Raw genomic sequence first — 115343 nt, forward strand, 5'->3', positions numbered from 1 at the left:
AGAATCAGTTGTTCCAATCGTTCCAATGGATTCTCTCGTATTCCAAAACTCCATCCCTTTTTTGGTCATTTCCATGATTTTTTTATTATCATTCCAAATTTGTAATGTACCTTTGACAATTTTTAGCACATCGCCCAGATCATTAATTGAACTTTCAAGAACTTCTGCATTAATAATCCCAACTTTAATGAAATCAGCTACGATTTCACCCTTCGACGTCATTGCGATACCAAATGGGCCATTTACTCCGTTGTCTGAATAACCTAAGCCATTTAAATTCCAACGCCACACACGTTTCGCATTCGCTACATTTGGAGTATCCATGATAAGAATCTCTGATGGAGCTTTTTCTGGACGAAAAACGACATGCCCACCAGAATTACCAGTGATCCATGCCGTCGCATTCAACACATTTTGAACTAACGTTTCTGTTCGATTGTCGATTTTCTTTTTCAATTCTTGTGCTTGAGTATTTACTGTCGAGGTATAAAGAGATAAGTCATTACCCAGAACAAAATCTTTGTATTTTCCGAGTGTTGGGAAATAAGTGTATTCGACCATGCGCTCTTTTATCTCGATGTCTAACTCTTTCGCCCTCACATGAGCGACATCACCAAAATGTAAAGATGCTAACTCTTGATACATTTCACCGTATTCAAGCGTATGCTCTAGCGCGACCATACTAACTGTGTGAGTTGCTTTTGGTTCGTGAATACGATCATTATCAAATAAGGTTTTACCCCATTTAATCAATTCATCAACTGTTTTACAGTCGCCATTTTCCCGTTTTCCAATGCGTCTGTTTTCGTTAGTCACACCATCAATTTCTAAATAACCATATTCGATAGGTTCTTTGTCTTCATCATAATCGTTATCAGGAACCCCGCCAACCAAATACAAACTATTGACAATTGATTCTTCATCAATTTCTTCTTCGATTGCTTCTAAATTGATGCCAAAATCGATCCGAAAACCATTATCTGATCCAATCTGTTTTACCAGTTTCAAATCATAGTTATCCATATCAAGTTCCGCGCTAGTCACGCCAGTCAAATTTTGATTACCATTGTTTGAACCAATGATTGCTTCAACTGGTGCGACTTGTCTTGCTGTAAATTGATGTGTTGTGCCTACATTCGACAGATAGTTGAATTTTTGATCAAATGCCAAACTGTTTTTAAGATTGGTCATGATCTGAGAACCGTTGCCGTTATCCGTGAATGACTTAACGATAAAGTTTTTATTGGCCATAAAACCAATATGTCTGGCTGTCACAGAAACGGAGGTCAAATTCTTTTTGATATTGTAAATTTCGAAGTATTGCCAGGAACCATCTGGTACCTTCGCTTTTATAAAATTTCCTTTTTTTAAATAAGAGCGATACTGTCCGCTTCTTGAATAGTTACCATAAAAACGATATTGGCCATTCAGCACACGATTGATTTCTGGCAAATCTTCCCAGCCAACTAACGACGCTCCGTTAACGCTCAAATCATCTGGCATTTTTTTGTAAGCATAAATAAATTCTTGCGTCACAGATACACACTCCTATTCCAAAACCGCACTTCTTTAAATTTTCCGGATATTTTTACCTGATTCCATTCAGGCTGCAAGACTGGCCAATCACCACGCGTAAATAAATTCAAACCTTCTTGTATTGCTTTCCCAAGCTGAGTATCAACCACGATTGTTGCAGCTAACGTATTAAGTATTGTTAGGCTTTTATCACCGACAGCGATCGTTATATCTCCTCCGTTCGATTCTATTTCCAGATAGGGATGTGCAATTTCGTCACCATGATCAAAAATATCCATAACACTAGAATGAAAAATTTTAGGCGCTTCGCCGATTTTTCTTTTGAGTGGCTGACAACGAAAAGTAACATCGAATGTATAAAAGAAGCCCCACTCGTTTTCGAAAGGGACTTCTTTATCCATGCTGCAGATAGCTTCTAGATACTTGTCTGGATCATTATGCGTGATTAATTGGCTTTTACCAGTGAGCCATCGTTTGACTTCTCTCAGTTTCGAATGTGGAATAGTGATCCCTTCTATTTCCAAATCAAAAGGTTCATAGTCATCAAACGTTTCTGTCAATTCTCCGCTTCGGCCCTGAATCGTGTACGTTTCGTATCGCTTGTTCGGCATAATATCTGGAAGCTCTCCCTCAATGATGCAATCCATATCAATTACTGCATTCCGATTTTTCCAAATAAAATTTGGTTCATCTGGTTTCATAAATTGTCGACTCAAATAGGAACACCTCCCAAATCATAAATAGCCTGTTGGTTTGCTTTAGCAAATTTACGATTCATACGATCTAACTCAGATGGATTGTTTGCATCGACTTTGCCAATGTGTATATGCTGTTCAATGCTACCTCCGGAAACTCTTCCGCTGATTCCTTTGCGTTTTTCTTCGTCTGATAATGGAGTAACTGTGGTTTTTCCATTCTTAGCAGTCAGTAACTCAGGTCCAGCTTCACCAACGATTGCTTGCCCATTGATCAGATGACCACCTTGTGCTAGATAAGGGATTTTTGATATAGAGAATGATTTCCCTCCGATACCAGGAACCCATTTTGGTATCTTGATATTATTCAATCCACCAATAAATCCATTAATCAATCCAATCATGGCATTAATAGGAGCTTTCCCCACAGCAACAATACCATCGAAAATACCTCCAAAAATATCAACTAACCCTTGCCAAGCTCTTGACCAGTCGCCTGTAAATACTCCGGTAATAAAATCTATGAATCCGTTGAATATTCGTTTTCCTGCATTATAAAAATTTTTGAAATTAGCTACGATTCCTCCAAAAACATTGCTAACAAAGCCAACTAAGAAATTGAATTGCTGAACCCATGAGTCCACCAACATTTTTATAAAAGTATTCACGCCATCGCGGAACCATTTGACATTGTTATACGCCCAAACTAATCCAGCTATCAATGCTCCAATTGCAACAATAGCAATAGTGAACCATCCTCCTGACATCCCAAACAGACCGGCGAGTCCTTTCCAAATTCCTATGAAACCTTTAACACCGCCAACTAAATTTTTCACCGACCCTGCTAATGTTCCTAATACCACAAGCGCAGGACCTACAGCAGCTGCTATAAGGCCGATTGCTACAATCCAGTTTTTAGTGTTTTGATCTAAACTTTGAAACCATTGAGCAAAAGATTTTACTGCATCAGCTGCCATTTGGATATATGGAGCAAATACTTCACCGATGTCTGCACCAGCAAGCATAAGTTCATTCATAGCACTTTGATAAGACACCGTTTCTTGCATTTGATCTGACAAATTTTTTCCTGCGCCTGTCACATCATCATATGTTCCTTTCACACCTTCTGTTTCTTTTGATAGACCAGCCATTGCTTCAATTACTTTAGCGGCATTGTCCTCACCTAAAGAACCAAAAATTGTAGAAACCAAAGTGGCTTTTTGTGTATCATCACCAACTTTAGAAATTTTTTCTGCTAAAGCACCAAATATTTCCTCGTTGCTAGACCCGCCATCTTTCATTTTGTTATAAAGCTCTTCCCATTCTCCGCCTAAATCTTGAACAGCAGATTGAATGGAGCCATCAGAAATCCGTATACCAAATTCTTTGGCTAAGTCGTTAACTTTATCAAGATTATATGCGCCACCTTCTAATCCAGATTGCAGCACTTCAAACATTTCTTCTGCTGAATAGCCATTTTGCTTGAATTGAATAGCATATTCAGCAAGATTGTCTCCTAGTTCGTGTGATTTATCTAAACCATTTTGGGTTGCTACTGTGATCATATCCATCGCTTCTTGACCAGACATTCCATAATTGGTCATTAAGGCATTGGCACCCTTTAAAGTTTCTTCTGTGTCGGAACCAAATGTTTCTTCTAAACTTTTAGCTTGTAAAATAATATCTTTAATAGATTCAGAGCTTTCATTTTTTAGTTTTGGCATCTGATTTATTAACTGAATAACAGCCTCTTTAGATTCATCAATGCTCTCGACCATCCCTGACGCGAAAACATCTTCTACAGCTTGGTTCAGATTTTTAGCTTCTGACTCTGTCATACCAAATGCCGCTTGAATTTGTGTCTGTGCCGTACTCAATTCATTTGCTGTTTTAGTACCTACGGCTGCAATTCCCACTAATGGAGTTGTTACACCAACTGACAGTTTTTTACCGACACCTTTGATTTTTTCGCCAGCTTCTTCTATTTTCTGAAGCTTTTTTGCGGTGTCAATTGATACATCACCTTGAGTTTTCAGCGCTTCATTGGTTGCTTCCAATGCATCTTTTAATTTATTTTCTCCAGTTTGTGATTCTAATAGACGTTTATAAAGCTTTTCAGATTCCGCCGAAAACCTTCCTGTTTCAGCCACTGATTGTTGATAAGACTCTCGTAACTGTTGGGTTCGTTGACTAGCAAGCTCGACTTGTTTTTCTAATTTCCGCTTAGCTGCTGTTAGCTTTTCTGTCTCCGTTGCATCCTTATCCATTGCCGATAATTGGTTTTTATACTCGGTAGCAGCTAAGTTCATTCCCTTGTTGATTTCTTTGATCGTTTTTGCATACTGAACTTCTCCACTTGTTTTAAAATTCAGTACTACATCAGATTCTTTACCGTTCATCTTAGCGCTCCTTTCTTACCAAAACGGACTTTCGTCTAGCCTGATTGTTTCTGGAACTTCAAAGTTCTCATTGTTGAATTCAAGCCATTGGATAAATGATTTAAGCCACAAGTTCGGAGAAGCCTTCAAAAAGAAATCTTCGCTCCAGCCCAGCAAGGTCAAAGCGACATAAATATAAAAAGCCCAAGGAGTTCCTATTTCCCCTTGCGCTTGTTTTGATTTTTTCTTTTTTGAGTTTGTTTTGAAGGCTTGAAGTCTTGTGGCTTCTTGGATTTTTTTATATCTTCCACCTGGAAAGTTTGATTAGTAAAGATTTCCGCACATACACCGTAAATTTCTAATAAATCCCGATTCATTCCTAAGAACAGGAAAATGTCTTCTGGAGTATCTTCTAATCCTCCAGTTTTAAGCATCGCGTAAATTAATGCACGCATGATTTTCAAATCACTTTTTGTTAGATTGGCGATTGAGATTGTGCCATTTTTCTTTGAAATCATTGCGTTCATATCTGCCTCAAATTTTGAATAATCTCCACCATAAATATCTGCAATGTATTCCATTGTTACCATAGTGAAGGCAATTGGAAATTCGTGTCCTTGAATAGAAACAACAGCCGTATTTTTTAATTCCTCAACATGAATACCATAATCGGCAAGACGAGCCATTATTCTTCACCTCCGCCAGTTCCAGGATCTGTCGCTCCTGCTAGTTCGTTCCATTGATCTTCACTGATAACGGGTTGTTGAATGAATTTATCTAACGTGATGCCAGTGGCTGAATCGCGTAATGAATTGAACGTTGCATACATGTTATTTGGCTCTGTGTTCAATCCGTAAGCGACTAAGTTTGCTGTTACGTCAGCGATATCGATTTCCGCTTCCGAAGTGTTGTATTCTTCATCAATAACATTAGACAGTTGAGCTTTGGGATACCAAACAGCCATCTGTGCGCCGCCTTCGATATTTCCGATAAAACCAAAAGCAAAGAATGGAAATTGCTTTGCTTTAGTATTGCTAAAAGTCACTCCCTTAACTGCAGTTAGCCCTTTTAGCTTATCCATCAATTCAATTGGAATACCAACATGATCAAGTCCTAACTCATGTTTTGTTTCTCGACCAATTGAACGGAACAATTTACTTGAAGCGTATTTTTCAAGAGTTGAACCATTCCCTTTGATTGCTAACTTTGTAGCAATTGGTAATCGTACGACTTCTTCATAAGTTGGTTCGGTTGTCGGTGTATCATCTGTTAGCATCGGAGCTATTAAAATGTCACTTAATCCTTCAAAAAATTTAATTTCTTGAGCATCCATTTTTTTGATCATCCTCTCCATAGACTAAGAATTTTTCTAGTCATAATTTCTTCAATTTTTTCTTTATTTTGTTCATACGTACCACTTGCAAAATGTTGGGCACGTTGCTTTGTTGTGCCATTTTCGGCAAAACGCCAGTAAAAGGCAGTCTCTTCAAATTGAACTTTCACTTGATCGTTTTCAACTACTACTTTTATTTGTTCGTTCATGTGTTTTTTCTTAAGCAGAGACTTAGGAATATTAGGAAGTAGCTGTTTAAGATAAAAATTTGCTGCATCTTCTAAAGATTCCAATGATATTTTTTTGGGATCCACTCGCGAAAGATTACCCAAATAATCCGATATTTCAGAAAAACCATTCCTATTACTTGGCATTTTCCACACACCTCACATATGTGTAATAGTTTGTCACGGTATCGTCATTCTCATCACCTTGTCTACCTGTGAAGTCTGAATATGGAATACCAGCATTTTCCAATGCTGTTTCTAATACCTTCAAGTCTTGCTCTGTTCCTGTTGTATATAGCGAAACTTGGTAATACGGCAATCGTCGATGAACTTTTGAAGATGCCATTTTTTTACTTTTGCTAACATTCGAATAAACAATATAAGGAAAATCAGTTCCTTTAGCTGCTTTATCTCTCGTTACTGGTAGTCCAGTGGATTTAAGTATTTCTTTGAGTTCTGAAAAGCTAATCGACATAAGCTAAACTCAACTCCATTTCTCTTGTATCGGGATTCGTATAAATGCGAGTAATGTTATACGTCACAGAATCAATTTTGAGCGCACTTAATTTCTCTGTGATGGATTTATCCCATCTGACTTTAATTCGTCTGACAACGTCTGTCTTAGCTTGCTGTGACAAATATTTTTCTTGAGAAGTCACACCAAGTTCTTCATAGAAAATTGGACGCTTAAATTCATAAACTGTAGTTGGACGATCGTTTTCGTCTGTTCCTGTTTTAATGTCTAGCAACTCAGCTTTCCACCTGAGATTATTCGTCTGTCTCTTCGGCATTTTGAATCGCTCCTTGCACAATAAATGGCGTCATAGCATCCATAGCTTTGTCGAGTTCATCTTCTGAAACTCGATATTCATAGGCAATGCCTGCAACCATCAAAATAAGATATTCTTGTTGGCCACCAGTTGCTGTTTTGACATAATCTTTTGCCATTTCCAAATAGAAAGAGAGCAAAGAATCATCCATGCCCTTTTCAAAATGAATATGTGATTTGAATTTTTCAATTAATTCCAAGTTGAACACCCGCTTTTATGTTGAAATTATCTCAACTATTTGTTTTTCAACTACAACAACATCTAAAGCGTTCAGACCTTCTAATTCAACTTTATCTGTCGCTTCAAATTTACCTTTCGCATAGAAAATAAATTTTCCATCAGAAAAAGTGCCACCGATAACGCCCGCATAAGCACCGTTTACATATAATTTTCCTCTTTCTACATCACCAGTATATGTTCCTGTAATGTTATCAGATCCAAATATATACGGATCGATGTGCATTGCGGGCTCATTAGGGAGTAGTTTTAGTCAAGATTACTGGTTTAGACCACTCCGACCCTGTAAATGGCCCATCATGTAAATAACGTGCTTTCTCGATATCGTTATCGCCTACACCGAGTTCGTTGTATGCTTGGACATAAATGTAAATCTTATCTCCGTCATTTAACGATGGAACATTTTCGGCTGCTAATGTCCAAGAAGACGTCTCGGTATATCCCATTTTAGTTGCTTTTTTCGGATCAGAAACGTTGGCGTCCCCATAATGAGTTAAATACGATTTTGCCCCTTCCACAGGATCAAAGGAGACGGCCAGTGAACCATCTCCATTAAATTTACCTGTTGGATTCAGGGGCGTTTTAGGGTGTAGTAGTCGTCACTTCATAACGGTATACTGCTGGTTCAAATGGAGAATAAATCAACTGGCCATCTAGCAAGTTGTAAATTTGGAATCCAATTTGATTTTTACCAGAGAATTTTTCAACCAATCGTTGGATTTCCAATGCGCCGATCACTTCTTGAATTTTGAATGCCGAGAAATCACCGAAGTAAATAATCGGTGTATCTGGTTCACCTTTCTTATCTGCCGCATCAGTCCAATCAACTGGATAACCGACTAATGTATGACCAATCCCACCTTCGGCTTGTGTGAATGGACGTAATAGAGGAAACCCATCAGCAGTTTTCATTTTTTCAACAGCAGTTAAAGCAGCACGATTGATAATGAAACGTCCTTTTTTCATAACTTCCGTAACTGGTGTATTTTTCATTTCGATTAAGGCATCGTACAATTTCTGGCCAGCGTCAGCTGCGGTTAAATCGACAGCTGTTGCTGGAGTAAATTTAACTGATTTTTTCGCTAACGCGCCAGGGTTTTCATTATCCGTGTCATCACCATTGAACATGTAATTGATTTCTTTACGGACATAAGCTTTTTTCAATTCTTCAACAACAATGTCTTCGACAGGAACACCAGACATTTTCAACAGCTTTTTAGTTACAGTAGCCAACGCATCGAATTCCGCTGGATCAAGAGTAATTTCATCAAATTCAATATCCGTTTCTGGAATATCGGTAGTTCGTTCTTTCTTATTGACGTTAGCTTCTGCCTTCTTAACTAAGAAAGGATATTTGACATCACCGGCTGTTCGTACCACTGTCCCATATTTTCGAAGTAAATTCTCTTCTTGTGCATACGTGATCACTTCTGATGCAATTACTTCTGGAACAGTTACTGAACCATTACCGGCATCAATTCCCAATGAGCGCGCTTCTGTTTCTGAAATTTTACCAATAACAAAATTGGCAAATGCTTTTCGGATTTGTTGTTCTTTTTGTTCTTTGGTCATTTTTGCACGTGCCTCCAATCCGTTTTTAATTGATCCAAGTAATCCATCTCGTTGTTGTTGGGTAATCATTCCAGAACGATTTTCTGAATTTCCCTCGTCATCTGAAATTTCATCTTTTCCATCTTCGTCTGAACGATTTTCATTCAAATCTGCCCCGTTTGCTTTTTCGTCTGTGTTATCACCGGCATCGCCGGTATCCTCGGTATTCGTGTCTGAAACCAGTTCTTCTTTGATTCCGTTCAACTCATCAACAACAGCATCAATTTCTTTTTTCACAGCTTCTAAATCAGCTTCGCGTAATTCTCCTGATTCAACTTTTTCACGTAATTCAGTCAATCGTTGCTCACGACGTGCCTTCATTTTTTTCAATAATTCTTTATCCATGTATTTTTCCTCCTACACTTCTAGCGCTTGATTAATTTTTTTGATTAATTTTTTTCTTTCTTCGACGTTTTTTTCTAATTCATCACGACTTCTTAATGCAGCTTCTGTATCTTCGTATGCTGGCAAAGGCACAATAGAAACCTCGTATAATTCCACTTCATGGATTGTTCGAAGCATTGGTTCAGAATTGTAGTCCCACGTTTCTTCTGTCGGCACAAAACCAAAGCTACATTGATTGATGTCTCCGCGTTCCATAGATTTAACTAAGTCCCTTGCTACCGTTGTGTCTGGTAAATCAACTTCGAATTTCAAACCACGTTCATCTTCTTCAAGGCGAAGGGTTCCGCTTTTAGTACGTCCTAGCACATTGGACCAATCGTGATTGAACAAACAACGAACATCTGAATTACTAATTGCCTTTGAGAATGCACCAGGAACAATCACTTCGCTTAAGTCATCCCATAAAAGTGTTGGACTGTTGAATACAGCAGCGTAGCCGCTAATGGTCCTCGTATGAGTTTCTTCATCGGAACGTGTTGAAAGATTGGTGATGTCAATCGTGCGAATTTCCTTCTTCTTCATTTCCATCACCCCCTTTCAAATTTTGATCATTCGCTGATAATGAATCATCGGTTGCATTCTTCTGTCCGATTCTCGTTAAATCATTTGATACATAGACTGATTGTGTTTCTGGTAAATTTTGTTTGGGGAATCCAAGCATTTCCGCAACATTATCAGGACAGGTAATCATCGTTCTAACAAGGTTGTAGCCGATACTTGTTTTTGTTGAGTAAGGAACAAAGTCCAAAATGTTGATTTTCCATTCCACTCGATAGCCAGAATTAGGCATAAAAAAAAGAGCGGTGTAATGTTCGCTCTTGTTCTTCAATATTGGTTTGATTGCTTTGTTGTGCAGATACATCATCGCTTTTTCGATGTCTGTTTTCATCAACGATTGATACGTATCAACATTGATTCCTAAAAATTTACCTAGATCTTTTTTATAGACACCTAAATAATTCAAAATAGCCGCATCATCAACAGGACTTTTTAATGTCTCGATGGAATATCCTTTTCCCAGAGGAATCATCTTAACAGAATGATCACTGTCATTTTGCGTTCCTTCCAGTTGATCCAATATAGCTTTGACAATTTTCGTTTGGGCGCTATTATTTGGATTGATGTGGGCGTCCAGTTTAAGCATGAACGCGAGTAAACCACCTTTAGTATACTTGTCCGTCAAAACTTTTTCAGCGCTCAGAACGCCTTCCAGAGTGTTTCTTGCAAGGTCAATTATTCCAGCACCTTTTAATGAATCAGTTCCGATGTTCTTAATGTGTCGAATCATTTGACCAGGTATTTTTTGTCCATTCATTTCAAATTCTTCTTGAAGTCGTTCATTGATTTTAGTGGTTACACCGTATGCCAAATGAAGCTGTTCCCGATCTGTTAATGGGAATGTCTCACCATTGATCAGTAGGGTATTTGTTTCCAATTTGGTAAATTCGAATCCGGTCAAATAATCATTGGGATTCTTCAAAATTTTTAGCAAGTGGTGGTCCTTCACTTCATTACCGTCTGGACCTATGACAACAGGTGAGGACAACGCTACCTGGTTTGAGATATCCTGGACCAATTCATAAACATCAGAAGATTCCATGATAGATGAATCCGTCACATATCTTTGACCATAACGTGTGTAGTGTCCAAAAATATCCTCGATATATCCACGTTTTTCCATAAAAGAATAGACTGCATTCGATAACCGATCACGTAATTTCAATATTTTTCACCGCCTTTCTATTTATTTCTTTTGATAACACCTTACGCCCATCAAAATTTCTAAAGAAATAACCTCTGCTTTTTAAACCTCTATAATAAATGTTCCTTCGACGGTTATCATCCCAACTAATATTGATAAATATTTTATTGTGACAATGTCCAAATTCTGAAACAATAAACTCTTCAAATTCAGCCAATGCTTCTTTTGCAAAAAGCAACGTCTTTAAACCATCTTTTCCCGTCTGTTTGAGAAATGAATTAGAAATATCTTTTCTCTTTTTGTAAACAATAAACCAGACTGTAAATTCAGCAGTTCTTTGATTATCCCAATGCTCACCATAAAAAGTCATTTGAGCAGTCATCCCACTTGGCATTATTCGTTTTGCAACAAACGTATACTCATCTTCTTTAGGTATTAAAAATTTCAAAGCAACCATCCCATCCTTACCTATAGATACTATCGAGATATTCATCTAATTCATCCGAATCAATATCTGTCATCTGATTCATCGTTTCCTTATGGCCACACAAAAACGCCACGAAACCATCAATCTTTTTCTTTGATTGACGTTTACTTGGCGCTTTTTGTCCGTTGATGTTAGTAATTGCTACAACGTTCAAAGTGCAATAAAGGAATAATGGATTATCAAATTGAATTCGTTTCTCATAAAACAACCGTTCGACATCGTCAAAAGGAGCATTCAACACTTTAGGATATTGGGGAACCTCAACGCATTCCAATCCTAAGTTCTCCAATTTCTCAACAAGTTTGTCGCTCATCGCTGGATCATAATTCACTTGCTGTATATCGTATAAATCCATGCAGTCTTCGATGTACTGTAATATTTGATCTTGATCAATCATTTTTCCATCGCAAAACTCAACAAAACCTTGTTCAGCTAAATCGCTGTAAGGCACGTTATCTTCTTTTTCTCGAAACTCTAAATCTTCATTTGGAATAAAATAAAGCTGCTTCACTTTAAGAACCGCTTTTCCATCTTCATCCCACGTTGGGAAGTTTAAAGACACACAGGTCAAATCTCGTGTGCGTGATAAATCCAAACCAATGTAGCAAGGTTCACCGCTTAAATTTCCAAGTTCTTGGGTAGTAACCAAACACGGCTCTACTTGATCCTGTTCAAAGAAATTATCCGCACCGTTTACAAATACATCTAAGTGCTTCGTTAGAAATTCGGCTTTTGAATGGGCTGAACGTTGTGCCGTTTTAAACGCTGACTCCAAGGCGGAAAGATCAACTGATATTCCCCAGTTAGGATTGCACATTTCCCAGACTTTTCTATCCGTCCAATCATAGTTTTTATTTGGCTCATAGATTAAAACAAAGTTCGAATCATTATCATCGCGTTTCAACACTTCTTTTGCTTCGCGATATACGCGCATCCCAACCGACGAGGAACCTTTCCCAGCAGTTGAAATGTTAAACATCAATGGTTGTGGTAAAGATATCTGAGCAGACTTAAAATTGTCATACTGTTCCATTTTCTCTTGCTTATGCAGCTCATCATTCAATACAAAATATGGATTAGAACCTTCAATGTTATCGATATTCTTCGTTTGAACAATAAATTTATTAGAATAAGCCATATCTTCATGAATATAATCATAAGTAATACTAGAAACAGTTCCCTTTGGTCCTTTAAATATTTTAGTTCCTTCAAGTAGAATTGGATTGTTTAATATTGTAGCTGCAAAAGGTTTGGCAGCATATTGCGCTTGAGCAAAGTCAGAAGCGCATGCATAACAATCGACTGACAAGGCACCTTCTCCATACATTGCATAGCCTAATGAACCGACAGCGATCAATGTTTTACCGTTCTTTTTAGGGATTTGGACATACGCTTCACGAGTAACACGGACAATTTGCCCTTTTTCATTTTCTTTAACCCATCCATACATCCACGAGTAAATAAATTTTTCCCAAGGTTCTAAAATGAATGGCTTTCCAACCATCTCACCTTTTGTGTGAACAATAAACGACTCAACCCAGTCCATCATTTCATTCGCACGATCTACATCAAACCAAATATCTTTACGTTTTTTCCACCGATACCAACGATCCACTGCCAAACGAACAGTTTTAGGATATTTCCCAGGTTTCTTTCTTACTTCTTTTGAAAATAAATCGGCATAATTTACACCAGGTTCGATCATTTTTCAGTACCTGCCTTCTTACGCCATTTGTTTCTGTGCGCTGCTAGTTCATCTACTGGCTTTTCTTCTGGACGTGTAATTTCTTCATCTTTTCTTGCAGTCGATCCGCCAGTTATTTGTCTACCAGTTTTAGCCTTATTCGTTAGCCCCAACAAATCTAGAGCTTTCATTTTTTTATCTGCCCAAGTTTCTACTTGCTGCGCCAATGGATGCTTCGATTGATTAGTGGCCCCTGATTTATTCGTGAATTTTTGCGTCTCCGGAAAGCCTTTTTCCTTCCACAAAAGATATTTGTGTTGGTAAATTTCAAAAATATCCAAATATGATTCGATTAATGGATCAAGAGTGATGGTGTACAAATCAGACAAATTCATTATTTTTAAAATACGAGCTTTTTCAGCACTTACTTTTTCATCAACAATCGCTTTACGTTGCACTTTAGTCGTCATATTTGTGTACACCCCCCTTTGTTTTTTGAAAAATTTGATCTAACGATGCGCGTGACTCCCCGCTACCCTATCTCCCCACGCGAAAAAATTTTGAAAATGGATAGGGGGGGTTAATTAAAATACGAAGGAAAAACTTTTTTGTCTTCTGTTTCGTTTTCAACAATTGGATGACATTTTGAACATAAAAGCATGAGATTGTTTGGATCAAGCTTAAGCAGTTCATTGTCTTTGATTGGTACAATGTGATGGACGTGTGCCCTCTTTCCAAAGATGAACTGACCACATCGCTGACAGTGGCCACCTTCTCTTTCGTAAATAAATTGGCGCATATCTTTCCATGCTTGCGTTCGATAGAATGGTTTGTTCTCATGATGATAAACAGACTTTGCTTGCTGCTTCTTCTTGCGTGATCTGCTTGATCTCTTGTGTTCAGTACAGTAGATACCCTTTGCTATCTTGTTCGTGCATCCGTCAAACTGACAGTACTTCATTCTGCTTCACGAATAAGATGGATGATGTCTCCTTTTGCACGGACAGCACCAGGAATATCAATGCCATGTTTCTTAGCATATGCACGTAATTCTTTTGCAGTCATATCTTCCAACTCATCTGTTGTTCCATCGAACTGATCATCGGTAACTTTTTCTCCATCAAAGTCAGCAGCGGTGTTTCCATCGCTATCTAATTCTTCTCCCGATAAATGAATTTCTTCACCACTCTTGAACAAGACACCATCACCAACGATTGCCTTGGCAACTACAGTCATATCAGTCTGTTCACTTGTATCAAATTTAGGTTCTTGACCTTTCGGAACTACAACAGTCTTTTTCTTTTCTGAATCCCAATACTCTGTTCCCGTGATGGATGTTCTAATTTTGATCATTGCCATTTTGATTCTCTCCTTTGTAATTTGTGCTAATTACTTTTGCACCCATTCGCTCATACCATTCAACCTGTTCTTTTAAGTTAGGTAAGGTCCTAGAGATCAATGCTATGGTCAGCTGAATTTTCCGTTCTGTTCGATCAACTATTGCTCCAGAATATTTTTCAATAGTCAGGCTATTATCAATACTGACACTACAGTGGTTGCCATTCCAGCTTGGCTTGATATCGCTAATCACAATATTTCCATCGGCATCTTTTATTTCATTTTTAATCCAATGCCTACTGTTGTCATCTTCAATCGCTTTTTTATATGCAGTGGCCAGACTTGGTTCTACCTCGATGCTAAGTACCGCTTCATGAAAATCATTCATAGATAAAACTCCTTTCAAAATAAAAAGACCACTCAGCGAGTGATTCTTTATGTACCAGACAGCAGCAGTTGAAAGACGACAAGAACGTGTTTATTTTTTTGTGCGCTGCTGCCTAATCAAAGGCAATAGAAAAGAGCCACAGATACCAATTAATAAAACGGTTGGGATATCTTGGCTCTTTCATATTTTTTTGACACTAATAGAATATCATGCTTAAAGCAATAGAAACATAGCGCAAATGAGTGAACATTTAGTGAACATTGGATTTTTCAAAAAAGTGATATTTGCTGTTCAGACTCTCTTTGTTTATCATAATAATCAATTTCATTTTTCTTCTTCTGCCTATCATAAAAACTAGCTTCGTATTCATCTAAAAAGTCTAGCTTTCCTCGAATTTCTGCATGTTTTTTTCTAATATAAGAAGCACTATATCGAGTTTTTTCAGCTACCTGTTCTAAGCTCAATCCTTCAATGTACTTCATTCGTATGATTTCATTTTCCAGACCTTTGAAGGTTTTGATCAGCCGAAGCATTTCATCTTTGTCCTGGTTCAATAGAACGAGTTCGTTTGATATTTTTTCAATCTTCTCTTCAAGTGATGAAGAACGAGATTTATTATTGAGACGAACATTTGATAAGTCACCGCTGATCCAACGAGCCAATTCAAGTTTGCTTTTATTTAGATTCCACTCATAGTACAAAATCTGTTCTTCCAGTTCTTGATAATCTTTCAACCATTGAAATCTCACAAATGCCATCTCCTTATGGTAAAATAGTTATGGGCAGCTATCTCATAAAGAGGTGGCTTTTTTTTATTTTTAACGTAAAAGTGTGGCATTGCCATACCTTTGCCACACCTAATTTTCAAAGTGTGGCACCTTGTATCCTTACTCTCCCAAAGGATACAAGTCATTTACCACCTTTGCCATACTTTTTGCCACCCTTATATATATATTATTAATATTATATATTCTTCTTTTTTCTTTAAGTAATAAAAAAAAGTATGGTAAGTATGGCAATAGGGTAAATAACCCTTTAATACCAACGGTTTGGAGGTGGCACACTTTCTTGAAAAAAGTATGGCAATAGTGTGGCAAATTCGAAAAAGTGTGGCAATTATTCTTCATTACCATCAACTTTTTTATAGTAAAAATATCTTTTTCCCATCATCATACGTCTTGCTTTTTCATAACCTAACGATTTTAATCGTTGTGTGAATTTTGGCTGCGAGTAAGGTTTAGAACCAGCTTCATCACAATACTGCAGATATTCTTCATATACACCTTTTGCGATCATATTCTCATCAATACCGATTTGATGAATGAATCCAAGGAGTGAGTCACTTTCCACAAAATACTCTTCTGTGACCTTCTCGACTGTTTCGGAAGCGGAAAGGCGGCCGCCGTTGTTATTGATCCGTTCCATCGCATGTAATGCAATATTTAAGAGATACGACTTTGCGTTATCTGTGGATAGCTTCTCGTCAATTTTAGGATCGGCTTTCTTTACTTTGTTCTCACAAGGGATGACGACAACACGACGTGCGATCCCTCCTGATTTATCTTTAAAAGTTGGCATTTCATTTGCTGTAAATATCAATGTAGCTTTATTTTTTAATTTGTATGGCTTGGAATAGATGGGACGGACCATGATGGTATTTCCAGAAGCCAAAGTTTTGAAGTTCATTGATTTTTCCATGTAGCCTGCATCAATGTCATCACCGACGTTGACCAATTTCCCCTCTAATTCCATCACAGAAGTTTGGTCGTTGAACTGTTCCAATGCTAAGTTTAACCCCAAATCACCAATGAAGGCATTGAGCATTTCTAAGAACGTCGATTTCCCATTGGCTCCACTAGATCCAACTAGGAAAAATACTTTGTGGGGAAAACCTGCAGTCATTAAAATGTGACCAAGCAGCTCTTCCACAATCAATCGTAAATCCTTTTTATCCGATACTAAGAAATTTAAAAAGTCATCGACTGTTTGATCATAAGCGTCTGGATCGTAGTCAACATCTAAAAAGTATGGTGTGAACTCTTTTGTGGCCATCGGAATAATTTCCCCGCCATCTAGCATAAAATTGTTCCGGAATTGGATTGGAAAATCGTAGGTCTCAATCAATTCACCTTTGACAGGAAATAAATCAACCAACTGTTTCCATTTAGCGGGTAGCAGTTTGATACGCTTATCAATCAAACGAAGCAATTTATTTCGATCATTGATCCAGTAATTTGACTCCTTATGAAAAACAGCGCCGTTGAAAAATTTAATTTCTAACTCTTTGGCCAATACTTCGCTTGTTACAATCATATCTTTTGGATCCAAATAAAGTTGTTCCCGAATTTCTTTCTCACTAACCGAATTGACCAATGAATGGATATCCGTTGCTGGTAGCGGCTCTTTATATACTTCACTATTGATGAATTCGGCGATTTTTGTCAATGTATCATAATCAATCTCGTACATCTCACGAACGGCCATCAAATGTGAGTAAAGCGAACTATTTCGAGAACCTTCTTTCATGCCAGCGAGGGCTGTTTTAAGTTTGAGTGGCAACAATTCAAGTGGCAGCGTTGGTAAATCATCGAACATTTCTAAACTACCGTGCATTTTTCTAAGTTTGCCGTTTTGCTTGATCGTGCTAGTCGACTTGTTTCCTGTTTTATAATCGACTTGTGCGCCAGAAACGGTTAGTTTTTTGGTCCAATTTCGCAAAAGGACTTTATGGCCATTAATTTGAACAGGTCTTTTATAGTACAGGTGAATACCTCGTTTAGTCTCAAAAGCCAGTGTTGGATACTTTTCTAATAACTTATGACCAATTTCCGGATATTCATCAAAGTCGACTACAACTGTTTCTTTATTTAAAAGAATAGCTGCATTATCCAGTTTGTCCAAGTTGGTATAAAAATCCTCTAGGCTTTTTTGATCAGGCACTTTTTCACCTGGCTTCAATTTGATAAAATTCAACACACTATTTTTTCACCTGCCCTTAAAAACAATTTTTTTCAATTTGTTCGATATACCATTTGGTGTCTATATCTTTTTTTGTCGCTTTTTCGTAAGTTAAAAAAGACGCTGGAGAATTTGGTAACCTAGAATGCAGATCATTTCTTACCTGGAACACACCGCCATATTTATTACTATTTGCGGCAATGCCACAGATTGTTTTATTCAATTTGATATATCCATTGATTGTTTGTTGTTCTATTCCTGTAAAATCTCCCTGGAGCTTCCCAATAAAGCAGAACTCTTCAAGAGATTCTTTTTTATATTGATCAATGATAAAATTTTGTGGTTTTATTCCATTTACTACTGCTTCAAAAATACCGTTATAAATTACTGGTGTACTGTTTGATAAATAGGTTGGCTTTGCGAAAATTCCTTTTCGAACCAATTGACCATCTTCTTTTTGTAGTACGTAGTTATTGACGTCTTTTTGCCATACCTTATTGACTTTCGTGATACTCACTTGTAAATGTAGTTGTCGACACCATAGTTCTAAAAGATCACGAATCGTATTTTCCATCACAGGATTAATCCGGATTACAATACCGTCAGTGTTTGTTTGGATCAACTCTTCAAAAAAACTTTCTAAAACTAGAATGAGGTGAGTAATAATCAACTGACCGTTTACCGTAACCGAATAGAATTTTTGTGGATCGTACAACGCTGAATATGGATTGTTCATGGAGCCATTGATGGCATTGATCAAAATTTTATAAGCTAGTTTCCCTGTTTGAACCTTCTTTTTGTAAAGTTCATCGAATATCTCTGGACATTTAATGCCAACACTCAATAATTTATTATTTTGAATAATCGATGGGAAAAACTGATTAACATCAATCAATAAAAAGCAGCCTTCCCCTCGATATTTTTCTTTTGCTGCATGAACACCACCGACGCCAAACGTATGTGTCAAGTTGGCCAATGTCATTTTAAATTTTTCCTGTTTCAATTTTTCTTCTAATGTATTTTTATATCGATCTTTTATAGATTGATAAAAATGAACTAGACGTTCTGGCAATTCATTAAAAGGAACATATTGATCAAATTTAAACAATAGTATGTTGGGACGTTTCGGCATTTTTTTAGCTTGAAGAATTTCAGCAGCTAAATTCGCCCTGGTTTTCATGATCGAACGTGGTTTTAGCTGAAACTCTTTGACAATTTCAAACTTTGTTTCCAAATATTCTTCACGTTCTGAAAAAATAGCTTCACAAATTGCAATACGCTGTAAACAAAATTCTTCTGGTGTTTTGGCTTTAATCTTCATTCGCAAATTAAAACCAATTTCTTCAATCGTACAGTTTCTGGCTTCTTGACTTAAATCAATGGACAAATATTTTTGAAGAAATGAACTTTTTCCATCAGATAAAATCTTTGCCAAAAATTTATCACTCGTTTGGTAATTGCCATAACTGACTAAATAATGAACAGATGAGAGAGCCTGTTCAAGACTCTCTTTATCTGTAGCAGTGGTTATTTTGTCATCTGTTTTAAATATGGCTAGCCAACTATCATTTTTTTGGAATAACCAGTAAAAGGTGAACATTGGCTATCACTCCTTTTTTAGTAGGGAAGTTCTTCATCAGAAATGTCAGAAACATCAACATTAGAAAACTCTGATTGATCATCATAAGGGATAAAATCATAATTTTTGTAAGGCTTTGATGGATCCTTCTTGTTTGGTGATGATGTGATTTTCAAAATAAATTGACTCCCTAAACCATCTTGGAAAGCTTGCGCTAGTGTTTCTTCATCTTCCCAATCATCATCGGACAATTGCAATCCGATCACACTAGCTAGTTTACCGACCAACTTGATATTTTTTTGTAAAACAAAATTTGGTACTGCAGATTCATCAAAACCTAGACTGACAAATTCTTTACGCCCTGCAGCTTCACCGACTGTTACTTCCATAGCGAAGGACAATGCTTCCCAACCGCTTTGAAATACTTTGTGTTCTGCTTTTTCTAGTTGTACATCGTATTCACCATCAGACAAGCTTTCAAATCCGCCTGCATTCGGATCATCTGTTTTTGGATCAAATCCTGCTAATACTTCGTTTGCTAAATCTTTTAAACCCATGTTAAATTCCTCTTTTCAATATATTTTTTTTATTAAATTTTTGGTTTGATTCGCTGTGCTTTTTGTGTAGTTGTGGCTGGTTGAGTCTTAGATGCCGTTTGATTAACCGGAGCTGTTTTTCTTGCTTCTGGTTTAGCTTTGGCAATTGGTTCAACTGGTTGAACAACCTCTTCACTGGGCTTTTCTTCTGCAGCTGTCAAAATATCTTCTTTTTTCTCAATTTCTTTGACGATCTCGTCTTGTTGTTTCTTGGTTGTCTTAGCTGATTTACCGAATACACCAGTGATTGAATCGAGAATTTTCAAAATTGCTTTATCATCGACTTGATCACGCATATAATCTTTACGGCGAGCTTTGGCCACACGAATGTAATTCTTCCCAACCTTTTTGCACTGGATAGATAAATCGCAGTTTCCGTTGACGATGTTTTGATGTTTTTCTTTTAGTGAAGGAATATCGATTTCTGTTTGACCTTCCATTTTGGTGGCATTTCGAGAAATGTAAATCACATTCATCGGCAAAGATTTTAATTCTATAACCAGTGATTGGAAAATATTGGTGAATGCTGCATAACCTTTTCCATACGGAATATCTCCCAATGTTTCAACGTTCTCACGGTCACAGATATATTGCTCGATCATGACGACAATATCATCGATAACATCCAGTACGACTGTCTCATAAGTGTGTTTTTCCGTTTGCAGCGCTGTAATCAATTTATCCAGCTGATCGATCACGGAACGTTTGATTTTACCGTTTGGATCCTTGATGTTTCGCAATTGAACAGATGGAACGGTATTCGCCTCTGCATTGCCGTCAGTATTAAAAACAATAGGATTTGGGAACTGCGAAGCCAGAAACGACTTGCCGCCCATCGTTGGCCCCCAGATAAAGAAATTTCGTGGTGTGTCTTTTGGTGTTTGTGGTTTGTTTGGTGGTAGTACGCTCATTTTTGATTTTCCTCCTCTACAATAATAATTTCGCTAGGATGCACTGCTTCCTCATCTTTATCTTTAAACCAGAACACACCAATTGGATACTCTGGATCATCATCCATCGCTTCAATTCTGCCAGTGTCTCCAATTTCAGCAGACAGACCCTCATCGAGTTTTTTTATCAGTTTTACGGTTTGACCTACTTTGAATTGATTCATGCTAGAAATCCTCCTTCTACGATTTCTTTACTACGAGCAAACTCTTCCGTTACCTGGGCTTCGTAATAGTCGCCAAAATCTTTATGGTGTTTGGCTACAATATTTTGTTTCAAAATAGAGCCCTTTGTTTCATCAAGCATTTTGGTGATCTCTTCTTCCGCTTCTTTACGAGTAGTTGCGTAGAATTTAGTTGTCTTTTGTAATTGTCGAATCATTTGTTTTCCCCCTTGAATAAAATTACGAGTATAAAAATAGTTATCACAACAAAGATGTATAGAAAAATCATGTAGATTCCTCCTCGAATTCCAATGGATGTCTTTTATTAGCTTCAATTAATATCCTGGTATATTCTTCTTGTGGAATTCCTTCTTCATGAGCAAACTGTTCAATCAGCATAGAAATAAATGTATGCTTGGTGATTCTGTCTAAACTTGATGACATTTCTTTTCTGTAACCGTACCCTTGCTCTTTGATCAGTCTGAAACTACCTACCACTTTTTTATTCATCTGCTGTCCTCCTTATAAACTCTCTTACTCCGTCTCAATATCCCCGGCAATTTAACGCTCATGAAATTTCCTACTTGCCATTTGCATCCGTACAGAAGGCAGCACACTAACCAAAACACAAAATACACATCAATAATTAGGTTAAGTACTTTCCAAACAATCTCTAAGATTCGCATTTGCTGTCCTCCAGTTTTTTTATTCCTCCAAATACTTGAATTGTCTGCCTTTTGAATCTATATATTGCATACGAGCCCGCTTATGAAGAGCTTGTCTGCTTATCCCAAAGCTCTGACACAACGTTTTTGCATAGCCATCTGTTAAAAGTTTGCCCTCGTGGTAAACGCAGATAACTCGTTTGCGATTCTTTTTTTGTCGTACTTTTGTTTCACCGTTAGCAATTCTAGCTAAAGCTTGGACTGTATCCACTTTTACCGGATCAAACATCCATGCTGTAGTCGAAGTTAGTCTAAGAAGTTCTTTCCAAGCTTCTTTTTTGTCCACTATCATCACACCCTTTTGATTCGAATAGAACCTTTGATTTGTGATTCTTTTAGATATTGATCATAGATGTCTGGTTTTTCTTTTTTTAGCTTCGTACCGTCTATTGATTGGCGAGTAGTAGGTAAGACTCTGGTAATAACTAAATCGCCAGTATCAATTTTTTTAATGTCGTTTTCTTCCATTTTCTGATAGAGCTGCTCACGAAAGTCTTTCTGCTGTGCTTTGATTAACTTTGCCTTTTCTTCAAATTCAAGCATTTGAAGTTCGAAGCGCTCGACACGAGCAACTAATTTATCAATATCGTTTCCAATGGAATAGTATTCTTGTTCCGTCATATCGGGTTTCTCTTTCAAATACTCTACTCTGATCCAGAAAGTCTCGATTGAATCTAGAATTTTTTCAATATAACCTTGATCACGTTCAATTTCTTTGATAACCAAGTTTTTTCGATCAAACTCCAAATCAAAATCTTTTGGACGGTGATACATGGCCAACCATCCGTAATCGCAATCGGTTTGATGGAAATACAATTGCATTTGAGCCTCGTATACTTTTTCAGTTGGATTGGCTCCGTGTGTTTTAATTTCTAGTAACATTTTGTTTTCTAAATCAATACCGTCGACATTCGATCGAATCATGTCATCTTTATTAATAAAAGTATCCGGATGAAAATTTAAGCTGTTCATTGTGTTGATGTAATCACGTATAAGTGGTTCCATCTTGTTACCGAATTGGATATAAGGATTGCTGCTTTTATCAGGTTGAACGATTCCAGCTTTTTCTTTGGCCAGCTCAAATTGTGTTTTGTATTTCGATAGACCTAAGATCACCGGGACATCTGATCCGCCAACATACTGCGTACGTTTCTCTGTAACATTTTTATCTACTTTTTCGATTCCGAACATTGTTTTCCTCACCTTCTAATTCTTTTTCGATAGCGGCTGTTACTGTAATAAAATGAATCAATATTTTATTTTTTCTTGACCTGAATCGATTGATATCTTTTCTGGTAAAAGCATCTTCACTAAGTGAATTCATTTCAAAGCCAAGATCTTCCAACCAATGGGCCAAACTGTTTTTGTCCACTTAGTTCATTCCCCCATTCTTGTACTCATATAAAGCTCTTCTGAAAAATCTTGCTTGTTCTCTAACGCCTCGTAAACAGCTTGCTCGATCGTTCGTTGTGTGATGAAACGATAGACTGTTACTTTCTTCGTTTGACCATTTCGATAAGCTCGTCCTAACGCTTGACTGTAATCTTGATAAGAATAGGTGGGCGTATAGAAAATGACTGTATTTGCGTACTGTAGCTCAATTCCTGCACTACCAGCCATGTATTGGACAAAGGTGACACTATTCTTCAACTCGCTCCAAGAACTCTTAGACGGCAAATGAGAGTCCTTTCCGCTCACTTCAAAGAATTGTTTATTTTTGATTTTTTTCTTTAGAGCATCAATTTCTTTTTGATAGTAGTAAAAAATGACGATATTATTCTCGGTCCCTTCACAGAGCATTTCGGCGTAGTCTAACTTATCTTTTTGATTCGCATAGTACCGCAAGCCGTATGCCAGTTTTGAAGGTGTGTCAAACTCTTCGGCACCCAACACTCGTTGCTTGGCCACTTTGTCATAATCAGATGACCGCATAAAATTCACGTCTTCAAAAATCAACGGTGGCAAGTCCAGAGCTTCATCTTTTGAAATAGACACAGTGAACGAATGATATTTATCATGTAACTGATCCTCGTTGATCCATCCTTCAATTTTTGGAATTCGCCGATTTCCTAGATACATCGTGCCCCATTTTGCATAGCGATCATTCATTTCTTTTTTTGATTTGAAATAGCCAAACATAATGAAATAGTTGTACGTGTCTTCCCAACCATTACTTGCCGGCGTGGCCGTCAACAATACAAAATGACTTGATTGTTTGGCCAACTTTGCTGCGGCTTTTCCACGTTGAGACGTTGGATTTTTGATGTAGTGAGCTTCATCAAATATTACAAACCAACCTTTATACATCTTGTATAAATCAGCTAATTTTCCATAACTCATTTCAGAAAATTGAATCTCGATTTTATAGAAGTCACAGACGGCTTGAATGTCTCTCCGCCATCCACCTTCTTTTAATTTTTGTGGTGGAGCTATTAATAAAATCGGCTCACCGTTGCTGTGTTTCAAATAATGATGAATAGCCATGATTGTTTTTCCTGTTCCTGTATCTGCTGCGTATAGGAAATTAGGATCAGCGCTATCGACTAACTGCTTTTGAAACTTATATAACATTTCTGCGTTTGAGCACTGTGGATACATCTTCCACGCTTCTTGCGACAATTGCCACACCTCCTGCATTTTCTATTTTGTTTAGTTTGCTTTTTTGAAGGGCACTAACCGTTCCACCACCTGGGCGCTTCACTTCGATACCGACGAATCGTCCATTGACACAAGCTAATATGTCGGGTGTGCCAGCTGGTTGATACATGGATCCGTGAACTTTCAAATAGTAGGCCCCTAGTTTATCTAGATATTTCTTGATGCTGTTCTCAGCTTTCTTTTCTGGCCCAGACATGCTAAACTCTCCTTGTAATTAGTATTTTTCAGGACACGATTTTGCTTGCCGGCGTTCGTGTCTTTTTTTCATTTCGGTAAATTCTTTATTCCCAAGAGCAGTTCGTCTTTTTGGTTGACTTGCTTCGTTTGACTTAGGATCGTCAAATTCTTCGTTCCTTTTATAAAACATTGCCACCATTCCAAGCCATGGTCCTAAGTCTGAAACAGTCCAAACCAAGTCGTTTTCTGCTAGAAACTCATCCATCTCCTCTGGTGTAACTTGTTTATTTTGTAAGGCATAGGCCGGAATAAAGTTTCCCGATCTATGACAAGATAAAACCTTTTGAGTTGCATTCATCTTTTTCTCTCCTTTTATAAAATGGCAAAAACAACAGACAATAAAATGACGTTTAGAACTAAACTGATATAGCAAAGTGCTTGCAGCTGACGAGCTTTGTATACTGGCTCTTTGTGTTCCGCAAGTGTTGCGAGCAGCATTTTATTGCTTATACGTCGCTTAATTGGTTTTCTAAATTCCATCGTGTGTACATGCTCCTTCCCTTCTGAAAAATATCGATCAATAATACGTTGTGCCTCTTCTTTCGTTTTGACGGTATGAGACATATGTCCGTCTGTAATTGTGATCTCTGTCATGTATGTCCTCCTTTTAGATTTTGTATTTAGCCATCAGCTCATCGATGTCTTTTTTGTCATACCTTAAAAAGCCATCTATACGAATTTCTTTTAACCCATGAGCTACTAGCTTCTCAAAGCCTTGATCATTTACACCTCCCACATATTTTCTAGCTTCGATTTTTTTCAAGTATCGTGTTTCTGACAAATTCTTTTTTGAAAGCTGACTAAGTGCATCCTTCACAACTTCAACAATTGCGATTCTCAAACGAGTCAGAAACTCTTCACTTAGAATATTCATGACTAGCCTCCTATCGAATTTTGTAACGTGCAATTATTTCGGTTATTTGTTCAGGGTATTTCCCTGGGTTATTTAAAATCTTTCTGAGATATTGCTCGCTGATAGTCAACGCACTAGCAACATCGGGTATTCCCCAACCTTTTTCTTTGAAATGATCTAAAATTTTTTGCCGCACTTTCTCTTCGTTTGCCATTTCCCTACTCCCTTCTCTTTAATTAGTAAACAAATTTAACAACTATTTTCTAAACTATATTGACATTATTAGATTATTAATCTATACTGAATCCATAGTTAAATAAGACATTAAAACGTTGATTTAAAAGCTTTCTTGGCGGTTGGCATTTATTAATCAATAGTGTTTTTGTTGTCTTTTTAGTTGTTAAATTTGTTTACAAGACACAGTATAGATTATTAATATAAACTAGTCAATAGTTTTATATTATTTATCTAAACTTTTTTTTGTAAGCATTCAGAAAGGTTGTTAAATCAATGAATACTTATGAAATAATAAAAGATTTAGCTAAAGAAAAAGGTCTTTCTATTAGGCAATTGGAGATAAATTTCGGATATTCCAACGGATACATTGGCAGTTGGAAAAGACAAACTCCTAATTCTACAGAATTAGCTCGACTTGCTGACTATTTCGACGTATCTGTAGATTATTTACTAGGACGTACAAAAAAGAAAAAATATTATGATTTGACGGAAAAGGATGAGAGAGACATTCAAAAGGAATTACAATCATTAATCGATGATTTGTCTAACGCTGATGGAATTGCCTTTTCAAAGAAAGATGGCGAAATGAGCGAAGCAACACGTGAAGCCCTCATTATTTCTTTAGAGAACGCGTTGCGAATAGCTAAAATAGAAGCTAAGAAAAAATATACACCTAAAAAGTACCGTAACTAAAGGAGATTGTCGCCCATGGATTTACCCCACATTGATGAAAAAATTGAGAAGTTGGTAAAAACCTATCAAACACGCAATCCTTTTAGAATAGCGCGGGAATTAAGAATAATGGTCGTTGAAGAGGATTTAGCAGATATATACGGATATTACAGCAAATTCAAACAGATAAAAATGATTCATATAAATTCTAATTTAGATGAGATAGGAAAATGGATAACTTGTAGTCATGAGTTAGGTCACTGTGTTTTACATCCAAATGAAAACACACCTATGTTGTCTAAAAAAACACTAGTATCTGAATTAAAAATTGAAAAAGAAGCAAACTATTTTGCAACTCATCTGGTTGTTGATCCAACGTTGGATGGCTTTGATCATATGACAAAATATGAAAAGCTCGTCTGCTTTGGATTGCCAGATGAATTCGTTCGTTTCTTGTGAATTATAATACAACATAAGGAGGATATAGGTGAAAATAGGAATGAGAAAACCAAGTATAAAAAAATCCATAAGCGCTAGAACCACTGGAAAAGCAAAAAGAAAAGTAAAAAAAGCAGTTATTCCTGGTTATGGAAAAAAAGGTAGCGGCTGGATTAAAGACCCAAAAAAGGCTGCTTACAACAAAGTATACAAGAAAACTACATTCAGTTTTTGGGATTTATTTAAATAAAAAAAGCCCGTGCGGCAACACGGACTCGAAACCTTATTTCTAAGATTCCCCAATAAAAATCATATCATAGAAATGAGGAATAAAAAATGAAAAAAATGATAGGAAGTCTGTTAGTTCTTGCTTCCCTACTACTCTTCACTGCTTGTGGGAAAAAAGTAACCACAGATGATTTAAAAGCTAATGATTGGTTGATTGAAGCAACCAAAGATGATGAACCAAATATGATAGCATCATTTTCTGATCATATCGTTTCTTTTAGTGTTGACACAAGCAAAATGAAATCTACAGCTAGCGATGAGTGGGAAGCCATGGGAGAAGAATTTGCTAAAAGCCTAGTTGATCAAATGAATTATAAATTTGAATACACACTCGAAGGTAATGTTATGACTTGGAAAGACGACAAAGACAAGAATAACGATGCCAAGTATACCGTTAGCAAAGAAGACAAAAACATTATTTTGACTCCAGAAAAATCTAATAAATCTGATGATAAAGAGAAATTAGTTTTAAAACCCTACAAAAAGGAAAAAACTAAAGAATCTAGAACAACTACTAGCTCAACAAGTAGCAACGAACAATCATCTTCGACTACAACAGAAAGTACTATTACATCTTCTAGTACAGTAGAACAAGCTGCTATTGCGCAGAACACGCCTCCTGAAACTAGTAGTACTTACTCAGCGGAAAGTGTAGAAAACTACGCAGAAGCTACTCCAAGTTCAAACGTGGAACAAGGAATGACGGCACCTAGTACAACTGAACAATCAGTTCCGCAAGATTATGTACCTGCAGGTCAGCCACCACAACCAGCTCCACCCGCTTCTTCGTCTACGGAAACATCTGCTGGCTCGACGACTACTGTACAATCAGGAGAAAGTCCAAAACAAGTAGCAGAACGTGTAGGTATAACGGTGGATCAATTGTTTGCATTAAATGGAATTGACCCAAATAATTACTTCCTATATCCAGGACAAGAATTAAGAATCAAATAAAAAAGCACATTTGCCGACCGACCAAGAACGCAAATGTGCAAAGAGCTACGGTAAAGTAGGTCTATTTGTTGTACCCTATTTTACCATCTCGAAATCCACTGTACAACCGAACAAACGTACGAAAGGAAAGATAAAAGATGGCAAAAAAAGAAATTGATAAACGAATTAAAAAACACTTAACAAAAAAAGGCGAAGAAAAATATCAGTTTAGTCTGTACTTAGGAGTTGATCCGCTAACAGGGAAAAAAAGAAAAACAACGAGACGAGGTTTTAGTACGCCATTAGCCGCTGAGAGAGCTTTAAAAAGATTGGAGGCAGATATACAGGAAAAAGGACTGCAAGCTTCTACAGCTCAAAAGAGCAAGAAATTCGAATATGTTTACAGCTTATGGTTTGAGAATTATAAAAAGACAGTTAAAGAAAGCACTTGGTCCTCCACCAAACAAATTTTTGACACACATATCTTAAAAGTGTTTGGAGATAAGTTCATTGACAAAATAGACGTTTTTTTCTGTCAAGAAGCAGTAAATACTTGGTCTGATAGCCATCCTAAAATTTTTAAGAAAATAAAAAATTACACATCTAATGTTTTTGATTATGCTGCTTCTTTACAAATCATAACTAGCAATCCTATGAAATTAGTTTCTGTTCCACGCGGAGAAGCTCTAGACATCGAAGATAAAAATATCGAATTTTATACTAAAGAAGAATTAATCGAATTTCTAGAAGCAATAAGAAACGATGATGATGAAAGATATTTATTCTTTTCCCTATTGGCTTTTACAGGTATAAGAAAAGGAGAAGCTTTTGCACTGACCTGGTCGGATATTGATTTTAAGAGCAAAACACTCAATATTAATAAAACTGTAACAAGAGGTTATCAAGGGAGATTGATCGTAAATACTCCTAAATCAAAATCTGGAAAAAGAAAAATTTATCTGGACAATGATTTGATCAGTTTATTGAGAAAGTATTATACAAAAAACAAAACGACCGTTACAATCCAAAGCGAAAACTTAATTTTTCACCATGATGGTCTTCTCTATAACCCTACAGTTTCACGTTCGTGGCTTAATGTCATATATAAGCATCATCCAGAATTGACTAAAAGAATCACTACTCATGGTTTTCGACATACTCATGCCTCTCTCCTTTTTGAATCAGGAGCTTCTTTAAAAGATGTTCAGGAACGTTTAGGGCATGCAGACATTCAAACTACTTCAAATATCTACACTCATGTAACTGAAACTCAAAACAAAAAAGTCATCAATAATTTTGTAGCATTTATGAAGAATAGTACTCAGGGGGAGTCAAAAGGGGAGTCAAAAAATATTTTAGGCTAAATTACAACAAAAAAAGACACGATCGAAATCGTGTCTAATCGTTGATATATAAGGAAGGTACGGGGATTGAACCCGTGCGCCGGTATTAGCCGGTTCGCCGGATTTCGAGTCCGGTGCATTACCACTCTGCCAACCTTCCGCAGATTCTATTTTTAAACTTTTTTCGTAAAATGTCAAGGGTCTTTCTGAAGAAAGATGGGCGAAAACGTTTTTTCTTTCTATTCACGTACACTTGGCTTCTTTTCCATCAGCGTCTGTATTGCTCCCACTAAAACAAACCCATTGACGGATCTTCTAGTCAACGGGCTTATCCTCGTATAAAAGCTGTCAGCTGATTTTTTCAGGATTTTCTAACGCCAAGATCGAATCGATGGTCCGTTTGATCAATGCAATGATCTGTTCTTCTGTCGGATGCATGATGTTTGATGACATCAAAGAGGCTAGGCCAGTAACAGTTACCCATGTCCCTGTGTGCAGCGCATCAATGTATTCGTCAGACAGCTGGTTGTATCGCTCGTCCTCTTTGACTATTTCTCGGAAATAATTATAAGAGAAATCATGCATTTTCTTACCGTCTCCATGCTCATCGATATACAACGCCATGTAGAGACTATGATGTTTTTTTGCAAAGTAGATGTAGTTCAATCCCAAATCGATAATCTTATCGCCAGTGCGTTCAACAGGGAATACCTCTTCTTTGAGTTGTTCAAAAATAGAATCCAGTAACGTGTTCTTCAAATCTTCCATGTTTTTGAATTCGAGGTAGATTGGCTGAGTGGAAATCCCCATTTTTTTCGCAATATTCCGCGCAGTAAATCCTTTGAACCCTTCCTTTGCAACAACATCATAAGCAGCTTTTAGAATTTGATCCTTGGTATAGACTTTTCTTCTCATTAAAACTCCCCCACTTCTTTACTGCAGTATATGTTGTTTTATTGTAACCGATTTTTAGTGAATTTGGCAAATATTTTACTCAAATTGTTATGTTTTAACTATTTTTCTTATGAATTTTTAACAAAGCAGCAATAGATAGAAGATTTGATTAAAATAAATGAGTCCCCTTACATTTTTTATTTTTAATATGAAACATAGTTGACCTTCTCTTTTCATTCAAGTTATAGTTAAAGAAAACGAAAAAGAAGGTGTGTAATGAAAAATAAAACTGACGTTATTTATATTCATCCTCAAAAAAGAATCGTTTCACAGAAAAGAAAGTATCTATATCTCACATTTACTGGTCTGTTTTTTTTACTTGTCGGTTTGGTTTCTGAGAGCCCTGCTGCCAATTGGAAGGGGCTGTCTGTCATTTTGACTTCCCCTAGCAACCTCTTGACAGATTATTTAGCTTTAGGTGGTTTTGGAAGCGCATTTATAAATGTCGGGATATTGACGCTGCTTTCAGTTCTCTTAGCTTATCGTCATCAGGTGATGCTGAATGGTCCGATGTTCGCTTCCATTTTGACAGTGACAGGATTTTCCTTTTTCGGCAAGAATCTGTACAACTCGATTTCGATCATTCTAGGGGTCTACTGTTATGCGCGTTTCGTCCACAAACCTTTTTCTCAGTATATCATGATCGGGTTATTCGGAAGTGCTTTATCTCCAGTCGTCAGCTATATCACGTTCGGTATGGATTTTCCTTTTGTCTGGGGCATTCTTTTAGGAAATCTGGCTGGTGTGATCATTGGTCTTTTGCTCCCGCCTTTAGCTGCCCAGACATTGACTTTTCATCGAGGATTCACTTTGTATAATATCGGGTTTACTTCAGGATTGCTTGCAATGGCATTTACTGGTATCCTGAGATTGTTTAGCTATACGATTGAAGAACATTCACTGACTTCCACTGAGTACCATTACCCGCTGATGTGTATTCTCTTGACGTTTTTCTGTTTAACAGCCGTTTGCGGATTTTGTTTCAATTCCTATCGGCTGACAGGGCTTAGAGATATTTTCGAAACTTCTGGAAAACTGACGACTGATTTCATTGCCAATTCGGGTATTGGTGCGACCTTGATTAATATGGGACTTGTTGGGCTACTCCTTTCTTCTTATGTTCTCATCATCGGAGGAAAATTGAATGGCCCGGTCATTGGCGCTATCTTGTCTGCATTCGGGTTCAGTGCATTTGGGAGTCATGTAAGAAACAGCTTCCCGATACTGATCGGGATTTATCTGGCTTCGCTCTTAGGCACATTCCATGAGCTAACTAGTACAGGAATGCTTGTTGCAGCCGCATTTGGAACAGGTCTTGCGCCTATCAGTGGATTTTACGGCAGTATTTATGGCGTGCTTGCTGGTTTTCTACATATTGCACTAGTCCACAATGTCAGTTCCTTGCATGGCGGGTTGAATTTATACAATAGCGGCTTTTCGACGGGATTCGTTGCGGGTATTTTAGTTCCTATCCTAGACAACTTTACCGCTATCAGAAAGGAAAAAAGACATCTTGGAAAAAGAATTATCAAAAAGAATCATTGACGAGCTGCTCACTTACCTCTATTCTCACGAAATAACCGATATACGTATCGGGATAACATTCACCGAAGAAGGTTTCTTTATCGAGATCCAAGGGGAAACAGAGATACAACCAGATGACTTGACCGATTTTGCAGAATTGATGAATCATCCTCGCGATCCAAGTATGGATATCTATTATCAGGAACTACTGGGAAATCCTTGTCACGACCGCGAAGATTATCATTTGCTAGGGAGTTTGATTGATGATGTCGAAGTGATGTACGATCAGCCTGTTTTAAATATCAAGGTTTTCCGAAGTCCTTCTTAGAAAAAATAAGCCGGAGCTGAGACAAAATTCTTGTCTCAGCTCCGGTTTTTCGAATAAACGGTGTTCAAAAGCTTGCAGCTTCGACACTAAGCCCAACCAGATGAAAAATATTAAGAAGCTATTTTTCTCTGATTGTCCTTACTGCTTGATGCAGAGTAGCTTTTTGACAACCTTTTTTCTACCATGGCTGCGTGGTTGGACCAACTGTAAACTCACTGACATTGACGTCTGCTGGCTGATTGATCGCAAATAAAACGATGCGAGCAATCCGATCAGGTGTGATCCCGTATTGTTCATATAATGCGGTCATTCCTTCTGCTGATGACTCATCTGTGATTGTTTCTAACAGCTCTGTATTGATGGCAGCTGGATAGATCGTAGCTGTGCGGATATTCGTTCCTTCTTGTGCTGATTCCATTCGTAACACTTCCATGAGATCTCTCACTGCCCATTTCGTTGCGCCATACACTGCGCCTCCAGGATAAGCTTTTAATCCGGCAACGGATGATGTGGTGATTACATGTCCGGATTTTTGCGCAATGAATTCAGGTAAAACAGCAGCTAAGCCATTGAGAACTCCTTTTAAGTTGATATCGACCATCTGGTTCCATTCATCTGTTTTCAGGGCAGAAAGTGGGGAACTTGGCATGATTCCGGCATTCAGGAAAATGACATCCACTTTTCCATAAGTCTCTTTAGCAAATGCAACAAGTCTTTGGTTGTCTTTTGGATCTGTCACATCCGTTACTTGGTAGACTGCTTCACCGGATCCAGCGTTGATTTTTTCTACGATTGCTTTTAATTTTTCTTCTCTTCTTGCTGCTAATACGAGCCTAGCGCCTTCTTTTGCCAGCAGCAGTGCCGTTGCTTCGCCGATTCCGCTAGAAGCGCCTGTGATGATGACTACTTTTCCTTTGATATTTTCCATTGTGTACTCCTCCTCAGTTATCCAATCGATCGTATGCTTCATCTGTGACTGGTTCTAAAAATTCTGATGCACCTGCAGTGATCGCCAAGTGTTCGAACCAGCTGTCTTTTGTTGCGCCATGCCAGTGTTTGACTCCTTTTTTCGTCACTACGACGTCTCCCGGTGTTAATCGTTGTGGTGCTTTTCCTTCTTCTTGATACCAGCCTTCGCCACCAGTGACTAAAAGGATCTGATAGCCATCCGTATGCACATGCCAATAGTTACGGCAACCTGGTTCGAATGTGACATTCCCTACGCCTACAGAAACGTCTGGATCACTAACAAGCATCTTTAGATAGCTTTGCCCGGTAAATACATCTGCATAAGCTTCGTTCTTATCTCCAGCCGGAAAAATCACGCCGTTTTTCACTTCTTCATTTTTTTCCATTTTTCTCATTCTCCTTTATCTATTCGTTTTTTTATTTATTCCTTTTTTACTTATCTTCTTGATAGATCTCTTTGGCTATATTAAAGGCAGACCATGCTTTTGGCCAACCTACATAAAATGATAAATGGGTGATCACTTCCGCGATTTCTTCTTTCGTTATACCATTTTGCTTCCCGATTTTCAGATGTGCAGGCAACTGTTCAAAATTACCGCCGGAGATCAACGCAGAGATGGTAATGAGACTGCGCTGGTGCAGTGCCAGTTCTTCTTCTCTTGACCATACTTCTCCAAATAACACCTCATCATTTAATTCCGCGAATTTTGGTGCAAACTCTCCCAACTGTTCGTGTCCTGCTGTTTGTTTTTCTGCCATTGCTATCCTCTCCTTTTATTATGATTCAACGAACCAACTTGGCTAAGCCAATATTGAATCGCTTTGTCTGATTTTTCTGCCCTTGATCCCCGTATTGCCAGACCGGTTTTCACATCCGCCTCGGGACATAGGGTCTTAAGCTTCTTCAAGCTACTGCCGAATCCACTTCCTTCATGTGTACAAAATGGATAGATCGTTTTTCCCGAAAGATCATGCTGTCTTAAGAATGATGTCACGACTGCTGGAAGCGTGTTGCACCAGTTAGGGTAACCTAAAAAAACGACTTCATCCTGCGAAAGATCTTCAGGTAGTATTTCGATTTCCAGATTTCTGGAAGTTCCCAGTTCATCCACTGCCCGTTCGATCGTCTCCTTGTAGCTTCTCGGATAGGCATCTAGGGGCTGAAGAGAGAGCAGAGTTGCTTGTAGCAAATCAGCGATTTTCTCAGCAACAATCTGGGTATGTCCGACTGGCAGTTTTTTTATCTTGCCATGAACGAAATTCTCTCCAGAACGAGAAAAATAAATGATGATAGCCATTGTGCTCACTCTCCTCTCCTGTGTCTTCTATATTACGCTAATTATCGATAAGGTCTAATGCTTATGCTCTTCCATTCCTATGCTTGATAGGCATAGAAGAGTCTTTTTTTATAATTTGGAAAAATTAAATAAGTCTTTAGTAGGATGTTTTTTTCGCTCGAATCTTTTATACTTACCTTGAACTTACAAAAATGTTTGCTAGATGTCATCCGAAAAAATGGCGGATTCGTCGGTTTTTCATATAAAGTAGTAGTAAGAAAGAAACCTCTAAGGAGTTGATGGATAATGAATGTCGCTGTATCACGAAAATTAATCAATTTCATCTCGATCATAGGGATTGGTTTATCAATTGCATTAACGATCTACTTTTTTAATCTAGGTGTTTTCAAAGATTTAGATTCTTTGAGAGGATTAGTTGGTGATTCGATCATCTTGGGCCCAATCATTTTTATCTTCATCCAGATCGTCCAAGTCGTTATCCCTATCATTCCTGGAGGGATCAGCACAGCTGCTGGTGTACTGATTTTCGGTCCTTATGCTGGGTTCATTTACAATTATCTGGGCATCTGTATCGGATCTGTGATCATTTTTCTGCTTGGACGTCGTTACGGGAAGCCTTTTATCCTATCCATGATCAGCGAGAAGACATATGCTAAATATATCGGCTGGCTAGACAACCAGAACCGGTTCGAAAAACTGTTTGCTCTTGCGATCTTCCTTCCAGTGGCGCCAGATGATGCTCTTTGTCTAATGGCTGGCTTAACGAATATTTCTGTAAAACGATTTACGCTGATCATTCTGATCGCTAAACCGCTATCGATTTTCTTGTATAGTATGGCGTTGATCTATGGCGGGCATTTCTTAAGCGGATTGCTAGGCTAGAACAGTGTGTCAAAAATGAACCATGCATATTTAAAAGATTGATTGATTTTGGGGAGGTCTGCGACAAGATTTTTGCCGTGACACTCCCTTTTTTCTTTCTTTTTGCGCTACAATGTTAGAAGTAGGTGATAAACATGATGAGTTATATAAAACGCAGTTTGGGTAATACTTGGGATTTTTTGATGGGCACACAAGCCTATTTCCGTGATGTTTTGTTGATGCACGGCTTTATTTTATTTGTTTGCCTTTATTGAGCAGTACGACTCGGTTCATCTTGCATCGAGGAACGATCGATTACTTGTCTTATGATAATATCCCGATGATTTTTTCTCAGCATCCTGGTGTACTCGTTTCTCTGCTGGCAGTCTTATTGGCGATTTTACTACTGATTTATTTTGAGTTTGCATTTTTGCTGATGAGTGTTTATTTTATCAAAAAGAAAGAAGCAATCTCTTTGAAGCAACTATTGCAGCTGACGATTCTTCAGCTTCGAAAAGTCAGACCACTTACTTTTCTTTTCTTTCTTGCTTACTTTTTGCTGATCTTGCCTTTCAGCGGGCTGGGGTTCAATTCCGATCTTTTGTCTAAAATCAAAGTCCCTGCTTTTATTTTAGATTTCATTTTCGCGAATCGTTGGATCGTCGTCAGTTCTTTTTTCCTTGTTTACCTGATTCTCGCGTATATCGGGATCCGCTTGATCTTCGCTTTGCCGGAGATGATTTTGCGTGATCGTCCTTTCAAAGAAGCAGTCAAAGAAAGCTGGATACTGACTCGATTGCGTTTTTTTGCTATTTTAGGTCAATTCGTGATCATCGGCGGATCTATTTTACTGATTTCAACCATGGGGTACTTCAGTGTGATCATGGCGCAGACAGCTATCGAACATTTTTATCCGGATTATTCGCTGATCAGCGCTGTATTTGCGATGACCCTTTTACAGGGGATCTTACTGTTCAATATTGTGATGTCGACTGTCGGGATCTTTTATATCATTGTCGATTTCATGGATGATGAGGGATTTCTTCCTGACATTCCTGGCTGGTTTATTCCTCAGACTGGAAAAACGCATTTTTCTGCTTTGAAAAATATCGGACTGATTCTGTTTTCTATTTTTTTCGGAATCGGTGTTTGCTTGTATAACATGAATTATTTGACTTCTGCCTCGCAGACAAAACCATTGACGATCTCACACCGCGGGGTCAGCGGGAAAAATGGTGCACAAAATACACTAGGCGCTCTGGAAAAAACCAGCAAAAGTTACCATCCTGATTATGTCGAGATGGATATACAAGAAACAAAAGACGGACAGTTTGTCGTTATGCATGATTTGAACTTGCACAATTTGACAAGAGTCAACAAGGCGCCGCAAGAGCTGAACTTGAAAGACTTGGAGAACTTGATGGTCACAGAAAATGGTATAAAAGAACCAGTTGTTTCATTTGATGCTTATTTGAAAAAAGCAAACGAATTGGACCAAAAACTACTGATTGAAATCAAAACATCTAAAAGAGACTCCGCAGATCTAGTAGATCGTTTTGTTGAAAAATATCAAAAGACGATCTTGGAACACGGCCACATTTTACAAAGTTTGACGTATCAAACTGTTGAAGACTTGAAAAAAGCAAATCCAAATTTTTATGTAGGCTATATCCTGCCTTTTAATGTGGTAGGTCCACCTGTGACTAGCGCAGACTTCTTGAGTATGGAATACAGCACGATCAATCGAAACTTTATCGATTCTGCCCATCAGGATGGAAAAAAAGTATATGTATGGACCATCAACGATTCTGAAGCTATGAGCCGGATGATGTTTTATGGTGTAGATGGGATCATCACAGATGAAATGAGGATCCTAAACGAAAGTATCAGGCAAACAGATGAAGAAATCACTTACTCAGATAAACTTCTGAACTTTGTCTTAGGCGTCGGATGACTTCTTTAAGAAATTGACTTGTATGACAGCAAAAGAACCGCTAAAGGACAACGTGGTCCTTCGCGGTTCTTTTGCTGTCGCTGTTTCTGCGCCTGATTCTAGTTCTCTTTTGATTCCTTCACAGCTCGCACAATCGCTAAAATAGCGGGAATAGCAGAAACAATTGCAAAGATGATGCCCAATTTTCCAGAACTTTTTCTTTTTGTCATATCTTTTCGCTCCCTTCTATCTTAATTCCATTATAGGGAAGTTCTGGATATTTCTCAAAAAAACTGTTTAGGAAACCAGCTCTGCTGGCGCTGAGATGTCACAGTATTTCACCAGTAAACGGTATTTGCCATCAATAATAACAGAGTAATCTCTTTGATCATAACTTTCGATATAGACCACAGCCGTGTTGGTATATGTCTGTTCGATACAGCCAATCATTTCATAATTGGCTCCTATCGGCTTGCATATGTACGATTTTCCTACTTCAACGTTAAACATTTCTACTTCACTCCTTATTTTGTTTTTCTTGTCTTTATAATAACAAAAAAACACCTCTTTGAAAACGGTTTATTTTATATTTTTTTGTTTTTTTGTTTGTTTTTATGAAGATCGGCTGTTATTTGTAATTATTTTAAATAACTATATTCTATATTTGGAGTGACAAAACTGTTCGAAATCGTAAGCGGAATGTTCGTGCAATGTACAGGCATTAGGCTTATGATTGGCCAAAAGGAGTGATTTGATGATCTATATCCAAGCTGTCATTTTTATTTTATTAACGATTGGTCTACTTGCTGGAATAACAGAGAACCGTTGATTGTTCAAAATAAAATAAATTCATCTAGTTTTCAATGCCTCTTGATTGCACAAAAAAATGGAAGGTGCTAAACTAAATATAAGTTCGTTAAGTTACTAGAAACTTTCACGAACTATTTACACTAAAAAAGGAGGAAAGCGCTTATGACATTTACAAAAACAAACTTGTCTTACCGTGTGGCTTTTGACACAGCTTCTAACCGTTTCATGGCGATTGATGCAAGCAATGAAAAAAATGTTGCTTTTGGTATCACAATTGAACAAGCTATCCGAGCATTAAATGAATCTAAATAAGGAGTGACCCATCCCAAATGGCGACTGACGAGATCTCGGAAAATCAATGAAAGACGTTTGTAGAGGCATCTATGCCGAAACGAACGTCTTTTTGCGTGCTCATTTTTCTCATTATGGAGACCCTACCCTTTCGATTTCCGGATACGAACGAGGTGAATCCATTCCTGATAAAAGAAACATTAGTTACTCTAGCAGATCATTCCAACGCCTCTACTGATTACATACTTGGAAGAAATCATGATTCTGTTTTGGACAATTGTGGAACTTGATACGCTTTTTGAATCGAACGTACATATGTCTTATTGTTTACCTTGGAACAAATCCAGCGAGTCAGACCAGCGAATATTTCACTCATGCTTTCAGATATTATCCGTGGTGGAGAAGCGTCCGATTATTTATTAAGCGCCGATGACTAGAATGAAGCGCCACTGGAAGGGAAAGAATGGCTGGTGATTACCACTATTTTTTTGCCTTGCTTTTCGTTGTTATGACAATATTGTTAGCTTTTTCGATTAATATATTCAGTTCACCTACTATATAATCGAGATACAAAATTGAAATGAGGGATTGTCTTGAAAAAAATAATTGGATTGATTCTTATTGCCATTATTGCTTTTGCTGGATGGATAGGATGGGATTATTATCACTCTACCTATATGGGTAAAGATTACTATGCCGTCATTCACTCACCCTTACCTTCAGAAAAAGATATAAAAGCAGATGATGGCTCTCCTATGGGCAAAGGATATAAATATGTTGTGGACGCCTATGACAAAGAAGGAAATAAACGAAAACTGGATTTTTCAGTCATTACTTCTGGAGATTACAAGAACGGATCAGCTTACAAAGAAGGAACGATCCTACGCCTGCATGCCAGTGATAAACGGATCATTGAAAAAGAAGTCATCTCCAGTGATAAATTGCCAAAAACTGTCAAGGATAAGTTAGGAATCGTATGATTTCTTTGAACCATTGAGACGATTTGAACAATCAATAAGTTAACAAGTTTAATAAAAAAGAAAACACTCGAAATGAGTGTTTCAGACTGTAGACAAAAGCATCGGTTTCCTCTTTTCTAAGAGTGTAAACTGATGCTTTTGCCTATTTTTGTATAATAAACGATATGAAGACATACGCTTCCACTGCCAACTAGCCAATTTTTTCAGATTCATTGCGGCAAAAACAAGCATCGTATGCACCTGATTTTTTTCCAAGCCTCGATACTTGGTGTAGCGCATTCCATGCTTTTCCTTTGCGTCTGCAAAAACGCGTTCAATCGTTTCTTTTCTTTTTTTATATTTTTCGCGATTGTACGCCGTATGGCGTAAATGTTCTGCTTCATCTAAGTAGTCTTCCCAAATATGTCGATGTATTTCTTTTTGGTGTTTTTGGCTTTCTGTACAATTTTTCAATAATGGACAACTTTCACAAATAAAAGATTTAGATACATATTTTTTATAGCCATCTCGAGTAGTTGTGCGAAACTGAAGTGTTTGATCATTCGGGCATAGGTACCAGTTATAATAGGGATCATAATCAAAATCTTTCTTTTTAAAACGTTCTTTGTTTCCTTTGGGTCGAGTATAAGGAAAAATGGGCCGGAGTTTTCGATCGATTAAATACTTGGCGTTCCAAGGTGTTTTGTACGCAGCATCAGCAGCTACACCATAAAAGGAGAATCCACGTGATTTAACACGTTCGATTTGTGGTACGAGCATTCGGCTGTCATGTAGGTTTCCAGGCGTAATCATGACATCTAATACAAAACCATTTTCATCACAAACGGTATGAGCAGAATAAGCAAACTGTTTTTCTCGTTCTGTTTTTACATAATAACCACTTTCTGGATCTGCGACACTAATTTTCCTTTCGACCACCTCCTGACGAATGATTGAACCAAAAGGGCGTTTGCCTTCGGCAATTCTTGCCTCATTGATTTCTTCTAATTGTTTTTGGTATAAAATGGCTTCTTTATGTGCCATCTCTCTTGTAAAAATACGTTTGTTCGCATTCGCTTTAATATGAGTTGAATCCATATACAAAATTTCTTCATGAATAAATCTAGCATCAACTGCTTGTTCGAGAATAATGATAAATATCTGTTCAAACAAATCGGTTTCTCTGAAACGCCGTGCATAGTTTTTACCAAAAGTTGAAAAATGAGGAACTTTATCAATTAAACTAAGCCCAAGAAACCAACGATAAGCTAGGTTTGTTTCAACTTCTTTAATGGTCTGACGCATTGAACGGATCCCGAATAAATATTGAATGAATACTAATTTTACTAAGACGACAGGATCAACGCTAGGACGACCAATGGTCGAGTAAGTTGATTCAACAATTGGATAAATAAAATCAAATGACAATGATTTGTCAATTTTACGGACCAAATGATTTTTAGGAACAAGTGCATCTAGCGAAATTTTGGCTTCTTCCATCCGACTATCCATTGATTGTTTGGACATCATTATACATTCCTCCTCTAAAAGCAAACGTTTTCTTTAATTGTAACAAAAAAACTGTAGAACAAAGAAATTTTTTTCTTTGTCTACAGTCTGAAAGAAAACACTCGAAATGAGTGTTTTCTTTTTTATTAACTGTTATTCATTTTTAAAACTTAATGAACGCCCTTATCTTAAAGGCGTTCGTTCAATTCATACATACATGTATTACTTTTCTTTCATATCGTTAACGAACGCTGTAATATCAGTATTTTGTCTATCCCTTAATTATTCTGTTTGTTCTAATTTTTTAATATCCCTATCATCAAATCTATCACTAGTTTTTCTATTTTTTACTTTTTTCTTCTCTCCAAACACTAGAAATAATTGTACAATAATTGCAGAAATAATGATTCCAATGATAGATATTGAATTTGAGGTGGAAACATCTATAACATTCAAAGAATAAAGTGTTGAAGAAAGTAAACTGATTAAAACAATCCCTCTATAAAAAATAGTTTGTGAGTATACCCAAATTTTTTTAGAAGACAGACTTCGTTTAGTTCTAAAACCTATACCTGCATTTCTACTCCTATCAAAGAACCAAATATTCAGAAGTAATAATATCGCTACTATTAAAATAAAATTACTGTAAAAAAGCAAAAACTCCCCTCCTAATAAAATATTTAACTACCGAAAAAAATACGTTTAGATAACACCATAGCTAAGTTTTTTTCTTAAATATTTATTCCTTTTAGTACGCTTATATAAACGTGAAAGATGATCATATAGTAATTCTCCTTTAACTTTCTCTATTTTGGTTCTTTCTTTTGATCCTAGTGTCTGATACTCAAGAAGTCGTTCTTTTTAGAGAAATTCACTGCGTAAAATTCATAAAATAAAAGATTATTCCTTTCTCTTTCTTAGTATATAGTGGATATATTACTATTCTAAATTCTCTTCTATTATCATTTAAATAGTATTTAACTGTAAAAAATATGGTAAGAGCAGTTACTAATATACCTACCCAATCCGCAATGATCCCCATATATTCGGGCTTATACCAATTCATTTCATCACCTCTTTACCATTATACCAAAACTATAATGACCAAGTGAGCTTTCCTAAATATTATGTATCGCCCCTCAAAAAGGGACTATTTTTATTTACACCGACAAAGAAATATCAGAGATGCGCACATCGTTCACTGCGCCTTTCCCATTTGTCTGGTTGCATCGGCGTAAGAGGGTGTCATCTTCTTCCCTTTTATCCAAACGATGTCGAATGTAGTATCAGATCCTAATTCATCACCTCCCATATAATCAGAAATGAATGTCATTAAATGTCAATTTAAAGCTCCTTTTCTGTCCAAATTTGCTGAGTTATAAAAAAAACGTTATTTATTTATACTTTTATTTGTTTTTCATCTTTTTTCAAATAGAAACATCTGATATTATAAGTAAAGAAAAGGCTTTAAAAAAAGAAATAAGAGGAATAAAAAAGAAAAATGATGAAATCAAGAAAGAAGGTCTTAAATGAATAAATCGTATTTTGACGGTGGCTTGGCTACATATATAGGAACTACTATTTTAGCCACTTTAATCACTATCTGCACATTTGGTATCTGCGCCCCATGGGGTATTTGTCTCATTTATAACTGGAGAATTAAACACACTGTCATAAATGGCCAACGTTTATATTTTGACGGCACTGCTTTACAGCTATTCGGTAGCTGGATCAAATGGCTACTTTTGACTTTTGTTACTTTTGGTATTTATGGTTTTTGGTTAAATATAAAATTAGAGCAGTGGCGAGTTAAACATACTCACACGCTTTGATAAAACATGCAGAGCTTTTCAAAAAAAGAATCATTAAATTGTCTTTTAGTAATTTGAAAAAGTTCAAAATAACTATTAGCAATAAAAAATCAATTGGAAATTATTTTATCAAATAGAGAGGATTAAATAATGAGCTTTTTCAAAAGATTAAAAGAATTAAGTAATTTGAAAAAATCAATTGAACATGAAAAAGACACTCTGGAGAAACTACAAACGGACATTTTTCTCGAAAATCAACGTGCCACTGAAGAAAAAAATCAGATTGCTGAACAAATAAATATTTTAACTAAACAGTTAGATGAAAAAGAATCTACTATGAATAATATCCGTAGTGTCCTTAGAGCGGAAAATGCCGCGTTACAAGATGAACTAATTAAGAATGCAAAAATAAAAGCAGAAAAAATAACATACAGTGCCACCACAGAATTAAATTCGTTATTATCTTCCATAGATCAATATAAATCTGAATTGGACGAATTACAAGTTGAGCATGCTCTTTTGCAAAAAGAAATAAATAGATATAAAAATCAAGCTAGAAAATATAAAGCAGATATCGTAGGGATTAAAGAGTTTAATAAAACTTATTCTAACTCACTGCATTGTGACGTGGAAACAATTGATACAGTAGTCAACAACATAGAAAATCTTCTTGATGAAGATGGACTGATTGATTCGCTCATCAAGTTACCTCTACACTCTGATAACTCAAAAGAATTGAGAAAATTATCAAGAGCGACTAGAAAAGAAATTGATGTTGTGCTGAAAAAATATGAATCACGTTACACCACAAAAGGAAATAAAGCTATATATAACTTAATGGTAATAGGTTTGCAAGCAGAAATGCAATTACTCCTTTTCAACCTTAGTTATCAAAAATTAGAAGAAACAAAGAATATGATTGAGGAAATTTTTACAAAATATTTATTGATTGCGGGAAAAGGAAATAAATCAATTTTATCTACAATCACTAGATTTATTTCAGAGATGAAACCTTTATATTTAGAATTAATAAACATAGAATATCGCTATTATATTAAGCGCCAACAAGAAAAAGAAGAGCAACAAGCTATTCGCGAGCAAATGAAACAAGAAGCAGAAGAAAGAAAAGCTCTAGAAAACGAAAGAAAAAAACTGGAAAAAGAAGAATCGAAATATATAACTGAAATGAAACGAAATGAAGAGCTTTTACAAATTGAGACTGATATCGGAAAAATTGCACAATTAAATGAACGTTTAAAAGAACTGCAATCTCAACTAGAAAAAGTAGAAGAAAAGAAAGAAGAAGTTACAAGCTTGACGATGGGGAAAGCCGGTTATGTGTATATTATCTCTAATGTTGGTTCTTTCGGTGAAAATATCTTTAAAATTGGCATGACTCGAAGACTTGAACCTCAACAACGTGTTGACGAGTTAGGTAGTGCTTCTGTTCCATTTAAATTTGATGTCCATGCAATGATTTTTAGTGACGATGCTGTCAACTTAGAAAATACCTTGCACAAAAAATTATCAGAATATCGAGTGAACAAAGTGAATTTTAGAAAAGAATTTTTCAAGTCGAGTATCAATGACTTAGAGACTTTGGTAGAAGAAATAGATCCAACTGCAGAGTTTACAAGAACGATGCTTGCTGAAGAATACCAACAAACATTAGCTATTGAAGAAAACAGTCAAAATTTTATTGCTTAATATATTATGTTAAAATCTTTGTTTTTTTGATGGTGACTATCACTACCTACCATTAAGTGGGAGTAAATATTTGATTTATCTATTGATATTTTCAACAAGGAGGAATAAATGAGTACATTTTTAATGTTAGTTGGTTTTTTTGGATTTCTATTCGGACTATGCTTTTTAGTATATTCTTTTTTATCCAAGAAAAGACGTTCAAAGAAAAAGATCGGTATTGGAATTCTAGTAGCTTTTATCGTTATGATAATAGGTGGCGCTCTTGCTCCGCCAGCTACTGGACAAGCAGCCCCACACAAAAACGCTAAATCTTCATCCTCTAGTGTATCTGCTTCCTCCGAAATCCGAGAAAAAGATGAAAAAAAAGCTAAAGAATTAGCTAAAAAGAAAAAGGCTGAAGAACAAAAAGCTAAAGAAGAGGCTGAGAAAAAACAACAAGAAGAACAAAAAGCTAAAGAAGAAGCTGAGAAAAAACGCCAAGAAGAAATTAATCAAAAAACTTCAACAGCTAAAACTATTCTAGCACAAGCAGAAGCTACTCCAACCAGAGATAACTATAATACAGCGTTATCAGCAATCCAATCCATCCCCGGTGGAAACCAAGAATTATCAAATCGATTAGCCAATGTTGATTCAACTATAAAAGCTAATGAGGCCGCCGAAGCAGAACGACAAAAACAACAAGCAGAAGCACAGCAAGCTGCTGAAGCTCAGCGTCAAGCACAAGAACAGCAAGCTGCTGAAGCTCAACGTCAAGCTGAACAGCAAAATAATTCGTACACTGTTGATGGACAGTGGTCTATTGCTGCAAATGGCATGGTTTTCGCTCGCTCAGATAGTGGTAAATATTATTCTCGTGTTACAAATCCAAATAATTATCAATATATGACCCAGGTAGACGCTGATAATGCTGGATACAGTCGTGCTCCCCGTGGGAATCAATACGCTCGACCATAACTAGTAGCATTATGATAATTCAAGATTAGCCTTCGGGCTTTTCTTTTTTAGATAAAAATGATTAGATATCGATCTACGTAACAAATTCAAAGATTACATCAATAATCAACATCTAAAAGTTTCTGGGAAAATTATCTTATTATCAAAAAAGGATGGCTAGAATAAGCCATCCTTTCATTTTGGGTACCTAGGTGGGTACCAATTTTCATTTTAAAACCAACATGTTTTGGGTACTAATTTGTGATAATCACTTAAAAACCCTTATCTTAAAGGCGTTCGTTCAATTCTTTAGCAAGGTCTTCAAAGCCTGGTTTACCTAGAAGTGCGAACATGTTTTTCTTGTAAGCTTCAACACCTGGTTGGTCAAATGGATTGATACCGTTCAAGTAGCCTGAAATACCTACTGCGATTTCAAAGAAGTACATTGTGTATCCCAATGTGTAAGCATCCATCTCTGGGATTTTTACAAGAAGGTTCGGTACGTCACCATCTGTATGGGCAAGTAATGTTCCTTCGAACGCTTTTGTATTGACAAAGTCTACTTCTTTTCCTTGCAAGTAGCCTAGTCCATCCAAGTCTTCTGCTTGTTCAGGAATAGTGATTGATTTACGAGGTTTTTCGACTTTAACGATTGTTTCGAAAATATTACGGCGTCCTTCTTGGATATATTGTCCTAGAGAATGCAGATCTGTAGAGAAGTTTGCACTTGAAGGATAGATTCCTTTTTGGTCTTTTCCTTCTGATTCGCCGTATAATTGTTTCCACCATTCAGAGAAGTATTGCATCCCTGGTTCGTAGTTGATCAATAGTTCTGTTACTTTTCCTTTACGATAAAGGATATTACGCATTGCTGCATATTGATACGCTTCGTTTTCTTCTAATTTGTCGCTTGAATAAGCTTTGCTTGCATCTGCTGCACCTTGCATCAAAGCATCAATATCTGCTCCGCTGACAGCGATTGGCAACAAACCAACAGCAGTCAATACAGAAAAACGTCCACCGATGTCATCAGGAATAACAAATGTTTGCCATCCTTCAGCGTCAGCTTCTACTTTAACGGCACCTTTTGCTTTGTCTGTTGTTGCATAGATTCGTTTGTTAGCTTCTTCTTGACCATATTTTTTCACAAGAAGTTCTTTGAATACGCGGAAAGCAATCGCAGGTTCAGTAGTTGTACCTGATTTTGAAATAACGTTTACGGAAAAGTCGCGGTCCCCGATGACTTCGATCAAATCAGCGATATAAGTAGAGCTGATTGAATTTCCGGCAAAGAAGATTTGTGGTGCTTTGCGTGTTTCTCCGTCCAATAGATTATAGAATGTGTGGTTCAAGAAATCGATTGCTGCACGAGCACCTAAATATGAACCTCCGATACCGATCACTACTAATACTTCAGAATCAGATTGGATTTTTTCAGCTGCTTTTTTGATGCGTGCGAATTCTTCTTTATCGTAATTCGTTGGAAGATCGATCCAGCCGCGGAAATCACTACCTGCACCTGTTCCTTCACGCAATTCGTTGTGCGCTGCTGTTACTTGACTTTGCATGTAGCCTAACTCGTGTTCACTGACAAACGGTGCGACTTTTGAATAGTCAAATTGAATGTGTGCCATTTTTGTTCCTCCTTAAAAGTTCAATATACAGATAATACTTTACGTTTTTTTTTACTATTTTTCAAGCAAATAAACAATTTGTCGTTAATATTTCCAAGAAACTTCCAAATTCAGACTAATCCTTGGGAAATCATCGCTGTTGCTACCTTCTCAAAACCTGCTACATTCGCACCAAGCATCAGATTTTTTTCGTTATCATATTCAGCGGCTGTCTTTCGACATGTCCGATAAATTTGTTCCATGATCTGATCCAATTCTTCGTCTACTTGTTCTTTCTCCCACGTCAGACGCTGCGAATTCTGACTCATTTCCAAAGCTGAAACGGCGACTCCGCCTGCATTCGCTGCTTTTCCAGGACAATACCAGATATCTGCATCATGAAAGACCGAAACAGCCTCTACCGTGCAAGGCATATTTGCACCTTCTGCCACGACTTTGACTCCATTCTTGACTAAAGTGCTTGCCAGCTCTGCGTCGATCTCGTTTTGAGTGGCACATGGCAAAGCGATATCCGCTGGTTTTTCTAATGTCCATACGGATTCGCCAGCATGATAAATCGCTGAAGGACGCTGTTTGGCATATTCTGTCAGGCGTTGCCGTTTGACCTCTTTGACTTCCTTCAGCAAAGCAAGATCGATTCCATCTGGATCATAGATATACCCGCTGGAATCGGAGCAAGTCACAGCTTTCCCGCCAAGTTCCTGCACTTTTTTGATCGCATAGATGGCTACATTCCCGCTTCCTGAAACAAAAACTGTTTTCTTGTCAAAGGAATCTTTTTCTTCTGTCAATAAATGCTTGACGTAGTAGACCAATCCATATCCTGTCGCTTCCGGACGGATCTTGCTTCCCCAAAAATTCAAAGGTTTCCCTGTCAGGACCCCTGTGTCATATTGCTTCAACCGTTTGTATTCACCAAACAAATAGCCGATTTCCCTTGCACCGACACCGATGTCTCCTGCCGGTACGTCAAGTGATGGGCCAATGTGCTTCGACAGTTCGAGCATGAAACTCTGACAAAAACGCATGATCTCATTATCGGACTTTCCTTTTGGATCAAAGTCACTTCCACCTTTTCCGCCGCCAATCGGCAAACCAGTCAAGCTATTCTTGAAAATCTGTTCAAATGCCAAAAACTTCAGAATACTCAAATTCACACTTGGATGGAAACGCAAACCGCCTTTATATGGTCCGATCGCAGAATTATACTGGATACGATACCCTCGGTTCACACGCCAGTTTCCTTCATCATCTTGCCATGGTACGCGAAATTGGATGATTCGCTCAGGTTCAGTGAGAATCTCTAAGATATTTCGTTCGATATATTCAGGATGGTTTTCTAAAAAACGAGTGACTGTCGGCATGAATTCATCTACTGCTTGGAGGAATTCCGTCTGACCAGCGTCTTTTTGATGCAGCTTTTCTTGGATCGTTTGCACATATTCCTTTGCATTTGTCATTGTAACACGCTCCTTTGCTTATCTTCTCTTATTTTAGCTTATTTTGCAGGCGGTCTCAAAACTTTTTTCTGTTTTCTTTCTTGAAATATGCTACACTTTTCTGGAGGTGAGGGAATGGAAACAACGTACGACGTAATTGTAGTTGGTGCTGGGACAAGCGGTATGATGGCTGCTATCAGTGCTGCTGAGCAAGGAGCAAACGTGCTTTTGATTGAAAAGAACAAGCGAGCTGGAAAAAAACTGCTGATGACTGGTGGCGGTCGTTGTAATGTGACGAACAATCGTCCTGTCGACGACTTGATCGCACATATTCCAGGAAATGGAAAATTTTTATATAGTACATTCGCCCAATGGAATAATTTTGATATCATGAATTTCTTTGAATCGCAAGGTGTCCATTTGAAGGAAGAAGATCATGGGCGGATGTTCCCTGTGACGAATAAATCAAAGACGATCATCGAAGCATTGCTCAATCGATTGAAAGAACTGGGGATCACTCTTCTTTTCGGTACACGCGTAGAAAAATTAATCCACAAAGAAGGAAAAATCTATGGGGTCCGCACCGAATTTGAGGAGTTCGACGCATCTTGTGTTGTTTTGACTACAGGCGGACGGACATATCCTTCCACTGGTTCGACAGGAGATGGCTATAAGATCGTCAAGAAAGTCGGTCATACGGTCACACCACTTTATGCGACAGAATCTCCTTTGATCTCAGAGGAACCATTTATTCAAGAGAAAACACTGCAAGGTCTTTCCTTACAGGATATTTCCTTAAGTGTACTGAACCAAAAAGGCCGCGTCCTGACAGAACACACCATGGATCTGCTGTTTACCCACTTTGGGATCTCGGGCCCTGCTGCCTTGCGCTGTTCCAGCTTTATCAATAAGGAATTGAAGAAAACAGAAGAACCTGTCACAGTTTCACTTGATTGTTTCCCCGCGAAAACAAAACAGGATCTGATCCAAGAATTAACAGCGAAAAGCAAGATGAGCAAAAAAACTTTGGCAAATGCTTGGCATGGGTTTCTTCCAGAACGGCTGCTCCTCTTTTTCCTTGAACGGCTAGACATAGAGAAACAGACCGGACAGCAGACAACAGATAGACAAGTCCAAGATTTTGTGCAGTTGTGCAAGGCATTCACGATGACGATCAGTAAAACCTTTCCGATCGAAAAATCCTTTGTCACTGGCGGTGGCGTTTCACTGAAAGAGGTCAACCCCAAAACCTTAGAAAGCAAGCTAGTTGAAGGCCTGTTTTTTGCCGGAGAACTACTGGATGTCAATGGCTATACAGGTGGTTTCAATATCACAGCAGCGTTTGCGACGGGACATGTCGCTGGAATGAATGCAGGACAACGATCATAATGAAACATATGTGATTGATGTCTTAAATACATGTTGAAAATATTAGGAAGAAGGAGCTGTGACAAAAGTCTTGTCGCAGCTCCTTCTTATTTCTTGAAGCTGCCCACTTCTGTCGCAACCTCTTCTTCGATTTCTCGGGTGACCTCGCTTTTCTTACGGTTTCAACCAGTACTCTACATTTTTATGTCTGCAAATTCTCCCTTAGTCAAATCACAGATCGCTTGTGGTGCTAATTCCATCTGCAAACCTCTTCGCCCAGCAGAGATGATGATCTGATCGTATGTTTTTGCTGTCTGATCCAGATAAGTCGGAAATAATTTCTTCATCCCGATTGGCGAGCATCCGCCTCGAATATAACCAGTCGTTGCTTTCAAGTCTTTCAGATGCAGCATTTCGACTTTTTTGTTGCCCGAGACTTTCGCTAGTTTTTTCAGATTCAACTCGTCTTCTCCTGAGATCACGGCTACTAATGGACCAGTGACATTTCCTATTGCAACTAATGTTTTGAAAATACGTGCTTTGCTTTCCGGCAGCTGTTCTGCAACAGATGATGCACTTAGATGGTCTTCATCCCATGCATATTCATGTTCTGTGTAAGGAATCTTTTTTTGCTCCACTAAACGGATCGCATTTGTTTTTACTTGTTTCTTTTTACCCAAACCAATTCACCTCAATTATTGACTATCAGATAACAAATCGAGCATCGTCTTCAGTTCTTTAACTGGAAGCTGCCCGGGAGCAGAAGCTATATCACTAGACAATGAGCCGAATGTCATCACCGAACCAGTTGTCGCACCTGAGATACGGGAAAGTTTGCCCAAATCGCCCATCGAAATCGTCACGAGCGGCATAGAGACAAATGCGTTTGCTCTTCGTGTCAGCTCCATCAGACGCAAGACATCCCGCTCGCTATTGGGGGTGACTGCTACTTTACCGATATCCGCTCCAAAATGTTCCATCATATTCAGCCTGTAAAGCAAGACAGGATCTGCTGGAGTCTCTTTGAAATCATGGCTACTGACGATCAGCGGGATCCTTGATGCTTTGATTTCCTCAATCAGCCCTCGGCCCAAGCTTTCCATTTTGAATAGTTCGATATCCACCATATCGACCAGTTTTCGTTTTGTCACCGATCGATAAAGATCATGATAGCTGCGGATAGAGATATCCTGCTGACCGCCTTCTTCAGCTGTACGAAATGTAAACAAGAGGGGCAAGCCATCTAGCATCTCATGGATAAGCACTAATGTTTCTGAGACCTTCTCGAAAGAAAAAATATCCTGGTAATAATCTGCCCGCCATTCAACCAAGTCTGCTCCTGCTTCTCGCGCTAAGATCGTTTCGCGTAAAAGTGCTTCTCTGGTTGTTCCCGTAATCGGAGCGCAAATCTTTGGTCTCCCCGTACCGATGCGGACATTTTTTACTTGGATCATCTGTCATCGCCCCTTTCTAGTGTCTTTGACTGATCTGATAAATAAATACTTTTAGATAATCCCCTTCTGGAAAGGTATCTGCTGTCTGGAAATCAGCAGGTAATCGATACAAAGCCAGTTGGTCATATCCTGCCCCAGCTGCTTTAAATTCATCTTCGATCATTTTCTGGAATTGATCGATGCTCACATTCGCTGCATTGGTCGAGGCGATCAAGAGTCCATTTGCTTTCAAGATAGCCAAACTGTCCTTTACTAGCTCCCCATAGTTTTTTGCTACGCGAAATACCTTTTTCTTGTTTCTTGCAAAACTTGGAGGATCAAGAACGATCACATCATATGACAGCTGTTTTCTTTGGGCATATTTAAAGTAGTCAAAGACATCCATCACAATGATTTTTTGCTGTTCGGGATCCAAGCCGTTGATCTCAAACTGCTCCTGCGTTTTTTTCAGGCTGCGTTTTGCCAGATCCACGCTTGTCGTTTCCAAAGCGCCACCCATAGCTGCAGCGACAGAAAAAGCACCAGTATAACTGAACATGTTCAAGACCGTTTTCCCTAAAGCTAGCCCTTCTGTTAAAGCGCCCCGCACTTCTTTTTGGTCTAAAAAGATCCCGGTCATCAATCCTTCATTCAAATAAGTGGCGAATTTTACGCCATTTTCTTTTATAATGAGAGGTTCCGGAGCTGTTTCGCCAAAGACGAAACGACTTTCTGGCAATTCGTTAGTATCGAAGCGGATTTTCTCATAAGCGCCTCGTACTTCTGGATATATGGAGCGAAACGCTTCGATCAACAGCTTTCGATAAGCATAAAGAGTGCCGTTGTACCATGAAAACACCGCAAATGTATCATAGTAATCAATAATCAATCCGCCGATCCCATCGCCTTCGCCATTGAATAGACGAAAAGCAGAAGTGGAATCATCTGCGAAATAGGCAGTTCTTTTTTCTTTCGATTTTCTGAAGAGACTCTCAAAAAAACGCTGATCGAAGGGCTCGTTGCTACGACTCAATACCCAGCCGATTCCTTTGTTTTGTTTGCCTAAGTATCCTTTTGCTAAAAAATGGCCTTGCTGATCCGTCAGTTCGACCCATTCAGTCGTTTCTTTCTGAGGCTGAACGAGATCTTCTTCCTGGATCAGCGGATACCCTTTTTTCAATCGGCTTCCTGCTCTTTTTTTGACTTGTACTTTCATCGATTCACCTGCTTTTACTTTCTCATGCCTAAGTATAACAAAAAACTAGCGACTTGTCTTATTGCTCAGCCATTCCCAAAGCTTAAAGAAACATTAATCCAGTAATGTAAACGCCTGATTCTGATTGACACTAAAAACGCAGACTAGTAGAATAGGGAGGAATAAGTAAATTGTGAATATCGGTTTCATGACACTCTTTCGTTTTATAAGAGTGCAGAAAGGAAGATTACTTTGAAACGTATAAAAGCACCCGCCTTCTTGAATAAGAGGCTCGGATTCTTTTCTTTGTTAGCCGTCTTGTTATGGCTAAAAACTATGTTCGCTTATCTAGTGGATTTCAATTTAGGAATCGAAAGCGGCATACAGTATTTTATTTTGTTTATCAATCCGATCGCTACTACTCTCTTATTATTAGGAATCGCACTGTATATAAGACGTCCTCGTGCTTCTTATATCACGATGATGGTCATCTATTTTCTGCTGACCTTGCTGGTTTTCTCTAATGTCACTTATTATCGCGAGTTTACAGACTTCATTACGATCAATACGATCTTAGGTGCTGGGAAAGTGGCAAGCGGTCTTGGAGAAAGTGCTATCCGGCTATTCCGGCCTTATGATGTCCTTTACTGGATCGATTTTATCGTCCTGACAGTATTACTGATCACGAAAAAAATCAAAATGGACCCTCGTCCGATCCGGGCACGGATGGCTTTTGCTATCTCGACATTGGCTGTGATGATCTTTTCGGGAAATCTTTTCTTAGCAGAAGCTGACCGTCCAGAGTTATTGACTCGTACATTTTCTCGTGATTATCTAGTGAAATATCTAGGATTGAACGCATTCATGGTATACGATGGCGTACAGACTTATCAGACGAACCAAGTACGGGCAGAAGCAAGTCCGAATGACATGAAAGAAGTAGAAAACTACGTAAAAGAACATTACGCGGCTCCGAATGACGAGCTATTCGGTATGGCTAAAGGAAAAAATGTGATCTACATCCATTTGGAAAGCTTCCAGCAATTTTTGATCGACTATAAGCTAACCGATGAAAATGGCGTACAGCATGAAGTGACACCATTCCTCAACAGTTTGTATCACAGCAATAGCACGTTTAGTTTCGACAACTTTTTCCATCAGGTAAAAGCTGGTAAAACAAGTGATGCAGAAACATTGATGGAAAATTCCTTGTTCGGTCTGAATCAGGGTTCCCTGTTCACACAATTGGGCGGAAAAAATACGTTCCAGGCAGCGCCCGATATCTTAGATCAGACGCAAGGCTACACTAGTGCAGTGTTCCACGGAAATGCCGGGACATTCTGGAATCGTAACGAGACCTACAAGAACCTTGGCTATGAATATTTCTTTGATTCTTCATATTATGATGTCAATGATGATAATTCATTCCAGTACGGATTGCACGACAAACCATTTTTCCAACAATCCGTCCAATACCTGGAACATCTGCAACAGCCGTTTTATTCGAAATTCATTGCTGTTTCCAATCACTATCCTTACTCTAAATTCACGAATGACGAAGCAGGATTCCCATTGGCAACAACAAATGATGAAACGATCAATGGCTACTTTGCAACAGCAAACTATCTAGATACAGCTGTCCAAGAATTCTTTAGTTACTTGAAGGAAAGCGGATTGTACGACAACTCCGTGATCGTCCTTTATGGTGACCATTACGGTATCTCGAATTCACGGAATAAATCTCTAGCAGAATTGCTAGGCAAAACAAGTTCCGATTGGACAAATTATGACAATGCTCAATTACAGCGCGTGCCTTATATGATTCATATTCCTGGACAAACAAAAGGCGGAATCAACCATACGTATGGCGGACAAGTTGATGCGTTGCCTACGTTGCTTCATCTATTAGGTGTAGATACAAAAGATTATATCCAACTAGGACAAGACTTGTTCTCCAAAGAACATGAACAGCTAGTCACCTTCCGAGATGGTGATTTCGTGACACCGAAATATACGTACTACGGTGGCACGGTTTACGACAATTCAACTGGTGAACCAATCACTGAACCTACAGAACAAGTTCAAACTGAGATCGACGCATTGAAAGAAAAAGCTGGGAAACAATTAGCTGTTTCTGATCAGATCAATAATGGCGATTTGCTTCGTTTCTATACGAATAGTGGTCTTGATCCGATCGATTCAAGTGATTTTGATTATAAGAACGGCTTAGATAAACTCAAGAAAATCGAAAAATCACTTGGCGACAAGTCAACTAGTGTCTTCAGTAAAAACAATAACCAATCGACAACTGATCTGTATCAGACAAAAACGTATCAGGAATTACATGGTACAACAACTTCAGACAGCGATCAGTAGAAAAAACTTATAAAACCGAGGCTGGGATGCACATCCTAGCCTCGTTCTCTTTTTTATGAGGGATTCGCGATTTCACTAAGAGAATTTCATACTTTATTCATATTCGTTTTTTATAATTGAATAGAGGTGAAAAGTATGAAAGTAATCCGCTACGCTACGATGCGTTTATTTTATTATAAAAAACAAACGACTATTTACTGCTTATTTTCAGGCTTTTCTGCTTTTTTACTGATGCTTGGTTTCAATCTCTATAATTTACAATCCGCGATCTATAAACAAATACAAGAACGCCTCGCTTTTTTTGGTTCTTCCGTGACGAAAGAAAGTTTTCCTTCTTTGGAAACAGTCAGTCGATTGTATCTGACTTTAATTGGTAGCTTACTACTCTTGTTTGGGTTGTTTTTTCTTCTTTTTTCTTGGCATGCTCTTCGTCAAAACAGACAGGAACTGCTTAATTGGCGATTGAATGGTTTTTCCAGATCCAAGCTATATCTATTTGTTTTCTGGCAATTGCTTCTTCCTTTACTTCTATGTTGCAGTGCATTGCTTTTGTGGAGTATCGTTTTTCAGCGTTTTTATGAAAACTTGCTTCAAACGATCAATCTTTCTCTTTTGAATTTTTTTGAACTGCCAGACGTACATTCCATGGTGACTTCCGTTAAAGGATTATCTATCCCTATGGATCAAGAAACCTTGTTTAAAATCGATTTTCTGAACGATTTTCTTTTGAAAGATACCTTGAAAAGTTTCATCCAGACATTCGCTAGTTTAGGCTCCTTAGCTTTAGTCATCAGTCTGGTTCAATTCATCCTGTGCCATCGCCGATTAAGAAATAGGAGGTTTATTCATCGTGAAATATTCTGACACATCCGCTTTTTTCGATCAATTCACTGTCATTTGGTGTCCATATGAAAAACAGCAGGAGCTTTAAAAAAATTTCAAGGTAGAAGCACTCGCTCATAAGACTCTGGAGATCACGATCATTCAAAAAGACTGGCCGATCTTCCCCTATTTGAATCCTAAAGATCATGTCTTTTTAGATTTGCCTGCAAAAGAGATCCGGCAAAAGTGTGTCATGTATCAAGAAGAATTACGTATCGATCCAACTTTATTGAATCGATCTTCTGAGGAATTGTCCATCTTGGAAAAAATCAAGCTTCAATTGCTTCATACATTGTTAGCAAATCGAAAACACTTAGTCATTGAAGATGTTTTCAGTGAATTGACTGTTCTGGAAATCCAAGAACTTCTTGACCTATTGTATGGTTTAGTGCGTAACCGAGACCGATCGATCCTCTTGTTCACGACAGACGAATCGATTGCCCGCAGTCCGTACGTTGATCATTTGGAAGACGCAAGCTGACAGGAGAGGTTGTGAGCCTGCCGTTTAACTCCTCGGGCACAAGGAACAATTTCAAAAAACAGCTTCTCATGTTTGATGAATATTGTGACTTGTGCCCGAGGAGTTGGTAGGAGAACACCATTTATTCGAAAAAAAGCTGCAACATAACTTTTGTCACAGCTCCACATAATAAAAACACGTAGCCTCTTGGATTGCTTTCCAAAAAGACTACGTGTTTTTATTATGTCACGTTGAGTTATTCTTCTTTTATTTCCACATCTGGTAATCTTACAATAAAGGTCGTTCCCTCTCCAAGCTCGCTTTTTACTTCTAATTTTCCTTTATGCAGACGAACAAGTTGTTGTACGATAGGCAACCCTAAACCAGATTCCCCGTATTTCGTATTTTTTCGTGAAGGATCTACTTTATAGTAACGATCCCAGATACTCTTCATTTGCTGCTCAGACATCCCGATCCCTGTATCTTTGATCGTTACGATCGTTTCGAGATATCCTTTTTCTAACGTGATCGTGATTTGGCCGTTTTCAGTAAATTGGATCGCGTTTTGGATGATATTGACCATGATTTGGACAAACCGATCGTAATCAGCATAGACATCGATCTCCCCTTCTGCTTCCAGTATCAGTTTATCACCTGCAGCTTCAGCTTTTGATTCTAATTGTGCGACGATATTTTTCAAGGTTTCCGTTCCATTAAATTTTTTGATCACCATACTGATCTGGTTCGTTCTGATTTTTTCATAATCCAGATTTTCATTCACTAGACGGATCAAGCGTTCCGTTTCATTTTTCATCAATCTAATGGCATTCTCACGTTGATTTTCCGGGATCGCATTGTATTCCAAGCCTTCAAGCAATCCGTTGATCGTTGTCAGTGGCGTACGCATTTCATGAGAGGCATCTGCCATGAATTGTCTTCTTCGATTTTCCTGCTCTTCGATCTCTGCCTGCGATTCCTTCAATGAATTCGTCATTTTGTTGAAATCATCCGCCAATTCATCGAACTCATCTTTATCGTGGACAGGCAACTGCACATCAAAATTCCCATTGGTCACCTCTTTGGTTGCGTTTCGAAGTCGATTGATCCGTTTGACTTGAAAGGCAGCAAATGCATAACTTGCAATGACAGCGATGATACTGGAAAAAATGAATCCCTTAAATAGATTCAAGGTCACAGACCGCACGCTATTGTCGATATTCCGCGCTGGCTGACTAACTACTAGACCACCATAGAATTCGTGATTCAAATTGAATGGGACTAGGGCATAGGAAGTCGCTTGTTCCTGTCCTAAGATATTTTTATTTGAAGTGAACTTTTCTTGGCGTCCACTACGCAAATTCTTCCACTGTTCCGACGTGATACTGAAATTCAAAAGGGCCGCATCTGTGGGATAGATCACTCGCTCATTCTTATCGATAAAAATAAAATTGACGTTTTGTTCAGTCAGTACTTGTTCGGTAAGCAGCAACGCATTTTGAAATGCCTGATCCTGATTGATCTGCGGGAATGTATTCGTATAAGTCTGCGTGGTTTTTTCCACCGATTCCGCGTAACCGAAAAGCTGCTGATAGTTGTTTTCTTCAATCGTCTGCTTCGTCAGCTGTGTAAATGACACGCCTACGATCAAGATGATCATCACGATCAGTCCGCAAAAAGCAAGCAGCTGTTGATATAAATAGCGCATCAGGCAACACCAGAATCATCAAATTTATAGCCTACGCCCCAAACCGTTTGGATCACTTGCGGTCCGACCTTTTCGATTTTTTGACGCAATTTCTTTATATGGGCGTCTACGGTTCGTTCATCGCCAAAGTACTGATAGTCCCAAACCAGCTCAAGCAATTGCTCTCTCGAGAATACTTGTCTCGGTTTTTTTGCCAAGGTAAACAGCAAATCAAATTCTTTAGGCGTCAGGCCTTCGATCGGACGATTATCCAGATAAGCTTCCCGTGTTTTCGTATTCATCTTGAAATGGTCCGTTTGAATATCAAAGTGGTCATCTGACCCAGCAGCTTCTTCTCTAGCTTCTGCCAGTTCGCTGCGGCGATGCAATGCTTTCATTCGTGCAATCAGTGTCAGCGGACTGAAAGGCTTAGTCACATAGTCATCCGCTCCCATTTCTAATCCGATCACTTGGTCACTTTCAGAATCCCGCGCTGTCAGCATGATAATAGGTACTGTACTCGACACTTTTCGTATCTCGCGCCCCACGACCATACCGTCCATTGTCGGCAAGTTCAAATCTAAAGTGACCATATCCCAATGCTGCGGTTTTTCTAAAAAAGCATCTAGTCCTTCTTTCCCATCATATTTGAAGGTTGCTTCCCAGCCTTCATTCAGGAAAAACATCTGCATCATTTCAGATACAGACTGATTATCTTCAATCATTAAAATATTCATCATCGTGTCCTCCAGTTTCCCGGTCAAATTTTTGTAGTTTTCGTTCTGTTAAAATAAAAATCGGCATTATTGGAAACACAAGCAAAAGCATCTCTATCAAAAAATAATTTGTGTGTTCCGTCATCCTCAGCCAATAGCCGATCAGTGCCATCAATGCACCCATGAGCAAAAAATAAAGACCGCTTGTTCTTTGTGCTAAGCGCCAATGTGCGTCTGACTTTGCTGCAAGAGGCGAACGGTATCCGTAAAAAGGCAGATTGCCTTTAGAGGGAAACACGAGAAATAACAAGCCTATCAAGAGCAGCAGTATTCCAATAGTCAAAAAAATCATTTGTTTCCTCCTAAGATTCTCTCCTTCTAGTATACTCTAAATTTTTCACTGAACCAATATCTTCAGGAATTCTTCACGAAAGGTTTGTCTTTTATTCAATCTTTGTTAAGATAGATTTATGCTAATAAAAAAGGAGTTTTTTTTGTGTCAAATTATCGCGCAATCACATTTTTCGATCTTGACGGGACACTATTAGATGGTCAGTCAAAAATCACAACTGAAATTGCCGCAGCGATGCACCGATTAAAGGAAAACAATGTCCTTCCTGTCATCGCCACCGGACGAACAGAAGCAGAAATCCACCCGATCATGGCTGATGCTGGGATCACTTCAGCAGTCACGATGAATGGTTCTTATATTCGTGTGAATGGAGATGAACTCTTTTCACAGCAGTTCTCTGCAGAAGAATGCCAGAAAATGTATGAACATGTCAAAAATCAGGGACATGAACTTTCTTACTATAATCCAAAAAATATCTGGTGTACCGGGCACAGTGAAACAATGGTTGCGGCTTACGATTATATCCATTCGGAAGTGCCTGAGATCAATCCATTGGCTTTTCAAACCAATCCGATCAATATGCTCCTGATTTTATCGCAGTCTGGAGATGATTATTATCATGAAATTTTTCCAGATTTCACTTTCTACCGTAACGGTCCTTACTCGATCGATACGGTCAAAAAAGGGATCTCCAAAGGATTTGGTGTACAACGTCTGAAAAAAGAATTGAATCTTGAACACGTTCCGACTTTCGGCTTCGGTGATGGGCCGAATGACTTCGCACTGCTTGAGGCTTGTGATAATAAAATAGCGATGGGCAATGCCTATGATGGATTGAAGGAACTAGCTACATTTATCACTAAAAAAAATACTCAAGGCGGAATCGTCCATGCCTTGAAGCATTTTGATCTCATCTAAAAAAACTTGTCATTTGGGCTCTTTCTCAAAAAATGCTTATTTTTTATTAAGAAAGAGTCTGAAAATGACGTAAAACAAAGGGAACAAGAAGTTTTTATTGAAAAAGACGGAAGATATGTTATACTAATCATGTGTAAAAATTACTCGTAACCCTTGTTAGCTAACGGGGACGTTACGGATTCGACAGGCACAGTTCGAGCTTGAATTGCGTTTCGTAGGTTACGTCTACGTTAAAACGTTACAGTTAAATATAACTGCTAAAAACGAAAACAACTCTTACGCTTTAGCTGCCTAAAAACAGTTAGCGTAGATCCTCTCGGCGTCGCCCATGCGCTCGAGCAAGGGTCCTAACTTTAGTGGGATACGCTGGATTTTTCCGTCTGTAAAATCCAGAAGAGCTCATCAGACTAGCGATACAGAATGCCTGTCACTCGGCAAGCTGTAAAGCGAAACCTCAAATGAGTTGACTATGAACGTAGATTTTTAAGTGGCGATGTGTTTGGACGCGGGTTCGACTCCCGCCGTCTCCATTGATGTCTTATTGAGACAAACAGATATGTAAGAAAAACGTTGTTCATTCAACGTTTTTTTATTTTGGTCAACTTCCCTTCTGATCAGTAATCGACGGGCACATCCCAGCTATCTGCCACGAGTACTTTTTCCCCGGTAGACACATGATACAGGTGGCCGTTACTGTCGATCAAATATTTCTCAGCTGTACCGTCAGCTGCATAGACTGTTATTTCCAATTCATTGACCTCATTGACTATAGTCTCAAATCGATGGCTCTTCGGATTTGAATTCGGGTCTGCTTGACTCATGTGGTAGGATATCCACTCGATCACTTGTTCTTTGGGCAATTTTTTCGTATCACGTTGCGTTTTATCTCGGTTGACAAGCGTGCTGATTTTCTGATATACGGTCTCTGCCTCTTGATTGGTGGTACCGAGATAAAAGTATCTGCCGAATAAAAATAGCCCGGCAAGAAGAATTAAACTTACAATGACGAAAGGGAAAAACGAATTTTTTCGAGATGTTCTTCTTGTACTCGTCACATGGAACATTTTAGCAGCTTTTCGCTGACGCAAAGCCATCTCCTCTCTTTCAAGAAGTGCTTGCAGTCGGCGTTTCTTTTCTAAGTTGTCCGTCTTGGCGATATCAAGTTTCAAACGATAGATACGGCTTTCTTCCCGCCAATAAGGGTTAGTGTTTTTACTCATTTCCCTTACCTCCTAAACTAAGCTAAAGATTCAAAGTAAACGCTTTATAAATTGCTCATATTATTTATAGTGAATCAATTGAATACAACTTGATCAAAAACAAGCTCTGAAATTATCTTTTTTTGATGACAGATGGAAAAGCCCCATTAAGATAAAATCCAGGTGATTTTTTACCTTGATGGGGTTTTTTGATTGATACATTCAGTAAATCATTTTTATCTATTGATAAGTGCCCGCAGACAATAATTATATATAAAAAAACCGATTAAGAAACTAGTGTATGCTCATATTTTTTATTGTATTCGTAAACATACTCGTTATTTTCTAATTCATATACGTGAGAATATTTTGCGACTACTTTGCCGCATTTTTCCAGTAGTTCGCCATGATCGCATTCTTCATACTCTTCTACGCAGATTACTACGCAGTTTTCTAATTTACTAATGACTTCTCCGATCACCGTTTTTTTCAATCCGATTGGCTGGCATGCGTATTTTTTTCCTAAAATAATAGTTTCGTTGTTCATATCTCATACTCCTTTAATCGTTTTATCATTATTTAAAATGATAATACCATTAAATTTAAATTATGAAAAATGATAACCCTTATAATTTTAAAAAATAAAAAAAGCCATGCTAGCAACCTGAAAAAGCTTTACTAGCCGGCAGATGTCCGCTGTTTATCTTAAGTTAAATTGTATCTTATCTAATGATACAGGAACGATTTAGTTATTCGTCAAAGAAAATTCTGGTATCTTAAGATTAGTTAACAGCATTTCCACATATTTTTCTAAGTATTCTCGGTCGATGGCATCATAGCCATTTGTCACACCGCAGTCAATATCTAACACACCGATCAACTGGTTGTTTTTGATCATCGGCACGACGATTTCTGATTGCGCTGCCGAATCACAGGAAATATAATTTTCATGAGTTTTCACGTCATCTACGATCAACGTGGTTTGTTTTTCTGCAGATTCGCCACAGACCCCTTTTCCCATAGTGATTCGTGTACAAGATACTCTTCCTTGGAAAGGTCCTAAAATCAGTTCGTTTCCATCGAATAAATAATAGCCGGCGAATACTGTTTCCGGCAGTGTATCATTCAATAATGCAGAAGAATTCGCCAAGTTCACCAGCCAATTGTCTTCCGCTTCTAACAAGCCTTTTTGCTGCAGTAATAACAGTTCATAGCTTTCTTTCTTTTGTTTTTCTGTCCACATGATCCAAACCACTCCTTCTATGAAAAAAATTATAGCTTAATTCCCTTCTTATTGCTAGACAATATAAAAAAGAACACTGCGGATTTTCGCAGTGTCCTTTTGTCGAAACGCTAAACAGAATGCTCTGTCCTATTCTCTTACTCTGCTCGCTGGATTTCTTCCGCTAGATCTGCGTAATCGATCGTCTCATTGATGAAGGTCGGATCATCGACTGGAAAATGTTGTAGCAATGAGGAGATTCGACTGATTTCTACATCCCCATGTGCAAGCTCAAAATCCATCACATGTCCGCCGAATACCCGAGTATCATCGATAAAATGAAGATGGAAACCCGCCGCTGCTACTCCTTGGAAGAGTTCAGGCGTGAAGAAGCCAACTAATGTTCCCTCCACGTTTTCTCTGTGGAATTCCGGCTGTGATTCGGAGATTTTTGCTAGTCTTCGATAAGGTTTTTCCTGTTTTGGCATGATACGGATATGCATGTGTTTGAATAAACCAGTGATTTTTACTGCCAAGAATAGATTTTCACCGGCTTCTTTTGCAAGAATCTCTTTTTTCAGCTGTTCATCATTTGCAGTTGAAGTCACAGTGAATCGCTGATCTGCTATAAATTCTGTGATGGCTGCATAAGGAGTGGTTTCTTCACCAGAGAGCTTGACTACTGTTCCGTCTGATTTCCCTTGGTAGGCGTCGCCATCCAAAAAGATCACTTCGCCGTCTAATCCATGCAAGGTTCCTAATCCTAATGTCCCATGTTCAAGGAGATGGGCAACTGTTTCTGTCCCATCCATCAATCCAGCCATCAATGCGCCTAATGTTCCATGCTGATACAATATTCGTTCTGTCATAATGACACTTCCTTAATAAAATTGATCTGGTAAAATTGTTTCTCCCAGTTTCTCATTATCACGGTAATCGATCGGAATATCAATGATTACGGGCCCTTCTGTTGCAAAACCTTCTTCTAATGCTTGTTCTAATTCTTCTACAGTGGTTGCACGAAGCCCTTTTGCTCCAAATGCTTCTGCATATTTCACAAAATCTACTGGACCGAAATCAACACCAGAAGCACGATCATATTTCATTTTTTCTTGGAATTCGACCATATTGTAATGCCCATCATTCCAAATCAAATGAACGATATTCAATTTTTTGCGTACAGCTGTTTCCAGATCTTGTGCTGAGAATAAAAATCCGCCATCTCCTGAAACAGAAACGATTTGTGTATTTGGACGGACCAATGCTGCTGAAATCGCCCATGGAAGTGCGACACCGAGTGTTTGCATCCCATTACTGAATAACAAATGACGAGGTTCGTAACTTCTAAAATGACGAGCCATCCAGATATAGTGGCTTCCTACATCCACTGTTACTGTCATGTCATCAGAGACTTTTGACTGTAAGGTATTGATGACTTCCAGAGGATGCAAGATTCCTTTTTCACCGTTTGTTTGGATAACATCACGTGCCGTTAATTTTTCCTGCATAGAAGCAAGATATTCTTTCGCATCTTCAGAAACCTGTTGAGGTTCTAATGAATCTGTCAATAAATCAAGAGTAGCTGAAATATCGCCGATCAATTCTCTTTCTGGTTGCATGTAAGAATCGATTTCTGCAGGTGTTTCATCGATCACGATGATTCGTGCATCCTGTTCTGCATTCCAGTTTCGGGCTTCATATTCAATCGGATCATAACCAATTGCGATAACCAGATCACTTCGTTTTAAAAGCATGTCCCCTGGCTGATTGCGAAATAGTCCGACTCTACCGAAAAAGTGATCTTCTAATTGACGAGAAATCACTCCAGCTGCTTGGAACGTTTCGACCACTGGAAGAGCTGTTTTTTCAACTAATTGACGAATCGCTGCCGTTTCTTTTTCGCTAGAACCACGCATGCCGACCAACAGCACAGGCAACTTAGCTTCACGGATGCGTTCTGCTAAATAACGGATATCATCTGCTGAAGCTGAACCAAGTTGCGGATCACTCAACGGTTTGATCACTTTGCTTTTTACAGGTGCATCCACCACGTCTTGAGGGATACTGATGAAGCTGGCGCCTTTTTTCGAACTTTTTGCCATGCGATACGCATTAGCGATGACTTCAGAAATCGTTTCAGGATCTTGGACTTCTGCGCTATATTTTGTGATGGGCTGAAAAAGCGCTGCATTATCCATACTTTGGTGCGTCAATTTCAACAAATCGCTTCGTTTGACTTGTCCAGCTATGGCTAAAACAGGGTCTCCTTCTGCTGTTGCAGTCACTAATCCTGTCGCTAGATTACTGGCTCCTGGTCCACTTGTTGCGATCACAACTCCCGGTTCGCCTGTGATACGTCCGATTGCTTGCGCCATAAATGCTGCATTTTGTTCATGTCTCGTAACGATCAGTTCAGGCCCTTGGTCTTCTAATTCATTAAATACGCCATCGATCTTTGCACCCGGAATCCCAAACACATAATCCACGTGATGATTGATCAAGCTCTCTACTACAGATTTAGAACCATGTTTCACTTTCTCTTCCATTGAATATCGTCCCTTTTTATGCTTTATTTTTTTATAAAAACTAGATAACGGCTAAATTACTAATACAGATTTACAACCTGTTACATTCGGTAGTATATCACGTTTTATTTCATTTGTTTAGTCATCTGTTTCAAAAAATGAAAAAAACTAGCGATTTTACAACAAAACCGCTAGCTTTCCATGAAATTTTCATACTCTTCTCAATGAATCGTACTGATTTTTCTCCCAACAAATTTCCTCTGGTTAAAATAAACCAAGCCAAAGATGGCCATCGGTCCGAAAGAGATGCCAAACGGCGGTTTCAAAATGACACAAACGAATAACAATAGGAGCAGCAAAACATTGATCAGACTGACATACCATTTTTTGAATGTATAATACAAAGCGATCCGTAACACGTCTTTTTTCTTCGCTAGCGGATTTCGTACTTGAAAATACCAGCAATTGAGACTTAGCGACAAGCTCATCACCCCAAGAAGGAAAAAGAACGGGCTAAGCCAGCGTCCAAATGGGAAGCGCAGAAAAAACAGACCATCTGCAAACGCCACTATACTTCCCGCCCATCCCATCAGCCAATAAAGATAGCCTCTCCATCCGAATTGTTTGAGTTTTTGTCTATAAACACGTACAGGAGTCATTTCTTTTTCTTTTATGACTTCTTCAAGCAAAGCGACGAGTGCAATCCCGCCTACCCCGACAAAAGATAGCGCCACAGCAAATACAGCCAGATTTCTTTCATCTATAGCTAAAAACAAAGCAGCAACAATAAAAGGTACATTCATGAGCCAAAAGCAGAGGTTACTCACTAAAAAAAGATAGATCCACCCCATCATTTTCATGTAAAGGTTGCGTTCAAACTGCTGTTCCAACTGCCCCTCCTCCTATTCTTTCATCCCTGACGAGGCGATCCCTTCGACGAAATACTTCTGCATCGCTAAAAAGACGATCGCTACCGGCAAGACAGAAACGACTGAAGCAGCCATGATCAACGCATATTCAGCATCAAACAATCCGATAAACATTTTCAGTCCTAGCTGGATCGTTTTATTCTCAGTCGAAGATAAATAGATGAACGGCCCCATATAATCATTCCAAGTATTGACAAAGGTGATGATCGTCAAGCTGGCAAGTGCTGGTTTAGTCAATGGCAAGATGATTTTGCGATAGATCCCCCACTCAGACAGCCCGTCAATCCGCGCACTTTCACAAAGCGAATCTGGAATGCTGCTATAATACTGTTTCAATAAAAACACCCCAAACGCATTGAATGCTTGAAGTAAAACCAGTGACCATAAAGTATCCGTCAGTCCGATTTTTCGCATCATGATAAATTGCGGGATCATATATGATTGCCAAGGGACCGCAATCGTACCGATATAAGCTAAAAACAATACATCTCGCCCTTTGAACCGCAGTTTCGAAAATCCGTATGCCGCAAAACTAGAGGTGAATAACTGGATCAACGTAATCGTGATACTTAAGAATGCTGTATTTTTGAAAAACGTCACTAATGGGATCCTTGACCAGATGACAGAATAATTCTCTGGATGCCACTTTTTTGGTACCCATTGGATCGGGATCGTGAACACTTCATTATTCGCTTTGAATGAAGCGGAAACCATCCAAAAAAAAGGAACCATCGTCATCCCCGCAAAACAAAGGAGCAAAACAAAGATCGTCCATCGACTCAACCGACTAAGTCTGCTTTTTTTGATTTTCACTGTTTTCTTTTCATTATGGATACTTGCTTCCATTGCGCCACCTCCTATGATCTGCGCTTGTTCCAGGAGAACTGGATCACCGTCACACCAAGTACGACAACAAATAAGATAAGCGAGATGGCCGAAGCATAGCCGAAATTGAATTTTTTGAATGCCTCATTATAAATTTGATAAACCAGGACATTCGTTGCTCTTCCCGGACCGCCATCAGTCATCACCTGTACTAGGTCGAATATTTTGAAACAATTGATCACTAGCATGATCGTGACAAAAAAAGTCGTGGGTTTCAATGAAGGCAGTGTCACATTCAAAAACTGCCGCCAGCGATTTGCTCCATCCATCGAAGAAGCTTCATACAATTCTTTCGGGATACTTTGCAATCCTGCAAGATACAAGATCATATAATAACCCATCCCTCGCCAAATACTCACAATCACGATCGCCCACAATGCCCAATCCGAACTTGAAGTCCAGCCGGGCGGATGCTCAATGATGTTTCGTAAAAAAAGATTGATCGGGCCCATCGTTGGATGAAACAACATATTCCATACAACAGCGACAGCAACTAGCGATGTCACATATGGAAAGAAAAAGATCGTACGAAACAGCTTCATACCGCGTATTTTCTGATTGAGCAACAGCGCTAGCCCAAGAGAACAGACCAGCGTCCCCGGCACAACAGCAGCTGTATACAAAATCGTATTTTTCAGCGAAATCCAAAAAGTCTGGTCGCCCATCATTTTCCGAAAATTCTCTAATCCAACAAATTCAGGGGCCGAAAAAGAGTCCCATTTCATAAATGCCAAGATCAATGAAAAAACAACAGGTACCAATGTAAAAACGAAAAAACCGATAAAATTGGGTGCAATGAATGAATAAGCGATCCATGTCCGCTTTCTCTGAAGACGGGCAGATGCTTTGTTATTGATCGTATTTTCCATCTCTTTATACTGTCCGGCCTGACAGTTCTCCTTTCGCTTTTTATTCCGATTCAGCCGCCACGCGTTTTTCCATGTTCGCTGTTCCTTTGTCCGGTGTTTCATCTCCTACTAAGATCAGCTCATGTTCTTCTTGCAGAATCTTGTCGATCGCAGGACCGTTTTTATCAATAGGAAATTCCAATTTGATTTCTTCCGGCTCAAAAGCTTTTTTAGAGATCTCGTCTGTCGGCATTCCTTTCAATTTAAAATAGATGTCGTTGATTTCATCTGTCCGATAAGAAGGCACCACTCCAACTCCTGCTAAAACCTTCGCACCTTCCTCACTTGCAGCAAATTCGATGAATTCTTGTGCTGCTTTTTGTCGTTTTGAGTTTTTATTGACTGCAAAAGCCGTTGGCGAACCGAATGTCGTGATATGTTCTCCTGATTTTTGCTGAGGGATACTCGTGATCCCCCATTCTACTTCAGTGTTCCCCGCCTCTTTATTTGCTAAGATACCAGCCATATACCATGTTCCCATATTCATCATCGCTGCTTTTTGTTCTTCAAATTGTGATTGGTAGGTCACTTTCGTTGATTTCGCTGTTCCAAAATCCATCTGCGAACCGTCTTTTTGCATTCGGAGCGCTCGATCATAGTAATCTGTCATAAAGGAATAATCTGGTTCGATGAGATCTGCATCATTTTGCGCGGCAGCAATCGCCTGGATCGTGGAACGCCAGATATGCTGGTAGGCACCATAGACTTGACCATCATTCTTACTGAGTTTTTTTGCCAGTTCCTCATATTCGTCCCATGTGAGATTTTCCGGATAAGGAAGGCCAGCTTCATCGAACATTTTCTTATTGTAATAAAGGACCCAAAAATCCGTGCGGTACGGAAGTGCATAGGTTTTCCCATCAACCTTATACATTTCATAAGTTGCCGCAGCAGGTTTTGTATCAAGCTCCTTCAATCGCTCTGTCTGATCGACCAGCTGATCACGCAGGGCATAATTCGAATACGAAAGAAGATTCTTCATGGTCAATACATCCGTTGTATCTCCAGAAGAAAGCATAGTGGTCAACTTCGTATCATAATCGTCTGAAGCGATATCGACTGCTTTCACTTTTATTCCCGTTTTTTTCTCGAATGCATCGAATAACGCTTTGAATTCCGGTGTCGTTTCATAATTCCATGTCGAGACTGTCAATTCATCTGCGGAGCCGCTACTTTCTTTCTGACTCCCACATGCAGTGATCACTAGAGAAAGCGCTAAAACTGCTGTACCTGCTAATACTTTTGTCCATTTGCTCATTGTTGATCCCTCCTATTCTTTTTTACCAATAACTAAACCAGCTTTTTGCTACACGGGTGATCGCTTCTGTATAAAAGTAATCGCCCCAAATCATACACTCATCTACTCCTTTTTGACTGTTTTTATCGTAAACGCCATGCAAAAGAAGGCCATTCGATTGAGGACAGTCTTTCGTGGTATATTCTCGCTGCAGATTTTCCAAGATCAGCTGTGCATTTTCTTCATAAAAAATACGTTTGCCATCAGAAAGAGGCAACTGACGAGAAAGTTCAAGCAACCCGCACACAGCGATCGCTGCAGCTGAGCTGTCTTTTTCTTCATGACTCCCCTCTTTGAAAACCAGATCCCAGTAGCAGACTTTATCTTTCGGCAACTGCTGGATAAAATAATCAGCTAATCGTTTGGCCGTATCTAAGAAAGAAGCGTCTCCCGTATATAAATAGCTAAGTGTAAATCCATAGATCCCCCACGCTTGCCCTCTCGCCCAACACGATTCATCGGAATATCCTTGCTGTGTCCGTCCATATCGCGGTTGCCCAGTCTGATGATCAAAATAGTAGGTATGGTAAGTGGTGGCATTGTTTCGAACAATGTATTTTTGGGTTTGTCTGGCATGTGCGTACGCAACTTGCTTATATTTTTCTTCACCTGTTGCTTCTGTGGCAAAATACAAAAGTGGTAGATTCATCAAGCAATCGATAATCATGCGTCCTTTTTGTTTTGGATCGGTCAGATCTCCCCATGCTTGGATAATTTGCGCAGCGGGCAAGTATCTCTCCATCAGCAGATCAGCAGCTTGGATCGCCATTTTTTTGGCTATAGGATTCCCTGTTGTCTTATATGCTGCGACAGCTGACAACTGATACAAAAATCCGATATCATGTGTTTCCAGTTCGATCTTTTTTTCTAACCGATGACGAAATGATGCAAATTGCTGAGCGATCGTCTCATCAAAATCCGTTGTCCCTGACAGCTCTTTTGCCAAATAAAGGAGCCCTATCCAGAAACTTGCTGTCCAGTCTCTGTTTTCTTCTGCCGGATAGACCAGTTGGCAGCTTGCGGCAGCTGGTACAGTTTCTTGGAAGATTTTCTGATTTTCACGCATTTTTTTCTCAATAAAACAGATCTCTTCATCAAGCCACTCGAATTCTGTTTTTTTCACGTCCGTTCTCATTTCTTTCACTCATCCCTCCAATATGACTTTCTTTCTTTGCTGATGCTGTACGATGGTTATTTCTTTGCCTGTTCCATTGATCACAGGATTGTCTATCTTCTCACCCGGAAGAAGTCCGCTGATCACAGCTACTAGAAGATGACTTCCCGGTTCTAGAACAGCCGACGCATAAGGCAAGACAGCAGATGGAAAATACAGACTGGTATTCGGTTCTGTCCGAATGATCCCTGCTTCAGTATAGCCTCGGACCCCTTCAACGATCGTTCGCCCAATCGATGTAGTGACAGACGCCAGACATTGCTCGATCTTTTCTTCCATCGCTCCCACAGGCACACTGAATCCACCTTCATAAGCATAGAGCAGACAATCGTTCCTCACCTCATGAAGTCTTACATGACACTGTTCAAACGGAAGGATCGTGCTTTTGATCCACACATTTCCCCAAGGCTGCCACCAATGGATGATCCGATCCTCCAGTAGCTGGAATTGCTTGTCCAGCCGTTTTGTACGATAGCCTTGCCCATCTTCTGACAAAGCTAAGCAGTTATCGTAGGCACCTTCCTTATAAGAATCGTTGCTTTTCGGCACACTGAAACCAAATTGTGTCGAATATACGAATTTACTGTACTTCGCACTTGCGTGATTTTGATTATCGACATATTGACCGGCTGGAAATGCTAGCAGATGCTGGAGGTTTTGATTGTACTGGTAATAATTCCTGCTTTCTGGCACAGATCGATGCCATTTTTCTATGTTCAAACCAACTGCTTCTGCTTGCCAGTATGGATGGCTTTCTGGAACTGCCAGCAGTAGGAAACTCTTAAATGACCAGTAAGGTGAACCAGGCCCATTGTATCCTTCGGCAAACACCAGATTCTGGTAATGGTATCCCACTGAGAGTAGACCATCTGTCGTGGTGATTTCCTGGCTGATCCAATGCCTTAGATGTCTGTTGATCAATCCTTTTATTTCTCCCCAAGGAAGGGCTTCGACATCCGCAAACACCAATGCACTAAAGAAGGCGATTTGTGAAAATCGATAGGTCAGACTTCGGCCAAATGGCAATCCTCTTCCTTTCGCATCGAACCAGTATTTGAAAGACTGTGCAAACAGGCAGGCACGTCTCTTCATTTTTTCGACACGCACCGGGTCTTCTTTTTCCATATATCGACAGTAAATCAGACTGTAATAATGGATCGCAAAAGATACGTAATAATCGACCTGTGTTTCCTTGCCGTCAAAATACCAGCCGTTTTCCTGATAAAAACTCTCGATGGTTTCCAGATCCGATTCCATGATCTGTTGGGAATAATCCATACCGCAGTTTTTCATCGCTAAATTGACGAGCACTCTGAAGAAATGCCAATTATTCCTCGGCAGCTGTCGATCGTTCGCTTGCAAGAGCCACTGATGCAAGTGTTTTTGTTCTTGTTCGTTGAGTGAATCCCACAGTTTCTCCTTGTTCAGCAATAAAGCGGTGCTGAGAGAGGCCATTTCGACGATCAATTGATCAGAGTCGCTGATCCTCCCCCAGTAATCGGTACTGTTAGGATCTGTCCCCTTTTTGATACCGTCCAGATAACTTCCTAAAAGTACATGATCCTTTTCTGTCAAATAAGGCCCTAATCCCCATAACGGACGAAGATATGCTTCGATTTGCCGGCGTTCTTCTGTATAGACTGTACCGTGCGTCCCCAGTTTCAGCCTTCCTGGTCGTTCAGCATAAAATGGTTCTAAAGGTGACAAAAGATCTAGAAATAGTTTTTCGATGTCTGATTTCGATACACATGGATTGTTTTTTATTTCTCTACGCCATTCGTCCTGTTTTTTATCCAATCGTTTTCTCCTTTTCAATCAATATTCCTTTCAAAAAACCTTGATATTCCCCATATACTCGAATCGCTTCTCCTACTCGAAGCGGGCGATCCTGGTCGTTGAAGATCATGTAGCTGCTTTTTTCTGTTTGTAATAAAAACCGATCTCCTTTTTCTAACACTTGGCTTTTCTGATCGCTTTTAGAAATGATCCCTTCCAGATAAATAATCGTGTGAAATGGGATTTCATCGTTTTGCAGCTGTTCGTCCGTTACAGTTTTTGCACTCATTTTGATTTCTTCTACATATTTTTTACTAAAATCTTCTGTTGTTTCTCTTTCTGCTTTCGTGTTACTACATCCAGACAAAAGTAGTATTATACTTGATATGACAAGTAGCAAGCGATCTTTTTTCATCAACCCCCCTCCTTTGATAGCGCTTCCTTAAGAAGATATTACTTTTTTTACTCAAAAAACGCAATACTTTTTAGTAAAATTTTTTTTATTTTATTTTTTTACTTTGCTTTTTTACCTGAAAGAAATATACTGTAGTTAAGAAAATGAATACATGAGGAGATCACTATGGCTACTATTACGGATATCGCAAAGGCTGCATCCGTTTCTATTTCCACTGTTTCGCGGGTATTGAATTACGATGCCAGCTTATCTGTCACAGAAGAAACAAAACGGAAAATCTTTGAAATAGCAGAAGAATTGAATTATACGAAATATAAACAAAAGAAAAAGCAAAAAAGCCACAAACAAAGCAGCATAGCAAAAAAAGGCCTTTCGATCGGAATCATCCAATGGCGCTTGGACGAAGAGGAACTCGATGATATTTATTATATGTCGATACGTTTAGGCGTGGAGAAACGTGCTGCTGAATTAGGTTACAATGTCGTAAAAATTTCCAAGCTCGATGATCAGTCCCTGTTCTCAGTTGATGGACTACTAGCGATCGGGAAATTCACTTACGAAAAAATAAAAGAACTTTCTTCTTTGCATGAGCATTTTTGTGTGATCGGCAGTAACTTCCCGTTAAACAATTATGATTCTGTCAACACCGATTTTGCTCAAGCAACAGAGCTGGCACTTCACCATTTGTTCGAACTTGGTCACCAGAAGATTGCGTTTATTGGTGCTGAAGAAACAACTAATCTGCACAGCTATCGCAGATATAAGACACCGACAACAAATACCTATATCGATGTCATGAAACAGACGAATTTATATAACGATGATTATTTCATTTTGCAGGAAAATAGCCGTCTGGATGTGCCCACTGGTGAAAAACTTGCTGAACAAGCGTTGAAAAAATGGGGCGACCAGCTGCCGACTGCGATCTTGGCAGCAAATGATGCCTTCGCAATCGGGATTATCCACAAATTGTCGGAAGCTGGGATCAACATCCCAGAAGAGATCAGCGTGATGGGGATCAATGATTTATCGATCTCACGATATGTTTCACCTGCTCTATCAACGGTCCATGTCTTTACTGAGGAAATGGGTGAAATGGGTGTCAACGTCTTAACAGAACGCATGAAAAACCCAGGGATTGCGAAGCGAATCTTGTTGAGCACAGAATTAGTCGTCCGTCAGTCAACAGCAGTTCCTCGTCACCAACCAAGCAAATAGACCAAAAAAACTGCGTCGTTCATTCCTGCGACACAGTTTTTTCGTGTATTTCCAGATCTTTTATTTTATTGCTTCTTCATCCTTTATCCATCAGTTTGAAGTCTATGCTGATTTCGGCTTGCTTGCTTACATGATAGGTTGCTTGTATTTGATAAGCCGTTTGTCGATCGCCATGATGGTCCCTGAAATACCGTTCAATGATCTGTACGTGTTTCAAGCCCTTTTTTTCAAACTGGATTTCACACATTTCTCCACCATCCGTCAATCGTATATTTTCCTGCTGGACCGTTGGCTTGATCCGTGTGATGAAATTTTCAATGATTTCGTTCTTTTTTTGTGTAAATGAGAACTGATCCTGGATACGGACTGATCTGTTCGACTCGTCCACGAAAAAGCAACGATGGAATCGATCAAGCTGCGCGTTTTCGCCATAAGTACCAGTCAAGTCATACCCCGCTTTTCCTGTTTCAGCATCAGCAAACAACGAGCTTGCGGATTGTCCATTAGGTAACTGACACGATCGATTCACGATCGGTAAACTATGCCCAGATGCAGAGGTAACAAAAAAATCATACCGAGATTGTTCATCGAAGTATGCCTTCGTGTATTCTCCCGCCCCTAAATCTGTTAGAAATAATGTAGTGAGATTCCCAAAAACAAAATGTCCGACATCTAAATGATTGTGGCTTTCCAAATTATCCCCCCCTTTTGTAGCAAACATCAGCTGATGGTCGAAAGAATGCACGATCAGCCACTGTGCGTCAGAAAAATAATGGCGGATATTCGTTTGGTCTAGTTTACTATCTGCTGGAACCGTCCACTTCAAATTCCGGTATAAATGAGCAAAGCGATAACAGTGATCAAAATCAAATCTGCTGGCGTGCAAAATCGCATAAGGGACAGAAAAAGCTGTTGCACAAAAGCTCAGCAAGCCGCTTGGCAAGTGTGCATGCGAAAAATCAGAAAACGGCAGATATGAATCATTAAATTGTGCATAATAGGGAAACCGAGCTACTTCTCTTACTTTTTTCTTCTCCAGATAACGGCGGTCACCTGTTTTGTCCGCTAATTTTTTTGCATAATAGATGTAATATCCGAATCCGTATCCCCAGTAACCTACTCCTTCGACACAAGCGCCATCCTCTTTGAACCCACGGAGATAGCTTGACATGGCTTGATCCAGCCGTTCGATCATTTTGACTGAGCGTTCACTAGAAACAGGCAGCATCGATAAACAAGCCATTCCGATACAGCCGCCAATCACTGCACTCCAGTTGTTTTCTTTGTATTCCCATGCCCACTTTTTTTGCTCAAAAGGGAAAAACAGACGCCTCTCGATTTCCATTCTTACTCGTTGTGTAATCTCTGGAAGCAAGTGATCGCCTACTAATTCAGTGATCTCAGCTAATGCCTGTCCTGTTTCTGCGGCAAATAGGTCGATATATCTGCGGTCTTCTTCGGTTAAACCTGTCCTGTTCGGAAGATGGGCAGGAAGCGCCCAAGTATATTCATTGCATATCTCCCAAATGAGCTGTTCCAGCCATTCCTTCGTTTCTTGCTTTTTTTCGTAAACATACGTCAAGGCGACTGCGGCTAGCTGTTTTCTACGGGCAAAATAGGCTGTTTCATATGCGAGGCGATCTCCGTTTATCTGGAATGCCATAAATGACTCGACAGACAAAGGTTCGATCCGCCTTTGTCGCACATATGAATTTCCTGCTGCCAGTATTTCTTTTTTTAGCCTTTCTGTTTCTTTATTCATTATTCACCTGTCCTTCCATCCATTTTGAAAACGTTTTTATTATTTTACCTTATTTTTTAGTAAATAAAAATATATTTACTAAAAAAAACAGAAGCTTTGTTCGCTCCTGCTTTTCTTTAGTTATGCTACATAATGAACAATTGCCTTATTATAACGACTTAAGAATAATTCAATACGATCCTTCCTTTGTCAATCAGACATTTGATTTCTTGCCCACCCTCAAGCGTGATGGTGTGTAAATCATTTTCCTTGTCGATTTTTGTTGCTGAAACAGATAGATAATCCAGATAACGCGTGATGGTCTCATCAGCTGATTGTGTATATGGTATTTCTCCAAAATAAGAGAAGCGGACGACCTTTTTATTCGCCTCATCGATCATCGCTGTCCCATAATTCGTGCCTGTATCCGTCATAAAATCGATTTGCCAGAATACGGCATCTCCTGAAGTAACCACTTCATAGTTCTGCAGAATGATCATATCACTCTTGAGATTCAGCGCCTGAAACAATTCGATCAGGTTGTTTCTAAGACGATTGACCGTCTCGACCTGACCTGAATCCGTCTGTTCAGATTGTTCATTGTTCGAAAACTGTTGGACTTTCACCAAAGCGTCTTCAATAGAAGTATTTTCCACTGTGGTCACTGAGGATAGGTCCAATGCTTTGCTTTCTTTTGTCGAAAGATGACTAGCTAACAAATTGGGCAGGAAAAACATACCTATACTGAAGAACAGAAAAAAAGCGATGAGCATAATCGGTTTATTTTTCAACAGCTTCCCCTCCTAGTGCAAAATCGATTGTAATCGTTGTTCCTGATCCAACTTTGCTTTCAATCACAAGCAATCCGTCATGCAATTCAACGATTTTTTTTACTAGAGACAAGCCTAAACCTAAGTGATTGCTTGTTCTTGAAGAGTTGCCGGTAAAGAATTCATCCGTTACTTTTTCCAGCAGATCATCAGGTATACCTTTTCCGTTATCTGAAAAACGGATCATGTATCGGTCTTTTTCCGTCCATCCTTCGATTGTCAGCTTTCCATCCTTGCCAATAGCATCCAACGCATTCGATAAAATATTCAACGATAGTAATTTAAAAAGACTTGGATCGATCAAAAGGATAGCAGGCTCAAAGCTGATCGTGTAGGAAAATTCTTGTTCGATCCCCTTTAAGAACCGACTGAGATCATGGACGATTTCTTGGGATGAGACCGGCTGGACAGCAATCTCTGCTTTTTCCAGTTCCATCAACTTCAAGATATCATTGGATAAATGCTTCAGACGATTGCTTTCTTCGAGAATATAATCCACCGATTCTACGGCTGAAGGTTCCAGCTCTTCCCATTTCAGCATTTGTGCGTACCCGATAATAGAGGTCAGCGGTGTACGGACTTCATGAGAAAAACTTGATACGAATAGATCTTGTTTTTCCTTTGCATTTCGGACGATCTCTAAATCATGATTCAATTTATCTGCCATACGATTCAAGTTTTGACTAAGCAGCCCTATCTCATCGTTGGTCTGTACCGAAGCACGCATCTCTGTTTTTCCTTCTGTGATTGCTTGGATCACTTGGATCAGTCGATTGATCGGTTTTAAAATCATACTGGATAAAAAATAAGTGACCGGCAGTATCGCAAGCAGCAGGAAAAACAGAATCGCTCTGAAATAAAAGAGAGAAGCAGTCAAGGTCTGTTCATAGTTTTTAGCTTGATGGTAAGTAACTAAAAAATAATTTGTGTCAGGGATCATTGCTGTCGCATACATGATTTTTTTCTTTTTCTCTGATACCATTTGACTGATTTCGAGTGATTGTTTTGACACTTTTGACGGTAACGCATATTTGTCGAATAATCGCTGATTTGTCGAAAAAACGAGTTCACCCTTTTCATCTAGCAGCTCAAAATCACCACTTTTAGTCGCAGCGATGAACTCACCATTTTTTATCATGCTTTCTTTTTCTTCATTTCCTGTAATTCTTGTAGATAACAGTAGTATGATATTTTTCTGCTGATTCACCATGCTTTCTTTTTCTTGAATAATCGTTTTCTGGTAGATCGCATGCAAGGTGCCTGCACTGATCACGAAATAGATCAGCAAGAAAAATGCTAATAGCGAAAAGAAAACCTTGACGGTATACTTCACTCTTATCCCTCCAATAAATACCCTACACCATAAATCGTTCGCAACTGTTTTCCTAACGCCAGTTTGTTCCTGATTCGCTGGATATGCAGATCAAGTGTTCTTGAATCAGGTTCCCCTTCCTTTCCCCATACTTTTTGATAGATCTTTCCTCGCTCTAGAACGATGCCTTTGTTCTGCACGAAATAAAGAATCAATTCATATTCTTTCGGTGTCAAAGAGATTGTTTCATGATCGATTTCGACAACCTTAGTCGATGGATTTATCGTGAGATTCTTCCATTTGATTTTCCCTTGTGAAGGCACTTTTCCGCTTCGTCTCAAGACTACTTCCACCCGTGCAAGTAACTCTTCCAGATCAAATGGTTTAGTGATGTAATCTTCAGCACCAAGTTTCAATCCATACACTCGGTCATCGATTTGATCCTTCGCTGTCAAAAAAATAACTGGAAGAGCATACTCTTTCATATATTCGAGTAATTCATACCCATTGATCTCCGGTAACATGATATCTAATAAGACTAGATCGAACGCTTCTTCCTCGATAATGTCTGCTGCTTTTTCTCCGGAGAACACTGAACGTACGCAATACCCATTTTTTTCTAGACTTCTTACTAAAAGCTTATTGATGGCTGGATTGTCTTCTACTACTAAGATATTCATTGTCATTCTCCTTTCCTACTACAAAAGAAAACCGGATGATGGATTGATACATGTAAACCAATAAAAGCGAAAAGAAAAAAATAAGCAGAATCAGGTTAAATGACTGTCCATCGATCTGATTGAATACTGTCGCAAAGACTTGAAAGGTCTCTTTGCTGTTTGTGAACACATCTAAACTATTCAATCTTAAAAAACGCCCAAAATAGATCCCGATTGAGTTCAGGAACAAAAGAATGGACCCTACTAATCCAGGATACACGCCAATACCAGTTCTTTCAACGATCAGCCTTGATACGATCAGCAGACTTTCACATCCTAGTATCGTTGTTGGAAAAACAGATAGGATGATCAGCAGCAGTTTATACCAATTTTCGATTTGAGTGCTGATTAACATTGTAGCAGGATCATATGGAGAAAGCAGGGATAAGTGGAACAAATCTGTAAATAAATAAAAATTATTCGGAAAAAACAGCAACCATACGATAGTCATTGGCACAAAAAACAGTTTGCCCCTGATTTCTTTCATCCATACAGATAATTCCACAGGGAGATAGGCTAATATCGTATTCATAAAAAATAAATAAAAGACGCTTTTCCCATTAAAGGAAAAATATAACACCACTAATAATAGTATATAGTAAATTCGTATCATGTTCATTCGCTTTTGGATCATACCATCAACTCCTTGACCTTACTCATACTGTTTACTCCGCCGACTGAGGAGCTGAGTTGCTTGTTTGCGTTTGTCTTTTTTCTTCAGCCGTTGTGTGCGTTGATTGTTCTTCTTTTTTTTCAATCCCAATTCTATCTTCATCTTTCAGTTGGCTGAATACTGCATTGGCAAAATAGACAACTCCGCCAGCGATACTGGATAACAAGCTTAAAATAAGGAGCGTTCGAAAGATTCTTCTCAACATTGCTTTTCTTCTTTCTTATTTTAATTGTCTACTGATTCGTTCGAGTTCTGCCTCAGACATTTTTTGATAAGACGTTCCATTGATCAGTTGTTCTTCTCCCTTCAACTGATCCGTGGTGATGTGGTAAGCCGTTTTGTTCGTTAGATACATTTTGAACAGCTGGTCTAACGGAAGGTTCGTTTTCATATTCTCGCCAAGTATATCTAATATCTTGTCTATCTTCGGTAAGGATTGGACCTTCAAGAGTTTTCCTAGCATGGCTTGTATCACTTTCTGCTGACGGATTTGTCTGCCATAATTACCATTCGGGTCGTCATACCGCATTCGTGACCATGCGAGAGCTTCTTCTGGTGTCAAAGTCAATGTGCCCTTCGGAAAATCAAATTGTTCAAATTGGAAAGCAAAATCATTGTCTACCTCGATATCCCCCACTACTTCCAACAAACTTTCGACGCCTTTCATGTTCATTGCCATATAATAAGGAATCGTTGTGTCCAAAAGTTTTTCGGTCGTCTCAATTGCCATTTCTGGCCCGCCATAAGCATATGCTGCATTCAGTTTGTCTTTTTTGTTTTTCCCTGCAATCTCCACATACGTATCCCGTTCCAGACTGATCAGCTTTCCTGTTTTCTTTTTTGTGTCTACATGCGCGACGATCATTGTATCAGATCGTCCTTGATCCGTTCTTCCAAATTCTCCAGTATCTATTCCCAATAATAAAATATTGCTGACTTCCGGAAAATCCGAAGGTGCATGATTGCTACTCGTATACTTGTGGTTCATATTTGTATTATTTTGCAATGTTGCTTCACTGATATTATCCAATTTCATATATTCATGAAAAACATACACACCAGCGATTACCGTACACGACAAAATAAAAATCATTAATCCTTTGATCATTCGATACATTTAATTTTTCCTCCTTCATGGAACTTGGAAAAAGAATAAGATACAAATCTATCCGATTTGTATCTGAGCTTGCTTTTATGTCTGTTTCGTAAAGACGCGACAAAAAAAACAAGGCCGCTACGCGCTACGTCAGCCACCTTGTTTTCCTTGTTTATCCAATTTTTAAACTAATGTTTCTACTGGACAGGGCGATGGTCATTGCGACCATAGTAATTCTCTGCTGCTGTCGGTTGATCTAAAAGCTCACTGACTGTAACTAGCGCATAGCCTTGGCTTTGCAAGTAATCGATCACTTGCGGCATTGCTGCGATCGTTTCAGGATGGATATCATGGAACAAAAGAATCGCTCCATCATAGACAGTATTCTGAACTTTTTGGAGAATCAGATCAGCATTTCTGGTTTTCCAGTCCTCAGAATCCACTGACCATTCGATGATCGGCCGCTGGATGATCCCTGCCCCGACTGCTGTTACTGAGCCATACGGAGGACGAACATATGCTGGTACTTTCCCCGTTGCTTTTTTGATCTCAGTATCTGCTTTAGTGATTTCTTCACTGATTGCTGCTGGAGATAAAGTAGCTAAGTTCTGATGATCATATGTATGGTTACCGATTTCATTGCCTTCCATTACTTCTTGTTTTACGAGCTGAGGATATTGTGCTGTATTTTCACCTAATACAAAAAAAGTCGCATGGACCTTCTTTTCTTTCAATAATTGTAGTAATTGCGGGGTGGTGGTAGGGTTGGGACCATCATCAAATGTGATCGCTACGCTTTTTCCTGTTTGATCGATTGTCGTATTTTCTTGAGTACTTGTCGTTTTCACTGGCTGTACTGCTATTTTATCTTTTTGCTTGCTGATAGAAGTCATCGGTTCTGAGTGGCTTGTTGAAGCAGAAGTCTTTTTTTTCTGCATTCTTTCTTTTACTTTACTTGTCTGCTGGTCTTTTGTATGCACAGCGGCTAGCAGCGGCTGAAAAGAAAAAACTTCCGTTACAAAAACCCCTAGAAGTAAAAGGCTTCCAATAATTAATAATCTTCTTTTGAACATATGCACTCTTCCCTTACATTTAATGACCAACGTTTGTGACTGATTTTTTATATTTGTAGAGTTATTTATAAAAGAGAATAATATAAATGCGTGCATTCTTCATGATCGTTTGATCTTTTTTTTATTGGATTTTCTTTTTTGGCTTGTAAAAAAGCAAAAAAAGTCCCTGAAAACAACTTTCCTTATTCTATAAAATATGCTATTGCAAAACAAAAAAGCACAGAATCAGTTTCTGTACTCTTTCCCTAAGATATCCAGATCGACAAGTGCATGATCCATCTTCGCAACACGTGGTAGATGGCCCCAGACATCGAAGCCATTTCGTTTGAACAGTGCTTGGCTAGGCTGATTCACGCGAAAGACAAATGCAAGCAGTGTTGTGATCCCTAACGCTGGAAGCTGGCTTTCTGCAAAGGTGATCGCTTTTTGTCCCAATCCGTGTTTTCGAAAATCTGCGTCCACATAAATACTGATCTCAGCTGTGTCCTCATAAGCTGGTCTTCCGTAAAAATCACTTAAGCTGATCCAGCCGACAATCCTTTGATCGATTTGCATGAGCCATAACGGACGAGTTTCCGGGCGATGGGCTTCAAACCACGCTTCCTTAGATTCTACAGTCACTGGTTCCAAGTCTGCAGTAGATAGTCGCGTCGGAATCGATTGGTTGTAGATCTCTACGATGCGCGGCAAGTCTTCACGACGTGCAAAAGAAAATTCCACCATAGTTATGCCTTCTCTCTTTTGATTATGAAGCTTATTATAACACATAGCGTTTGATGAAATCGATATTCTCAAATGATCTATAACCTTAGTGGACTTTCGTATAATTTTGTAAAAGAATATCAGGAAACTCTCGCACATCCGTTATAAGAGTCGAAGCAAACTTGCCTGCCCCGCTTTCGCCATGGAAATCAGATCCGCCAAAACAAGCAAACTTATACTGATCGATAAGTTCTTGAAGAATGTTCTGTTCAAATGTGCGATGTGCCGGATGATATTTTTCGAGACCATCTAAACCAAAAGAAGCAAGCTCAGGAATCAATTCATAGGTCTTGCTTTTTCCTGGACAGCCTAATACCGTCATCCCGTCTCCAATTTTTATTGCCTCGATGACTTCATATACATCTACAAGACACTCATTCGCTCCTTGTAGTAAATCTACAGATTGACTAGGTTTTATAGACCGATCGTCATAGCCTTTTCTTTTCAATACCCGGAAAATATGACAGGGATAAAGAATCAATGGATTTTTTGCAGTATCCCTTACCTCTTCTTCCTTGATCTTATACCCTTGTTTCTGTATGAAACTGAGTTGTCTCAGTGTTTGGTTCGTTCGGGCTGTCAGAAGACTCTCACAAAGCTGTTCTACATACTTTCTGTTGGAAATGTTATAGCCAAGGATCGTTACTGACTGATTTCTTTTCCTATCACGTGCAGGGATTTCGATCCCCTCAATCAGATTGACCGGTGAATCAGAAAATACAGCTTTAGCGGCATCCACTCCGGCAAATGTACATTCATCGACGATCGCTATATGGTTCAGCTTGTGCTTGACCGATAAACGCAAGATCTCTGACGGATCGAAGAATCCATTGGAATAACAACTGTGTATGTGCAGATCCGCCTTCACTTTTTTCTCCTTTCGCTGACATCTGTCAAGTTTTCACTAGATATTTTTTCTTTAATTTAAGCGAGATGATTTCCAGCAACAGGACAATAGCCAAAATCAGATACACGATGACACCTAGCTCCCGAAAATCAAAATAAAACCCGCTAGCCATAACCAGCTGAAATCCTAATCCACCAGCTCCTGCAGCTGCTCCTACCGCAACAGCATTCGTAAAGTTGATCTCAAATCGAAGAAATGTCCAAGACAGGATAGTCGTCAAACAGGAAGGGAAAACAGCTTGGAAAACAATATGCCACCAGCTGCCTCCGCATGCTCGCAATGCCTCGATCACGCCTTCGTCGATTTCTTCGATACTTTCAGCGTATACTTTTGTCAGATAAGCTACACCATGGAAAGCCATCCCAATCACCGCTGCATTCGAGCCGAGACCAATCAAAATCGAGAAAATCATCACCCAAAGAATCGTAGGTACAGCTCGGATAAAAGACATAAACATCCTGATCCCTTGAGAAAAAAGACCATTTCCTAAATTCCTAGCAACAAAAAGACTGAAGAAGAACGCAACGAATGAGCTGATGATCGTAGTTAGAACAGAAAGAGCGATCGTCACACTCAATGCTTGTAGTAATACAGAAAAAGCAACTCTTCCGGATAATTGTGGACGCGCAAATACCTGGAATATACTGGAAAAAAACTGTCTCACTGCATCGAAAAGCACCGTACTGCCGTAGTCCATATTTATCAATGTATACACAGTGATACTGAACAAAAGCAAAACGATCCCCCAGGAGATGACTCGATCACGTTTCCAAAGTCTGGTTTTTATCTTTCTTCTCGCTGTATCAGCAGTAGAAAATACAATCGTTTCATTCGAACTATTCTCTGGTTTATTCGTCTGGTATTCCATCATTTAACGAATCGCCCTCCTAACTCTCACTGATAGCAGTTCCAAAAGAATCACTACAGAAATAATCGTGAACGTAATCATCCCCACTACATCATACTGGAATTTCTTATAATAAAAATCAAACAGAAAACCGATCCCTGTCCCCGTCAAAATCCCGACAAGCGTTGCATCACGAATATTGTTTTCGATTAAGAACAAGAGCCAGCTGAACAATTGATTGCGGCACATCGGCAAAACGCCCTGAAAGACTATTGCTGAATAAGAAGCGCCCGCCGCTATCATGACTTCGATGATACTGGCCGCTGTCTCATCGATTGTTTCTATGAAGGAGCGAGTCAAATAACCGAAAGTAGTAAAAGTGATTGCTAAATACCCCGTAAATTCATTCTGCTTGAAGCTCAATAACAGTAACATTGCCCATACAACCACGGGGATATTCCGGAAAAAGCTCGCAAACCCTCGAACGAGTACTTTGCTTACCGCATTCACTCCGGTTACCTGCGAGCCAAGGACGGCTGCTGCCAATGCAAGAAAAGCACCTGTTGAAGTAGCTGCAACAGACATGAGTATCGTCTCACTCATTCTTGTGATGATATTTGGCAAATAATGCATCGAATCATTTGTCGGGACAAAATTGGTAAACAACCAGACAAAGCTTCTGGGAATCGCTGACATAGACATCATCCCCTGGAAACCAACCATTTCTGCTGATAGAAGATAAGCGCCTACAATCAAAAGAATAAAGCATACATTCATCATTTTGCGCTGCTGTAAAGCATTTTTAGGATAAAATCGTTTATACATTTTCAGTCCCCTCACACGAATAATTCTGTTGATTGATAGATTTGGACAATTCTTTCTTCCGTCAGTTCTTCTGCTTCTCCTGAAAAAGTCACTCTGCCGTGATTGATCCCGATGATTCGATCCGAGTAATCGATGGCAGTATTGACTTGATGCAGATTGACTAAACACGCGATGTTCATCTCTTCATTGATTTTTTTCAAGTAATCCAGGATCATTTTTGCCGATTTCGGATCCAAAGAAGCAATGGGCTCATCACACAAGATCAGTTTAGGCTGTTGCATCAATGCTCGGGCAATCCCAACACGCTGCTTTTGTCCGCCACTCAATTCGTCACAGCGGGAATAAGCAAATTCTGTCAGTCCGACTTTGTCAAGAAGGTCGAATGCGCGCTCTTTTTCTTCCTTGCTATAGATTCCAGCTACTCCATTGAACCATGATTTATATCCCAAACAGCCATGCAGGACATTTTCGATTGCGGTCAATCGGCTGACTAAGTTATAATGCTGAAAAACCATGCCTATCCCTCTTCTTTGTTCCCGAAGTTCTTTTGCTTTCAACCTGGTCATCTCTGCGCCTTCAAACCTAATAGAACCCTCATCGATCGAAATCAGCTGATTGATTGCTCTTAAAATTGTCGATTTCCCAGCACCAGAAGGACCGATGACAGAAACGAATTCTCCTTTTTCAAGTGCAAACGAGACATCAGCCAATGCGCGATTACCGTTATTGTATTTTTTTGAAATATTTTTTACTTCTAACAACATTCACTTGTCCTTTCTGGCTTTCAACTGCCCATTTCCCTGATTTCATCATAGAAATCATCCGTGACTTCGACATACTGTTCGTTTCCTTCTTTGCTGAACATCCCGATTTGCTTTGACTCTTTTGGCGCAAAAATTTTTTCATTACGAGCGACTTCTTCTGCCCTTAAAGCCGCTGAGATCTTTGAGATCGTCTCCTTATTCAGGTTTTCTTTATTAGCCGCTATCGGTCCATTCAGCACGGGGGTTGAGAGGATCACCCTGAATTTTTCTCCGCGTACAGTGTCAAATGGAGCTTCAGCGTCCTTCTTCACTTCATAAAGTACACCTGTCCGATTTTCCTCGCCTTCCACCACGTCTACATATTGCGGCATATTCATGAAAGCTGCGGCATCTGCATCTCCTCTTAACAAGTTGACCATCGCACCTTGATGCGAGCCGCCGAATAGTACTTTCTCAAAAAAATCGCCATCCATGATCAATCCATCGGAACTCTTTATATCAAAATGCTCAGAAATCACATGACTTGGTACTTTGAAACCCGAAGTCGAAGTATTTGTCACAAAAGAGATCGTTTTTCCTCTGATTGGTTCGATCGTATAGCGATTTCCCTTTGTTTCGTAAGCTTTACTGTCCTTTTCCCTGACTGCTAAAAAGCTGTAATAGAGTGCATCTTCCAATGTGCCGCTCGGACCTGAATTAGTCAGGATTGCTTGTACTTGGCTGTTTTTCTTATTTGCTTCGATATATCCTTCTGCACCCATGTAAGCCAGATCCACTTGTCCGTTCACGATGGATTCCACCACGACGTTATAGTCGGTGCTCGTTACGATCTCTACGTCTCTTTCTATCGCTTTTTGAAGGATATCCTTGATTTCTTCTCTTGCGTGCTCGAATTCTGCCGCTGATTCATTCGGATAAAAAGCGATTTTCAGCGGACTCCCCCCTTCATCATTCTTCATTTGCTCACCGCTGACTTGAGAATTCCCTGATAAACTGCACCCTGATAAGGAAAATACTCCTATCACTAATAATATACGGATAAACCGCTTGATTATTTTTTTATTTTCAATCATTTTTTCGCTCCTTCGAATTATTTGATACATTTTTTATTATACAGAGAGATTGTAAAGTTCTGATCGATATCCTTCTTTATTCAAATAAACTTTGTAAAATCTATGTAAAGCTGTTTTTTCGTATTCCAATGAAGAAAAGTCGTACATCCCCGGGTTGTAAAAGAATAAGGCCATTTTTTCAAAGCATGGAATTTATCAAAGCTTTACACAAGCAGATGATTAGAATCTAATTGCCAACACAAAAAAGAAAATGCCGAGACATTTTCTTCCTGTTTGTCTTTATCATTTTTAAAATAATTGTCGTGCTAACTCCCGATCATGCTCGACTAGTTCATTGATTTTCGTTTCGATCTCTTTTGCCAGAGCAGAGAATTCTGCTGAAAGCTGCTTGATCTTGAAGATCTTTTCTCGGAATTCTTGCGTGGGTTCATCAACGATCGTCTGCTTGGTACACCCCACTTCTCGCAGGGCCTCGAGCATTTCGTTCTGAGATAATAGCGGGGTATGTCTGCGGACCATCGCAAGGCCATCTGTCCACAGCTGTTCCAAGTCCCTGATCCCACGTTGGTAAATGACTAGCACTTGTTCCATGGCTTGATCGAAGACGGAAGCTGCATGTTTCACGATCATCAGTGCCTGCTGATCGTCCAAATAGATCTGTTCATTGGTCGACAGTCCGCCACTGCTTGCTGTGAATCTTTTCCGCCAAGTCACCAGCTTGGAGAAAGCACTGATTTGCAGCTGGAGCCATTTGTTTTCTTCTTTCAATTGAGTGATCCTATCCTTCTCCCACTGATTTTTCTCACCATATGTCTCCACTTGACGGATCATTGCTTTGTTTTTGATGATTTGCTGAGCAAGCAAAGTCTGTTCGAGGCCGATCCCTCCATGCTGGTCGGAATAGATGACGATATCGCCATATTTATCGATGTAATTCCCGCTTTTGTCGAGATCGAACTGACTCAGATCGTGCCCATAGTTTTTCCATCCGGCGTTGTCGATCCCGAAACTGTGGAAAGGCAATCGGCCTTTCCCGCCAGTCAGCCAGTCGCTGGTCACGATGTCTGAAGTGTCATACAGATTGATGAGCTGCCCTTCATAATTCTTGAGCTGGTTCTCACTAAGGCCTGGGCCTGCCGCAGCATATGTAAATCCGTGATAGCCTTTTAAAACAGCGACATAGCTCGCCTGTGCTCCACCTAAGGAATGACCGGTCGTGGAAATGGTGAAGCCGTCTTTGACAGAATAGGTCTTTTCGATTGCATCGGCATACGCTAAAGCCGATTGGAAAGCACCGTTGTCGTGTTTGTCCTCGAAGCCGACTTCTCGGATGTTCGTCTTCCAGTCCTGCCAGTTTTTAGTGCCTGCGTAAGCGATGGTCAGTTCTTTTTTGATGACGGATTTTGGGTAGCCTACTTGCTTTTTCAAATCAGCCTCATCATAACCTTTATATTTGTCTTCGATTTCGGCCACGACCATAGCCTGCATACTGTTTTTCTTTGGTATTTTTTCTTTTCCAATCGTATGTTTGTCGGTGTCGATGACATCGATAACAAGATATTTATCCTCAACGATTTTTTCGTCAACCTTTAATTTCCCCGTTCCAACGCCATATACCGCTTTAGAGAATTCTTTGTTTTGGTCCATCACTTGACTCCCTTGTCATAATAGATAATGTTTTCTTCTGGCATTTTTTCATCCGTCGAAGAAGTTTTTTTAGTTAGTACATATGAATTCCTAGTATTTCCAGTATTAAAGGAATATAACCACTTATTCGTTTCGGCCGATCTCGTATCTAGCGTAGTTTCATCCGGGTAAACATCATTGATGATAAATCCAACTACCAATCCTTTCATCGGACCTACAGAAAAACCTGTAAATTCTATTTTTTCGATGTTAAAATATTGTCTAGCGTTTTTTAAACTCTCTAAATATTCATCATCTGTTATTGTTCCATTACCACCATTATATTTCTTATCTGCTTCAGCGATTTTTTCCTTATTTTTTGTATAAATTTCATAATGATTATACAAATAATTTGCCAGATCGGTTTGAATGGTACGCAGTTCTTCGTTGTCTTTTTCTCTTTTGTCCATCAATATTTTCCCTCCTATGCTCAGTACAATGACGACCATGAGTCCTCTGAAAATGATTTTTTTCATGCTTGCTCCTTACTACTTGCTTTTTAAAAGAAAACGCTTTATAGAGATTGTACCACGGGTCTATCAGTGAAAAAAACAGCATTTTGCTTACTTTTCCTAGCTTGAGACTAATTCTGTTATGTATGTTGAGACGCGTATACAAAAAAATAAACAGAGGCAAGGGCTCGTTATTTTTTGGCAGAACACAATTGTTATGTCTTTAGATTTGATTAAATTTTTTCATGGCTTGGTTGGAGTCTCGACCATAGCTTGCAATTTGTTCACTTTATTAAGTGATACGAATTCAAACAAAAACAGACACTCCAACTCTTGAAAAGCATAAGTGGAAATGTCTGTTTTATTACTCTTATTAAGCGTTCGCTTTCATGATAATCGAAACCAGCTCTGCTCTCAAATCCAGCCATTCTTTTTCGGTCTGGCTGAACAATTCCGGATTCATTCGATGACTGTCCGACATCCAGTTCTCTGATTTTTCATTACCTAAAAAATCAACTAAAAGTCTTTCGGTTTGAGATTTATCTACTTTTTCGGCTTCTTTCAGCAGATAATAATCTTCAATCCCTCGATATAGCTGTTTATATCTTAAAGACAGGAACAATTCACCTGAAAAAGACGGATAGACGAGACATAGATCGCCGATAGGAAGTGAGCTTGTATTGTATCGGATATCTGCTCTGGCATTCTCAGGCCAGCAATTATATGCCCATCTCAGCATGCCATCTGTTTTGAAATAATAGGCTAACACTCCTTGCATTCGGCTTTCGAGTAACGGACTATGCAAAAAAGTATTCGGTTTATCTGGATAATTGCATATATAGTATTGTGTTTTGCCCGAAAACTGTTGATTTAATCGTTCATGATTCTTAGAAGTACAATAAAATGAAGTGACTGGAAAATCGATTTCAGATAACAGTGCATCTAACACAGGTTCCTTATCGAAAGCGACTTTCAACTGTATTGAAGGATCGATTTCCTTCAATCGTGCAACAGCGGTTCGAAACATTTCGATTTCATGCGCTTTTGGCTCATCCGCTATGATGCGTACGCGTTCCCAAAGATTTTTTTCTTTGAAATAATGGAATACTTGTTCCAAGTAATCCACTATTTCTTCCTTTTTCTCAATGAAAGCAAATTTCTTCGTTCCTTCATCATAATAACGAATCACCAATTTTTCTGGGTGCTCCACCGCTTGATTCAATGGAAAAAAAGGCGGTTGCCACACACCTAAAAGACCAAACAGATCGATTTCCTTCTCGATTCCAGCATGAAAGAAACAAGCAAGATATCTTTCTAAGATCGTAAAATCACATTGGATTTTTTTCTCTTTTGTTTTTGTTACTCGAACCATTGAATATTCATAAAGATTCGCTGGGAAATCTTTGACGATATAATTGAACCAGCCCTTCCACGGGATTTCTCCTGCGATGACAGTAATACTTTTTTGCCCCAATAATGCTAGGCTTTCTGCCATCTTCCTTATCAAATCGAAATGCTGGTCACTCCAAAGAGGAACTTTGAACGTTCGAGCCAAGTTTGAAGGCTGTTGCCAGATATCCAAATGGAAAGAATCAGTGACTGAATCGCTAAAGGCATACGTTTCTACGACGACTTCGATTCTTTTTTGGCAAATTAGCTCATCTTCCGTCGTGATCCCTTCTCGATAAACGCAGATGCTCAGTTCATAGCTGCCAGGTTTTTGCTGTTTGTCTATAGGGAGTTCGACATAGACAGGAGCAAAACGGTCACCAGGATAAGTATGCGCCCTTTCTTCGATCAGTTTGTCTCCATAGTAGCTATCGTTTGCTCCACAGTAATAATCGACAAAGCGTGCTTTGGTCAATAACTCAGATTCAAGCTGTATCCGGTAGATCGGCTGTTCGATTTCATCTGGAATTGAAAATTGATCATCTAATAAATAATGGTTCTTTTTCCCATCATGCAGCAAAAGCTGAAAAGCTCCTGTACTGTTTCGATAAACAGATAACTTGTCTAATTCTTCAGGAAAGTCCGCATGTAACTCAGTCGATGGTTTATAACTTTCATTCGTTATCCATATCTTCATAATCAGCTCTCCTGTTCTCTTTCCTTTTGCGGTAATGCTAACTCTTCAAGAAGATCTTTTAATTGCCCGCTAGAAAATTTTTCTGGCGAAAGCTCATACAATTGAGCAAAGGACAATAATTTGATGATCTTATAGGTGCTTTTGTCTGTCAAAAATGGCAGATTCCGTAGCAGTTTTTTTCTATTCATTTTGACAGCAAACAATTCTTTGATTGGCACTTGCCAAATATCTGTATATATCTGCTTCATTTCTTTTTCTTCCAGCCAGTTGATTTCTAGCCACTCGATACATAAGTCGAACCATTCAGCAAAACGCGGGTCGATCATTTCCTCGCTATTCCCGCTCCATTTGTTGCCTAATGAAAGTCCATGCTTTCCTTTTTGAAAAATATGAGCTTCAAACGGAACTTCATTTTCTTCTAGAGCGCGTAAATAAAGAAGAGAATTTTCGATGGGTACCACATTATCTTCAAAAGTAGAAAACAGAAAGGTCGGCGGAGATTGCGGTGTCACGCAAGTATCCAATGAAGGTGCAGTGATTTTCATGACTTTTGCAAATGAATCAAGAATGGCTGGATAACCTAAAATACACAAACTAGGTTTCACTTCTCCTAATGTAGATAGCGCTGCTGCTAAATGTCCACCTGCGGAAAAACCGATCACTGCGATTCTTTCACTGTCGATTTTTGCGTTTACTGATAATTCTTCAATGATTCTCATACTTTTATGTGCATCTGCTAGTGACTCTTCAAAGCTTCGGAATTCCCCGACATGATAGCGCAAAACTCCTGCATGATAACCTTCTGCTGCAAATTTTAGCGCAATTGGTTCAGCTTCTCTTTCACTGCAAAATCCATAGCCGCCTCCAGGAATCACCAGCAAAAAAGGACGTTTATCGATTCGCTGATATTCTTTTTTCTCTTCGTGAAGATAAATAGTCAGGCTCGTGTCAGCTTTGGGATCAAGGATGATTTTCTCCATGTGCATAGCAGTTACTCCCCTTCTCTCGTCCCGTTATCTTTGATCAACTGCTGGTACCAGTAAAAGCTGTCTTTTTTATAGCGATTCATCGTTCCTAATTCTGTATCCGTCCGGTCGACATAAATAAACCCATAACGCTTCTGGATCCCTTCATGCGTACTGATCAGATCGATCGCACTCCACGGACAATATCCGATCACTTCCACACCATCTTCCATCGCAAGTCTCATTTGTTCGATATGCTGTTTCAGATAATCGATTCGATAACCATCATGAATCTTGTATTCATCCGTTAGTTTGTCTTTTGCACCAATTCCGTTTTCAGTGACTAACAGCGGCAAACGATAGCGGGAATAAATTTCGTTCAAGGTATATCTGAAACCTTCTGGATCGATTGGCCAACCAAATTCAGTCATCGGCAAATGACTATTCTCTGTAACTTGGAAAAATCCGGGGATACCAAAGCCAGACTGCTGATCGATTCTACTCTCTTTTTCATAATAAGCAGAGACTGTCATCGTATTATAATAATTGAATGCGATGTAATCACACGTTCCTTCTTGTAGAATCTGTCTATCTTCTTTGGTTACTTCCGGGCAAGCCCCAATTTTGGATAAGATGTGCCAAGCATTGTGATTGTATCGTCCATAAACAGCTACGTCTAAAAACAGCCAATTCCGCAAGGCACTCATATTCAATGCAGCTAACTGATCTTCAGGTCTGTCAGAAGCTGCGTACACACTGGCAATGTTAGGAGCTGGCCCAATCAATCCAGGATAATGTCCTTCATGATAATTTTTCGTCACTAATGCTTGTGCAACGAGCATATGGTGGTTTTCCTGGAATTTTTCTTTCATTGTCTTGTTGCTCGTTCCAATGACCGAACCGGCAAGTGCCATGACGTTTTGTTCATTGATTGTTTGCCAGTATTTTACTTGATCGCCGAATGTCTCAAACAGCAGCTGACAATATTCTGCGAATGCTTGAATCGTTTCTCTATTTTCCCATCCACCATTTTCGTAGATCTCATAAGGAAGGTCAAAATGGAACACAGTGACGACAGGCTCTATTTCATTTTGCTTCAGTAGATCGATCAGCTTTTTGTAAAAATCCAGACCTTTGGGATTCACTTTTCCTTTTGACATAACGCGACTCCATGAAATCGAAAAGCGGTACGCCTTCAATCCTAATTCTTTGAATAACCGAACATCTTCTACAAATCGACGATAATGATCGACTGCTATTTTGAAATCACTAGTACCTGATGGAATCTCCTTCTTATCTTGGACGGAAGGGGTTTTTCCATCTTCGTTCCAAGCTCCTTCTGTTTGATAGGCGCTTGTAGAAGCTCCCCATAGAAAATCAGTTGGAAATTTCATTGATTTCTGCTCCTTTCGCTGCGCCGATCAGATTAGCATCTGATTGGAACGCAGCAGCTCTTATTGTTATTTTGGGTATCGTTTGCTTGATCATCGGGGAGAGCGAAAAAATCGCCTCGTAACTTTTCTGTATGTCATCAATCAGCTGTGGTTGTTGGCTGATCCCACCTCCAATGATCATTTTTTCCAAATCAAGCAGACATTGCAGATTGAAACACAAGATCGCTGCTTGGTTACAGTACTGTTTGTACAGTTTATTCGCAGCTTCATTCCCAGACAGATAGAGCATCTCGAATACTTGTCTGCCGTCTTCTTCACATTGCAATAAAGCTGCAAGCTCCTTTACTAAACGAACAGCAGATAAATGGATACCAACAAATGATTCCGGTCCTTGAACTGCACGATCTTGGATAAGAAAACTCACCTCTCCGGCTTGACAATGCGGTCCTTTTCTTATTTTCCCTTCCAATAAAAGCCCGACACCTACTCCAGTCCCTAAAATGATACCGGCACCATTTGTAGTGTTTTTCAGATTTCCGTACCATGTCTCCCCTAAAACCGCAGCTTTTGCATCATTTTCTACAAATACTGGAAGCTCGATCTCTTCTTCCAACTGTTTTTTCAAATTGACTTTATCCAAACACGCAACCGCTCCACCAAAAAAGACAGTTCCAGTCTCTGTGACAGCACCAGGTACAGCGATCGCCACTGCCTGGATATCTGTCAGCTGTTGATAGGATCGGATAAGATCTGTCAAGAAGAGGATGAACGATTTGTTCTCCGTTTGAGGCGTTGGTACTTGTCTTTTTTCCTTTACAGTCGTATTTCTTACCAAAGCAGATTTCACATAAGTACCGCCGATATCTATGCTCAATGTCCACATACGTTTCTCCTTTTTCAAGCTTCGATCTTAGCATTGATGATTTTGTCTGTTCTTGTTTCTTCATTTTGCTTTTCCAATGCTGCTTCTAATTCAGCTTCTCGCTTATCTGCAATCTTGATAAACGGATACCACATCACGATACCAATAGTCATACAAATCACCATCAAAATCGTATAATTGATTCCTCCAGACAGTGGCATCTTGATAAATGTCGGTGTTGTCCATGGCAACAGAGACATCGTCGGATTCAGTGAAATCGGCAGGATTGTTGTAGCTAATCCCCACGTCACGAATCCTGCGATCAGTTGGGTAAAGATCTGAGGGATAAAGAAAATCGGGTTCAAAATGATCGGCATCCCGAACATCAACGGTTCTGTCACATTGAATAGTGAAGGGACAAAAGACAATTTGCCTAATTGACGCATTTTCTCAGATTTGCATCGTATCATGAAGAAAGTGACAAATCCCATGAAGCCAGAAGCATACATTCCCATGTAAATAACAGAAGGAACTAGATAAGGCAATGCTTCGCCTTGTTGAAACGCAGCAATATTCCCAACAACCATTGTCATACTGATGGCGCCTAATGGTCCTTGGAGTACCGCGTTATGGATACCGAAGAACCACAAAACAGCTAAAAGTTCCATGATAATGATGATCGACCATGGACTAGCAACTAATGAATTCAAAGGAGCATTGATTACATCGATAAAAAATTGAAAAATCGTTCCGGATTCTGTAAATCCAAATAACACACGTAACGCAAACACCACCACAAAAATGATTGTCACAACAAATACTGGCGATAAAGATTGTGTGACCATTGGCGGAACACTGTCAGGTAATTTGATCATCAGATTTCTTTTAGTCAAGAAAGCATAGAAACGAGTAATCAGTAAAGCGACTAACATTCCGATAAACAAACCTTGTCCGCCTAAATAATCAAGTTTCAAAGCGCCCACCGCTTGTTCCACTGCTTTCCCGTCTTGTGTAATGGTGGTCATCACTGTTTGTGGCATCAGCATAATGAAACTTGCTAAAGAAATAATTGACGCATTCCTTTCATTTGTTCCCAGCTGTTTGGCATAGGAAAATGCCAAACTATAGACGACATACAATGAAAAGACACCTGTCGCACCATTTGTAATGGCTTCCACATGAGGGAAGATCCCGATATTTTTCAAAAAATCGATCCAACCCGGAAACGGAAAATTCCCAATGATCGTAATAAAGGCGATCCCCAACGTAATCGGGCTTGTTCGGATAAATCCCTCCATCAGGGCTGCAAGTACTTTGTTTTTTTGTAATTTTTCTGACATTGGCAGCAATCGGCTGCTTAAAAGCTGTTCTAATTTTTCCATCTTTCTTCTCCTTTTTTATAATTGGATTGTAAGAAAATCTTCTGTATTGACCGTGCTCAAACAAAAAACAAATTCGCCGGGTTCAAACTGTTTCTTCCCGTCATTGTCATAAAATGACAATTCTTGTTTTGACAAGATGTAATCGACCATCTTCTTTTCATTGGCAGTTAAAAAAATTCGTTGGCTCCCAACTAACCGTTTGACTGGCTGTACGATTGAAGCTGTTTGATCCTTTACATAAATATGGAGCACTGTTTCTAGCTCTATTGAAGAAAGATTTGTTAGGTCGTACGTCAACAGAAGTGTGTCATTTTCTTTTTCTTCGATAGACGTCCATCTCCCCTCCACGTTCCCATATCCGTTTCCTGTCCCAAAGGAAAACAATGGTTCATTGGACTCGTCGATATATTTTGAAACAAAGCGAGTAGAATGCGTACTAGTACTTAAAGGCCGGCCTGTGGAGCTATGTGCATAATAGATTGGAAGCTGACCTTCGCTTCGAGGAAACGTCATACTCAGTCGACCACTTGGCGAAACTTTTCCTGCTAATACGTTCGCGATTCCGATTCCGCCCATCGTTCCTGGATACCATACCAGTAACAGGCTTGAAAAATAAGGTTCGATTTCTGTCAGAACTAAAGGTCTCCCAGTGTATAACACGCCAACGATTGGTTTATTCAACTGAGCTAATTCTTTAATCAATTTCATTTGGTTCTCAGGCAGAGTCAGCTTTGCTTTAGAGGCTCCCTCGCCGCTTTCTAAGAATTGTTCTCCGATCGTCAATACGATGATATCGGAAGCTGATGCTTTATCTATTGCTTCTTTAAGCAAATACTCTTCTTCTTCGATTGTGCCATTCAGCTTCTCGATCCCCTCTTTTAAGGGACCAAAAGACTCATACGAAGGAAATAGATTGAACCCTTTTGAAAAATTCAATTGTTCTTTTCCGAAATGCTGTTCCATTCCTTCTTTCAAAGTAATGCTGTCCTGTGGTTTCCCGCTGACCGATGCCCAGAATCCGATAGTCAGTTTGCTTTCACCGTATGGCCCGATTACTGCGATTTTCTGCTCTTTTTTCAAGGGTAAAGTTTCATCATTCTTTAACAGCACACAGCTTTTTTCGACTAATCGAGTGGCTGTCTCTTTTGCTTCTTCGGTCAGGATCTCGCCGGTATTTTCTTCTTCAAGTCCGCGATACGGATGTTCAAATAAACCTAATTTGTTTTTCAGCAACAAGATCCGCCAGACTGCTTCATCCAACAGTTCAAGTATCCGCGCATCTTTTTCGATCAGTTTCTCCAAGGAATTCGCGTATACGGAAGTCATCATATCGAAGTCTACCCCTGCTTCCAGTGCCCTTTTAGCTGATTCCTCCTGATTTTTTGTATAGCCATGCGCTTGCAGTTCTTCCACAGCAGCGTAATCAGAAACAAGTACGCCTTCGAAACCGAAACGATCACGCAAAATATCGCGATTCAACCAGCGATTTCCTGTAGACGGTACCCCATTCAATACATTAAAAGCAGTCATCATCAGTAAACAATTCGCTTCAATCGCTGCTTGATAAGGAGGCAGATATTCATTGAACAATCGCTGGTTCGACATATCGACTGTATTATATTCACGACCAGCTTCTGGTGCGCCATAGCCTGCAAAATGTTTGATACAAGCGCCCACATGGTTTTTTCCTAGGAAATCGTGAAGCTCTCCCTGATATCCCGCTACTACTTGCTTGGCAAATTCTTTGGCTGTATACACATCTTCGCCGGGGGATTCCATGACACGTCCCCAGCGAGGATCTCTGACTAGATCGAGCATAGGGGAAAACAAGACATGTAATCCATTTAAATAACTTTCTTTTGCAGTCGTTTGTGCCGCTTTTCTAATCAGTTCAAAATCATATGACCCAGCTTGTGCTAATGGAATCGGAAAAATGGTTCTGAAACCGTAAATAACATCCGACATAAATAGTAAGGGAATTTTCCTCGTACTTTTTTCCATGATTTTTTGCTGGATTTTTTTTAGTTTTTTCGGATCGTTCACATTATAGATTGACCCGACCTGACTCAGATCAAAATCTTCTGGAAAGCCTAGTTCTTTAGTTGGTCCAGTATTCATGACATCACTTTCTACGAACAAATCCCCATTCAGTTGAACCGTTTGCGCGATTTTTTCCTTGATCGTCAAGGAATCGGCAAGTTGCTTCAGTTTTTTTTCATTCATATTTTTCTCCTTTGCAACCGTTTTTATAAATTGATTATAGCGATAAAAAAAATACCGTTATACAAAAAAAGAAGTGTTTGTATAAAGATAGAAGAAAAACATTTAAAAAAACGGATATTCAATCTTTCCTTTTTGAGATACAATAAAAGAAAGGACAGTTAGGAGGAATAAAAATGGACCAATCTGCCATCATTAAATTAATGGATCTGCTTTATAAAAAATATTTGATTCCTATGATTCTGTTCGATTCTTCCAACAATCCCTGTCACCCAAAAATAACATGGGATACCCAACCTGCCCTGACAAAATTCATTGTTCCTGCTGCGGACAGACCTGTCCTTTTGTTCAATGATTTTCCTTTTATGTATGCCGTTTTGAATATCCATACTGGAAGTCAGTCGTTTTCTTTGCTTGTTGGTCCTTGCGGTTTGATCGGCCAAGCACCCGACCGTTTCGTTTTCCATTCCCATGCGTATCATTATGGTATCCACTATACCAAAGAAACCATTGCTGCCTTTGAAGAATTCGTCCAGCTTCTCCATACTATTTTCACCCATGAGATTTTACAAAAGGATGCCCTCCACTGGATCTATCAAAAGGAGACCCATCAGCATAAAACGACTGACCACCGAATCGAAGAAAGTCTGTATGATAGAAGAATGCAGGAAGCGACTTTTGATTCGTATCAGTTTGAATTGCGGTATACCGAGTATATCAAGAGAAATCAGCCGGAAAAGATCGATTGGCTCTTCAAAAAAATGCAAGAGACTTATCAAGTCGAGTTGGCTGGCAACGAATTAGAAGGACTGAAATTGAAATTTTCAGCTTTTGTTGCTATTTTGACACGTATCAGCATCGATGAAGGCGTCCCGATCAATCAGGCTTTCAGCTTATCTGACGCCTTGATCCAAGGACTGTTTCGCATCCATTCTGCCGACGAATGGCATACTTATATGAAAGAAGCCACTTACCGGTTCATGAAGCTGATCCATCAGCAGCCACTTGCAGGTAAATCCATGCTGGTCAAACAGCTCATCAATTATATCGATAGTCATGTGTATGAACGAGTAACGGTCGAAGAATTAGCAGGATATTGTGACAAACATAAAACACATCTGTCTGCTTTGTTCAAAAAAGAAATGGGGCAAACAATCCATTCTTATATCCAAGAACGCAAGATCAATGAAAGCAAACACCTGCTGCTATTTACCGACAAAAGCTATAAAGAAATCAGTATGCTTCTTTCTTTTGCTAGCCAGAGCCATTTTATCCAAGTGTTCAAGAAAACAGCCGGAGTGACACCTCGTGAATACCGGAGCCAGCATTATGCACATTCCATCCATTGATAAAAAGCGAAAGATTCTGTCTGAGAAAAGAATGAATCCATACGATGAAATCTGTTATACTATTTATGAAAAGTATGTTTTAGGGGAATCGGACAATGAAAATCTATTACATTGAAGACAATTTGTTCCATCAAGAATTATTTAAAAAAGAACTTCAGAAACATGAACAGCTCCGATCGATCGAAATCCATGTATTTCCTAGCGATAAACTGGAAACGATTTATAGGAATCTAGAAACGTTTTCGATTTCTTCCTCAGATTTTTTTATTATCGATATCGATTTGAAAACACTTCACAGCGGGATCGATTTTGCCCAGAAGATCCGTACGATCAACAAAAATTGTTATATTATCTTCTTATCCAATGACAGTTCGAGAGGGCTGGAAATCATCAACAGGCAGATCCGTCCAGATCGTTACCTGGATAAATCTGATTTCGTGGACGTATTCAATCAAATCGAGGAGATCCTACAAAAAAAAATGGCGAACAGGAAACAGAATGCCTCGATCGTCGAACTGCAGGGAGCTGCAAAAGTATTTTTGGTCGATCCTGACGAGGTCAACTATATCGCGACCGTCAATGGCTCTCGTTCTACATTAGAATATTGTGGTGTCCAAGAAAATTTCATCATCCACGACAAGATGAAAAACATCAAGCAAAAATTTAAACCTTACCATTATTTCAATGAGCTGAAAAGCTACTCGATCAATCCATTCAACATAAAAAATATCGACAAACAGATGATGGAAGTCAATTTTAAAAATGGTGAATCCCTTTTTCTCAGCTCGACCAGTATCAAAAAGCTGATGAATCACATTGAGATGCTGAAACAAAAAACACTGAACGATTTTTTTTAAAAGTCGTTCAGCTTCGTTTTTTTGTTCAGCTTTCATTTTTCTTCTTCTCGGCAATGACAAGTTCTAATTCAAAGACTTCTAATTTTTTGATATATCGGATTTCATAATTCACATTCGTGTATCTCTCAGCTAATTTCGCGAAATTATACAGCCCTAAGCCACCTTCTTTTTTGGCAGAGGTGCCTCTTTTCAGGATATCAGCTAAACTAGTACCAGTCATATCAGCTGGGTTGCTGATCTTGAAAGAGAAAGCTTCTTCTGTTTGATTCAATACGATGGCAATGGGCACAGTACTTTTTTTCACGGAATAATGCTCCAACGAATTGTTCAAAGCGATCGAAAGCAGCCGAAGCATATCGATATAATCGATATTCACTTGAAGGATCGGATTCAGCACTTGGATATCATACGCGATTTCCTGCTGGTCCGCACGCTCCATAAAGTCATAAAACAAGCCTCTGATCGCTGGTTCGGCAATCCGTTTCAACGGATTATGTCGCGCATCATTAATCATTTCTAAGGAGTATTCTTTTAGATGGTGCAATAGCCGCACCGACTCTTCTTGCTCCTTGTTCTTCAAACTATATTCCAACGCAGAGATATAGTTCAAATAATCATGACGGAATTCATCTAGTTTTGCATAATATTCTTCCGTCTCTTTTTTGTCCTTCAAATATGGTGCTAATGCATTGATCTTTTTTTGATAAATGATAAATAAAATAAACAGCAATGTGTAGCTTAAATTGAACAATAAAGTGATCGCTGATGTCAAAAGATAATCGAAGCTATAAAAGCCGATACTTTCATGGAATGAATAGAGCACAAAAAAAAGAATCGTCGACAGTATCGTTATCCTTTTCATTTTCTTCGTATATCCTCTGAAATAATCGAAAAGATGATATTTTTTATCCAGCATCCGCATCCACCAGTACAAAGCCGTGACCAAGATCAGTTCTATGATTGAATTCATCCCAAGATCGTACAATCCGAAATACCTTGGGATGTCATAGGCGACAAAAAACGCAAGCCCAATGACATTCATCAAAAAGTTCAGCAATAATACGGTCAAATATGGATTGACCACGATACGATATAAAAAATAACCTTGGAACAGATAAAGAGCGATCAAAAAAAAGAGGGTATACTTTGGAACAAAAAGATTAACGACAAACATCCCCAAATAAAGTACTGTGAATTTTCTTTTTTCTTTTCTAGGAAACAATACATATAGACCAATCAACAGATTTAAATAGACAACAATAATAAAAATAATCGAATTCATGTGACCCCTAACTTCCTTTTTCTTTTATCATAGCAAAAGAAAAGAAGGAAAAACAATTGCGTGTCTCTCCTTCTTCTTATTTATGGTGCTGTGACGATCGTCCATTCTAATTCTGAACGATATTCTCCCGCATAGGCACCTGAGGCGACAGATAGATCAAACTGATGTGCTGTATCTTGTTGTAAGGAATAATCAGTTGACGTATCTTGTACCATTGGCAGTGCGGTTGGAGTATTCATTGTAATTGGCAGGTTTCCGCCATTGTTTTGAAAGCTCAGCTGTGCGGAGAGCTCTCTTCTTCCATCTGAAAACGGAGCAAGCTGTTTGACCGTCAATTCCCAGCCGCCACGATTGCCTGTGGTGTCTTCCACGGTCACGGCAACAGGAGATTGGGTAGCCGCATGTTGGGTGTTTCCTGAAATAATCAGATTTTGAAACTGAATTTCCGGGTCGATTTGTTTGAATCGCACCGCTCCCTCATTTAGCATAATGACAAATTTTCGGCTATCAGAAAGCTGACCTTCTGTATCTTTTGCATAGATTTCGACTTGGTTTTCTCCAAGTTTCAAGTTGCTGAGAGGCAGTTCTTTTGTAAAATCGATCCAAGTGTCTTTTGAGCTATTTATCAGATTATCAGCTAGTACGCCCTCTTGCCCGTTGAGCTTATAAAAAAGACACACTGCATTGCTGTCTTTATCTTTCCATTGCCCTGTGATCGGTAATGTATGATCAGCTGGAACAACAGGGACAGAGGCGTTCTCAATCGGATCTAAAAGCTTGATTTCAGGTGGTACAACTGTTTGTACTAAAGTAATCACTGCATCATCTTCTGCTACTTGGCCATTGCTGTCAGAAAGCTTGATATGGATATTGTTCGTGCCGATATTGCCCACATTTTTCAGATCAATCGGGATTTCGAATGTCCCGTCTTCCTTGAAACTGTCGTCCGGGATCGGCAACTCTTTCCCATCTACTGTCAGTACAGGATGGATATCATCTTTTGCCCCTGCCCATGAACCAGTCAGTGTCGTCTGATAAGAAGAGTCGTCTATGATGTCGATCTTTTTGTTTTTAGTCGCTTCGTCAAATGAGACCCCTAGATCCTGAATGCTTGGCATAGACGTGGTCAAGAAATGATCCCAATCAAAATCATCAGCGTTACTGTCATAAACAGCGGCATGAAGCATGAATTTATCATTCTTCAATGCTTCTTCTGTCACCGTCGCTTTATAGCTTAGAATGACTTTAGAACCTTTTGTAACTAATACTTTTGATAAGGCATATTCATCCTCATATGGCCCATCGTCATATTCATTGGTGATGGGAATTTCTGTCATTCGACCGTCATAAGTCAGCGGATCACCGTGTTCATAGTTAGCTAACAAATTAAAGGCCGCCAATAGATTATTGTGTAATTCTTTAGTTGTTTCGACAAATCTCCCAGTATCTTGTATTCCTGCAACTTCATATTTGAATTCAGGCTCTCCCTGTAGTTGCAATCCTTGTGTCTTATCAGGAAACAGCACGAACACAGAAGATTGCTTAAACTGATCGGGCAAAACACCATCGTCTAGCTTTTCTAAAGTGGTCGTCACAGTTACCGTATCCCCGACAGCTGTATAATGTGGGGAATGATCTTTTTTGTAAGAAATTGATGCTTTGACATGCCCACCAAGAATCGGCCCCTCGCTCACTTCTGTATAATCTGCTGCTGAAACCTCAATAGAATGAAAACAGATACTTCCTAATACACAAATAAAAAACAAACTTAATATATATAACTTATTTAGTGGCTGGCTCCATTTCACTTGAAAGACTCACCTACTTTTTTTGTTTAAGTAATTTGTAACTTAAAAATGCGATGATCAGTAGAAGCAGGAGACCAACGACGAGGATGATTGGTAGATAGTCCGTACCTTTGTCTTCTGTGACTGCTTCCTGATTGATTTTCTTTGCTTTTTCTGATTTGATGGTGAAATCAGTGGATAGATGCCATGTTTTATGATGGTTTCCTTCTTGCGCATCGATCGTCACTGTGTAATCTCCTGCAGCGATCTTGTCTTTTTGCAAGCTGATCGGAAAATCAAAGTTGGTATTAGGCGCAATAGACATATTTTCTTTTTTTGTTTCGTATAATACGTCCTTTGAGCCCTTTTTAGTGATCTTCGCATCAAATTTCACTTTACTGATGATCCCAGGTGTCGGGTTTTGAACATTGGCAAAGACAGTCGTATAGGAATTTTGCAAACCTGCTTTGGCAAAATTCAGTTTTAGTTCTGGTGCAACAGATTCCGTATCATTTTGTAGCTTCACACCGATCACATACGCATATTTGTTACGGATCGCTGTACCTTCCGTTTTTTCACTGATATCATCTTTTTTACTGATATGGATGCCGCCAAGAATCATGCCTTTGAAAGTTTCTTTCGGCATATTTATTTTGAAGGTGACATCCTTTGCTTCCCCAGCTTGTAATTCGACTTCTTGATTTTTCGGTGTTACTAGCTGATTTAATACATATTTAGCAGAAGGATCTTTCTTCAGATCTGTTTGGCCATAATCGATGACGCCGTTGCTATTAGTTGCCGCATTATTGACATCGACATCAAAAACTGCTTTTTCTTTTGCCGAATTTGCTAAATGGATCGAGATTTCTTCCTGCTGATCGGGCTGTAATTGCAGATCAAAATAAGAAACATCTTTATTTTTTTGAAATTCTGGAAGATTGGCGCTGACGCTGTATGCTGATTCGTTTGAATCAGCATGCGTCATTAATGGCAAAGCGATCATACTCAATAAACCAAAAGCCGCAACAAACAATGATTTCAGTTTGTTCATTTTCTTCTCCATCCTATTCAGTAGGACCTGCTGTTAGTGTCCATGTGATCGTTGCTGTGTATTCTTTTGCTTCAGCAGAACCTGAAGGAACTTGTAATTGTATTTTATTATTGTTTCCTTGCGTTCCTTGGAAAATATCTACCCATGTTCCTTGTCCTTTCAAGCTGTCAGCAGTCATTACTGGTTTTGCTTCCGTATTGTCGAAAGTCACATCGTGTGCTTCTGGGCTTGCACTAGTGTTATCTAAAGTAGTTTGTGTTTCTCCGCCTTTAAATGAAAGTACCGCACCTTTTAGTTCTGAGTGATCTTCAGCAGTGAATTTAGAAGTTGCTGCTGTCAGTGTCCAGCCACCTTCTACCCCGCGTTTATCGGTGATTTGGACATTGGCTTCTGCATTTTCTGCATTGTATACTTGTTCACTTGCTGAGATTTCTTGTGTACCGAAAGTGATGTCGGATACATGGTCGATAGACAATGGGCCATGATCGCCTGTTCCGTTATCGTCCGGGTCATCAGGGACCAATGGATGAACTGGATCATCATTTCCTCCAGTAAAAGCGATCTTTGCAGTAGATGTGGTAGCATCTTTCGCTGGTGCTGTTTCATCTGCGTGTACATTCAATGTGCTTAATAATGAGCTTGATAGCAATGCAGTGGCTGCTAATGTATAGAATACCTGTTTTTTCATCGTTGTTATTCTCTCCTTATTCGTTCGTGATCAATTTGGATTAAGCTGGTGCGTCTGACAAAGTCCAGACAAGTGTTGCTGTATAATCGCCAACGAGATTTCCTGAAGGGACTTTCAGAGATACATTTTCGGTGGTCATTTCATCTGCCCATGTCCCTAAACCTGTATTCGCAGCAGCAGTCATGATATTTTGCGCTTGGCCATTTACAATTACCTCATTTGCCACAGGTAAAGCAGATTGGTTTCCTTCTGCTGTGGCGGTCGTTCCAGCTGGTAAAGTAAGTTCTGCCCCGTTTAGCGTTTTTTCTCCTGAAGTGAATCCTTTATCTGTTTCGTAATTTACTTGCAAGTTCCAGCCAGCGCCTGTTCCTCGCAGATCTGAAACTTGTGCTTCTGTACGAAGTGCCGGTTTTTGTGCCGCATAGTTCTCTGTTTTTCCAGAAATCGTATGTTGCCCGAAATCAATGTTTGAAATATAGTCGATACGCAAGTCACCTGTATTATTGGTTGGGTCATTTGAAGCAGGATTATCGTCTGGATCGATTGGGCCGATTGGATCTACTGGATGGTCTGGATCTTGTTTTGCCAAACCGATTTTTGCTTGGCTCGTGCCGTTCAAATCATCTGCGTGTACAGATAATGCTCCTCCTGCTAAGATCGTTGTGCTGATAAGTGCTGCTGCGAAAATTGTTTTTTTCATTTTCTCTGTCCTTTCTTTTTTTCATATATCACAAAACATACGCTGAGACTGAGTAAGACCAGCCCGCTTCCTGTGATGAATACCTCTGATTTTTCATTGGTTTGAGGAAGGTTCTTTGGTCTGGATCGATTTTCAGATTGTTTGGTTGATTCATCTGTTTGTGGAATACTTCCTTCAAATTTGATTCCAACACTGCTTTTTTCGGTAGAAGCCTCTACTTTCTGATCAAAAGCTGTGGCATGAAAAATAAATATAATAGCAAATAATAATGCCACGCTTTGCCTAAGCCTTTTCATTCGATTCCCCCCATCATCTTGTCTATCCTCAAAACGCCAAAATTAAAATCTCGATTTCTTTAGAATCATTACAATCCAGAACAAAGGCTATTATAAACAAACAGTTCTATTCATTTTTTATTTTGTAAGCGCTATTTAATAAAGTTATGCATTTTTTACTGCTGAACACAAAAAAACTGGAATGCTATCGCATCCCAGCTTTATCTTTGTTCTTGCTATCGAATGAATGATGTCAATATTGAGTATATGGTACGAAATACGAATTTTCCTTTTATTCATACACGTTTCTTATTATTGGGAAAAGCTTCTTGAAAACGTCGAATCAGCTCATGGACTGCTGGTGACAATACTCTGTTTTTCTTCCAAACCATCACGCAGTTTGTTTCAATCGCAGGTTCAAGTGGCAGAAATTTCAGGCTTTCCCGTTCATGATTTGCTATTGCCCCTTCGATAGTAACAGCTGATCCTACTCGATTCTCTACTAAAGCAAACACATTGAAAATCAGGTTGAAGGTACCTACGATAGACAATTCACTGTTATCTGTCCCAAGCCATCCAGCGACCATCTCCTGTACCTCAGGGCGTCTGGAGATCAATAGCGGGACACCGGTTAGATCTTCTTTCACTAATCTTTCTTTTTGTGCTAAAAAAGATTCTTTCGAGACAAGGAGTCCCCATCTCTCCTTTCGAGGTAAGATGATCTTTTCGTACTTTTCGGTAGCAATCGGTTCTAGGAGTATGGCTAAATCAACAAGCCCTTTTTCCAACCGATCCGTGATATCATCACTAGTTCCACTATGGATATGGAAGTGGACTTGAGGATAATCACTGACAAGTTCTTCCAGCATCATGGCTAACGTATCCGAATTGTCTGCTTCGACACAGCCGATCGATAGATTCCCGCTGAATAACTGCTTTCGCTGATTTTCAAATTCTTGCGTAGTCTGTTCTGTCAATACTAGAATTTCTTCTGCACGGCTTTTTAAGAAACGGCCGGCAGCGGTAAGTACCATCTTGCGGTTTTCCCGCACAAATAGCTCTGTCCCTAATTCCTCTTCCAGTTCTTTCAATTGTCGACTCAAGGTGGGTTGTGTGACATGCAGGACTTCAGCAGCTCGTGAAATCGTTTCTTCCTCTGCGATCGTCCAGAAGTATTTTAACAAACGTAATTCCATTCGTTTCTCCTTATGGTTTTTATTTGTTATTATATACCTTTTCTTTCCTTATTTCAGTGGATTGCATTTTTTGTCATCTACTGCTTTCACACAAAAAAATAGCTGATCTCGATCGATCAAAGCTTTCTGATCGTCGAAACCAGCTAATTCATCTATTCATCTCGATCATTTTTTTGAGAAATCGGTTGACTGAATGCTTCTTTATCAAACGTGCCTTCCCATTTGTCGACCATGATCGCTGACACCATCGCACCAGCTACATTCAGCATGGTTCTACCCATATCGATGATCGGGTCGATCCCAAAAATCGCCCCAATGCTTGAGATCGTATGACCATAACCTAAGCCATTCAAGGTGACTGTTGCTGCCACAGTCGCAGTCCCCGGCACACCGGCAATCCCGATCGAACCAATAGTCACAACCATCACAACAAGGATGTAAAATGAAACATTCATTTCTGCTCCAACTGCAGATCCCATCAGTATACCTAGCATCGCTGGAAACACACCGGCACAACCATTCATCCCGATGGCTGTCCCTAACGTTGCTACAAAATTCGAGGTTTCTTTAGAAACGCCCAGATCCTCTTCCAGTGTTTTCAAGGTGTATGGCAATGTCCCCACACTGGAGCGAGAAGAAAAGGCGAAAAGCAAAGTCGTAAACGCTTTTTTATAGAAAATGACCGGATTCACCCCCATTGCAAGCAAGAGGAGGATATAAACCACTAACATCAGCAAAACGCCTGTATAAAGCGCGGCAATGAAACTGATCATTCCCATGATCGATTGAAGCCCTCGAGAAATAATGGTATTGCTCACTAAAGCAATCACCCCATAAGGCATCAATTTGATCACATTTGTCAGTACGGAATTGACCGTCACTTTCATCGAATCAAGAATCGTGACGAAGGGAGCAACTTGTTCCGGCTTTTTCACTTGTAAAAATCGTATCGCACTAGCAAACATCGCGGCAATGATCACAACGGAAACGATACTTCCATTATCGCCCATCGCACTCAAAATATTGTTAGGGATAAGATTCAAAAAAAACTCCGGGAAACTCTGAGAAGCGATATTGCTCATATTTTCTAGTCGATCAGCAGCTAAGTCACCTGCAAAATCTGATCCATTCAGTTGAAAAAGTTTCACTACTGCGATCCCTAACAATGCAGATATCGCCGTCGTACCAAGAAGTGCGGCAAATGTTTTGCTAGTCAGGTGTTTCAACCGTTCGCCTTTCACTTCGATCACTACTTTGATAATGGATAAGAACACTACCGGAATCGCCAGCAATTGGACCAATTTCAAGAATCCTGTGCCGAATAAAGAATACCATGCAGAAATCTCTGTTCGTGCATAATCGATATAAACAGAATTTTCAGCACCAAGCCAGTCAATAAAAATGCCAATAATCAATCCGAGAAATAAAGCAACCATCATCCGTTTTGAAAAACTCGTTTTCTTGTCCTTCATGACCTTCATTCCATACAGTGAAACAATCAATAAAGCCAGTGCACTGAGCGTGAACAAACTGCTGATTTTCAAAAACTGTGTAAAAAAAGGCGCATCAATCATGTTATCCTCTCCTTATTTTGCTGTATTTGCTGCGACATTGATGGCTTCCCATGTAGAGGAAAATGGCGGAGCATAGGCAAAGTCGACAAATCCCAGTTCTTTCGTGGTCAGCTTTCCATGGATCGCCGCAGCTAGGCCGGTCGCCCGAAGAACCGTCTCATTTTTTCCAAAGAGCTGTGCACCGTATAAAACAAAGCTTTTGGCGTCATAAACCAATTTGATCATTATTTTTTCCTGCACTGTATAATAATTCGAGTGGTTCGCTACCTCGATACAGGTCGTTTTACAATGAAAACCATATTGTTCTGCCATACGCTCTGTGAGTCCTGTGCTTGCCGCTTCATAAGCACCTGCTTTGATGGCACTGCTCCCCAAAGTACCTACGTATTTTTCCATCTCTGTTTCTGCCGCAACAAGATTGATGCCGACGATCCTGCCCATTTTGTTCGCCCCTGTTGCCAATGGGAGATAATGATCTCCGAGTAGCCGGTGAGGAATAGAAGCACAATCTCCGGCTGCAAAAACATCTTTTTGTGAAGTCCTTCCGAATGGATCGATTCTGATCGCACCATTTTCTAATGTTTCAATGTCATTGCTCACCAATTCTGTATTTGGACGAAAACCAACTGCGAGAATCACTGCATCAGCAAGATAGTTTCCTTTATTCGTTTGGACAGAGACCACTTCTTCTTCACTCGTTTCGAAGTTATCCACGTGCTCTTCTAGATGGATATGTATCCCTTCCTTTTCCATCGCTTCTTTCAGTTTTTCTGAAAATTCTGGATCAAAGGTCTGACTCATTATCGCCGGTTTTGCTTCGATGATTCGGACGTCTGTTCCAAGACTTGCCAACCGATCAGCTACCTCTATACCGATGAAGCCACCTCCCACTACAACAATCTTACGATAATCCGTCAGTCGTTCTTTCAACTCGCGTACGCGATCCAGCCGAGTGATCGTATACACATTTCCTGCATTTGCTCCATCGATTCTCGGGATGATCGGCTTTGCCCCAGTCGCTAACATCAGTTTGTCATAAGGGATCACTTTTTCTTCCTTCGTTTCTAACTCTCTGACATGTACTTGCTTGCTGGAAAAATCGATCTTGCTCGCTTGGCAGCCTAACAATAAATGGATCCCAGCTTTTTTTATCTGTTCAGGGGTACGAGCGAACATTTCATTCTCATCTTCGAACTGCCCTCCTAAATAATACGGTAACCCGCATGCACCAAATGACACATAGTTTTCTTTTTCGATAACGGTTACATTTGCTGCTTTATTCATTCGTTTTGCTTTTGCAGCTGCACTCATCCCGGCAGCGATTCCACCAATGATGACGATTTCCAAAAAAATCCCTCCTTTCGTCTGTTGTTTCGTGTTTACTCGTTCTAGGCAAAAGAAACCACTTACATTCAAAAATTATCACACTAAGAAAACGCAGTCAATCTATAATCTACGTTTTTTAATTTCCGTTTAATCTTTATCAAACAAGACACAAATAAAAACAAAACGTTATTTAAAATAACTTAAATACAAATAAAACAGCTGGTTGATTGTTCCAACTGTTTTATTTCTTCGTATTCTTTGATTAAAAATACTGCAGTAAATAAGCAAACCAGAGTTTACCTGTCAACTGCTCCATAGCGATTGGTCCGAACTCACGACTATCTCTGGAATTCAGACGATTGTCTCCTAGCACAAAAAAATGATTTTCTGGTATAATTATGTTTTTTTCAGTTCGTTCTCCCAGAAAATCGGCTGATTCTGGATAGGCGATCAGATATGATTCGCTGACTGCTTTTCCATTGATTGTCACCAGATTTCTTGAAAAACAGAGTTCATCACCTGGAAGTCCAATGACCCGTTTGATGTAGTTTCTCTCACCGGCAGTGAACGTCACGATGTCCCCGTAATCGATCGTATAGCCTTGCTTAAGGACGAATGCCCGACTTCCTGGGCTTAGCGTCGGCTGCATAGAACGACCTTCCACTTTGACTGGATGGACAAAAAAGAAACGTCCACCTAAAACTAATACAGCAAGCACATACCAAAACAGATATCGGTTGATTTGGATAATGTTCCCTACTTTTCTTTTTCCCATTCGGCTTATCTCTCCTCTTTTATAAGAAGCCACAGATATATGTCCATTTTTATAATCAGCTTAACATAATCCAATGAAAAAAAATCAACTCAATTTATGTATACCCTTAGACAAAATATAAATTTTTATGGTTCAAAGAAACGTTTTCCCCTCTGCTAGGATCTGATCATAATTCGTGATTTTTTTCTGTAGACGATCCAGACATTCTTGCATCTCTTTGATTTTTTCTGTCAAGATCTCCTTTTCACCGACCAGCAGATTCCGGCGCGCTCCTATCGTCTTGTCTCCTTCACTGAACAAGCGGTTGTATTCGATCAGCGATTCAATGGATAACCCTGCATTTCGCATACAGATCGTAAAATCGACGCGTTTCAGATCTTCTTCTGTGTAGTCACGGATACCGCCTTTCGTCCGATGAACTGGAGGGATCAGCCCGATCCGTTCGTAATAGCGCAAAGTATCTGCTGAAATCCCTTTTTCTTCACTTACTTGCTTGATATTCATCATTCCACCCATTTCTGTTATTCATTAGCCGAGATAAGTATACTCCAAAAAAAGAAGTCATGAAAGCTAGGTTTTAACAGATATAAAATAAAAGGATGGCGGCTGTTCATGTTCCAGTGCGATTCTCTCGGATATTTGCTGAATGTAAAAAAAGAAAGAAAAAAGAAAAGCAATACTTCTTTTTTTCTATTTTCATTCGCATAAACTAGAACTGAAAGCAAACTTGAAAGGAGAAATCCATCATGAAAAAGAAGTTGGTTCAACGCCGCTGGTCTTTAGTTGTCGCTATTTTACTTACGATTGGCGGGTTTTATTATTTGATGGCGGGAGAGCGAACTTCTGCTGAGATCATCGTTCCTGCTTATCAGCTGGGCAAAATCATCGTTACAGTCTTAGTTCCACTGTTTTTTTATGTCTTTGCTTTTTTTCCGGATAAGAATTAGTTTTTTCTTGGATAAGTTGTGAGAAGTTGTTTTTCGGATGCATACGAAGCATAAAAAAACGTAGTCGCATAGCTGGTTTCTAAAAGTGAGCTGCTCGACTTTTCCAGCATCGCTACGCGGCTACTGCTTTTTTATTCTAGATAATTACACAAGAATTACTTACACAGGCGCATCTTCCAGAGTCCAGACTAAGGTTCCCTCATAAGAGCCAGATTCATCTGAAGGATGGAGTTTCAACTGGATTTTATCGGGAGAATCTAGCTGTGCATTTCCCGATCCTTCCCAAATCGACTGGTCAGCATCAGTCAATATAGTAGTCTTTCCTTGGATAACAAATTCCAGCGGACTTAATTGGAAGTTCCTAGTATTTGTCAGTGGTTTTTCTTCTCTTACTTTTATTGTCCATTTGCTTGGGGCGGACTGATCTATTGCTTCGATCTGTATTTCTTTTTGATTGGTTGCCTCGATTTCTTTTTCATTGGCAGGAATTTCTTGCACCCCGAAGTTCAATCGTTCCGGCAGCAGCAGTTTAGGGCTGTGGTCAATAAGGATACGTCTTTTTTCTTCTTGCGACTGACGCCCCAGATCACTTTTCAGATAAAAAGAAACTTCGTGTCCGATCCATTCATCTGGTACACGGAAATCCAGATGACCTTCTGCCTGTGTCTCTTCGTTATCATAACTTTTGATTTCTTGTTCCTGACCATGACATTTTGCAAACAAATGGACTGGCTCTCGCTCCTCATGAGAAAATGAAAAATCTAGTTTTGCTTTCTTTGAAAAACGTGAGATGATCCAGGGATTTTCCTTGTTTTTCAGCACAAAAGTCAAAGGAAGAATGCGCCGATACCGATGCATGATCGTCTGCTCTTTCGGAAGAAACTGTCCTTGATCTGCATTTTTTTCATTTTTCAGCGGAATATAGCCAGGGATGTCTGGATACTCCTCGGTAAAATCAAAGGCAGTAGTCAAGACCCCATTCTTTTCTACTGGACTTAGTAATGAATTTTTTTCTTCATCTTCAAATATTACTTTTGCTTTCCCCATATAATTCACTAAAGTTTGTCCACTTGTTTCATCAATGGATCGTCCATCCAACATCGTTTGTACACGAAACGGTAAAGTCAGCTGTCCTGCAGAAATCTGTGCTTCATCGACTGGATGCTGGTCCCCTATCCATTTCAAATAGACATGATACTGTAATACTGTATCGTACAAACGCCCATCAGATGGATCTTTAGCAGAGATTACAAGGTTCTCCTCTCTACTCTCGCTAGTGAAAAGATCAGTCAGATCATCTCCATTGAAATTCGTTACTTTTATCTTTTCAGGCATGTATTGTCTAGTTTGCTCAATTTGTGCTAGATGAAAAGAAACCTGTACCGCCGTAGCTTTTTTCCATTGGCTTACATCGGGAATCGTTTGATATGCTTTTACGTAGACACCTTGATCCGCTGTTTCGAAAGTCGAATCTTCCGCATAGGCTGGCGGAAATTCCGGTTTAGCTAAAAACTCAGTCCGATAATCGATAGAAGAAGGCGTACTGTCATTATTGTGGACCATAAACATGATTTTCGAGATCGGATTTGTTGCTATTTCAAAATTCTGTCTTGGATCATACCACGGAATGCCCACTGTCACATTTTTATAGTACCCCCAATAATCATCTCCTCCACCATCCCAGATATCATAAAGGATATTGGTAGGATTGTTTGCATACAGATATTTGATTACTGTACTAGGTTTTTGAAATCCAATGTATTTGTTGTGGTTCATTCCATAATAATTAAAAGCTGTTTCGACCGTCATCGGCTTTCCTTGACTATCCAAAAAATCATATGTCACGACCATTTCACCTGAGATCTCAATACTTAGAAAATAATCTTTGGTAAAGTATATTGAACCTCCATCTAAGTTGCTCTTATTTCTTTTGAGTGTTACTTTCAGATTTACTTCCTTCCCCTTATAGAACCCTACTTTTTTGATCAATGCACTACTGACACTAGTTTGTCTGTCGACCGTGATGATATCTGATTTCACATTCCCTTCGATCGGTTCGACAGTTGTCTGTTCACCATATCGCATGAGAAACGTATTTTCAGCCGGCGTCGACGTTTGGTTCGTCCATCGGAAATATCCTAGATCTGTGAGTGGTCGAAGCGCTGCATCTGCTTTTACAGGCGTCAAACAAGAAATCCCCAACCATACGAAGGCCAAAAGAAGGACTTGACTGAACTTACCCATATTCATCCCTCCTTCGTGAACGAACATTTCTAGCGGAATAAAAAACGCCAACTATCACTACGACACAGATTCCTGAGAACATAAATTGCTGATGTGTTTCTGCCGTTTTTGGCAAAGCTTGTTCCTCTGTCTCAGTAGAGGATTCTTTAAACGGTTGGTCTTCTGCTATTTCCACTTTATTCATCGGAACAAGGACAGGTTTGTTTGCTGGATAGAAAGTAATCCCTACTTCGCTAGTTGTTTGTTCCTCTGCCAAAGCATGGATTGGGAATGAGCACGCAAAGAAAAGCAGTCCGATCCATGCAGCTACTCGATTCATTTGACCGCCTCCATTCTCAATTTCTTTCTTTCCTCAGACGTGAAATATACCAGATCAATCCTAAAATAATGAGTAAAAACAAACCGATCAATAGATACATCAATGTGTTGGATGTCTTCGTTTCTTTCTTCACTTTTACTGCTTCTTTATTTAATTTTTCATCATTTCCTGCAATTTTGAATTCCTTCTTGAGTTGCCATTCTTTTCCTGAAGTATCTGTCAGCTGGATCGTCAATTCATACGTTCCCTTTTTCAACGGTTCATCTTCCCAATTGATTGGTAACTTGAATTTGCTTCTAGGAGCAATAGTTATCGTTTTTGATACTTTGTGCAAGCTTTCCGACTGTCTTTTTTTTGTCACTTCAGCTTCCATCTTCAGTTGGCTCATGAGTATCGGCTGTGGATTTTCTAAAGTAGCAAATACAGTCAAATAGCCATTTGCCAGTCCAGGCTGGACGTTTGTCAAAGAGAATGAGGGCTCAATTTTCTTATCATTACAGGTCAGCTTGGCCCCGATTGTATACGCAAATTTATTCGTCAAAGCGAATCCTGACGTTTTTTTATTTTGTCCTTTCTCATTTTCATAGCAATAAAATCCGCCTAATACCGTACCATCGAATCCTTTCTCCGGAATAGTTAGTTGAAAGATGACTTGCTTCTCTTCGCTCGGCGCCAACATAACTGTTTGCGGTTGAGAGACTATCTCTTCAAAAGACGGACTTCCTAATAGCTTTTCACCGTGTTTGGAATAATCCAATACACCATTTTGATTGGTGACTGCGTTGTTTGCTTCCACTTTGACTTCAATTTGTTTCTCACTTGTATTTCTTAGCTGGATCGCCAGCTCTTGCTTTGCACCCGGCTGTACGTTCAAGTCATAGTAACTCGCATCTGAAACCTGATTGTCAGGTAATATTGCTTCTGCATCAAAGGAAACTTTGTTTTGTTCTGCTTCTGCTCGAGCAGGAGAACTGAATAATACTAACAGAAGCAAGCTGCTAAAAAAGACAGGAAAGCAGTATCCCCATCTCCTTGCTAATTCATGCAGGTGCATCAGACAACATCCAAGTCAGCTCTGCGGTATAGCTTTGCGCTTCTACTCCTGCTCGTGGTACGTGAAGCTTCACCTGTTCATTGTTCCCGTCTGTACCTTCAAAAACAGCGGCAAAGGCTCCTGCTCCTTGCCCTTCTTTTGCCAGCATGATCATTTGCGGATCCTTGTTTAATGTATAAGTACCATCTGTTCCCTCAGCTAAAGTCGGTGCTTCGGACTGATTGTTTTTTGTAGTGACTTTTCCATTAGTGAGTGATAATTGGGCACCTTTCAATTCATGTTTATTTTCAGTACCGATAAATGGAGAGATAGAGACACTTAACGACCAGCCTTTTGCCCCGCCTCGTGTATCGTTGACTTGCACATGTGGTTTTTTGTTAAGCGCGAAGTAATCAGCATCACCTTGTTTGATTTCTTGCTGTCCGAATGTGATATTAGAAGCGTACGGGATAGATAAAGAACCGACATCCCCAGTACCTGAGTTATCATCATGTGTGTCGTCCGGCACGATTGGTTCAACGTCTCCTCCAGAGCCAGGCTTCAATATGATATCTGTTGTTGTATTTGTCTTATTTGTATTCGCTGTACCATTCTGATTTCCCGAATCTTCTGCAAACACACTTGTTCCTGATACGCTTAGCGCCAGCAAACTTAGCGTGGCTGTTGCAACTACTTGCTTTTTCATTTTAAAATCCCTCCTAAATAATAATTGGTATAAATCAACCAACGCTAATTTTTACACGCGTGTCCCCCTTTTTCTAGTGTAAAAAAATTCCTTATCGTAGAAAAAAATTAATAATAAAGACGTCAAAATGTAAAAAGAGGATGCGACAAAACTCTTGTCGCACCCTCCCATTTTTCGAAGGAATGGTACTG

The 115343-nt window shown here is 39.3% G+C and carries 124 protein-coding genes, 1 tRNA gene, 1 other RNA gene and 1 pseudogene (1 of these 127 cut by a window edge); 24 read left to right on the plus strand and 103 right to left on the minus strand.

Annotated features, from left to right (window positions below; translation table 11 throughout):
* From G7Y42_RS06215 to G7Y42_RS06395, 37 genes are all read right to left on the minus strand, one after another.
* Positions 1-1536, minus strand: partial view of a phage tail tip lysozyme gene (locus G7Y42_RS06215; RefSeq protein WP_165004729.1) — the 5' portion only. The gene continues 1254 nt to the left of window position 1, outside the view; the window shows 1536 of its 2790 coding nt (coding positions 1-1536); its start codon is at positions 1534-1536; its stop codon lies off the left edge, out of view.
* On the minus strand, positions 1533-2237 hold the full coding sequence (locus G7Y42_RS06220) for a phage tail protein (RefSeq protein ID WP_165004945.1): 705 nt from the start codon (positions 2235-2237) through the stop codon (positions 1533-1535). The genes G7Y42_RS06215 and G7Y42_RS06220 overlap by 4 nt, the downstream gene beginning before the upstream one ends.
* A gap of 11 nt (positions 2238-2248) precedes the next feature.
* Positions 2249-4630, minus strand: a complete 2382-nt coding sequence (locus tag G7Y42_RS06225) for a phage tail tape measure protein (RefSeq protein WP_165004727.1) — start codon at positions 4628-4630, stop codon at positions 2249-2251.
* A 194-nt stretch (positions 4631-4824) separates the two neighbouring features.
* Positions 4825-5295, minus strand: a complete 471-nt coding sequence (locus G7Y42_RS06230; protein ID WP_165004725.1) for a hypothetical protein — start codon at positions 5293-5295, stop codon at positions 4825-4827.
* The gene (locus tag G7Y42_RS06235) at positions 5295-5942 is read right to left on the minus strand and encodes a major tail protein (protein ID WP_165004723.1); all 648 of its coding nucleotides are present in this window, start codon (positions 5940-5942) and stop codon (positions 5295-5297) included. The genes G7Y42_RS06230 and G7Y42_RS06235 overlap by 1 nt, the downstream gene beginning before the upstream one ends.
* An 8-nt stretch (positions 5943-5950) precedes the next feature.
* Positions 5951-6316 (minus strand): HK97-gp10 family putative phage morphogenesis protein, encoded by a 366-nt coding sequence (locus G7Y42_RS06240; RefSeq protein ID WP_165004721.1) that lies wholly within the window; start codon positions 6314-6316, stop codon positions 5951-5953.
* Positions 6306-6644 (minus strand): hypothetical protein, encoded by a 339-nt coding sequence (locus G7Y42_RS06245; protein ID WP_165004719.1) that lies wholly within the window; start codon positions 6642-6644, stop codon positions 6306-6308. The genes G7Y42_RS06240 and G7Y42_RS06245 overlap by 11 nt, the downstream gene beginning before the upstream one ends.
* Positions 6634-6960 (minus strand): phage head closure protein, encoded by a 327-nt coding sequence (locus G7Y42_RS06250; protein WP_165004717.1) that lies wholly within the window; start codon positions 6958-6960, stop codon positions 6634-6636. The genes G7Y42_RS06245 and G7Y42_RS06250 overlap by 11 nt, the downstream gene beginning before the upstream one ends.
* The gene (locus tag G7Y42_RS06255; protein ID WP_277424422.1) at positions 6938-7198 is read right to left on the minus strand and encodes a head-tail connector protein; all 261 of its coding nucleotides are present in this window, start codon (positions 7196-7198) and stop codon (positions 6938-6940) included. Before G7Y42_RS06255 ends, G7Y42_RS06250 begins: the two co-directional genes overlap by 23 nt.
* A gap of 15 nt (positions 7199-7213) precedes the next feature.
* Positions 7214-7462: an immunoglobulin-like domain-containing protein gene (locus G7Y42_RS06260; protein WP_165004713.1), complete on the minus strand. Its 249-nt coding sequence runs from the start codon at positions 7460-7462 to the stop codon at positions 7214-7216.
* 10 nt (positions 7463-7472) lie between these two features.
* Positions 7473-7811 carry a fibronectin type III domain-containing protein gene (locus G7Y42_RS06265; protein WP_165004943.1) on the minus strand — a complete coding sequence of 113 codons (339 nt, stop codon included), beginning with the start codon at positions 7809-7811 and terminating at the stop codon, positions 7473-7475.
* A gap of 7 nt (positions 7812-7818) precedes the next feature.
* The gene (locus G7Y42_RS06270) at positions 7819-9192 is read right to left on the minus strand and encodes a phage major capsid protein (RefSeq protein WP_165004711.1); all 1374 of its coding nucleotides are present in this window, start codon (positions 9190-9192) and stop codon (positions 7819-7821) included.
* A 12-nt stretch (positions 9193-9204) separates the two neighbouring features.
* Positions 9205-9774, minus strand: coding sequence for an HK97 family phage prohead protease (locus G7Y42_RS06275; RefSeq protein ID WP_165004709.1), 570 nt, complete (start codon positions 9772-9774; stop codon positions 9205-9207).
* Positions 9746-10933 (minus strand): phage portal protein, encoded by a 1188-nt coding sequence (locus tag G7Y42_RS06280; protein ID WP_165004941.1) that lies wholly within the window; start codon positions 10931-10933, stop codon positions 9746-9748. The genes G7Y42_RS06275 and G7Y42_RS06280 overlap by 29 nt, the downstream gene beginning before the upstream one ends.
* Before the next feature lie 28 nt (positions 10934-10961).
* Entirely contained in the window at positions 10962-11447 is a 486-nt protein-coding gene (locus tag G7Y42_RS06285) for a hypothetical protein (RefSeq protein WP_165004707.1), read from the minus strand.
* Positions 11419-13146: a terminase TerL endonuclease subunit gene (locus G7Y42_RS06290; protein ID WP_165004705.1), complete on the minus strand. Its 1728-nt coding sequence runs from the start codon at positions 13144-13146 to the stop codon at positions 11419-11421. Before G7Y42_RS06290 ends, G7Y42_RS06285 begins: the two co-directional genes overlap by 29 nt.
* Positions 13143-13595 (minus strand): P27 family phage terminase small subunit, encoded by a 453-nt coding sequence (locus G7Y42_RS06295; protein ID WP_069972692.1) that lies wholly within the window; start codon positions 13593-13595, stop codon positions 13143-13145. The genes G7Y42_RS06290 and G7Y42_RS06295 overlap by 4 nt, the downstream gene beginning before the upstream one ends.
* Positions 13596-13705: 110 nt before the next feature.
* Positions 13706-14086, minus strand: coding sequence for an HNH endonuclease signature motif containing protein (locus tag G7Y42_RS06300; protein ID WP_002304435.1), 381 nt, complete (start codon positions 14084-14086; stop codon positions 13706-13708).
* Positions 14083-14484 carry a Rho termination factor N-terminal domain-containing protein gene (locus G7Y42_RS06305; RefSeq protein ID WP_165004703.1) on the minus strand — a complete coding sequence of 134 codons (402 nt, stop codon included), beginning with the start codon at positions 14482-14484 and terminating at the stop codon, positions 14083-14085. The genes G7Y42_RS06300 and G7Y42_RS06305 overlap by 4 nt, the downstream gene beginning before the upstream one ends.
* A complete protein-coding gene (locus tag G7Y42_RS06310) occupies positions 14465-14851 on the minus strand; it encodes a hypothetical protein (RefSeq protein WP_060789834.1) in 387 nt (128 codons plus the stop codon). Before G7Y42_RS06310 ends, G7Y42_RS06305 begins: the two co-directional genes overlap by 20 nt.
* Before the next feature lie 269 nt (positions 14852-15120).
* Entirely contained in the window at positions 15121-15600 is a 480-nt protein-coding gene (locus G7Y42_RS06315) for a hypothetical protein (RefSeq protein WP_165004701.1), read from the minus strand.
* A gap of 367 nt (positions 15601-15967) precedes the next feature.
* A complete protein-coding gene (locus G7Y42_RS06320; protein WP_206215443.1) occupies positions 15968-17827 on the minus strand; it encodes a phage/plasmid primase, P4 family in 1860 nt (619 codons plus the stop codon).
* Positions 17828-17846: 19 nt separating this feature from the next.
* On the minus strand, positions 17847-19409 hold the full coding sequence (locus tag G7Y42_RS06325) for a hypothetical protein (protein ID WP_165004699.1): 1563 nt from the start codon (positions 19407-19409) through the stop codon (positions 17847-17849).
* A 17-nt stretch (positions 19410-19426) separates the two neighbouring features.
* Entirely contained in the window at positions 19427-19945 is a 519-nt protein-coding gene (locus tag G7Y42_RS06330) for a DUF669 domain-containing protein (RefSeq protein ID WP_165004697.1), read from the minus strand.
* Positions 19946-19977: 32 nt separating this feature from the next.
* Complete coding sequence (locus tag G7Y42_RS06335; RefSeq protein ID WP_165004695.1) at positions 19978-20895, minus strand: AAA family ATPase; 918 nt, start codon at positions 20893-20895, stop codon at positions 19978-19980.
* Positions 20892-21098: a hypothetical protein gene (locus tag G7Y42_RS06340; protein ID WP_148411348.1), complete on the minus strand. Its 207-nt coding sequence runs from the start codon at positions 21096-21098 to the stop codon at positions 20892-20894. Before G7Y42_RS06340 ends, G7Y42_RS06335 begins: the two co-directional genes overlap by 4 nt.
* Entirely contained in the window at positions 21095-21313 is a 219-nt protein-coding gene (locus tag G7Y42_RS06345) for a hypothetical protein (RefSeq protein WP_165004693.1), read from the minus strand. The genes G7Y42_RS06340 and G7Y42_RS06345 overlap by 4 nt, the downstream gene beginning before the upstream one ends.
* A gap of 67 nt (positions 21314-21380) precedes the next feature.
* The gene (locus G7Y42_RS06350; protein ID WP_165004691.1) at positions 21381-21605 is read right to left on the minus strand and encodes a hypothetical protein; all 225 of its coding nucleotides are present in this window, start codon (positions 21603-21605) and stop codon (positions 21381-21383) included.
* Between the two features lie 195 nt (positions 21606-21800).
* Complete coding sequence (locus tag G7Y42_RS06355) at positions 21801-22112, minus strand: hypothetical protein (RefSeq protein WP_165004689.1); 312 nt, start codon at positions 22110-22112, stop codon at positions 21801-21803.
* Positions 22112-23011, minus strand: coding sequence for a lambda-exonuclease family protein (locus G7Y42_RS06360; RefSeq protein ID WP_165004687.1), 900 nt, complete (start codon positions 23009-23011; stop codon positions 22112-22114). Before G7Y42_RS06360 ends, G7Y42_RS06355 begins: the two co-directional genes overlap by 1 nt.
* The gene (locus G7Y42_RS06365) at positions 22986-23192 is read right to left on the minus strand and encodes a hypothetical protein (RefSeq protein WP_165004685.1); all 207 of its coding nucleotides are present in this window, start codon (positions 23190-23192) and stop codon (positions 22986-22988) included. The genes G7Y42_RS06360 and G7Y42_RS06365 overlap by 26 nt, the downstream gene beginning before the upstream one ends.
* A gap of 5 nt (positions 23193-23197) precedes the next feature.
* Positions 23198-24391, minus strand: coding sequence for a DEAD/DEAH box helicase (locus G7Y42_RS06370; protein ID WP_165004937.1), 1194 nt, complete (start codon positions 24389-24391; stop codon positions 23198-23200).
* Positions 24381-24674: a VRR-NUC domain-containing protein gene (locus G7Y42_RS06375; protein WP_165004683.1), complete on the minus strand. Its 294-nt coding sequence runs from the start codon at positions 24672-24674 to the stop codon at positions 24381-24383. The genes G7Y42_RS06370 and G7Y42_RS06375 overlap by 11 nt, the downstream gene beginning before the upstream one ends.
* 18 nt (positions 24675-24692) lie before the next feature.
* Positions 24693-25013, minus strand: coding sequence for a hypothetical protein (locus tag G7Y42_RS06380; protein ID WP_165004681.1), 321 nt, complete (start codon positions 25011-25013; stop codon positions 24693-24695).
* Between the two features lie 14 nt (positions 25014-25027).
* Positions 25028-25309, minus strand: coding sequence for a hypothetical protein (locus tag G7Y42_RS06385; RefSeq protein WP_165004507.1), 282 nt, complete (start codon positions 25307-25309; stop codon positions 25028-25030).
* Positions 25310-25322: 13 nt separating this feature from the next.
* Complete coding sequence (locus tag G7Y42_RS06390; protein ID WP_025481550.1) at positions 25323-25589, minus strand: hypothetical protein; 267 nt, start codon at positions 25587-25589, stop codon at positions 25323-25325.
* Positions 25590-25599: 10 nt separating this feature from the next.
* Complete coding sequence (locus G7Y42_RS06395) at positions 25600-25782, minus strand: helix-turn-helix domain-containing protein (RefSeq protein ID WP_165004679.1); 183 nt, start codon at positions 25780-25782, stop codon at positions 25600-25602.
* Between the two features lie 296 nt (positions 25783-26078).
* Between G7Y42_RS06395 and G7Y42_RS06400 the strand changes: the two genes are divergently transcribed.
* The 5 genes from G7Y42_RS06400 (at position 26079) to G7Y42_RS06420 (ending at position 29500) form a co-directional block, all read left to right on the plus strand.
* Complete coding sequence (locus tag G7Y42_RS06400; protein WP_165004677.1) at positions 26079-26498, plus strand: helix-turn-helix transcriptional regulator; 420 nt, start codon at positions 26079-26081, stop codon at positions 26496-26498.
* 15 nt (positions 26499-26513) lie between these two features.
* The gene (locus G7Y42_RS06405; RefSeq protein WP_165004675.1) at positions 26514-26936 is read left to right on the plus strand and encodes an ImmA/IrrE family metallo-endopeptidase; all 423 of its coding nucleotides are present in this window, start codon (positions 26514-26516) and stop codon (positions 26934-26936) included.
* A gap of 28 nt (positions 26937-26964) precedes the next feature.
* Positions 26965-27165, plus strand: coding sequence for a hypothetical protein (locus tag G7Y42_RS06410; protein WP_002317583.1), 201 nt, complete (start codon positions 26965-26967; stop codon positions 27163-27165).
* Between the two features lie 86 nt (positions 27166-27251).
* Entirely contained in the window at positions 27252-28157 is a 906-nt protein-coding gene (locus tag G7Y42_RS06415; RefSeq protein WP_165004673.1) for a LysM peptidoglycan-binding domain-containing protein, read from the plus strand.
* Positions 28158-28294: 137 nt separating this feature from the next.
* Positions 28295-29500 (plus strand): site-specific integrase, encoded by a 1206-nt coding sequence (locus G7Y42_RS06420; RefSeq protein WP_165004671.1) that lies wholly within the window; start codon positions 28295-28297, stop codon positions 29498-29500.
* Positions 29501-29551: 51 nt separating this feature from the next.
* Here G7Y42_RS06420 and G7Y42_RS06425 read toward each other — a convergent pair.
* Positions 29552-29639, minus strand: a tRNA-Ser gene (locus G7Y42_RS06425).
* A 188-nt stretch (positions 29640-29827) separates the two neighbouring features.
* The gene (locus G7Y42_RS06430; protein ID WP_165004669.1) at positions 29828-30394 is read right to left on the minus strand and encodes a TetR/AcrR family transcriptional regulator; all 567 of its coding nucleotides are present in this window, start codon (positions 30392-30394) and stop codon (positions 29828-29830) included.
* A gap of 255 nt (positions 30395-30649) precedes the next feature.
* Here G7Y42_RS06430 and G7Y42_RS06435 point away from each other — a divergent pair, with 255 nt between their 5' ends.
* Together G7Y42_RS06435 and G7Y42_RS06440 are read left to right on the plus strand one after the other, a co-directional pair.
* The gene (locus G7Y42_RS06435) at positions 30650-31978 is read left to right on the plus strand and encodes a DUF1576 domain-containing protein (protein ID WP_165004667.1); all 1329 of its coding nucleotides are present in this window, start codon (positions 30650-30652) and stop codon (positions 31976-31978) included.
* On the plus strand, positions 31947-32285 hold the full coding sequence (locus tag G7Y42_RS06440) for a hypothetical protein (RefSeq protein WP_165004665.1): 339 nt from the start codon (positions 31947-31949) through the stop codon (positions 32283-32285). The genes G7Y42_RS06435 and G7Y42_RS06440 overlap by 32 nt, the downstream gene beginning before the upstream one ends.
* Before the next feature lie 178 nt (positions 32286-32463).
* Here G7Y42_RS06440 and G7Y42_RS06445 read toward each other — a convergent pair whose 3' ends face one another.
* From G7Y42_RS06445 to G7Y42_RS06460, 4 genes are read right to left on the minus strand one after another with little or no spacing between them, the layout of a single operon-like run.
* On the minus strand, positions 32464-33213 hold the full coding sequence (locus G7Y42_RS06445) for an SDR family oxidoreductase (protein WP_165004663.1): 750 nt from the start codon (positions 33211-33213) through the stop codon (positions 32464-32466).
* A 13-nt stretch (positions 33214-33226) separates the two neighbouring features.
* Positions 33227-33640, minus strand: a complete 414-nt coding sequence (locus G7Y42_RS06450; protein ID WP_165004661.1) for a cupin domain-containing protein — start codon at positions 33638-33640, stop codon at positions 33227-33229.
* Between the two features lie 46 nt (positions 33641-33686).
* The gene (locus tag G7Y42_RS06455; protein WP_165004659.1) at positions 33687-34013 is read right to left on the minus strand and encodes a carboxymuconolactone decarboxylase family protein; all 327 of its coding nucleotides are present in this window, start codon (positions 34011-34013) and stop codon (positions 33687-33689) included.
* A 2-nt stretch (positions 34014-34015) separates the two neighbouring features.
* A complete protein-coding gene (locus tag G7Y42_RS06460) occupies positions 34016-34552 on the minus strand; it encodes a flavodoxin (protein WP_165004657.1) in 537 nt (178 codons plus the stop codon).
* A 285-nt stretch (positions 34553-34837) separates the two neighbouring features.
* Here G7Y42_RS06460 and G7Y42_RS06465 point away from each other — a divergent pair, with 285 nt between their 5' ends.
* A complete protein-coding gene (locus G7Y42_RS06465) occupies positions 34838-35434 on the plus strand; it encodes a VTT domain-containing protein (protein WP_165004655.1) in 597 nt (198 codons plus the stop codon).
* Positions 35435-35571: 137 nt separating this feature from the next.
* Positions 35572-37367, plus strand: a pseudogene (locus tag G7Y42_RS06470) (glycerophosphodiester phosphodiesterase).
* 276 nt (positions 37368-37643) lie between these two features.
* Here the strand turns inward: G7Y42_RS06470 and G7Y42_RS06475 are convergent.
* Complete coding sequence (locus G7Y42_RS06475; protein WP_165004653.1) at positions 37644-37856, minus strand: hypothetical protein; 213 nt, start codon at positions 37854-37856, stop codon at positions 37644-37646.
* A 462-nt stretch (positions 37857-38318) separates the two neighbouring features.
* Between G7Y42_RS06475 and G7Y42_RS06480 the strand changes: the two genes are divergently transcribed.
* Both G7Y42_RS06480 and G7Y42_RS06485 read left to right on the plus strand, forming a co-directional pair.
* The gene (locus tag G7Y42_RS06480; RefSeq protein WP_165004651.1) at positions 38319-38468 is read left to right on the plus strand and encodes a hypothetical protein; all 150 of its coding nucleotides are present in this window, start codon (positions 38319-38321) and stop codon (positions 38466-38468) included.
* 572 nt (positions 38469-39040) lie between these two features.
* Positions 39041-39427 carry a YxeA family protein gene (locus G7Y42_RS06485; RefSeq protein ID WP_165004649.1) on the plus strand — a complete coding sequence of 129 codons (387 nt, stop codon included), beginning with the start codon at positions 39041-39043 and terminating at the stop codon, positions 39425-39427.
* 81 nt (positions 39428-39508) lie between these two features.
* On the opposite strand, the gene G7Y42_RS06490 is transcribed toward G7Y42_RS06485, so the two are convergent.
* Both G7Y42_RS06490 and G7Y42_RS06495 read right to left on the minus strand, forming a co-directional pair.
* Positions 39509-40936, minus strand: a complete 1428-nt coding sequence (locus G7Y42_RS06490) for an IS1182 family transposase (RefSeq protein WP_241161925.1) — start codon at positions 40934-40936, stop codon at positions 39509-39511.
* A 261-nt stretch (positions 40937-41197) separates the two neighbouring features.
* A complete protein-coding gene (locus G7Y42_RS06495) occupies positions 41198-41572 on the minus strand; it encodes an SdpI family protein (protein WP_165004647.1) in 375 nt (124 codons plus the stop codon).
* Between the two features lie 872 nt (positions 41573-42444).
* Between G7Y42_RS06495 and G7Y42_RS06500 the strand changes: the two genes are divergently transcribed.
* The 3 genes from G7Y42_RS06500 (at position 42445) to G7Y42_RS06510 (ending at position 45390) form a co-directional block, all read left to right on the plus strand.
* Positions 42445-42747, plus strand: a complete 303-nt coding sequence (locus G7Y42_RS06500; protein WP_165004645.1) for a DUF898 family protein — start codon at positions 42445-42447, stop codon at positions 42745-42747.
* 129 nt (positions 42748-42876) lie between these two features.
* On the plus strand, positions 42877-44433 hold the full coding sequence (locus G7Y42_RS14910) for a GIY-YIG nuclease family protein (protein ID WP_206215442.1): 1557 nt from the start codon (positions 42877-42879) through the stop codon (positions 44431-44433).
* A 108-nt stretch (positions 44434-44541) separates the two neighbouring features.
* The gene (locus G7Y42_RS06510) at positions 44542-45390 is read left to right on the plus strand and encodes a hypothetical protein (protein WP_165004643.1); all 849 of its coding nucleotides are present in this window, start codon (positions 44542-44544) and stop codon (positions 45388-45390) included.
* A 266-nt stretch (positions 45391-45656) separates the two neighbouring features.
* On the opposite strand, the gene G7Y42_RS06515 is transcribed toward G7Y42_RS06510, so the two are convergent.
* Both G7Y42_RS06515 and gdhA read right to left on the minus strand, forming a co-directional pair.
* Positions 45657-47003, minus strand: a complete 1347-nt coding sequence (locus G7Y42_RS06515) for a glucose-6-phosphate isomerase (protein ID WP_165004641.1) — start codon at positions 47001-47003, stop codon at positions 45657-45659.
* Between the two features lie 110 nt (positions 47004-47113).
* Positions 47114-48463 carry an NADP-specific glutamate dehydrogenase gene (gene gdhA, locus G7Y42_RS06520; protein ID WP_165004639.1) on the minus strand — a complete coding sequence of 450 codons (1350 nt, stop codon included), beginning with the start codon at positions 48461-48463 and terminating at the stop codon, positions 47114-47116.
* A 114-nt stretch (positions 48464-48577) separates the two neighbouring features.
* On the opposite strand from gdhA, the gene G7Y42_RS06525 reads away from it, so the two are divergent.
* Positions 48578-49831: an NAD(P)/FAD-dependent oxidoreductase gene (locus G7Y42_RS06525; protein WP_165004636.1), complete on the plus strand. Its 1254-nt coding sequence runs from the start codon at positions 48578-48580 to the stop codon at positions 49829-49831.
* Positions 49832-50004: 173 nt separating this feature from the next.
* On the opposite strand, the gene ybaK is transcribed toward G7Y42_RS06525, so the two are convergent.
* From ybaK to G7Y42_RS06540, 3 genes are read right to left on the minus strand one after another with little or no spacing between them, the layout of a single operon-like run.
* Positions 50005-50490, minus strand: coding sequence for a Cys-tRNA(Pro) deacylase (gene ybaK / locus G7Y42_RS06530; protein WP_165004634.1), 486 nt, complete (start codon positions 50488-50490; stop codon positions 50005-50007).
* Positions 50491-50505: 15 nt separating this feature from the next.
* On the minus strand, positions 50506-51264 hold the full coding sequence (aroD, locus tag G7Y42_RS06535; protein WP_165004631.1) for a type I 3-dehydroquinate dehydratase: 759 nt from the start codon (positions 51262-51264) through the stop codon (positions 50506-50508).
* Positions 51265-51280: 16 nt separating this feature from the next.
* Positions 51281-52459: a class I SAM-dependent rRNA methyltransferase gene (locus tag G7Y42_RS06540; RefSeq protein ID WP_165004629.1), complete on the minus strand. Its 1179-nt coding sequence runs from the start codon at positions 52457-52459 to the stop codon at positions 51281-51283.
* A gap of 231 nt (positions 52460-52690) precedes the next feature.
* Between G7Y42_RS06540 and G7Y42_RS06545 the strand changes: the two genes are divergently transcribed.
* The 3 genes from G7Y42_RS06545 to G7Y42_RS06555 all read left to right on the plus strand — a co-directional run bounded on the left by G7Y42_RS06545 (position 52691) and on the right by G7Y42_RS06555 (position 56177).
* Entirely contained in the window at positions 52691-54814 is a 2124-nt protein-coding gene (locus G7Y42_RS06545; RefSeq protein WP_165004627.1) for an LTA synthase family protein, read from the plus strand.
* A gap of 135 nt (positions 54815-54949) precedes the next feature.
* Complete coding sequence (locus G7Y42_RS06550; RefSeq protein ID WP_165004625.1) at positions 54950-55678, plus strand: hypothetical protein; 729 nt, start codon at positions 54950-54952, stop codon at positions 55676-55678.
* A 148-nt stretch (positions 55679-55826) separates the two neighbouring features.
* Positions 55827-56177: a hypothetical protein gene (locus G7Y42_RS06555; protein WP_241161920.1), complete on the plus strand. Its 351-nt coding sequence runs from the start codon at positions 55827-55829 to the stop codon at positions 56175-56177.
* A 235-nt stretch (positions 56178-56412) separates the two neighbouring features.
* Here G7Y42_RS06555 and G7Y42_RS06560 read toward each other — a convergent pair whose 3' ends face one another.
* The 3 genes from G7Y42_RS06560 to G7Y42_RS06570 are packed head-to-tail and all read right to left on the minus strand — an operon-like array spanning position 56413 to position 58908.
* Entirely contained in the window at positions 56413-57861 is a 1449-nt protein-coding gene (locus tag G7Y42_RS06560) for a HAMP domain-containing sensor histidine kinase (protein WP_165004623.1), read from the minus strand.
* Entirely contained in the window at positions 57861-58577 is a 717-nt protein-coding gene (locus G7Y42_RS06565; protein ID WP_165004621.1) for a response regulator transcription factor, read from the minus strand. Before G7Y42_RS06565 ends, G7Y42_RS06560 begins: the two co-directional genes overlap by 1 nt.
* Positions 58558-58908, minus strand: a complete 351-nt coding sequence (locus G7Y42_RS06570) for an SdpI family protein (protein WP_165004619.1) — start codon at positions 58906-58908, stop codon at positions 58558-58560. Before G7Y42_RS06570 ends, G7Y42_RS06565 begins: the two co-directional genes overlap by 20 nt.
* A gap of 144 nt (positions 58909-59052) precedes the next feature.
* Between G7Y42_RS06570 and G7Y42_RS06575 the strand changes: the two genes are divergently transcribed.
* Positions 59053-59826, plus strand: a complete 774-nt coding sequence (locus G7Y42_RS06575) for a Cof-type HAD-IIB family hydrolase (protein WP_165004617.1) — start codon at positions 59053-59055, stop codon at positions 59824-59826.
* Positions 59827-59991: 165 nt separating this feature from the next.
* Positions 59992-60359: a transfer-messenger RNA gene (gene ssrA, locus G7Y42_RS06580) on the plus strand.
* Positions 60360-60440: 81 nt separating this feature from the next.
* On the opposite strand, the gene G7Y42_RS06585 is transcribed toward ssrA, so the two are convergent.
* The 12 genes from G7Y42_RS06585 to G7Y42_RS06640 form a co-directional block, all read right to left on the minus strand.
* Complete coding sequence (locus G7Y42_RS06585) at positions 60441-61046, minus strand: hypothetical protein (RefSeq protein ID WP_165004615.1); 606 nt, start codon at positions 61044-61046, stop codon at positions 60441-60443.
* 265 nt (positions 61047-61311) lie between these two features.
* Positions 61312-61572 (minus strand): hypothetical protein, encoded by a 261-nt coding sequence (locus G7Y42_RS06590; protein WP_165004613.1) that lies wholly within the window; start codon positions 61570-61572, stop codon positions 61312-61314.
* Between the two features lie 198 nt (positions 61573-61770).
* Positions 61771-62268 (minus strand): GAF domain-containing protein, encoded by a 498-nt coding sequence (locus G7Y42_RS06595; RefSeq protein ID WP_165004611.1) that lies wholly within the window; start codon positions 62266-62268, stop codon positions 61771-61773.
* Between the two features lie 137 nt (positions 62269-62405).
* Positions 62406-63116 carry an acetolactate decarboxylase gene (budA, locus tag G7Y42_RS06600; RefSeq protein WP_165004609.1) on the minus strand — a complete coding sequence of 237 codons (711 nt, stop codon included), beginning with the start codon at positions 63114-63116 and terminating at the stop codon, positions 62406-62408.
* 12 nt (positions 63117-63128) lie between these two features.
* Positions 63129-64793: an acetolactate synthase AlsS gene (gene alsS, locus G7Y42_RS06605; protein ID WP_165004607.1), complete on the minus strand. Its 1665-nt coding sequence runs from the start codon at positions 64791-64793 to the stop codon at positions 63129-63131.
* Between the two features lie 200 nt (positions 64794-64993).
* A complete protein-coding gene (locus tag G7Y42_RS06610) occupies positions 64994-65662 on the minus strand; it encodes a DUF624 domain-containing protein (RefSeq protein ID WP_165004605.1) in 669 nt (222 codons plus the stop codon).
* Between the two features lie 12 nt (positions 65663-65674).
* A complete protein-coding gene (locus tag G7Y42_RS06615; protein WP_165004603.1) occupies positions 65675-66547 on the minus strand; it encodes a carbohydrate ABC transporter permease in 873 nt (290 codons plus the stop codon).
* A gap of 11 nt (positions 66548-66558) precedes the next feature.
* Positions 66559-67455, minus strand: a complete 897-nt coding sequence (locus G7Y42_RS06620) for a sugar ABC transporter permease (protein WP_165004601.1) — start codon at positions 67453-67455, stop codon at positions 66559-66561.
* A gap of 40 nt (positions 67456-67495) precedes the next feature.
* Positions 67496-68752: a sugar ABC transporter substrate-binding protein gene (locus G7Y42_RS06625; protein WP_165004599.1), complete on the minus strand. Its 1257-nt coding sequence runs from the start codon at positions 68750-68752 to the stop codon at positions 67496-67498.
* Positions 68753-68774: 22 nt separating this feature from the next.
* The gene (locus G7Y42_RS06630; protein ID WP_206215444.1) at positions 68775-69926 is read right to left on the minus strand and encodes a glycoside hydrolase family 88 protein; all 1152 of its coding nucleotides are present in this window, start codon (positions 69924-69926) and stop codon (positions 68775-68777) included.
* Positions 69927-69935: 9 nt separating this feature from the next.
* Positions 69936-71762 carry a DUF2264 domain-containing protein gene (locus tag G7Y42_RS06635; protein WP_165004597.1) on the minus strand — a complete coding sequence of 609 codons (1827 nt, stop codon included), beginning with the start codon at positions 71760-71762 and terminating at the stop codon, positions 69936-69938.
* Positions 71755-72156, minus strand: a complete 402-nt coding sequence (locus G7Y42_RS06640; protein WP_241161921.1) for a hypothetical protein — start codon at positions 72154-72156, stop codon at positions 71755-71757. Before G7Y42_RS06640 ends, G7Y42_RS06635 begins: the two co-directional genes overlap by 8 nt.
* Before the next feature lie 165 nt (positions 72157-72321).
* Between G7Y42_RS06640 and G7Y42_RS06645 the strand changes: the two genes are divergently transcribed.
* Complete coding sequence (locus G7Y42_RS06645) at positions 72322-73374, plus strand: LacI family DNA-binding transcriptional regulator (RefSeq protein ID WP_165004595.1); 1053 nt, start codon at positions 72322-72324, stop codon at positions 73372-73374.
* Between the two features lie 76 nt (positions 73375-73450).
* Here the strand turns inward: G7Y42_RS06645 and G7Y42_RS06650 are convergent, their stop codons facing one another.
* The 22 genes from G7Y42_RS06650 to G7Y42_RS06755 form a co-directional block, all read right to left on the minus strand.
* Positions 73451-75136 (minus strand): hypothetical protein, encoded by a 1686-nt coding sequence (locus tag G7Y42_RS06650; RefSeq protein WP_165004593.1) that lies wholly within the window; start codon positions 75134-75136, stop codon positions 73451-73453.
* A gap of 158 nt (positions 75137-75294) precedes the next feature.
* A complete protein-coding gene (locus tag G7Y42_RS06655; RefSeq protein WP_165004591.1) occupies positions 75295-75906 on the minus strand; it encodes a hypothetical protein in 612 nt (203 codons plus the stop codon).
* On the minus strand, positions 75896-77278 hold the full coding sequence (locus G7Y42_RS06660; RefSeq protein ID WP_241161922.1) for a HAMP domain-containing sensor histidine kinase: 1383 nt from the start codon (positions 77276-77278) through the stop codon (positions 75896-75898). The genes G7Y42_RS06655 and G7Y42_RS06660 overlap by 11 nt, the downstream gene beginning before the upstream one ends.
* Positions 77279-77280: 2 nt before the next feature.
* Positions 77281-77937, minus strand: coding sequence for a response regulator transcription factor (locus tag G7Y42_RS06665; protein ID WP_165004588.1), 657 nt, complete (start codon positions 77935-77937; stop codon positions 77281-77283).
* The gene (locus G7Y42_RS06670; protein WP_165004586.1) at positions 77897-78610 is read right to left on the minus strand and encodes a DUF1361 domain-containing protein; all 714 of its coding nucleotides are present in this window, start codon (positions 78608-78610) and stop codon (positions 77897-77899) included. Before G7Y42_RS06670 ends, G7Y42_RS06665 begins: the two co-directional genes overlap by 41 nt.
* 31 nt (positions 78611-78641) lie before the next feature.
* Positions 78642-78854 (minus strand): hypothetical protein, encoded by a 213-nt coding sequence (locus G7Y42_RS06675; protein ID WP_165004584.1) that lies wholly within the window; start codon positions 78852-78854, stop codon positions 78642-78644.
* A 15-nt stretch (positions 78855-78869) separates the two neighbouring features.
* Positions 78870-79766 carry an LCP family protein gene (locus tag G7Y42_RS06680; RefSeq protein ID WP_165004582.1) on the minus strand — a complete coding sequence of 299 codons (897 nt, stop codon included), beginning with the start codon at positions 79764-79766 and terminating at the stop codon, positions 78870-78872.
* A 176-nt stretch (positions 79767-79942) separates the two neighbouring features.
* Complete coding sequence (locus G7Y42_RS06685) at positions 79943-80818, minus strand: polysaccharide deacetylase family protein (protein WP_165004580.1); 876 nt, start codon at positions 80816-80818, stop codon at positions 79943-79945.
* Positions 80819-81043: 225 nt separating this feature from the next.
* On the minus strand, positions 81044-81541 hold the full coding sequence (locus G7Y42_RS06690; RefSeq protein WP_165004578.1) for a GNAT family N-acetyltransferase: 498 nt from the start codon (positions 81539-81541) through the stop codon (positions 81044-81046).
* Positions 81542-81626: 85 nt separating this feature from the next.
* On the minus strand, positions 81627-82448 hold the full coding sequence (locus G7Y42_RS06695) for a histidinol-phosphatase (protein WP_165004576.1): 822 nt from the start codon (positions 82446-82448) through the stop codon (positions 81627-81629).
* 25 nt (positions 82449-82473) lie between these two features.
* Positions 82474-83358: an ABC transporter permease subunit gene (locus G7Y42_RS06700; RefSeq protein ID WP_165004574.1), complete on the minus strand. Its 885-nt coding sequence runs from the start codon at positions 83356-83358 to the stop codon at positions 82474-82476.
* Positions 83359-84159, minus strand: a complete 801-nt coding sequence (locus G7Y42_RS06705; protein WP_206215441.1) for an ABC transporter permease subunit — start codon at positions 84157-84159, stop codon at positions 83359-83361. It lies immediately after the preceding gene.
* Between the two features lie 11 nt (positions 84160-84170).
* Positions 84171-84923 carry a phosphonate ABC transporter ATP-binding protein gene (gene phnC, locus G7Y42_RS06710; protein ID WP_165004572.1) on the minus strand — a complete coding sequence of 251 codons (753 nt, stop codon included), beginning with the start codon at positions 84921-84923 and terminating at the stop codon, positions 84171-84173.
* Positions 84924-84943: 20 nt separating this feature from the next.
* Positions 84944-85996: a phosphate/phosphite/phosphonate ABC transporter substrate-binding protein gene (locus G7Y42_RS06715; protein WP_165004570.1), complete on the minus strand. Its 1053-nt coding sequence runs from the start codon at positions 85994-85996 to the stop codon at positions 84944-84946.
* A 288-nt stretch (positions 85997-86284) separates the two neighbouring features.
* Entirely contained in the window at positions 86285-87643 is a 1359-nt protein-coding gene (locus G7Y42_RS06720) for a DUF2974 domain-containing protein (RefSeq protein ID WP_165004568.1), read from the minus strand.
* A complete protein-coding gene (locus G7Y42_RS06725) occupies positions 87643-88158 on the minus strand; it encodes a hypothetical protein (RefSeq protein ID WP_165004566.1) in 516 nt (171 codons plus the stop codon). Before G7Y42_RS06725 ends, G7Y42_RS06720 begins: the two co-directional genes overlap by 1 nt.
* 349 nt (positions 88159-88507) lie before the next feature.
* The gene (locus G7Y42_RS06730; RefSeq protein WP_165004564.1) at positions 88508-90220 is read right to left on the minus strand and encodes a DUF4091 domain-containing protein; all 1713 of its coding nucleotides are present in this window, start codon (positions 90218-90220) and stop codon (positions 88508-88510) included.
* Between the two features lie 2 nt (positions 90221-90222).
* Complete coding sequence (locus tag G7Y42_RS06735; protein WP_165004562.1) at positions 90223-91206, minus strand: alpha/beta hydrolase; 984 nt, start codon at positions 91204-91206, stop codon at positions 90223-90225.
* 5 nt (positions 91207-91211) lie between these two features.
* Positions 91212-92579 carry a glycoside hydrolase family 1 protein gene (locus tag G7Y42_RS06740; RefSeq protein ID WP_165004560.1) on the minus strand — a complete coding sequence of 456 codons (1368 nt, stop codon included), beginning with the start codon at positions 92577-92579 and terminating at the stop codon, positions 91212-91214.
* Positions 92563-93462: an ROK family protein gene (locus tag G7Y42_RS06745; protein WP_165004558.1), complete on the minus strand. Its 900-nt coding sequence runs from the start codon at positions 93460-93462 to the stop codon at positions 92563-92565. Before G7Y42_RS06745 ends, G7Y42_RS06740 begins: the two co-directional genes overlap by 17 nt.
* 14 nt (positions 93463-93476) lie before the next feature.
* Positions 93477-94823 (minus strand): PTS transporter subunit EIIC, encoded by a 1347-nt coding sequence (locus G7Y42_RS06750; protein ID WP_165004556.1) that lies wholly within the window; start codon positions 94821-94823, stop codon positions 93477-93479.
* Positions 94824-94838: 15 nt separating this feature from the next.
* Positions 94839-97046, minus strand: a complete 2208-nt coding sequence (locus G7Y42_RS06755) for a glycoside hydrolase family 3 N-terminal domain-containing protein (protein WP_165004554.1) — start codon at positions 97044-97046, stop codon at positions 94839-94841.
* A gap of 173 nt (positions 97047-97219) precedes the next feature.
* On the opposite strand from G7Y42_RS06755, the gene G7Y42_RS06760 reads away from it, so the two are divergent.
* Positions 97220-98392 (plus strand): helix-turn-helix domain-containing protein, encoded by a 1173-nt coding sequence (locus tag G7Y42_RS06760; RefSeq protein ID WP_165004552.1) that lies wholly within the window; start codon positions 97220-97222, stop codon positions 98390-98392.
* 95 nt (positions 98393-98487) lie between these two features.
* Positions 98488-99249, plus strand: a complete 762-nt coding sequence (locus tag G7Y42_RS06765) for a LytTR family transcriptional regulator DNA-binding domain-containing protein (protein WP_165004549.1) — start codon at positions 98488-98490, stop codon at positions 99247-99249.
* Positions 99250-99274: 25 nt separating this feature from the next.
* Here G7Y42_RS06765 and G7Y42_RS06770 read toward each other — a convergent pair whose 3' ends face one another.
* From G7Y42_RS06770 to G7Y42_RS06820, 11 genes are all read right to left on the minus strand, one after another.
* Positions 99275-100531: a GHKL domain-containing protein gene (locus G7Y42_RS06770; RefSeq protein WP_165004547.1), complete on the minus strand. Its 1257-nt coding sequence runs from the start codon at positions 100529-100531 to the stop codon at positions 99275-99277.
* Between the two features lie 80 nt (positions 100532-100611).
* On the minus strand, positions 100612-102225 hold the full coding sequence (locus G7Y42_RS06775) for a hypothetical protein (protein ID WP_346773681.1): 1614 nt from the start codon (positions 102223-102225) through the stop codon (positions 100612-100614).
* A gap of 127 nt (positions 102226-102352) precedes the next feature.
* Positions 102353-103369 (minus strand): DUF916 and DUF3324 domain-containing protein, encoded by a 1017-nt coding sequence (locus tag G7Y42_RS06780; RefSeq protein WP_206215440.1) that lies wholly within the window; start codon positions 103367-103369, stop codon positions 102353-102355.
* A gap of 13 nt (positions 103370-103382) precedes the next feature.
* Complete coding sequence (locus G7Y42_RS06785; protein ID WP_165004542.1) at positions 103383-104057, minus strand: WxL domain-containing protein; 675 nt, start codon at positions 104055-104057, stop codon at positions 103383-103385.
* Between the two features lie 40 nt (positions 104058-104097).
* Positions 104098-104757 carry a WxL domain-containing protein gene (locus G7Y42_RS06790; protein ID WP_165004540.1) on the minus strand — a complete coding sequence of 220 codons (660 nt, stop codon included), beginning with the start codon at positions 104755-104757 and terminating at the stop codon, positions 104098-104100.
* Complete coding sequence (locus G7Y42_RS06795; RefSeq protein ID WP_165004538.1) at positions 104754-105032, minus strand: LPXTG cell wall anchor domain-containing protein; 279 nt, start codon at positions 105030-105032, stop codon at positions 104754-104756. Before G7Y42_RS06795 ends, G7Y42_RS06790 begins: the two co-directional genes overlap by 4 nt.
* Before the next feature lie 296 nt (positions 105033-105328).
* Positions 105329-106228: a LysR family transcriptional regulator gene (locus tag G7Y42_RS06800; protein WP_165004536.1), complete on the minus strand. Its 900-nt coding sequence runs from the start codon at positions 106226-106228 to the stop codon at positions 105329-105331.
* A gap of 152 nt (positions 106229-106380) precedes the next feature.
* Positions 106381-107802: a cation:dicarboxylase symporter family transporter gene (locus G7Y42_RS06805; protein ID WP_165004534.1), complete on the minus strand. Its 1422-nt coding sequence runs from the start codon at positions 107800-107802 to the stop codon at positions 106381-106383.
* A 12-nt stretch (positions 107803-107814) separates the two neighbouring features.
* On the minus strand, positions 107815-109149 hold the full coding sequence (locus G7Y42_RS06810) for a CoA-disulfide reductase (RefSeq protein WP_165004532.1): 1335 nt from the start codon (positions 109147-109149) through the stop codon (positions 107815-107817).
* A 241-nt stretch (positions 109150-109390) separates the two neighbouring features.
* Positions 109391-109903: a signal peptidase I gene (gene lepB, locus G7Y42_RS06815; protein WP_165004530.1), complete on the minus strand. Its 513-nt coding sequence runs from the start codon at positions 109901-109903 to the stop codon at positions 109391-109393.
* A gap of 132 nt (positions 109904-110035) precedes the next feature.
* Positions 110036-110407, minus strand: coding sequence for a MerR family transcriptional regulator (locus tag G7Y42_RS06820; RefSeq protein ID WP_165004528.1), 372 nt, complete (start codon positions 110405-110407; stop codon positions 110036-110038).
* Positions 110408-110649: 242 nt separating this feature from the next.
* On the opposite strand from G7Y42_RS06820, the gene G7Y42_RS06825 reads away from it, so the two are divergent.
* Positions 110650-110850, plus strand: coding sequence for a hypothetical protein (locus G7Y42_RS06825; RefSeq protein WP_165004526.1), 201 nt, complete (start codon positions 110650-110652; stop codon positions 110848-110850).
* A gap of 159 nt (positions 110851-111009) precedes the next feature.
* Here the strand turns inward: G7Y42_RS06825 and G7Y42_RS06830 are convergent, their stop codons facing one another.
* Genes G7Y42_RS06830 through G7Y42_RS06845 form a run of 4 tightly spaced genes read right to left on the minus strand, consistent with a single transcriptional unit; the run spans position 111010 to position 115152 of the window.
* On the minus strand, positions 111010-113094 hold the full coding sequence (locus G7Y42_RS06830; protein ID WP_165004524.1) for a hypothetical protein: 2085 nt from the start codon (positions 113092-113094) through the stop codon (positions 111010-111012).
* The gene (locus G7Y42_RS06835; protein ID WP_165004522.1) at positions 113087-113413 is read right to left on the minus strand and encodes a hypothetical protein; all 327 of its coding nucleotides are present in this window, start codon (positions 113411-113413) and stop codon (positions 113087-113089) included. The genes G7Y42_RS06830 and G7Y42_RS06835 overlap by 8 nt, the downstream gene beginning before the upstream one ends.
* Before the next feature lie 16 nt (positions 113414-113429).
* Positions 113430-114467, minus strand: coding sequence for a DUF916 and DUF3324 domain-containing protein (locus tag G7Y42_RS06840; RefSeq protein WP_165004520.1), 1038 nt, complete (start codon positions 114465-114467; stop codon positions 113430-113432).
* Positions 114454-115152: a WxL domain-containing protein gene (locus G7Y42_RS06845; protein ID WP_165004518.1), complete on the minus strand. Its 699-nt coding sequence runs from the start codon at positions 115150-115152 to the stop codon at positions 114454-114456. Before G7Y42_RS06845 ends, G7Y42_RS06840 begins: the two co-directional genes overlap by 14 nt.
* Positions 115153-115343: the final 191 nt, after the last annotated feature.

It is taken from the genome of Enterococcus sp. ZJ1622, from assembly GCF_011038845.1.
Classification (GTDB): Bacteria; Bacillota; Bacilli; order Lactobacillales; family Enterococcaceae; genus Enterococcus_B.

What these genes read in the sequence shown, in the direction of transcription:
- G7Y42_RS06515 (WP_165004641.1), bottom strand. Translation starts at nt 47,003, where the DNA reads ATGGCACACATTCAATTTGACTATTCAAAAGTCGCACCGTTTGTCAGT.
- G7Y42_RS06375 (WP_165004683.1), bottom strand. Translation starts at nt 24,674, where the DNA reads ATGTCTGGGCCAGAAAAGAAAGCTGAGAACAGCATCAAGAAATATCTA.
- G7Y42_RS06460 (WP_165004657.1), bottom strand. Translation starts at nt 34,552, where the DNA reads ATGGCTATCATCATTTATTTTTCTCGTTCTGGAGAGAATTTCGTTCAT.
- G7Y42_RS06595 (WP_165004611.1), bottom strand. Translation starts at nt 62,268, where the DNA reads ATGTGGACAGAAAAACAAAAGAAAGAAAGCTATGAACTGTTATTACTG.
- G7Y42_RS06380 (WP_165004681.1), bottom strand. Translation starts at nt 25,013, where the DNA reads ATGAATGCAACTCAAAAGGTTTTATCTTGTCATAGATCGGGAAACTTT.
- G7Y42_RS06350 (WP_165004691.1), bottom strand. Translation starts at nt 21,605, where the DNA reads ATGAATAAAAAAGTGGTAGGTAGTTTCAGACTGATCAAAGAGCAAGGG.
- G7Y42_RS14910 (WP_206215442.1), top strand. Translation starts at nt 42,877, where the DNA reads ATGAGCTTTTTCAAAAGATTAAAAGAATTAAGTAATTTGAAAAAATCA.
- G7Y42_RS06720 (WP_165004568.1), bottom strand. Translation starts at nt 87,643, where the DNA reads ATGGACCAAAACAAAGAATTCTCTAAAGCGGTATATGGCGTTGGAACG.
- G7Y42_RS06370 (WP_165004937.1), bottom strand. Translation starts at nt 24,391, where the DNA reads ATGTTATATAAGTTTCAAAAGCAGTTAGTCGATAGCGCTGATCCTAAT.
- G7Y42_RS06665 (WP_165004588.1), bottom strand. Translation starts at nt 77,937, where the DNA reads ATGAATATCTTAGTAGTAGAAGACAATCCAGCCATCAATAAGCTTTTA.
- G7Y42_RS06820 (WP_165004528.1), bottom strand. Translation starts at nt 110,407, where the DNA reads ATGAATATCAAGCAAGTAAGTGAAGAAAAAGGGATTTCAGCAGATACT.
- G7Y42_RS06260 (WP_165004713.1), bottom strand. Translation starts at nt 7,462, where the DNA reads ATGCACATCGATCCGTATATATTTGGATCTGATAACATTACAGGAACA.
- G7Y42_RS06270 (WP_165004711.1), bottom strand. Translation starts at nt 9,192, where the DNA reads ATGGATAAAGAATTATTGAAAAAAATGAAGGCACGTCGTGAGCAACGA.
- G7Y42_RS06740 (WP_165004560.1), bottom strand. Translation starts at nt 92,579, where the DNA reads ATGAAATTTCCAACTGATTTTCTATGGGGAGCTTCTACAAGCGCCTAT.
- phnC (WP_165004572.1), bottom strand. Translation starts at nt 84,923, where the DNA reads ATGTTGTTAGAAGTAAAAAATATTTCAAAAAAATACAATAACGGTAAT.
- G7Y42_RS06285 (WP_165004707.1), bottom strand. Translation starts at nt 11,447, where the DNA reads ATGAATATCTCGATAGTATCTATAGGTAAGGATGGGATGGTTGCTTTG.
- G7Y42_RS06220 (WP_165004945.1), bottom strand. Translation starts at nt 2,237, where the DNA reads ATGAAACCAGATGAACCAAATTTTATTTGGAAAAATCGGAATGCAGTA.
- G7Y42_RS06480 (WP_165004651.1), top strand. Translation starts at nt 38,319, where the DNA reads ATGACATTTACAAAAACAAACTTGTCTTACCGTGTGGCTTTTGACACA.
- G7Y42_RS06330 (WP_165004697.1), bottom strand. Translation starts at nt 19,945, where the DNA reads ATGGGTTTAAAAGATTTAGCAAACGAAGTATTAGCAGGATTTGATCCA.
- G7Y42_RS06620 (WP_165004601.1), bottom strand. Translation starts at nt 67,455, where the DNA reads ATGGAAAATACGATCAATAACAAAGCATCTGCCCGTCTTCAGAGAAAG.
- G7Y42_RS06475 (WP_165004653.1), bottom strand. Translation starts at nt 37,856, where the DNA reads ATGTTTAACGTTGAAGTAGGAAAATCGTACATATGCAAGCCGATAGGA.
- G7Y42_RS06735 (WP_165004562.1), bottom strand. Translation starts at nt 91,206, where the DNA reads ATGCACATGGAGAAAATCATCCTTGATCCCAAAGCTGACACGAGCCTG.
- G7Y42_RS06680 (WP_165004582.1), bottom strand. Translation starts at nt 79,766, where the DNA reads ATGTATCGAATGATCAAAGGATTAATGATTTTTATTTTGTCGTGTACG.
- G7Y42_RS06335 (WP_165004695.1), bottom strand. Translation starts at nt 20,895, where the DNA reads ATGAGCGTACTACCACCAAACAAACCACAAACACCAAAAGACACACCA.
- G7Y42_RS06825 (WP_165004526.1), top strand. Translation starts at nt 110,650, where the DNA reads ATGAAAAAGAAGTTGGTTCAACGCCGCTGGTCTTTAGTTGTCGCTATT.
- G7Y42_RS06615 (WP_165004603.1), bottom strand. Translation starts at nt 66,547, where the DNA reads ATGGAAGCAAGTATCCATAATGAAAAGAAAACAGTGAAAATCAAAAAA.
- G7Y42_RS06430 (WP_165004669.1), bottom strand. Translation starts at nt 30,394, where the DNA reads ATGAGAAGAAAAGTCTATACCAAGGATCAAATTCTAAAAGCTGCTTAT.
- G7Y42_RS06725 (WP_165004566.1), bottom strand. Translation starts at nt 88,158, where the DNA reads ATGAAAAAAATCATTTTCAGAGGACTCATGGTCGTCATTGTACTGAGC.
- G7Y42_RS06240 (WP_165004721.1), bottom strand. Translation starts at nt 6,316, where the DNA reads ATGCCAAGTAATAGGAATGGTTTTTCTGAAATATCGGATTATTTGGGT.
- G7Y42_RS06700 (WP_165004574.1), bottom strand. Translation starts at nt 83,358, where the DNA reads ATGATGGAATACCAGACGAATAAACCAGAGAATAGTTCGAATGAAACG.
- G7Y42_RS06435 (WP_165004667.1), top strand. Translation starts at nt 30,650, where the DNA reads ATGAAAAATAAAACTGACGTTATTTATATTCATCCTCAAAAAAGAATC.
- G7Y42_RS06760 (WP_165004552.1), top strand. Translation starts at nt 97,220, where the DNA reads ATGGACCAATCTGCCATCATTAAATTAATGGATCTGCTTTATAAAAAA.
- G7Y42_RS06525 (WP_165004636.1), top strand. Translation starts at nt 48,578, where the DNA reads ATGGAAACAACGTACGACGTAATTGTAGTTGGTGCTGGGACAAGCGGT.
- G7Y42_RS06415 (WP_165004673.1), top strand. Translation starts at nt 27,252, where the DNA reads ATGAAAAAAATGATAGGAAGTCTGTTAGTTCTTGCTTCCCTACTACTC.
- G7Y42_RS06690 (WP_165004578.1), bottom strand. Translation starts at nt 81,541, where the DNA reads ATGGTGGAATTTTCTTTTGCACGTCGTGAAGACTTGCCGCGCATCGTA.
- budA (WP_165004609.1), bottom strand. Translation starts at nt 63,116, where the DNA reads ATGACAGAACGAATATTGTATCAGCATGGAACATTAGGCGCATTGATG.
- G7Y42_RS06705 (WP_206215441.1), bottom strand. Translation starts at nt 84,159, where the DNA reads ATGTATAAACGATTTTATCCTAAAAATGCTTTACAGCAGCGCAAAATG.
- G7Y42_RS06355 (WP_165004689.1), bottom strand. Translation starts at nt 22,112, where the DNA reads ATGATAGTGGACAAAAAAGAAGCTTGGAAAGAACTTCTTAGACTAACT.
- G7Y42_RS06630 (WP_206215444.1), bottom strand. Translation starts at nt 69,926, where the DNA reads ATGAGAACGGACGTGAAAAAAACAGAATTCGAGTGGCTTGATGAAGAG.
- G7Y42_RS06325 (WP_165004699.1), bottom strand. Translation starts at nt 19,409, where the DNA reads ATGTTCACCTTTTACTGGTTATTCCAAAAAAATGATAGTTGGCTAGCC.
- G7Y42_RS06400 (WP_165004677.1), top strand. Translation starts at nt 26,079, where the DNA reads ATGAATACTTATGAAATAATAAAAGATTTAGCTAAAGAAAAAGGTCTT.
- G7Y42_RS06585 (WP_165004615.1), bottom strand. Translation starts at nt 61,046, where the DNA reads ATGAGTAAAAACACTAACCCTTATTGGCGGGAAGAAAGCCGTATCTAT.
- G7Y42_RS06830 (WP_165004524.1), bottom strand. Translation starts at nt 113,094, where the DNA reads ATGGGTAAGTTCAGTCAAGTCCTTCTTTTGGCCTTCGTATGGTTGGGG.
- G7Y42_RS06590 (WP_165004613.1), bottom strand. Translation starts at nt 61,572, where the DNA reads ATGAACAACGAAACTATTATTTTAGGAAAAAAATACGCATGCCAGCCA.
- G7Y42_RS06340 (WP_148411348.1), bottom strand. Translation starts at nt 21,098, where the DNA reads ATGAATCAATTCAAAGTAGGTCAAACCGTAAAACTGATAAAAAAACTC.
- G7Y42_RS06835 (WP_165004522.1), bottom strand. Translation starts at nt 113,413, where the DNA reads ATGAATCGAGTAGCTGCATGGATCGGACTGCTTTTCTTTGCGTGCTCA.
- G7Y42_RS06765 (WP_165004549.1), top strand. Translation starts at nt 98,488, where the DNA reads ATGAAAATCTATTACATTGAAGACAATTTGTTCCATCAAGAATTATTT.
- G7Y42_RS06280 (WP_165004941.1), bottom strand. Translation starts at nt 10,933, where the DNA reads ATGGAAAAACGTGGATATATCGAGGATATTTTTGGACACTACACACGT.
- G7Y42_RS06845 (WP_165004518.1), bottom strand. Translation starts at nt 115,152, where the DNA reads ATGAAAAAGCAAGTAGTTGCAACAGCCACGCTAAGTTTGCTGGCGCTA.
- G7Y42_RS06390 (WP_025481550.1), bottom strand. Translation starts at nt 25,589, where the DNA reads ATGAATATTCTAAGTGAAGAGTTTCTGACTCGTTTGAGAATCGCAATT.
- G7Y42_RS06235 (WP_165004723.1), bottom strand. Translation starts at nt 5,942, where the DNA reads ATGGATGCTCAAGAAATTAAATTTTTTGAAGGATTAAGTGACATTTTA.
- G7Y42_RS06500 (WP_165004645.1), top strand. Translation starts at nt 42,445, where the DNA reads ATGAATAAATCGTATTTTGACGGTGGCTTGGCTACATATATAGGAACT.
- G7Y42_RS06345 (WP_165004693.1), bottom strand. Translation starts at nt 21,313, where the DNA reads ATGATTCGACAATTACAAAAGACAACTAAATTCTACGCAACTACTCGT.
- alsS (WP_165004607.1), bottom strand. Translation starts at nt 64,793, where the DNA reads ATGGAAGAGAAAGTGAAACATGGTTCTAAATCTGTAGTAGAGAGCTTG.
- G7Y42_RS06560 (WP_165004623.1), bottom strand. Translation starts at nt 57,861, where the DNA reads ATGCGCTATTTATATCAACAGCTGCTTGCTTTTTGCGGACTGATCGTG.
- G7Y42_RS06360 (WP_165004687.1), bottom strand. Translation starts at nt 23,011, where the DNA reads ATGTTCGGAATCGAAAAAGTAGATAAAAATGTTACAGAGAAACGTACG.
- G7Y42_RS06295 (WP_069972692.1), bottom strand. Translation starts at nt 13,595, where the DNA reads ATGACGACTAAAGTGCAACGTAAAGCGATTGTTGATGAAAAAGTAAGT.
- G7Y42_RS06420 (WP_165004671.1), top strand. Translation starts at nt 28,295, where the DNA reads ATGGCAAAAAAAGAAATTGATAAACGAATTAAAAAACACTTAACAAAA.
- G7Y42_RS06675 (WP_165004584.1), bottom strand. Translation starts at nt 78,854, where the DNA reads ATGTTGAGAAGAATCTTTCGAACGCTCCTTATTTTAAGCTTGTTATCC.
- G7Y42_RS06225 (WP_165004727.1), bottom strand. Translation starts at nt 4,630, where the DNA reads ATGAACGGTAAAGAATCTGATGTAGTACTGAATTTTAAAACAAGTGGA.
- G7Y42_RS06790 (WP_165004540.1), bottom strand. Translation starts at nt 104,757, where the DNA reads ATGAAAAAAACAATTTTCGCAGCAGCACTTATCAGCACAACGATCTTA.
- lepB (WP_165004530.1), bottom strand. Translation starts at nt 109,903, where the DNA reads ATGGGAAAAAGAAAAGTAGGGAACATTATCCAAATCAACCGATATCTG.
- G7Y42_RS06805 (WP_165004534.1), bottom strand. Translation starts at nt 107,802, where the DNA reads ATGATTGATGCGCCTTTTTTTACACAGTTTTTGAAAATCAGCAGTTTG.
- G7Y42_RS06770 (WP_165004547.1), bottom strand. Translation starts at nt 100,531, where the DNA reads ATGAATTCGATTATTTTTATTATTGTTGTCTATTTAAATCTGTTGATT.
- G7Y42_RS06785 (WP_165004542.1), bottom strand. Translation starts at nt 104,057, where the DNA reads ATGAAAAAACAGGTATTCTATACATTAGCAGCCACTGCATTGCTATCA.
- G7Y42_RS06800 (WP_165004536.1), bottom strand. Translation starts at nt 106,228, where the DNA reads ATGGAATTACGTTTGTTAAAATACTTCTGGACGATCGCAGAGGAAGAA.
- G7Y42_RS06840 (WP_165004520.1), bottom strand. Translation starts at nt 114,467, where the DNA reads ATGCACCTGCATGAATTAGCAAGGAGATGGGGATACTGCTTTCCTGTC.
- G7Y42_RS06640 (WP_241161921.1), bottom strand. Translation starts at nt 72,156, where the DNA reads ATGAAAAAAGATCGCTTGCTACTTGTCATATCAAGTATAATACTACTT.
- G7Y42_RS06455 (WP_165004659.1), bottom strand. Translation starts at nt 34,013, where the DNA reads ATGGCAGAAAAACAAACAGCAGGACACGAACAGTTGGGAGAGTTTGCA.
- G7Y42_RS06570 (WP_165004619.1), bottom strand. Translation starts at nt 58,908, where the DNA reads ATGATTTTTTTGACTATTGGAATACTGCTGCTCTTGATAGGCTTGTTA.
- G7Y42_RS06290 (WP_165004705.1), bottom strand. Translation starts at nt 13,146, where the DNA reads ATGATCGAACCTGGTGTAAATTATGCCGATTTATTTTCAAAAGAAGTA.
- G7Y42_RS06450 (WP_165004661.1), bottom strand. Translation starts at nt 33,640, where the DNA reads ATGGAAAAAAATGAAGAAGTGAAAAACGGCGTGATTTTTCCGGCTGGA.
- G7Y42_RS06310 (WP_060789834.1), bottom strand. Translation starts at nt 14,851, where the DNA reads ATGAATGATTTTCATGAAGCGGTACTTAGCATCGAGGTAGAACCAAGT.
- G7Y42_RS06550 (WP_165004625.1), top strand. Translation starts at nt 54,950, where the DNA reads ATGAAAGTAATCCGCTACGCTACGATGCGTTTATTTTATTATAAAAAA.
- G7Y42_RS06250 (WP_165004717.1), bottom strand. Translation starts at nt 6,960, where the DNA reads ATGCCGAAGAGACAGACGAATAATCTCAGGTGGAAAGCTGAGTTGCTA.
- G7Y42_RS06645 (WP_165004595.1), top strand. Translation starts at nt 72,322, where the DNA reads ATGGCTACTATTACGGATATCGCAAAGGCTGCATCCGTTTCTATTTCC.
- G7Y42_RS06750 (WP_165004556.1), bottom strand. Translation starts at nt 94,823, where the DNA reads ATGGAAAAATTAGAACAGCTTTTAAGCAGCCGATTGCTGCCAATGTCA.
- G7Y42_RS06395 (WP_165004679.1), bottom strand. Translation starts at nt 25,782, where the DNA reads ATGGCAAACGAAGAGAAAGTGCGGCAAAAAATTTTAGATCATTTCAAA.
- G7Y42_RS06300 (WP_002304435.1), bottom strand. Translation starts at nt 14,086, where the DNA reads ATGAAGTACTGTCAGTTTGACGGATGCACGAACAAGATAGCAAAGGGT.
- G7Y42_RS06510 (WP_165004643.1), top strand. Translation starts at nt 44,542, where the DNA reads ATGAGTACATTTTTAATGTTAGTTGGTTTTTTTGGATTTCTATTCGGA.
- G7Y42_RS06230 (WP_165004725.1), bottom strand. Translation starts at nt 5,295, where the DNA reads ATGGCTCGTCTTGCCGATTATGGTATTCATGTTGAGGAATTAAAAAAT.
- aroD (WP_165004631.1), bottom strand. Translation starts at nt 51,264, where the DNA reads ATGATCCAAGTAAAAAATGTCCGCATCGGTACGGGGAGACCAAAGATT.
- G7Y42_RS06465 (WP_165004655.1), top strand. Translation starts at nt 34,838, where the DNA reads ATGAATGTCGCTGTATCACGAAAATTAATCAATTTCATCTCGATCATA.
- G7Y42_RS06275 (WP_165004709.1), bottom strand. Translation starts at nt 9,774, where the DNA reads ATGAAGAAGAAGGAAATTCGCACGATTGACATCACCAATCTTTCAACA.
- G7Y42_RS06715 (WP_165004570.1), bottom strand. Translation starts at nt 85,996, where the DNA reads ATGATTGAAAATAAAAAAATAATCAAGCGGTTTATCCGTATATTATTA.
- G7Y42_RS06540 (WP_165004629.1), bottom strand. Translation starts at nt 52,459, where the DNA reads ATGAAAGTACAAGTCAAAAAAAGAGCAGGAAGCCGATTGAAAAAAGGG.
- G7Y42_RS06625 (WP_165004599.1), bottom strand. Translation starts at nt 68,752, where the DNA reads ATGAGCAAATGGACAAAAGTATTAGCAGGTACAGCAGTTTTAGCGCTT.
- G7Y42_RS06745 (WP_165004558.1), bottom strand. Translation starts at nt 93,462, where the DNA reads ATGTGGACATTGAGCATAGATATCGGCGGTACTTATGTGAAATCTGCT.
- gdhA (WP_165004639.1), bottom strand. Translation starts at nt 48,463, where the DNA reads ATGACAAATGCAAAGGAATATGTGCAAACGATCCAAGAAAAGCTGCAT.
- G7Y42_RS06405 (WP_165004675.1), top strand. Translation starts at nt 26,514, where the DNA reads ATGGATTTACCCCACATTGATGAAAAAATTGAGAAGTTGGTAAAAACC.
- G7Y42_RS06650 (WP_165004593.1), bottom strand. Translation starts at nt 75,136, where the DNA reads ATGAATAAAGAAACAGAAAGGCTAAAAAAAGAAATACTGGCAGCAGGA.
- G7Y42_RS06385 (WP_165004507.1), bottom strand. Translation starts at nt 25,309, where the DNA reads ATGACAGAGATCACAATTACAGACGGACATATGTCTCATACCGTCAAA.
- G7Y42_RS06490 (WP_241161925.1), bottom strand. Translation starts at nt 40,936, where the DNA reads ATGATGTCCAAACAATCAATGGATAGTCGGATGGAAGAAGCCAAAATT.
- G7Y42_RS06730 (WP_165004564.1), bottom strand. Translation starts at nt 90,220, where the DNA reads ATGAAGATATGGATAACGAATGAAAGTTATAAACCATCGACTGAGTTA.
- G7Y42_RS06755 (WP_165004554.1), bottom strand. Translation starts at nt 97,046, where the DNA reads ATGAATGAAAAAAAACTGAAGCAACTTGCCGATTCCTTGACGATCAAG.
- G7Y42_RS06445 (WP_165004663.1), bottom strand. Translation starts at nt 33,213, where the DNA reads ATGGAAAATATCAAAGGAAAAGTAGTCATCATCACAGGCGCTTCTAGC.
- G7Y42_RS06670 (WP_165004586.1), bottom strand. Translation starts at nt 78,610, where the DNA reads ATGATCCAAAAGCGAATGAACATGATACGAATTTACTATATACTATTA.
- G7Y42_RS06685 (WP_165004580.1), bottom strand. Translation starts at nt 80,818, where the DNA reads ATGTTCAAAAGAAGATTATTAATTATTGGAAGCCTTTTACTTCTAGGG.
- G7Y42_RS06305 (WP_165004703.1), bottom strand. Translation starts at nt 14,484, where the DNA reads ATGGCAATGATCAAAATTAGAACATCCATCACGGGAACAGAGTATTGG.
- G7Y42_RS06245 (WP_165004719.1), bottom strand. Translation starts at nt 6,644, where the DNA reads ATGTCGATTAGCTTTTCAGAACTCAAAGAAATACTTAAATCCACTGGA.
- G7Y42_RS06780 (WP_206215440.1), bottom strand. Translation starts at nt 103,369, where the DNA reads ATGAACAAACTGAAATCATTGTTTGTTGCGGCTTTTGGTTTATTGAGT.
- G7Y42_RS06565 (WP_165004621.1), bottom strand. Translation starts at nt 58,577, where the DNA reads ATGAATATTTTAATGATTGAAGATAATCAGTCTGTATCTGAAATGATG.